Source organism: Sphingomonas sp. NFR04 (assembly GCF_900114095.1).
Lineage (GTDB): Bacteria > Pseudomonadota > Alphaproteobacteria > Sphingomonadales > Sphingomonadaceae > Sphingomonas.
Genome location: NZ_FORV01000004.1, coordinates 223,625 through 337,522, shown reverse-complemented (window position 1 = coordinate 337,522; position 113,898 = coordinate 223,625). Strand labels below are relative to the sequence as shown.

General features: G+C 67.5%; 102 protein-coding genes (2 of these 102 only partly in view). 43 read left to right on the top strand and 59 right to left on the bottom strand.

Features of this window, described 5'->3' with window-relative positions:
* Window positions 1-102: the start of a GNAT family N-acetyltransferase gene (locus BM009_RS14020; RefSeq protein ID WP_254772291.1), read on the bottom strand. 912 nt of this gene lie to the left of the window's left edge; 102 of the gene's 1,014 nt are visible here — the first part of the coding sequence; it begins with the start codon at window positions 100-102; its stop codon lies beyond the left edge, outside the window.
* Between the two features lie 241 nt (window positions 103-343).
* Here BM009_RS14020 and BM009_RS14015 point away from each other — a divergent pair, with 241 nt between their 5' ends.
* The 3 genes from BM009_RS14015 (at window position 344) to BM009_RS14005 (ending at window position 2,420) form a co-directional block, all read left to right on the top strand.
* Window positions 344-799, top strand: a complete 456-nt coding sequence (locus BM009_RS14015; RefSeq protein WP_093297099.1) for a DUF2721 domain-containing protein — start codon at window positions 344-346, stop codon at window positions 797-799.
* A gap of 62 nt (window positions 800-861) precedes the next feature.
* Window positions 862-1,347 carry a 5-(carboxyamino)imidazole ribonucleotide mutase gene (purE, locus tag BM009_RS14010; protein ID WP_093297098.1) on the top strand — a complete coding sequence of 162 codons (486 nt, stop codon included), beginning with the start codon at window positions 862-864 and terminating at the stop codon, window positions 1,345-1,347.
* Window positions 1,344-2,420, top strand: coding sequence for a 5-(carboxyamino)imidazole ribonucleotide synthase (locus BM009_RS14005; RefSeq protein ID WP_093297096.1), 1,077 nt, complete (start codon window positions 1,344-1,346; stop codon window positions 2,418-2,420). The genes purE and BM009_RS14005 overlap by 4 nt, the downstream gene beginning before the upstream one ends.
* Window positions 2,421-2,440: 20 nt before the next feature.
* Here the strand turns inward: BM009_RS14005 and BM009_RS14000 are convergent, their stop codons facing one another.
* Entirely contained in the window at window positions 2,441-2,761 is a 321-nt protein-coding gene (locus tag BM009_RS14000; protein WP_064310305.1) for a hypothetical protein, read from the bottom strand.
* A gap of 306 nt (window positions 2,762-3,067) precedes the next feature.
* Between BM009_RS14000 and BM009_RS13995 the strand changes: the two genes are divergently transcribed.
* Window positions 3,068-4,573 (top strand): pentapeptide repeat-containing protein, encoded by a 1,506-nt coding sequence (locus BM009_RS13995; RefSeq protein ID WP_093297095.1) that lies wholly within the window; start codon window positions 3,068-3,070, stop codon window positions 4,571-4,573.
* A 118-nt stretch (window positions 4,574-4,691) separates the two neighbouring features.
* Here BM009_RS13995 and BM009_RS13990 read toward each other — a convergent pair whose 3' ends face one another.
* The 4 genes from BM009_RS13990 to ubiA are packed head-to-tail and all read right to left on the bottom strand — an operon-like array spanning window position 4,692 to window position 8,747.
* Window positions 4,692-5,618 (bottom strand): hypothetical protein, encoded by a 927-nt coding sequence (locus tag BM009_RS13990; protein ID WP_139216623.1) that lies wholly within the window; start codon window positions 5,616-5,618, stop codon window positions 4,692-4,694.
* Window positions 5,619-5,670: 52 nt separating this feature from the next.
* Window positions 5,671-6,444 carry a 3'(2'),5'-bisphosphate nucleotidase CysQ gene (locus tag BM009_RS13985; RefSeq protein ID WP_093297092.1) on the bottom strand — a complete coding sequence of 258 codons (774 nt, stop codon included), beginning with the start codon at window positions 6,442-6,444 and terminating at the stop codon, window positions 5,671-5,673.
* Window positions 6,437-7,783 carry a TldD/PmbA family protein gene (locus BM009_RS13980; RefSeq protein WP_093297090.1) on the bottom strand — a complete coding sequence of 449 codons (1,347 nt, stop codon included), beginning with the start codon at window positions 7,781-7,783 and terminating at the stop codon, window positions 6,437-6,439. Before BM009_RS13980 ends, BM009_RS13985 begins: the two co-directional genes overlap by 8 nt.
* 31 nt (window positions 7,784-7,814) lie before the next feature.
* On the bottom strand, window positions 7,815-8,747 hold the full coding sequence (gene ubiA, locus BM009_RS13975; RefSeq protein ID WP_093297089.1) for a 4-hydroxybenzoate octaprenyltransferase: 933 nt from the start codon (window positions 8,745-8,747) through the stop codon (window positions 7,815-7,817).
* 114 nt (window positions 8,748-8,861) lie between these two features.
* Here ubiA and BM009_RS13970 point away from each other — a divergent pair, with 114 nt between their 5' ends.
* Window positions 8,862-9,617: an EF-hand domain-containing protein gene (locus BM009_RS13970; RefSeq protein ID WP_093297087.1), complete on the top strand. Its 756-nt coding sequence runs from the start codon at window positions 8,862-8,864 to the stop codon at window positions 9,615-9,617.
* A gap of 235 nt (window positions 9,618-9,852) precedes the next feature.
* Here the strand turns inward: BM009_RS13970 and BM009_RS13965 are convergent, their stop codons facing one another.
* Window positions 9,853-10,419, bottom strand: a complete 567-nt coding sequence (locus BM009_RS13965) for a carboxymuconolactone decarboxylase family protein (protein ID WP_093297086.1) — start codon at window positions 10,417-10,419, stop codon at window positions 9,853-9,855.
* 217 nt (window positions 10,420-10,636) lie between these two features.
* On the opposite strand from BM009_RS13965, the gene BM009_RS13960 reads away from it, so the two are divergent.
* The gene (locus tag BM009_RS13960) at window positions 10,637-10,912 is read left to right on the top strand and encodes a hypothetical protein (RefSeq protein ID WP_175488018.1); all 276 of its coding nucleotides are present in this window, start codon (window positions 10,637-10,639) and stop codon (window positions 10,910-10,912) included.
* 134 nt (window positions 10,913-11,046) lie between these two features.
* On the opposite strand, the gene BM009_RS13955 is transcribed toward BM009_RS13960, so the two are convergent.
* The 7 genes from BM009_RS13955 to BM009_RS13925 form a co-directional block, all read right to left on the bottom strand.
* Entirely contained in the window at window positions 11,047-12,165 is a 1,119-nt protein-coding gene (locus BM009_RS13955; protein WP_093297083.1) for an acyltransferase family protein, read from the bottom strand.
* Window positions 12,166-12,220: 55 nt separating this feature from the next.
* Complete coding sequence (locus BM009_RS13950) at window positions 12,221-12,844, bottom strand: MarC family protein (RefSeq protein ID WP_093297082.1); 624 nt, start codon at window positions 12,842-12,844, stop codon at window positions 12,221-12,223.
* Window positions 12,841-13,716 (bottom strand): bifunctional methylenetetrahydrofolate dehydrogenase/methenyltetrahydrofolate cyclohydrolase FolD, encoded by an 876-nt coding sequence (folD, locus tag BM009_RS13945; protein ID WP_093297080.1) that lies wholly within the window; start codon window positions 13,714-13,716, stop codon window positions 12,841-12,843. Before folD ends, BM009_RS13950 begins: the two co-directional genes overlap by 4 nt.
* Complete coding sequence (locus BM009_RS13940) at window positions 13,706-14,014, bottom strand: DUF167 domain-containing protein (protein ID WP_064310313.1); 309 nt, start codon at window positions 14,012-14,014, stop codon at window positions 13,706-13,708. The genes folD and BM009_RS13940 overlap by 11 nt, the downstream gene beginning before the upstream one ends.
* A gap of 3 nt (window positions 14,015-14,017) precedes the next feature.
* Complete coding sequence (locus tag BM009_RS13935) at window positions 14,018-14,314, bottom strand: YggT family protein (protein ID WP_175488043.1); 297 nt, start codon at window positions 14,312-14,314, stop codon at window positions 14,018-14,020.
* 75 nt (window positions 14,315-14,389) lie between these two features.
* Window positions 14,390-15,289 carry an acetylglutamate kinase gene (gene argB / locus BM009_RS13930; protein ID WP_093297079.1) on the bottom strand — a complete coding sequence of 300 codons (900 nt, stop codon included), beginning with the start codon at window positions 15,287-15,289 and terminating at the stop codon, window positions 14,390-14,392.
* A gap of 20 nt (window positions 15,290-15,309) precedes the next feature.
* Window positions 15,310-15,957, bottom strand: a complete 648-nt coding sequence (locus tag BM009_RS13925) for a queuosine precursor transporter (protein ID WP_093297078.1) — start codon at window positions 15,955-15,957, stop codon at window positions 15,310-15,312.
* 753 nt (window positions 15,958-16,710) lie between these two features.
* On the opposite strand from BM009_RS13925, the gene BM009_RS13920 reads away from it, so the two are divergent.
* The 5 genes from BM009_RS13920 (at window position 16,711) to BM009_RS13900 (ending at window position 23,722) form a co-directional block, all read left to right on the top strand.
* Window positions 16,711-19,551, top strand: a complete 2,841-nt coding sequence (locus BM009_RS13920; RefSeq protein WP_093297076.1) for a M16 family metallopeptidase — start codon at window positions 16,711-16,713, stop codon at window positions 19,549-19,551.
* A 22-nt stretch (window positions 19,552-19,573) separates the two neighbouring features.
* Window positions 19,574-19,873 (top strand): hypothetical protein, encoded by a 300-nt coding sequence (locus BM009_RS13915; protein WP_093297075.1) that lies wholly within the window; start codon window positions 19,574-19,576, stop codon window positions 19,871-19,873.
* Between the two features lie 198 nt (window positions 19,874-20,071).
* On the top strand, window positions 20,072-22,135 hold the full coding sequence (locus tag BM009_RS13910) for a S9 family peptidase (RefSeq protein WP_093297359.1): 2,064 nt from the start codon (window positions 20,072-20,074) through the stop codon (window positions 22,133-22,135).
* 29 nt (window positions 22,136-22,164) lie between these two features.
* Entirely contained in the window at window positions 22,165-22,791 is a 627-nt protein-coding gene (locus BM009_RS13905; protein ID WP_139216621.1) for a hypothetical protein, read from the top strand.
* A gap of 172 nt (window positions 22,792-22,963) precedes the next feature.
* Window positions 22,964-23,722 carry a DUF5131 family protein gene (locus BM009_RS13900; RefSeq protein ID WP_093297071.1) on the top strand — a complete coding sequence of 253 codons (759 nt, stop codon included), beginning with the start codon at window positions 22,964-22,966 and terminating at the stop codon, window positions 23,720-23,722.
* Here BM009_RS13900 and tcmP read toward each other — a convergent pair.
* Window positions 23,661-24,599 (bottom strand): three-Cys-motif partner protein TcmP, encoded by a 939-nt coding sequence (gene tcmP / locus BM009_RS13895; protein ID WP_093297070.1) that lies wholly within the window; start codon window positions 24,597-24,599, stop codon window positions 23,661-23,663. The genes BM009_RS13900 and tcmP overlap by 62 nt on opposite strands.
* A 66-nt stretch (window positions 24,600-24,665) precedes the next feature.
* Window positions 24,666-26,045, bottom strand: coding sequence for a helix-turn-helix domain-containing protein (locus BM009_RS13890; protein ID WP_093297069.1), 1,380 nt, complete (start codon window positions 26,043-26,045; stop codon window positions 24,666-24,668).
* A 395-nt stretch (window positions 26,046-26,440) separates the two neighbouring features.
* Here BM009_RS13890 and aceA point away from each other — a divergent pair, with 395 nt between their 5' ends.
* On the top strand, window positions 26,441-27,730 hold the full coding sequence (gene aceA, locus BM009_RS13885; protein ID WP_093297067.1) for an isocitrate lyase: 1,290 nt from the start codon (window positions 26,441-26,443) through the stop codon (window positions 27,728-27,730).
* A gap of 16 nt (window positions 27,731-27,746) precedes the next feature.
* Window positions 27,747-27,902 carry a hypothetical protein gene (locus BM009_RS22640; protein ID WP_019367690.1) on the top strand — a complete coding sequence of 52 codons (156 nt, stop codon included), beginning with the start codon at window positions 27,747-27,749 and terminating at the stop codon, window positions 27,900-27,902.
* 61 nt (window positions 27,903-27,963) lie between these two features.
* Here BM009_RS22640 and BM009_RS13880 read toward each other — a convergent pair whose 3' ends face one another.
* A complete protein-coding gene (locus BM009_RS13880) occupies window positions 27,964-29,415 on the bottom strand; it encodes an MFS transporter (protein ID WP_175488017.1) in 1,452 nt (483 codons plus the stop codon).
* A 147-nt stretch (window positions 29,416-29,562) separates the two neighbouring features.
* Here BM009_RS13880 and BM009_RS13875 point away from each other — a divergent pair, with 147 nt between their 5' ends.
* Together BM009_RS13875 and BM009_RS13870 are read left to right on the top strand one after the other, a co-directional pair.
* The gene (locus BM009_RS13875; RefSeq protein ID WP_093297355.1) at window positions 29,563-30,708 is read left to right on the top strand and encodes an acyl-CoA dehydrogenase family protein; all 1,146 of its coding nucleotides are present in this window, start codon (window positions 29,563-29,565) and stop codon (window positions 30,706-30,708) included.
* Window positions 30,709-30,831: 123 nt separating this feature from the next.
* The gene (locus BM009_RS13870; protein WP_093297066.1) at window positions 30,832-31,620 is read left to right on the top strand and encodes an SDR family oxidoreductase; all 789 of its coding nucleotides are present in this window, start codon (window positions 30,832-30,834) and stop codon (window positions 31,618-31,620) included.
* Here the strand turns inward: BM009_RS13870 and BM009_RS13865 are convergent.
* The 3 genes from BM009_RS13865 to BM009_RS13855 all read right to left on the bottom strand — a co-directional run bounded on the left by BM009_RS13865 (window position 31,617) and on the right by BM009_RS13855 (window position 35,923).
* Window positions 31,617-32,039, bottom strand: a complete 423-nt coding sequence (locus tag BM009_RS13865; protein ID WP_093297064.1) for a hypothetical protein — start codon at window positions 32,037-32,039, stop codon at window positions 31,617-31,619. The genes BM009_RS13870 and BM009_RS13865 overlap by 4 nt on opposite strands.
* Window positions 32,039-34,294 carry an NADP-dependent malic enzyme gene (locus tag BM009_RS13860; protein WP_093297063.1) on the bottom strand — a complete coding sequence of 752 codons (2,256 nt, stop codon included), beginning with the start codon at window positions 34,292-34,294 and terminating at the stop codon, window positions 32,039-32,041. The genes BM009_RS13865 and BM009_RS13860 overlap by 1 nt, the downstream gene beginning before the upstream one ends.
* A 93-nt stretch (window positions 34,295-34,387) precedes the next feature.
* Window positions 34,388-35,923 carry a hypothetical protein gene (locus BM009_RS13855; protein WP_093297061.1) on the bottom strand — a complete coding sequence of 512 codons (1,536 nt, stop codon included), beginning with the start codon at window positions 35,921-35,923 and terminating at the stop codon, window positions 34,388-34,390.
* A gap of 110 nt (window positions 35,924-36,033) precedes the next feature.
* Between BM009_RS13855 and mutS the strand changes: the two genes are divergently transcribed.
* Together mutS and BM009_RS13845 are read left to right on the top strand one after the other, a co-directional pair.
* On the top strand, window positions 36,034-38,613 hold the full coding sequence (mutS, locus tag BM009_RS13850) for a DNA mismatch repair protein MutS (RefSeq protein ID WP_093297060.1): 2,580 nt from the start codon (window positions 36,034-36,036) through the stop codon (window positions 38,611-38,613).
* A 60-nt stretch (window positions 38,614-38,673) separates the two neighbouring features.
* Window positions 38,674-39,108 (top strand): hypothetical protein, encoded by a 435-nt coding sequence (locus BM009_RS13845; protein WP_093297058.1) that lies wholly within the window; start codon window positions 38,674-38,676, stop codon window positions 39,106-39,108.
* Between the two features lie 6 nt (window positions 39,109-39,114).
* On the opposite strand, the gene BM009_RS13840 is transcribed toward BM009_RS13845, so the two are convergent.
* The 7 genes from BM009_RS13840 to BM009_RS13810 all read right to left on the bottom strand — a co-directional run bounded on the left by BM009_RS13840 (window position 39,115) and on the right by BM009_RS13810 (window position 46,454).
* Window positions 39,115-40,794: a putative bifunctional diguanylate cyclase/phosphodiesterase gene (locus BM009_RS13840; protein ID WP_254772290.1), complete on the bottom strand. Its 1,680-nt coding sequence runs from the start codon at window positions 40,792-40,794 to the stop codon at window positions 39,115-39,117.
* Window positions 40,795-41,324: 530 nt separating this feature from the next.
* Entirely contained in the window at window positions 41,325-41,855 is a 531-nt protein-coding gene (locus BM009_RS13835; RefSeq protein ID WP_093297057.1) for a hypothetical protein, read from the bottom strand.
* A 90-nt stretch (window positions 41,856-41,945) separates the two neighbouring features.
* Window positions 41,946-42,179 (bottom strand): type II toxin-antitoxin system HicB family antitoxin, encoded by a 234-nt coding sequence (locus BM009_RS13830; RefSeq protein WP_093297055.1) that lies wholly within the window; start codon window positions 42,177-42,179, stop codon window positions 41,946-41,948.
* Window positions 42,176-42,430, bottom strand: a complete 255-nt coding sequence (locus tag BM009_RS13825) for a type II toxin-antitoxin system HicA family toxin (RefSeq protein ID WP_093297054.1) — start codon at window positions 42,428-42,430, stop codon at window positions 42,176-42,178. Before BM009_RS13825 ends, BM009_RS13830 begins: the two co-directional genes overlap by 4 nt.
* 114 nt (window positions 42,431-42,544) lie before the next feature.
* Window positions 42,545-44,737: an excinuclease ABC subunit UvrB gene (gene uvrB, locus BM009_RS13820; RefSeq protein WP_093297052.1), complete on the bottom strand. Its 2,193-nt coding sequence runs from the start codon at window positions 44,735-44,737 to the stop codon at window positions 42,545-42,547.
* Window positions 44,738-44,784: 47 nt separating this feature from the next.
* On the bottom strand, window positions 44,785-45,240 hold the full coding sequence (locus BM009_RS13815) for a hypothetical protein (RefSeq protein WP_093297050.1): 456 nt from the start codon (window positions 45,238-45,240) through the stop codon (window positions 44,785-44,787).
* Between the two features lie 50 nt (window positions 45,241-45,290).
* On the bottom strand, window positions 45,291-46,454 hold the full coding sequence (locus BM009_RS13810) for an MBL fold metallo-hydrolase (protein ID WP_175488016.1): 1,164 nt from the start codon (window positions 46,452-46,454) through the stop codon (window positions 45,291-45,293).
* A gap of 63 nt (window positions 46,455-46,517) precedes the next feature.
* On the opposite strand from BM009_RS13810, the gene ligA reads away from it, so the two are divergent.
* The 4 genes from ligA (at window position 46,518) to BM009_RS13790 (ending at window position 54,178) form a co-directional block, all read left to right on the top strand.
* Window positions 46,518-48,644: an NAD-dependent DNA ligase LigA gene (gene ligA, locus BM009_RS13805; RefSeq protein WP_093297048.1), complete on the top strand. Its 2,127-nt coding sequence runs from the start codon at window positions 46,518-46,520 to the stop codon at window positions 48,642-48,644.
* 146 nt (window positions 48,645-48,790) lie between these two features.
* Complete coding sequence (locus tag BM009_RS13800; protein ID WP_093297047.1) at window positions 48,791-52,147, top strand: TonB-dependent receptor; 3,357 nt, start codon at window positions 48,791-48,793, stop codon at window positions 52,145-52,147.
* 91 nt (window positions 52,148-52,238) lie between these two features.
* Window positions 52,239-53,378, top strand: a complete 1,140-nt coding sequence (locus tag BM009_RS13795) for a sensor histidine kinase (RefSeq protein ID WP_175488015.1) — start codon at window positions 52,239-52,241, stop codon at window positions 53,376-53,378.
* Entirely contained in the window at window positions 53,375-54,178 is an 804-nt protein-coding gene (locus BM009_RS13790) for a LytR/AlgR family response regulator transcription factor (protein WP_093297045.1), read from the top strand. Before BM009_RS13795 ends, BM009_RS13790 begins: the two co-directional genes overlap by 4 nt.
* Before the next feature lie 160 nt (window positions 54,179-54,338).
* On the opposite strand, the gene BM009_RS13785 is transcribed toward BM009_RS13790, so the two are convergent.
* The 3 genes from BM009_RS13785 to BM009_RS13775 all read right to left on the bottom strand — a co-directional run bounded on the left by BM009_RS13785 (window position 54,339) and on the right by BM009_RS13775 (window position 58,812).
* Window positions 54,339-56,846: a TonB-dependent receptor gene (locus tag BM009_RS13785; protein WP_093297043.1), complete on the bottom strand. Its 2,508-nt coding sequence runs from the start codon at window positions 56,844-56,846 to the stop codon at window positions 54,339-54,341.
* A 135-nt stretch (window positions 56,847-56,981) separates the two neighbouring features.
* Window positions 56,982-58,085 (bottom strand): FUSC family protein, encoded by a 1,104-nt coding sequence (locus BM009_RS13780; RefSeq protein WP_254772289.1) that lies wholly within the window; start codon window positions 58,083-58,085, stop codon window positions 56,982-56,984.
* A 1-nt stretch (window position 58,086) separates the two neighbouring features.
* On the bottom strand, window positions 58,087-58,812 hold the full coding sequence (locus BM009_RS13775; RefSeq protein WP_093297041.1) for a dienelactone hydrolase family protein: 726 nt from the start codon (window positions 58,810-58,812) through the stop codon (window positions 58,087-58,089).
* 76 nt (window positions 58,813-58,888) lie between these two features.
* On the opposite strand from BM009_RS13775, the gene gpmA reads away from it, so the two are divergent.
* A complete protein-coding gene (gene gpmA / locus BM009_RS13770) occupies window positions 58,889-59,575 on the top strand; it encodes a 2,3-diphosphoglycerate-dependent phosphoglycerate mutase (protein WP_093297039.1) in 687 nt (228 codons plus the stop codon).
* A gap of 133 nt (window positions 59,576-59,708) precedes the next feature.
* On the opposite strand, the gene BM009_RS13765 is transcribed toward gpmA, so the two are convergent.
* Window positions 59,709-61,277, bottom strand: a complete 1,569-nt coding sequence (locus BM009_RS13765) for an amidase (protein WP_093297037.1) — start codon at window positions 61,275-61,277, stop codon at window positions 59,709-59,711.
* Window positions 61,278-61,417: 140 nt separating this feature from the next.
* Between BM009_RS13765 and BM009_RS13760 the strand changes: the two genes are divergently transcribed.
* The 3 genes from BM009_RS13760 (at window position 61,418) to BM009_RS13750 (ending at window position 65,129) form a co-directional block, all read left to right on the top strand.
* Complete coding sequence (locus tag BM009_RS13760; RefSeq protein ID WP_093297036.1) at window positions 61,418-62,299, top strand: AraC family transcriptional regulator; 882 nt, start codon at window positions 61,418-61,420, stop codon at window positions 62,297-62,299.
* Window positions 62,300-62,735: 436 nt separating this feature from the next.
* Window positions 62,736-64,625 carry a ribonucleoside-diphosphate reductase subunit alpha gene (locus BM009_RS13755; RefSeq protein WP_093297034.1) on the top strand — a complete coding sequence of 630 codons (1,890 nt, stop codon included), beginning with the start codon at window positions 62,736-62,738 and terminating at the stop codon, window positions 64,623-64,625.
* A 9-nt stretch (window positions 64,626-64,634) separates the two neighbouring features.
* On the top strand, window positions 64,635-65,129 hold the full coding sequence (locus BM009_RS13750; protein ID WP_093297032.1) for an endonuclease domain-containing protein: 495 nt from the start codon (window positions 64,635-64,637) through the stop codon (window positions 65,127-65,129).
* A gap of 173 nt (window positions 65,130-65,302) precedes the next feature.
* Here the strand turns inward: BM009_RS13750 and BM009_RS13745 are convergent, their stop codons facing one another.
* Complete coding sequence (locus tag BM009_RS13745; protein ID WP_093297031.1) at window positions 65,303-65,566, bottom strand: DUF2171 domain-containing protein; 264 nt, start codon at window positions 65,564-65,566, stop codon at window positions 65,303-65,305.
* 98 nt (window positions 65,567-65,664) lie between these two features.
* Here BM009_RS13745 and BM009_RS13740 point away from each other — a divergent pair, with 98 nt between their 5' ends.
* The 4 genes from BM009_RS13740 to BM009_RS13730 are packed head-to-tail and all read left to right on the top strand — an operon-like array spanning window position 65,665 to window position 67,479.
* Window positions 65,665-66,000, top strand: coding sequence for a hypothetical protein (locus tag BM009_RS13740; protein ID WP_093297029.1), 336 nt, complete (start codon window positions 65,665-65,667; stop codon window positions 65,998-66,000).
* On the top strand, window positions 65,997-66,218 hold the full coding sequence (locus tag BM009_RS13735; protein WP_093297027.1) for a hypothetical protein: 222 nt from the start codon (window positions 65,997-65,999) through the stop codon (window positions 66,216-66,218). The genes BM009_RS13740 and BM009_RS13735 overlap by 4 nt, the downstream gene beginning before the upstream one ends.
* Window positions 66,215-66,421: a hypothetical protein gene (locus BM009_RS22260; protein WP_139216620.1), complete on the top strand. Its 207-nt coding sequence runs from the start codon at window positions 66,215-66,217 to the stop codon at window positions 66,419-66,421. Before BM009_RS13735 ends, BM009_RS22260 begins: the two co-directional genes overlap by 4 nt.
* A 5-nt stretch (window positions 66,422-66,426) precedes the next feature.
* Window positions 66,427-67,479: a ribonucleotide-diphosphate reductase subunit beta gene (locus tag BM009_RS13730; protein ID WP_064310348.1), complete on the top strand. Its 1,053-nt coding sequence runs from the start codon at window positions 66,427-66,429 to the stop codon at window positions 67,477-67,479.
* 191 nt (window positions 67,480-67,670) lie between these two features.
* Here BM009_RS13730 and BM009_RS22255 read toward each other — a convergent pair whose 3' ends face one another.
* From BM009_RS22255 to BM009_RS13710, 4 genes are all read right to left on the bottom strand, one after another.
* Window positions 67,671-68,081, bottom strand: coding sequence for a hypothetical protein (locus BM009_RS22255; protein WP_139216619.1), 411 nt, complete (start codon window positions 68,079-68,081; stop codon window positions 67,671-67,673).
* A 164-nt stretch (window positions 68,082-68,245) separates the two neighbouring features.
* The gene (locus BM009_RS13720) at window positions 68,246-68,869 is read right to left on the bottom strand and encodes a 2-dehydro-3-deoxy-6-phosphogalactonate aldolase (RefSeq protein ID WP_093297024.1); all 624 of its coding nucleotides are present in this window, start codon (window positions 68,867-68,869) and stop codon (window positions 68,246-68,248) included.
* A complete protein-coding gene (locus BM009_RS13715) occupies window positions 68,866-69,744 on the bottom strand; it encodes a 2-dehydro-3-deoxygalactonokinase (RefSeq protein ID WP_093297023.1) in 879 nt (292 codons plus the stop codon). Before BM009_RS13715 ends, BM009_RS13720 begins: the two co-directional genes overlap by 4 nt.
* Window positions 69,735-71,354: a sodium/sugar symporter gene (locus tag BM009_RS13710; protein ID WP_093297021.1), complete on the bottom strand. Its 1,620-nt coding sequence runs from the start codon at window positions 71,352-71,354 to the stop codon at window positions 69,735-69,737. Before BM009_RS13710 ends, BM009_RS13715 begins: the two co-directional genes overlap by 10 nt.
* Window positions 71,355-71,546: 192 nt before the next feature.
* Between BM009_RS13710 and BM009_RS13705 the strand changes: the two genes are divergently transcribed.
* On the top strand, window positions 71,547-72,290 hold the full coding sequence (locus BM009_RS13705; protein WP_093297020.1) for a FadR/GntR family transcriptional regulator: 744 nt from the start codon (window positions 71,547-71,549) through the stop codon (window positions 72,288-72,290).
* An 18-nt stretch (window positions 72,291-72,308) separates the two neighbouring features.
* Here BM009_RS13705 and BM009_RS13700 read toward each other — a convergent pair whose 3' ends face one another.
* The 5 genes from BM009_RS13700 to BM009_RS13680 form a co-directional block, all read right to left on the bottom strand.
* Window positions 72,309-73,454, bottom strand: a complete 1,146-nt coding sequence (locus BM009_RS13700; protein ID WP_093297018.1) for a CehA/McbA family metallohydrolase — start codon at window positions 73,452-73,454, stop codon at window positions 72,309-72,311.
* 41 nt (window positions 73,455-73,495) lie between these two features.
* The gene (locus tag BM009_RS13695; protein WP_254772288.1) at window positions 73,496-74,152 is read right to left on the bottom strand and encodes a DUF1345 domain-containing protein; all 657 of its coding nucleotides are present in this window, start codon (window positions 74,150-74,152) and stop codon (window positions 73,496-73,498) included.
* A gap of 8 nt (window positions 74,153-74,160) precedes the next feature.
* A complete protein-coding gene (gene ppa, locus BM009_RS13690; RefSeq protein WP_093297017.1) occupies window positions 74,161-74,700 on the bottom strand; it encodes an inorganic diphosphatase in 540 nt (179 codons plus the stop codon).
* Between the two features lie 35 nt (window positions 74,701-74,735).
* Complete coding sequence (locus BM009_RS13685) at window positions 74,736-76,625, bottom strand: M61 family metallopeptidase (RefSeq protein WP_093297015.1); 1,890 nt, start codon at window positions 76,623-76,625, stop codon at window positions 74,736-74,738.
* Window positions 76,626-76,719: 94 nt separating this feature from the next.
* Window positions 76,720-77,667: an isoaspartyl peptidase/L-asparaginase family protein gene (locus BM009_RS13680; RefSeq protein WP_093297014.1), complete on the bottom strand. Its 948-nt coding sequence runs from the start codon at window positions 77,665-77,667 to the stop codon at window positions 76,720-76,722.
* 285 nt (window positions 77,668-77,952) lie between these two features.
* Here BM009_RS13680 and ispG point away from each other — a divergent pair, with 285 nt between their 5' ends.
* A complete protein-coding gene (gene ispG, locus BM009_RS13675; RefSeq protein ID WP_093297344.1) occupies window positions 77,953-79,077 on the top strand; it encodes a flavodoxin-dependent (E)-4-hydroxy-3-methylbut-2-enyl-diphosphate synthase in 1,125 nt (374 codons plus the stop codon).
* Window positions 79,078-79,638: 561 nt separating this feature from the next.
* On the opposite strand, the gene BM009_RS13670 is transcribed toward ispG, so the two are convergent.
* The 4 genes from BM009_RS13670 to BM009_RS13655 all read right to left on the bottom strand — a co-directional run bounded on the left by BM009_RS13670 (window position 79,639) and on the right by BM009_RS13655 (window position 84,512).
* Complete coding sequence (locus tag BM009_RS13670) at window positions 79,639-80,418, bottom strand: TSUP family transporter (RefSeq protein WP_093297012.1); 780 nt, start codon at window positions 80,416-80,418, stop codon at window positions 79,639-79,641.
* Window positions 80,419-80,478: 60 nt separating this feature from the next.
* Window positions 80,479-81,348 carry a 3-hydroxyacyl-CoA dehydrogenase NAD-binding domain-containing protein gene (locus BM009_RS13665; RefSeq protein ID WP_093297011.1) on the bottom strand — a complete coding sequence of 290 codons (870 nt, stop codon included), beginning with the start codon at window positions 81,346-81,348 and terminating at the stop codon, window positions 80,479-80,481.
* 66 nt (window positions 81,349-81,414) lie between these two features.
* Window positions 81,415-83,634, bottom strand: coding sequence for a transglycosylase domain-containing protein (locus BM009_RS13660; RefSeq protein ID WP_254772287.1), 2,220 nt, complete (start codon window positions 83,632-83,634; stop codon window positions 81,415-81,417).
* A 311-nt stretch (window positions 83,635-83,945) separates the two neighbouring features.
* Window positions 83,946-84,512, bottom strand: coding sequence for an HNH endonuclease (locus BM009_RS13655; protein WP_093297008.1), 567 nt, complete (start codon window positions 84,510-84,512; stop codon window positions 83,946-83,948).
* 100 nt (window positions 84,513-84,612) lie between these two features.
* Here BM009_RS13655 and gluQRS point away from each other — a divergent pair, with 100 nt between their 5' ends.
* The 3 genes from gluQRS (at window position 84,613) to BM009_RS13640 (ending at window position 87,067) form a co-directional block, all read left to right on the top strand.
* Window positions 84,613-85,455, top strand: coding sequence for a tRNA glutamyl-Q(34) synthetase GluQRS (gluQRS, locus tag BM009_RS13650; RefSeq protein ID WP_093297006.1), 843 nt, complete (start codon window positions 84,613-84,615; stop codon window positions 85,453-85,455).
* A 9-nt stretch (window positions 85,456-85,464) separates the two neighbouring features.
* Complete coding sequence (locus tag BM009_RS13645) at window positions 85,465-85,692, top strand: HIG1 domain-containing protein (protein WP_093297005.1); 228 nt, start codon at window positions 85,465-85,467, stop codon at window positions 85,690-85,692.
* Between the two features lie 73 nt (window positions 85,693-85,765).
* The gene (locus BM009_RS13640; protein WP_139216618.1) at window positions 85,766-87,067 is read left to right on the top strand and encodes a hypothetical protein; all 1,302 of its coding nucleotides are present in this window, start codon (window positions 85,766-85,768) and stop codon (window positions 87,065-87,067) included.
* 6 nt (window positions 87,068-87,073) lie between these two features.
* On the opposite strand, the gene BM009_RS13635 is transcribed toward BM009_RS13640, so the two are convergent.
* Together BM009_RS13635 and BM009_RS13630 are read right to left on the bottom strand one after the other, a co-directional pair.
* On the bottom strand, window positions 87,074-88,366 hold the full coding sequence (locus BM009_RS13635) for a PQQ-dependent sugar dehydrogenase (RefSeq protein ID WP_093297002.1): 1,293 nt from the start codon (window positions 88,364-88,366) through the stop codon (window positions 87,074-87,076).
* The gene (locus tag BM009_RS13630; protein ID WP_139216617.1) at window positions 88,366-88,806 is read right to left on the bottom strand and encodes a DUF2231 domain-containing protein; all 441 of its coding nucleotides are present in this window, start codon (window positions 88,804-88,806) and stop codon (window positions 88,366-88,368) included. The genes BM009_RS13635 and BM009_RS13630 overlap by 1 nt, the downstream gene beginning before the upstream one ends.
* A gap of 158 nt (window positions 88,807-88,964) precedes the next feature.
* On the opposite strand from BM009_RS13630, the gene BM009_RS13625 reads away from it, so the two are divergent.
* The 5 genes from BM009_RS13625 (at window position 88,965) to BM009_RS13605 (ending at window position 94,118) form a co-directional block, all read left to right on the top strand.
* Entirely contained in the window at window positions 88,965-89,531 is a 567-nt protein-coding gene (locus BM009_RS13625; protein ID WP_093296998.1) for a cob(I)yrinic acid a,c-diamide adenosyltransferase, read from the top strand.
* 73 nt (window positions 89,532-89,604) lie between these two features.
* Window positions 89,605-90,867 (top strand): ergothioneine biosynthesis protein EgtB, encoded by a 1,263-nt coding sequence (gene egtB / locus BM009_RS13620; protein ID WP_093296997.1) that lies wholly within the window; start codon window positions 89,605-89,607, stop codon window positions 90,865-90,867.
* Window positions 90,867-91,844 (top strand): L-histidine N(alpha)-methyltransferase, encoded by a 978-nt coding sequence (gene egtD, locus BM009_RS13615; RefSeq protein WP_093296996.1) that lies wholly within the window; start codon window positions 90,867-90,869, stop codon window positions 91,842-91,844. Before egtB ends, egtD begins: the two co-directional genes overlap by 1 nt.
* A gap of 191 nt (window positions 91,845-92,035) precedes the next feature.
* Window positions 92,036-93,037 (top strand): threonine aldolase family protein, encoded by a 1,002-nt coding sequence (locus BM009_RS13610; protein WP_093296994.1) that lies wholly within the window; start codon window positions 92,036-92,038, stop codon window positions 93,035-93,037.
* A 163-nt stretch (window positions 93,038-93,200) separates the two neighbouring features.
* Window positions 93,201-94,118, top strand: a complete 918-nt coding sequence (locus BM009_RS13605) for a DMT family transporter (protein ID WP_093296993.1) — start codon at window positions 93,201-93,203, stop codon at window positions 94,116-94,118.
* Here BM009_RS13605 and BM009_RS13600 read toward each other — a convergent pair.
* From BM009_RS13600 to BM009_RS13590, 4 genes are all read right to left on the bottom strand, one after another.
* Entirely contained in the window at window positions 94,028-94,846 is an 819-nt protein-coding gene (locus tag BM009_RS13600; RefSeq protein ID WP_093296991.1) for a Rossmann-fold NAD(P)-binding domain-containing protein, read from the bottom strand. The genes BM009_RS13605 and BM009_RS13600 overlap by 91 nt on opposite strands.
* A 111-nt stretch (window positions 94,847-94,957) precedes the next feature.
* The gene (locus BM009_RS23000; protein ID WP_254772286.1) at window positions 94,958-95,395 is read right to left on the bottom strand and encodes a M28 family peptidase; all 438 of its coding nucleotides are present in this window, start codon (window positions 95,393-95,395) and stop codon (window positions 94,958-94,960) included.
* Between the two features lie 10 nt (window positions 95,396-95,405).
* Window positions 95,406-96,563, bottom strand: coding sequence for a M28 family peptidase (locus tag BM009_RS13595; protein ID WP_254772285.1), 1,158 nt, complete (start codon window positions 96,561-96,563; stop codon window positions 95,406-95,408).
* A 6-nt stretch (window positions 96,564-96,569) separates the two neighbouring features.
* Window positions 96,570-98,222 (bottom strand): M28 family metallopeptidase, encoded by a 1,653-nt coding sequence (locus BM009_RS13590; RefSeq protein ID WP_093296990.1) that lies wholly within the window; start codon window positions 98,220-98,222, stop codon window positions 96,570-96,572.
* A 190-nt stretch (window positions 98,223-98,412) separates the two neighbouring features.
* On the opposite strand from BM009_RS13590, the gene pepN reads away from it, so the two are divergent.
* Together pepN and BM009_RS13580 are read left to right on the top strand one after the other, a co-directional pair.
* Window positions 98,413-101,001 carry an aminopeptidase N gene (pepN, locus tag BM009_RS13585; protein WP_093296988.1) on the top strand — a complete coding sequence of 863 codons (2,589 nt, stop codon included), beginning with the start codon at window positions 98,413-98,415 and terminating at the stop codon, window positions 100,999-101,001.
* A complete protein-coding gene (locus BM009_RS13580) occupies window positions 101,001-102,509 on the top strand; it encodes an ABC1 kinase family protein (protein WP_093296987.1) in 1,509 nt (502 codons plus the stop codon). The genes pepN and BM009_RS13580 overlap by 1 nt, the downstream gene beginning before the upstream one ends.
* A gap of 143 nt (window positions 102,510-102,652) precedes the next feature.
* On the opposite strand, the gene BM009_RS13575 is transcribed toward BM009_RS13580, so the two are convergent.
* Window positions 102,653-104,278, bottom strand: a complete 1,626-nt coding sequence (locus BM009_RS13575; RefSeq protein WP_093296985.1) for an alkaline phosphatase D family protein — start codon at window positions 104,276-104,278, stop codon at window positions 102,653-102,655.
* Window positions 104,279-104,548: 270 nt separating this feature from the next.
* On the opposite strand from BM009_RS13575, the gene BM009_RS13570 reads away from it, so the two are divergent.
* Window positions 104,549-106,096 carry a hypothetical protein gene (locus tag BM009_RS13570; protein WP_093296984.1) on the top strand — a complete coding sequence of 516 codons (1,548 nt, stop codon included), beginning with the start codon at window positions 104,549-104,551 and terminating at the stop codon, window positions 106,094-106,096.
* Here the strand turns inward: BM009_RS13570 and BM009_RS13565 are convergent.
* The 3 genes from BM009_RS13565 to BM009_RS13555 are packed head-to-tail and all read right to left on the bottom strand — an operon-like array spanning window position 106,033 to window position 108,685.
* Window positions 106,033-107,232 carry a glycosyltransferase gene (locus BM009_RS13565; RefSeq protein ID WP_093296983.1) on the bottom strand — a complete coding sequence of 400 codons (1,200 nt, stop codon included), beginning with the start codon at window positions 107,230-107,232 and terminating at the stop codon, window positions 106,033-106,035. The genes BM009_RS13570 and BM009_RS13565 overlap by 64 nt on opposite strands.
* Before the next feature lie 8 nt (window positions 107,233-107,240).
* Window positions 107,241-107,762, bottom strand: a complete 522-nt coding sequence (locus BM009_RS13560) for a DUF2141 domain-containing protein (protein WP_093296981.1) — start codon at window positions 107,760-107,762, stop codon at window positions 107,241-107,243.
* Entirely contained in the window at window positions 107,759-108,685 is a 927-nt protein-coding gene (locus BM009_RS13555) for a hypothetical protein (protein WP_254772284.1), read from the bottom strand. The genes BM009_RS13560 and BM009_RS13555 overlap by 4 nt, the downstream gene beginning before the upstream one ends.
* A 187-nt stretch (window positions 108,686-108,872) precedes the next feature.
* Between BM009_RS13555 and BM009_RS13545 the strand changes: the two genes are divergently transcribed.
* Entirely contained in the window at window positions 108,873-109,967 is a 1,095-nt protein-coding gene (locus BM009_RS13545) for a glycosyltransferase (protein ID WP_093296976.1), read from the top strand.
* Here the strand turns inward: BM009_RS13545 and BM009_RS13540 are convergent.
* The 4 genes in view from BM009_RS13540 to lepB are tightly spaced (at most 4 nt apart) and all read right to left on the bottom strand, a layout consistent with a single transcriptional unit that may run on beyond the window.
* Window positions 109,952-112,018 carry a TonB-dependent receptor plug domain-containing protein gene (locus tag BM009_RS13540; protein ID WP_093296974.1) on the bottom strand — a complete coding sequence of 689 codons (2,067 nt, stop codon included), beginning with the start codon at window positions 112,016-112,018 and terminating at the stop codon, window positions 109,952-109,954. The genes BM009_RS13545 and BM009_RS13540 overlap by 16 nt on opposite strands.
* Window positions 112,011-112,652 (bottom strand): maleylacetoacetate isomerase, encoded by a 642-nt coding sequence (gene maiA, locus BM009_RS13535; RefSeq protein WP_093296972.1) that lies wholly within the window; start codon window positions 112,650-112,652, stop codon window positions 112,011-112,013. The genes BM009_RS13540 and maiA overlap by 8 nt, the downstream gene beginning before the upstream one ends.
* Before the next feature lie 4 nt (window positions 112,653-112,656).
* A complete protein-coding gene (locus tag BM009_RS13530; protein ID WP_093296970.1) occupies window positions 112,657-113,754 on the bottom strand; it encodes an AI-2E family transporter in 1,098 nt (365 codons plus the stop codon).
* On the bottom strand, window positions 113,751-113,898 hold the end of the coding sequence (gene lepB, locus BM009_RS13525) for a signal peptidase I (RefSeq protein WP_093296968.1). The gene runs 743 nt beyond the window's last position; 148 of the gene's 891 nt are visible here — the last part of the coding sequence; the start codon falls outside the window, past its right edge; its stop codon occupies window positions 113,751-113,753. Before lepB ends, BM009_RS13530 begins: the two co-directional genes overlap by 4 nt.

Below are 113,898 nucleotides of genomic sequence, written 5' to 3'. Positions count from 1 at the left end.
ATAGGCCTGCAGCGCCGCAGCATACCACCCGCGCCGGAGGAAGCGGTGGCTTTCCGGCGCCTGCTCCGCAACCGCGTCCAGCGTGTCCGCGAGGCCGTGCACACAGGTGGCGGATACCCTCTCCCCACCCCGCTCGTCATCCCCGCAAAGGCGGGGATCCATTGGTGGGAACGCCTGGACTTCTTCCCCGTCCGTCCTGGCAAATGGATCCCCGCCTTCGCGGGGATGACGGTGGGGAGCGGGGACCGTGGGGGCCATTCAAGCGTCTTACTGGCCTACCCGTTACCATCCGGTGCAGCCCCTGCTTGCACGCAGTGCACCACCGCTTGCATAAGGAACATGCATGCAAGGCTTCTATCTCTCCACCGTCTCGGAAACGATCCAGGCCGCGATCGCGCCGGTGTTCCTGCTCGCCGGCATCGGCGCGTTCCTGAACACCATGGTCGGCCGGCTCGCGCGCATCGTCGACCGCGCCCGAGTGATCGAGGAGCTCCATCCCCGCTCCAGCGGGCCCGAGCATGACCGCCACGTGTGGGAGCTGCGGATCATCGATCGCCGCATCTCGGTGATCAACAACGCGATCTTCCTCTGCACCGCCAGCGCGCTCGCCATCTGCTTCGTCGTGGCGCTGATGTTCGTCTCGCGGCTGGCCAACCTCCATGTCGGCATCTGGGTGGCGGTGGCCTTCATCCTCTCGATGCTGCTGCTGATGGCCGGGCTGCTCTATTTCCTCGTCGAGGTGCGGATCTCGCTCAAGGCGATCCATGTCCGCGCGGAACTGCTCGAACTTGATTCCTAGGCCATTGCCCTAAGGGCGCCGCCTGACTAACACCCCGCTTCCATTCCACGGTCGGGCAGGCAATGGCGGACGCACCTCTTATCGGCATCATCATGGGCAGCACCTCCGATTGGGAGACGATGCGCCACGCCGCGTCGATCCTGGAGGAGCTGGGCGTGCCGCACGAGACCAAGGTCGTCTCCGCCCACCGCACCCCGCAGCGTCTCTATGACTATGCCACCAGCGCGGCGGACCGCGGGCTGAAGGTGATCATCGCGGGCGCCGGCGGTGCGGCGCACCTCCCCGGCATGGCCGCGGCAATGACGCATCTGCCGGTGCTGGGCGTGCCGGTCGAATCCAAGACGATGAAGGGGCTGGATAGCCTCTATTCGATCGTCCAGATGCCCGGCGGCATCCCCGTCGGCACGCTGGCGATCGGCAAGGCCGGCGCCAAGAACGCCGCATTGCTCGCCGCCGCGATCCTCGCCACCGCGGACGCGGCCCTCACCGAAAAGCTGATCGCCTGGCGCACCGCCCAGACTGACAGCGTCGCGGAGGAACCGGCATGAGTGACATCCTCCCCCCCGGTTCCACCATCGGCATCCTCGGCGGCGGCCAGCTCGGCCGGATGATCGCGGTCGCGGCCGCCAATCTCGGCTATCGCACCCATGTCCTCGCGCCCGACGAGGAAAGCATCGCCGCGCAGACCGCCTCCAGCTTCACCCGTGCCGATTATCACAGCCATATCGTGCTCGACGAACTGGCGAGCCACGCCGACGTGATCACCTACGAGTTCGAGAATGTCGCGCTCGCCCCTGTCGCGCACCTCGCCGCCAAGGTGCCCGTCCGCCCCGGCGCCAGAAGCTTGGAGATCGCGCAGGACCGCGCCAACGAGAAGTCGTTCGTGGCCGACCTCGGCGGCCGCACCGCGCCCTGGGCGCTGGTCACCACCCGCGACGAGCTGCACGAGGCGATCGCCCGCATCGGCGCGCCCTCGATCCTGAAGACACTGCGGCTCGGCTATGACGGCAAGGGCCAGGTGCGCCTGCACGACGCCTCCGAGGCCGAGGCGGCCTGGGCGGCGATCGGCGAGCGCCCGGCGATCCTCGAAGGCTTTGTCACCTTCAGCCACGAATTCTCGATCATCACCGTGCGCGGGCTGGACGGCACGCTGGCCAGCTATCCGCCGCCCTGGAACGAGCACAAGGACGGCATCCTCGCCCGCTCCACCCTGCCCGCCCCCGCCGAAATCGCTCGCCACTGGACCGAGGCGGCGGCGCTCTCCGGCCGCGTCGCCGAGGCGCTGGGCCATATCGGCGTGCTGACCTGCGAGTTCTTCGCGACCGAAGACGGCCCGGTATTCAACGAAATGGCGCCGCGCGTCCACAATAGCGGCCACTGGACGATCGAGGGCGCCGAGACCTCGCAGTTCGAGAACCATGTCCGCGCAATCTGCGGCCTGCCGCTCGGCTCGACCGCGCTCACGGGCACGCATGTGGAAATGGAAAACCTGATCGGCGACGAGGCCGACCGCTGGCCCGAGCTGCTCGCCGAGCCGGGCACGCACCTGCACCTCTACGGCAAGGGCCAGGCCCGGCCGGGGCGCAAGATGGGGCATGTCACGCGGGTGAAGCGAGGCTGACGCGCATCCCCGCGCGGGGCTCAATTGCCCTCGGAATCGACGACGAACACCTCCGGCTTGCCCCGCGACAGGGGATCCCAGCCGGCCGACAGCGCGGACCGAACGCAGCGCGTGATCGTCGCATCGTCCAGTTGCAGGCGGCCGCGCGGTAGCCCCTTGAGCAGGCGCTTGGGCGCCGGGAACTCCAGCCACGCCTCGCGCTTGGCATCGCGCTGGGCGACCGCGATCGTCATCCCCTTCCAGCCCTCGTCGTCGGACAGATGGGGCTCGCGCTGCAGACGCCAATCATAGGTCACGCCATCCAGATCGATGGCACCGCTGGTGCTAAGGGATTTCGACATCCCGCGCCCCTTACACGCTAGCCGCGCAAAGGCACAGGGTGGATGCGGCGGCCGTTCGGTAGGATACGCCTTCCGGTGCCGTATCCATCCCAACGGCAGCTGGGAAGATAAAGGGCGCTACCCGCACTGCATCCATTCCGGACATCGGGATCAACTCTAGCGCCAAGATTGCAGCAAGACTGCAACACAACTTGGCCGCACCGCGGGCAAACGATTGCGAAAACTACACCTTAACCTTTTGAGCACCTTTCCGCCGGATATTGACGCTCGACTCTTTTCGACTGTCAATTCAAGGGGGAACAGGCGATGTCTTCGATCAATTCGGTGTCCACCGTGCCCTATGTGCCGCAGGCCGCAACGACCGCGCAGGACACGGCGACCGATAGCACCAAGACCGAGGCCGCTGCCGCCCCCGCGCTCGATGCACGTCCGCCGCAACTCGCTGCCGCCACCGCCGCGGCGCTGATCGCCGAACAGGCCGCTCCCCCCGTCGCGCCTGCCGATCTCGCCGGCCAGGATCTGCGGAACACCGATCTGACCAAGCTCGACCTCAAGAACGCCAACCTCAAGGGTGCCAACCTTTCCGGCATGGACCTGAGCGGCCTCGATTTCTCCGGTGCGGACCTGAGCGGCGCGAACCTTTCCGGGGCGACGCTCGTCAAGACGAACCTCACCGGTGTGACGGCCGAAGGCGCCAATTTCTCCTCGGCGACGCTGACCAACACGGCGATGGACAATGCCGATTTCCGCTCGGCCGATTTCTCCAAGGCCAGCATCTCGAACAAGGCCACGACCGAGCCGCCGATCCCGGCCGACTTCGCCAAGACCAACGTCAATTTCGACGGTGCCAACTTCGCGGGTGCCTCAATCAAGCTCACCCGACTCCTCGAATCGACCGCACGCAACGCCGATTTCAGCGGCGCCACGCTGAGCAGTTTCAGCTTCGAACATTCGGATCTGTCGGGCGCTACCTTCCGTGAGTTCAAGGGCGGCGTGAACGCGGAATATTCCAACGCGGAGAATGTCGACTTCCGGAGCACCTCCGGCCTTGCCAGCGTGCGGATGGACGCCACGAAGCTGAGCGGCGCAGATTTCCAGGGCGGCAGCTATACGTCTCTCACGCTGCGCTTCGACGATCTCCGGAACGTCAATCTGAACGTGAAGAATCACAAGATCGCGAAGGGGGATTTCGAAGGCTCCGACCTGTCGGGCAAGGATTTCTCCGGCTACGACCTGCAGGGTGCGCGCTTCGGTCAAGTCGCCGGCAGCTCCCCGGAAGGCCATAGCTGGAGCAACGGGCTGGAGAATGTGAACTTCGCCAACGCCAATCTGATCGGCGCCCACTTCTATGTCGCCGATGTCTCCAGCGCCAATTTCTCCGGCGCCAGCCTGCGTGCGGCGTGGTTCACCGAGACCAATGTGGCGGACAACAAGTCCGCCAATATCGCCCATTCGGTGCTCACCGTGCAGCACGGCTTCGTGGATCCGACCGAAGATCCCCTCGCCACGATCGACGCGCTGAAGGCGAAGCTGCTGTCCAAGGACGACCAGGACATCGCGGAGGGCAACAAGGCCCTCGGCATTCTGAATGGTGGCCCGAGCGACGAGGCCGTGGCGATGAGCGCGGCGCTGCGGGTTCTCACCGGCATTTCCGACCGCCTGCACGCGGAGCGCGACGGCCCGGCCAAGGACGCCGACGCGAAGAAGGCCGAGCAGCAGAAGCAGGAGGCGCTCGAAGCCGAGGCGCAGCGCCGCAAGAATGAGGCCACCGAAGCCAAGATCGCCGACCAGCTCACTGCCGCGACCGACTAGCGCTTCCGATGGCTAGCCCGGTCGGCGAGGAGCCCGTCAGGCCCGAAACGGGCCGGGTGGGCACCTACCCATGCCAGACGGAAGGATGCGGAAGGGACGGGGGGCTAAGGCCCCCCGGTCAGCGCGCCGCGCACTCGACTCCGTAGGACGAAACAGCCGTGTCCCCCTGCCCCGTCCCACCGCCGCCGACCGTGACGACGGCCAATCGCCCGGCCGCAGCGCGATAGTTCCAGCTGCAATAGCCCACGCCGGTTCCGGCGCACCTCTCGGCTTCGACATACCCCTTCTCCACCCATACCCGCGCTTGATCCAGTTTGCCCGGCTTTTCAGCGGGAGGATCGGGGCGCCACCCTTCGGCGGACAGCATCTTCCGCGCCGACGGGATGTCCTCGCCATAGATGTCGGGCACCTTCACGCGGCCGTGGCAGTAGCGGTGCGCCTTCGCGCGATTGGCCAATCGCAGACCTGTCTCCGCAAGGCGCAACTCGCCCACCGGCATGCCCGGCGGGTCGGTCCAGACCAGCAGGCCCGAACCGTCTTCCAGCGCTTCGACGGGCCCCAGTGGCGACGTGTCGTCGTCCTTCGACGTGCTATGCTTGCGAAAGGCCAATGCCACCAGACGCCCCTGATCGAACACCGCCAAATTGGCATTGCGCGCGAAGCAGAGCCCGCTGGTTCCCGGATCGAACCCGCTGACGAAGCTGACGACCTTGAACTTCCCCAGCGGCGCCTCCGAGGTCACGATCCAGCCCGCCCGGCGGACCCATTGCGCAACGGCCGATTGCTTCTTCGGGCGATAGCCGCTGCACGCTTCATCCAAGCGGGAACGCTCCGGAGAGCGGGGCAGTCGCTGCGCCTGGACTAGCTTGTAGGCAGCGAGGTCCGACACCAACGGCAACTCCGAAGCCGAGGCCGGCCGATTGACGGGCCGGCTGCCGGCCGCGGGTCCGGAGGCTGCGGTTGCAGGAAGAAGGACGGCCCCCAGTCCCGCCGCCCCGAGGCAGGTAAGCGCCGCGGCGCCAGCGATGAGAATCTTGCCCCTCATGCAACCTGCCTGCCAGAGGCGCGATACCGAAACAATCCGCCGCGCCGGGCGACTAGCGCTTCCCCGGCTCAACCCGGTCCGCCAGCCGCGCCACGGCGGCGGCGTGGATACCCTGCGTCGTCGCCAGCACGCCGTACGCCTCGCCCGCTGGGGTGTTGAACGCCAGCGCCTGGCCGAGCGCATCGGTCACCGCCGCCCCCGCCTCGCGGGCGAGCAGCACCGCGGCGGCAATGTCCCACTCATGCCCCCAGCGCAGCGTCGCGACGAGGTCGGCCTCGCCCGCCGCGACCATCGCGATGCGCAGCGCGATCGAATTGGGCTTGGGGACCGTGACCAGGTCGCGGTCGACCCTGGGGAGCTGGTCCGCCGGCACCCGCGCACCGGGCAGGTCCGCGCGCTCGGCGGCGTGCAGCGCCGTGCCGTTGCGCCATGCCCCTGCGCCGGCCCGTGCCGTCCACACTTCGCCGCGTGCCGGTGCGTCGAGCACGCCGATCACCGGCTGGCCGTTCTCCACCAGCGCGATCGACACCGCCCAGCCGGACCGCCCGCGCAGATAATCGCGCGTGCCGTCGATTGGATCGACCACCCAGAGCCGGGACAGCGCCAGCCGGTCGGCATTGTCCACCGTCTCTTCCGAAAGCCAACCGGCGTCGGGGAGCAGCGCCCCCAGCCGGTCGCGGAGCAGCGCGTCCACCTCCAGGTCCACCGCGCAGACCGGATGGCCGGGCACCTTTTCCCAGCGCGCGAAATCGCACTGCCAGCGCGCCATCGCGTGGCGCCCCGCCTCGGCGGCGATCGCCGCGATGTCGGCGGCGAGCTCAGGCACCGGCGATCGTCATCCCGTCGATACGGACCGTCGGCGCGTTGATGCCATAGCGGAACTCGAGGTCGTTGGCCGGGGTCAGCGCCAGGAACATGTCCTTGAGGTTGCTCGCGATCGTCACCTCGGAAACCGGCACGGTGAGCTCGCCCTTCTCGATCAGGAAGCCCGCGGCGCCGCGGCTATAGTCGCCGGTCACGCCGTTGACGCCCTGGCCGATCAGCTCGAACACATAGAGGCCATGCTCGATCTCGCCGATCAGCGTCTCGGCGGGCACATGCCCCGCTTCCATATAGAGGTTGCTCGGCGACACGCCGGGCGCGCCGCCCCCGCCGCGGGTGGCGTGGCCGGTCGGCTCGAGCCCGAGCTGGCGCGCCGCGGCGCTCTCCAGCAGCCAGGTCTCCAGCATCCCCTCGCGGACGATCTGCATGCGGCTGACCGGCAGCCCCTCGCCGTCGAACGGGCGCGAGCGCATGCCGCGCGGGCGGTGCGGGTCGTCCCAGATGGTCACGCCCGGCGCGAAGATCTGGGTACCCAGCGCATCGAGCAGGAAGCTGGTCTTGCGGGTGATCGCCGCGCCCGAGATCGCCCCCATCAGATGGCCGAGCAGCCCCGAGGAAACGCGCCGATCGAACACCACCGGCATCGCGCCGCTGGGGATCTTGCGCGGGTTGCGCCGCGCCACCGCGCGCTCGCCGGCCAGCCGGCCGATCGACTCGGGCGAATCCAGCATCGCGGCATGGCGGGCCGAGTGGTGGGCATGGTCGCGCTCCATCGCGCCGCCGCTGCCGGCGAGCACGCTGGCGGAGATGCCATGGCTCGACTGTGCATAGGCGCCGTGGAAGCCGTGGCTGGTCACCAGCGCCAGCTGCACCCGGCTCGCGCCCGCGCCGGCGCCTTCGCTGTTGGTCACGCCCGGCACCGCCCGCGCGGCCTCCTCGGCGGCGAGCGCGCGCGCCTTGAGCGCGGCGGGCTCCACCTCGGCGCCGTCGTCCAGGTCGAGATGCGGCGGCAGCCCGTGCATCAGCCGATCCTCAGGCGCCAGACCCGCCCATTGGTCCTCGGGCGCCTCGCGCGCCATCGCAACGACGCGCTCGACCAGCGTCGCGATCGCGTCGCTGCTCAGGTCGCTGGTCGAGACGCTGGCCGAGCGCTTGCCGACGAACACGCGCAGGTCCAGCTCCTCTGCCTCGGAGCGCTCGACATCCTCCAGCGCCCCCATCCGGACGGAAACGGAAAGCGAGCGGTCGGCGGAGAAGACCGCGTCGGCGGCATCGGCCCCCGCACGGCGGGCACGCGCCACCGCATCGGCGGCGCGCTCCAGGGCCTGATCGTTGTTCAGCATCCCCGCGACTTAGGAGCGCGGGAGCACAAAATCAAAGTCCGGACATTCCCACCACCGCGCAGGCGGCGAGCATCAGGAACCCCGCATCGCGATTGGCGCGGAAACGGCGCAGCGCATTGGCGCCGTCGGCAGGCTTCAGCGTCGCCAGCTGCCAGACGAAATGTACCGCCACCGGCAGCAGCGCGAGCAGCGCCAGCGGATCGGGCCGCACCGTCCAAAGCGCCGCCGCCCACAGCCCCGCCGCGCCGACATAGAGCAGCCCGACGCCGCCCCGCACCTGCGCCCCCATCCGCCGCGCCGAGGAGCGGACCCCGACGATCGCGTCGTCCTCCACATCCTGCAGCGCGTAGATCGTGTCATAGCCGATCACCCACAGGATGGTGCCGGCATAGAGCCACCATTGCGCGCCCTGCCGGCTGGCAAAGGCCGCCCCGGGATCGCCCGCGACGAACCCCACCACCGCACCCGATCCGAACACGATGCCCAGGAACGCCTGCGGCCACCAGGTGATGCGCTTCATGAACGGATAGGCAGCGACCACCGGCAGCGTCGCCAGCGACCAGAGCTTGGCGGGCAGCGGCATCGCCAGCCACACCCCGAAGCCGACAGCCAGCAGCACCGCCAGCCAGGTCCAGGCCGCGCGCAGCGAGACGGCGCCGCTGGGCAGCGGGCGGCTGCGGGTGCGCTCCACCTGCGCGTCGAGGTCGCGATCGACGATATCGTTATAGACGCATCCCGCGCCGCGCATCGCGATCGCGCCGAGCAGCATCGCCCCGATCCGCCACCACGCCCCCTCGGGCAGCCCCGAGAGCAGCGCCCCCCAGGCGCAGGGCAGGAACAGCAGCCACCAGCCGATCGGCCGGTCCAGCCGCGCGAGCAGCGCATAGGGTCGCCAGCCGCGCGGCAACAGGCCGACAAGGCCGCGATGTTCGGTATCGGGGGTGATGGGGGTGGCGCCGGTCATGCCTCGCCTGCTGCCACAAGCGCAGGCCTGCCCCCAAGCCGAAATTTGCGGGCACAATTTTGCGACAATCGCTAGCTAGCGAGACGAATCGGTTTTCGGGTGGAGGGTTCAAAGATGCGGATGCTGGGTTTGGCAGGACTGTTGCTGGTGCTGGCGAGCAATGCGCAGGCGCAGGACGGCCCGCCGCCGCCGGGTGGCCCGGGCGGCCCCGGGGGGCCTGGGGCCCCGCGTCCGCGCGGCCTGTTCATCAGCCCGATGGGCGAGCCGTTCCGCGGCACCACGGACGGCAAGGCCCCGGCCGATGCATGGTTCGACGGCGCCGACGCCGATCATGACGGCGCGCTGAGCCTCGACGAGTTCCGCGACGATGCGATGCGCTGGTTCAAGGTGCTCGATCGCAAGGGCGACGGCGAGATCGACCCCGGCGACATCGAGCATTACGAGACCGTGCTCGCCCCCGAGGCGCGCGGCGGCGGCTTCGAGACCGGCGGCCCGACGATGGGCGACAATGGCGAGGTGAAGGCCGCCGACATCGGCTCCACCCGCGTGCTGAGCGGCCTTGCGCGGTTCAACTATCTCGGCAGCCCCGAGCCGGTGACCGCGGCGGACACCAGCCTGAACGGCGGCGTCAGCGCGATCGAGTTCATGAGCTCGGCCAAGCGCCGCTTCGACCTGCTCGACACCAACCATGACGGCAAGATCACCAAGGCCGAACTGCCCGACCTCCACCCCGGCGCGTTCAAGCGCGGGGGTCGCGGCGGGCGCGGCGGCGGTGGCGAGGGCGGCGGCCGGCGCGGCGGCGGCGGGCATCGCGGTGGCGGCATGGGCGGCAGCATGGGCGGCGGCATCGGCGGCGGCATGGGCGGCTAAACCCACTCACCCTCACCCTCCCCACCGCCTACGGCGGCGGGTCAGCATGGGGTCGGCCCTGCCCCCAGCAGGGCCTGAACAGCGCGGGGCGCTGTTCACCCGATGCTCCCTCTCCCGCAGGCGGGAGAGGGCCGAGGTTAGAATCCCTCTCCCGCCTGCGGGAGAGGGAGGGAGGCGCGAAGCGCCGGAAGGGTGAGGGTGAGTCGGGGTCGGTGAGGGTGGCTAAGGGAAGCCCCTACTCCCGCTCCGGCACCGGCACATTGAACCCGTTGAGCGTCACCGAAACCAGGCTGTACAGCCCCACCAGATAGATCAGCTCGTTCGCCCCATGCTGGCCGAAGGTCTCCACCGCCAGCCGGTAGCAAGGCTCGGGCAACACCCCGCCCTTCACCAGCGCATAGGCGACGTCGAACGCGACATTTTCCTGCTCGTCCAGATCCACGGGTTTGAGCCCCGCGCAGATCGCCGAGATCCGCGCCGGGGACATCTTCTCGGTCTCGGCCACCGCGACATGCGCGTAGATCTCGTACGCCGCATCGAAATGCGCGCCGGTGACGAGGATCGCGATCTGCCGCGCCGGATCGGGCAGCGTCGCTTCCATCGACATCGCCTTGGTCAGTTCCCAGATCGCGCCGCCGATCTTCGGCTCGTGCAGCCAGGGGTTCCACGGTCCCATCAGGCTGCCGTCCTCGCCCACCGCGACAAAGGCGTTGAAGTTGGACGAAATGCCGCGCTTCATGTCGTCATAAAGCGGCTTCTGGTCGTCGGAGAGCTGGTCGGGCTTCAGGAGGGGCAGGCGCATGGTCGTGCAGTCCTTCGCTGGGCGCGGCGGGGATGCCGCGCTGCACAAATGCTACAGCACGCGGTTGGCTCCGGCGATCCTACGCGAGGATATGGGTCGCCGCTGAAGCAGCGGCTGCAGAACGGATCCGGGGAAGCTGAACGTCCGTAAATGGTGGAGAGCGGACGTTGCCTTCCAGCCCCTTAATCAGCATTTTATGGGGATGAAGATCAGGGTCATGACCGATTACGACTGCGCCCCGCTTTGGTGGGACGATCAGGAGCGCGCGGGGGACATCAGGCCTGAAGACATCGGCCTCAGTCCGCAGCTCGTCGCCGATTTGTGGTCTTGGGCAGGCATTTACGACGCGACTTTGAATCGAGACGATCCGAGGGCCTCGGGATTTGCGTCGAAGGCGGACGAGCAAGCATTCGAAGAGCAAGGACGCCTACTGTCACGCGCTGTCGCTTCGGAGTTAATCGGTTGGGATGTCCGCTACTGGCGCGACGCTTAGGTCCGCCAGTGGGCGGAAGCCGACACCATCGCTTAGCTGCGAAATTACGGCGACCAGTAGGTAGCCCATCCGCGGATCCCGCCATACTCCGCAGCCGGCGCCGGGTTGGCTCCTGCGATCGCACGCTAGCCTCGTCAGAGAACGCGCCGCACGCCGGGGATCGCCCGCAACGCGGCGGCAACCGCGAAGGCGCCGAGACAGGCGGCGGCGGAAACCCCGACGAACTTGACCAAGGGCGCATAGGGCATGGTCGCCGCCCATCTGCCGAGCGCGACGACGACCGGCGGGTGCACGATAAACGCGCCGAACGCATTCGCTGCGAACCACTGCCCCACCGCTCCCGACTGCCGTCCGGGCTTCGTGGCCCAGGCGAACAGCGTCAGGATCACCCCGGTCGCGACGAACGGCTCCCACAGCGCATAATAGAGCGCGTTCCAGTTCCATCCGCCTTCGAAGCCGCCCGCAGCACCGTGCAGGAGGAGCACGACGGGAAGCGTCGCAATGGCAAGCACGGCGACCGCCAGCCAGGGCAGCGCCGCGCGCATCGCGATCCGCTCCAGCAGCCGATGCGGCGCAGCGGCGATGCCGGCCAGGAACAGCAGGATGTAGCCGGGGAAATAACCGAGCTGCAGCCACAGCACCTCGTGGCCGACCGGGATCACCAGCCGCACCGCGAACGCCATTAGGCCGATCCCGACCATCGCCAGCAGGAAAATCGACGCCCGGGGCAGCGCCACCGCCGTTCGCCCGTCGGCCGGAAACGCGCCGGCCCGGCGCAACAGGGCATAGACATGCGCGAAGATCAGCAGCGCGATCGCGAACCAGAGCGGGCCGGGGCCATGCGTCCCGCCGACGATCCCCTGCCCCCAGCGCCGCAGCAGATCCGCACCGCCGGTGGCGTCGGCGAGCGCGACGGTAAGCGGGAACAGGATGAAGAAGAACGCCAGCAGCGGCAGCCCGAGCCGGATCCAGCGGTCCGCCAGATAGCGGCCCGCGCCCTTCCGGTCGAACGAGGCCGGCGTGTAATAGCCGGCGAGCAGGAAGAACAAGCCCATGAAATAGGACTGGTTGACCGCATTGAACATCACCAGCAGCGGGTTCGACGCGTTGGGTTCTTCCCGCCAGAACCATCCCCCCGACCCGCCATAGACGATCGCGCTATGGTGCAGGATGACGAGCATCGTCATCAGCACGCGCACCAGATCGATGCCGGCGTTGCGCTGTGTCGGGGCGGGTGCGGGGGTCGAGACCATTCCCCCGGTATGAAGCGAAACGTTGCGCTCGCCAACCGATCTGCGCGTGTCGGCTTTACCCCGCCGCCAGCGCCGCGGGGATGCCGTCGATCACGAACTGCACCGCCAGCGCCGCGAGCAGCACGCCGAGCAGCCGCGACACCACCGCCTCGATCCGCGCGCCGACGATCCGCATGATCGGCCCCGCCGCCAGCAGCGCCAGCACGCACAGCAGCAGCACCGCGAGCATCGCCGCCAGCACGACCAGCGACTGCTCGATGCCCTTGCTTTGCGCCATCAGCAGCATCACCGAGGCGATCGATCCCGGCCCGGCGATCATCGGCATCGCCATCGGGAAGATCGAGATGTCGACCGGATCCTCGGCCTTCACCTTCTCCGCGCGGTCCTCGCGGCGTTCGGTGCGCTTCTCGAACACCATCTCCAGCGCGATCAGGAACAGCATGATGCCGCCGGCGATGCGGAAGGCGTTGAGGCTGATCCCCAGCGCGTGGAGCAGCGCCTCGCCGAACAGCGCGAAGCCGAACAGGATGATCGCGGCGACCATCACCGCGCGCACCGCCATCGCGCGGCGATGCACGGCGTTGGTCCCCGCCGTCAGCCCCGCGAAGATCGGCGCGCAGCCGGGCGGGTCAATGATGACGAAGAAGGTGACGAAGGACGAGACGAACAGCTCGATCAAATCGCGTCTGCCTCGAGCGGGACTCCGGCATTGCGGTGCGCGGCGACCAAAGTGTTGCGCAGCAGACAGGCAATGGTCATCGGGCCGACACCACCCGGCACCGGCGTGATCGCGCCCGCGACGCTCGCCGCGCCGTCGAAGTCGACATCGCCGACCAGGCCGTTGTCGGTGCGGTTGATGCCGACGTCGATCACCGTGGCGCCGGGCTTCAGCCACTCGCCCTTGACGAAATGCGGGATGCCCACCGCCGCCACGACGATATCGGCATGGCGGAGATAATGCGGCAGGTTGCGGGTGCGCGAATGAACGATCGTCACCGTCGCGCTCGCCTTGGTGAGCAGGGCCGCCATCGGCTTGCCGACGATGTTCGAGCGGCCGATCACCACCGCGTCGAGGCCGGACAGGCTGCCCAGCTTGTCCTGCAGCAGCATCAGGCAGCCCAGCGGGGTGCAGGGCACGAAGCCCTCCAGGCCCGTCGCGAGCCGGCCGGCATTGACCGGGTGGAAGCCGTCCACGTCCTTCTCGGGCGAGATGCGCAGCAGCACGTCGAGTTCGTTGATGTGCTTGGGCAGCGGCAGCTGGACGAGGATGCCGTCCACCGACGCGTCCTTATTCAGCTTGTCGACCAGCGCGAGCAGGTCCGCCTGCGTGGTGTCGGCGGGCAGCTTGTGCTCGAAGCTCGCCATGCCGGCCTCGCGCGTCTGCTTGCCCTTGGAGCGGACATAGACGGCGGAGGCGGGGTCCTCGCCCACCAGCACCACGGCGAGGCCGGGCACGCGGCCCGCCGCCGCTTCGAATGCAGGAACCAGGGTCGCGATGCGGGCGCGCAGGCCCGCGGCAAATGCCTTGCCGTCGATGATCTCAGCCGTCATGCGCCTCGCCATAGAGGCTGCGGGCGATTTGTTCCAGCGCCGCACCGTCTCCCGCGATCGAAAGTCGCTTGAGTCGCGACGTCTCGCCCGCGATCAGCGTTACGTCGCGCTTGGGAACCCCGAACGCCTTGGCGACCAGCGGCACCAGCGCGGCATTGGCGGCGCCCTCCACCGGGGGTGCGGCGAGGCGGGCGGCGAAATGCTCGTCGGTGCCGGCCGCCAGCACGTCGCGCGACGCACGGGGCGTCACGCGCACGGCGATCTCGATTCCGGTGGCGCTAGGCCGCCAGGCCGGCACGGCTCAGAACGCGGCGCCGGCGATCATGATCGCGATCCGCGGGATCACGATGTTCTGCAGGATGTAGAGGATCAGCAGCACGACCAAAGGCGAGAGATCCAGCGCGCCGAAATCGGGCAGGATGCGCCGGAAGGGGCGGTAGAGCGGCTCGGTGATCCGGTACAGCGCGTTCCAAACCGCGCGGACGAAATCGCTGTGCGTGTTGATGACGTTGAACTGGATCAGCCACGACAGCACCGCCTGGATCACGATGATCCACCAGACGATGTTGAGCAGCACCTGCACGATCTGCAGCAGCATCAGGCCAATCTGGGTCAATTCACTCTCCGCGACACCGTTTCAGGTGCGATATAGGATGAAATGCGCGCCGAACAATCAGGCGTGCACCAGCGTACCGACGCCCTGGCGAGTAAAGATCTCCAGCAGCATGCCGTGCGGGATGCGCCCGTCGAGGATCACCGCCGCATCGACGCCCGCCGCCACCGCGTTGACGCAGGTCTCCACCTTGGGGATCATCCCGCCCGAGATGGTGCCGTCGTCCTTCAGCGCCTGCACCCGCGCCGCATCGAGATCGGTGAGCAGGTCGCCGGTCTTGCTCAGCACGCCGGGCACGTCGGTCAGCAGGAAGAAGCGCTTCGCGCCGCACGCCCCCGCGATCGCGCCCGCCATGGTATCGGCGTTGATATTGTAGGTGTGCCCGTCCGCGCCCAGCGCGATCGGCGACACGACAGGAATGAAGCCCGACGCCGCAAGCGACTGGAGAATGGAGATGTCCACCGCCACCGGCTCGCCGACGAAGCCGAGGTCGACATGCCGTTCGATGCCCTGCAGCGGATCGGCCTCGGTGCGCTGCACCTTCTCGGCGCGGACCAGGCCCGCATCCTTGCCCGAGATGCCCACGGCCTTGCCGCCGGCCGCGGCGATCCAGGCGACGATTTCCTTGTTGATCGATCCGGCCAGGACCATCTCGGCGATCTCGGCGGTCGCCTTGTCGGTCACCCGCAGGCCGCCCACGAAGGTCGATTCGACGCCCAGGCGCTTGAGCATCCGGCCGATCTGCGGGCCGCCGCCATGGACGACGATCGGGTTGATCCCCACCGCCTTCAGTAACACCACGTCCTCGGCGAAGTCGCGCGCCAGCTCGGGATCGCCCATGGCGTGGCCGCCATATTTCACGACGAAGGTGGCGCCGGCATAACGCTGCAGATAGGGCAGCGCCTCGGTGAGGGTCTCGGCCTTGGCGAGCAGCGCCGGATGGGGTGCGTGGTCGGTCATGCGCGGCCCTTTAGAGCCGCTCAGGCCCTACGTCCATCGAGAGCGCGTCCCAAGGCCACCGCGCCGGTGATCAGGAACGGCACGAGCACGATCGACAGCACCACCTTGGTGAGCATCTGCCCGGCCATCAGCTCGAGGATCGGCCGTTCGCCGAGGAAGGAGATGCTGATGAACAGCACGGTATCGACGATCTGCGACACCACACTCGCCACCATGCCGCGGAACCACACCAGCCCGCCCGGCCCTTCCCGCCCGCGCAGCTTGTTGAAGATAAACACGTTGAGCGTCTGCGACGTGCCGTAGGAGATGAAGCCGGCAAGCATCATCCGCATCCCCTGCCCGACGACGATCGGGAAGGCGGCGACCGCGGGCGGATACATGCCGGGATCGGTCGGCAGGATCAGCACCAGCTGGATCAGCGCGGCGGACATCAGCAGCGGCACGAAGCCCAGCCGCACCAGCCCGGTGGCGATCGCCTGGCCGTGCAGCTCGGCCACCGCGCTCGACAGCACGACGAGCAGCAGGAAGGCGAAGATCCCCGCCTCCACCGCCAGCGGGCCGAGCGCTACCTGCTTCACGCCCAGCACGCCCGCCATGCAGACCATGCCGCCATAGAGGATGGCATAAACGAACAGCGAACGGGGGATGGCGAGCTTGGGGGTATCCATCGCCGGGTGCTAGCGCCAAAGGCGGCGCGGTGGAAGGGGCGGGGGTGTCTCGACTGTGGGCCGTGATGCCGCCAAAGGCAACGCTCGGCGCTTCTGTCGACTGGCGACCGTTGGTGGCTAGGGGTCGTACGGGATTTAGACTGCCCCAGATGATGCGAGGGGTTTCGGCGACGAACTCCCGGGCGATATCGCGGAGCATCGCCGGTTCGTCGGCGAGGTAGCGCGGCATTGGTGTTTCCCTCTCCCTCTCCCGCTTGCGGGAGAGGGCCGGGGTGAGGGTGAGTCGGGCGAAGAAAAGGGCCGCATTCGCCCCCCACACCCTCACCCTTCCGCCGCCTGGCGGCGGCTCCCTCCCTCTCCCGCAGGCGGGAGAGGGAAAGCACGCAGCAACCATTTCTCTTCGCTCCGACGCACCGAAGGTGGACGAAGAGGGTAACGTCCGCAGCCGGGCGAATGTGATCGCGGTCCGTATTCGCCTGCGAACAGCGCCAGACGTTCCACCGCGAACCCGAAAAATGCCGCATCAGCAAATGAAGGCCCAGCCCTCCAAGCCGTCATCCCGGCGAAAGCCGGGATCCATTTGCCGCTTCGCCTCAGCAAGCGCGAGAACGGAGACCCCAATGGATCCGGCTTCCGCCGGGATGACGCGCCTCGCGGGTCTACGCACGCCTGACCGCCCCTAAGGCCCCGCTTGCCGCCCCCGCCCGCACAGCTATGGTACCGTCCATCACATCCCCGGGGGACTCCGCTTCCATGCCGTCCATGCGCCTGCTCTGCACCACTGCCCTGATCGCGCTCGCCGCGCCTGCCCTGCCCGCCCCCGCCCAGCAGGCCCCTACCGCCACCGCGCCCGCGCCCGCGCCGCTGTCCACGCTCGTTGATCAGGTGAAGCTCCCCTATGAGCAGTTCACGCTCGACAACGGCCTGCGCGTCATCGTGCATACCGATCGCAAGGCACCCGTCGTCGCGCTGTCGGTGTGGTACGATGTCGGTTCCACCTTCGAGCCTGCCGGCAAGACCGGCTTCGCGCATCTGTTCGAGCATCTGATGTTCAACGGCTCGCAGAACGCCCCCGGCGATTTCTTCGAGCCGCTCAAGCAGGTCGGCGCGACCGATCTCAACGGCACCACCAGCTTCGATCGCACCAATTATTTCGAGACGGTGCCCAAGCCCGCGCTCGCCCGCGCGCTGTTCCTCGAAAGCGACCGAATGGGCTGGCTGACCCCGGCGATCACCCAGGCCGTGCTCGACGAGCAGCGCGGCGTCGTCCAGAACGAAAAGCGCCAGGGCGACAACCAGCCCTATGGCCTGATGAAATATCCGATGTTCGCCGAATTGTTCGGCGGCACCCCCTATGGGCATCTGCCGATCGGATCGATGGCCGATCTCGACAAGGCCAGCCTCGCCGATGTGAAGGGCTGGTTCCACGACCATTATGGCCCGAACAACGCCGTGCTGGTCCTTGCCGGCGACATCGACGCGGCCGAGGCGCGGCCACTGGTCGAGAAATATTTCGGGAGCATCCCGCGTGGCCCGAAGAGCACCCCGCCCAGCGTGACGATGCCGGTCCGCGCCGCGCCCAAGACGATCCTGCTCAAGGACAGCGTGCCCGCCGCGCTGATCGTGCGCAGCTGGGCGATCCCCGGGCTCAACGACCCGGATTCGGTCGCACTCGAAGTGTTCGGCCAGGTGCTCGGCGGGCTTGCCAGTTCGCGGCTCGACAATGCGCTGGTCCGCAAGGAGAAGCTGGTCGTCAACGTTTCGGCCGGCGCCTATCCGAACGCGCTGCTCGGCATGTTCCAGATCCAGGCGGTGCTCAAGCCGGGGGTCGACCCGGCGCTGGTCAACCAGCGGATCGATGCGATCCTGGCCGAGCTGCTCGCCAAGGGCCCGACCGCGGACGAAGTGCAGCGCGTCGCCACCACCAATGTCGCGAGCACGATCGCCGGACTGGAATCGGCGCGCGCCCAGGCCGCGACGCTGGCCGAGGGCGCGCTCTATTCCAACGACCCCGGCTTCTTCCGCAAGCGCCTCGGCGAGCTGGCCGCGATGACCCCCGCCAAGGCACGCGCCGCTGCCGCCAAATGGCTGACGCGGCCGGCGCTGACCATCCGCGTCGAGCCGGGCGCGCGCGAGGCCTATCAGGAATCGACGCCGGTCCCGCCCGCCGCCCCCGCGGCCCAGGAGGCGATTCCCAAGGGCACGCGCGGGCCCCTGCCCGATGTCGGCCCGGTGCGCGACATCCGCTTCCCCGACGTGACCCGGACCAGGCTGTCGAACGGCATGGAAGTGATCTACGCGCAGCAGAGCGCGGTGCCGATCACCCAGGTCTCGCTCAGCTTCGACGCCGGCGTCACCGCCGATCCGGATGGCAAGGCGGGCACCCAGAACCTCGCGCTGTCGCTGCTCGAGGAAGGCACCACCAGCCGCGATTCGATTGCGATCGCCGAGGCCGAGGAGCGGCTGGGTGCCAATATCGGCGCGGGCAGCTCGGCCGATCGGACGTACCTTACACTCACCCTCCCGAGCACCAATCTGGGCGGCGCGGTGGAGCTGTTCGCCGATGTCGTGCGGCACCCCGCCTTCGCGCCCGCCGAAGTCGAGCGGATCCGCGCGACGACGCTGACCGGCATCCAGTTCGAGCTGAGCGACCCGAGCGGCCTCGCCAATCGCGTGCTGCCGGGCCTCCTCTACGGCAGCGCCTATCCCTATGCGAAGCTCGGCAACGGCTCGGGCGATCCTGCCGCGGTCGCCAAGCTGTCGCGCGACGATCTGTTCGCCTTCCACCGCGCCTGGATCCGGCCGGACAAGGCCAAGGTCTTCGTGGTCAGCGACCTGCCGCTGGCGCAGGTCAAGGCGGCGCTGGAGGCGCGCTTCGGCGACTGGAAGGGCGAGGGCGCCGCCGGCGTCAAGGCGTTCGCCGGCAAGCCCCAGCCGACCGGCGCCCGCATCGTGCTGGTCGACCGGCCCGCTTCGCCCCAGTCGCTGATCCAGGCCGGGCAGATGACGTCGCTCGATCCGACCGGGGACCTGCTCGTCGCGATCACCGCCAACCAGGTGCTGGGCGGCGGCTTCCTGTCGCGGATCAACATGGAACTGCGCGAGAACAAGCATTGGTCGTACGGCGCGGGCGGCGGGTTCAACTGGCTCGAACATGCCGTGCCCTATGCGGTTGAAGCGCCCGTCCAGGCCGACCGCACCGGCGACTCCATCCAGGCGATCCGCCAGCAGGTGCGCGACTTCCTGACCACCAAGGGCGTCACCTCGGCCGAGCTCACCCGCGAGGTCAACGGCGCCACCCGCGAGCTGGCCGGGCGATTCGAAACCGCGGGCGCGGTGCTCGGCGCGATGCAGCAGAACGACATCCGTCACCGCCCGGACGATTATTACGACAGCATCGCGCAAAAATATCGGGCGCTCACCGCCCCCCAGCTTGACGCTGCGGCACGCGGGGCACTCGATGTCGATCGCTTCGTTTGGGTGGTGGTGGGCGACGCCGCCAAGGTCCGCCCGCAGCTTGACAGCCTCGGCCTCCCTGTCGAGGTGATCAGCGCAGCGTCGCTGGCTGGGAAGGCCCCGCCGGCAACCAAGTAATCACGCGAAGGAGAGTTCTACGATGGCGAATGTGGATGGCAGCTGGAACACCGTGACCAAGTCGCCGCTGGGCGATCAGGAAGCGACCCTCAACGTCACCAGCAACGGCGATACGTTCACCGGCAGCTTCAACGGCGCGATGGGCCAGACCGAGATCAAGGACGGCAAGGTCAATGGCGACACGCTGAGCTGGTCGCTCGACATTTCGGTGCCGATGCCGATGACGCTCACCTGCGAAGCGACCGTCAACGGCGACAGCCTCGACGGCACCGTCACCGCGGGCGCGTTCGGCAGCTTCCCAATCACGGGTACGCGGGCGTAAGTCTCTGAAATCCTCCCCTGCAAGGGGAGGTGGCGCGCGCAGCGCGACGGAGGGGTGTCAACGCTGGAGGCGTGTCCTCCACTGCAGCCGGGGACACCCCTCCACCACCGCCTTCGGCGGCGGTCCCCCTCCCCCTCCGGGGGAGGATCTTGGGGCATCGGGACTTGCCCAACCCCCACGACTTCCTACAACATGGGCATGAGCGAAAACCCCACGCCGCCCGTCGCCGGCACCCGTCCGCACAGCTTCACCCGCCACGGCATCACCATCGAAGACCCCTGGGCCTGGATTCGCGACCCCGGCTATCCCGACGTGCAGGACAAGGACGTGCTCGCCTATCTCGAGGCCGAGAACGCCTATTTCGATGCGATCATGGCGCCCCACAAGCCGCTCGCCGAGACGCTGTTCCAGGAGATGCGCGGCCGCATCAAGGAAGACGAGGCCAGCGTTCCCCAGAAGGACGGCGACTGGCTCTACTGGACCGATCACGAGGTCGGCGCCGAATATGCCCGCTGGTGGCGCAAGCCCGTCGCGGGCGGCGAGGACCAGCTGATCCTCGACGAGACCCCGCTCGCCGCCGGCAAGGAATATTTCCGCCTCGGCGAGATCTCGGTCAGCCCCGACGGCCGGCTGCTCGCCTATGCCTATGACGACAACGGCTCGGAGCGGTTCGAAGTCCGGGTGAAGGACCTCGCCACCGGCGAACTCCTGCCCGACACCATCTCGGGCATGCTCTCCGAGATCGTGTGGACGGCGGATTCGAAGGGCTTTCTTTACGGCCTCGCCAACGAGAACTGGCGCACCGACAATGCCCGCTGGCACAAGCTCGGCGAGCCGGTGGAGAACGACGTGGAGCTGTTCCGCGAGGCCGACGAAGGCTACCGCGTCGCTGTCGGCGAGACCTCGTCGCGCCGATGGCTGACCATCGCCACCGGCGACCATGTGACCAGCGAAGTCTGGCTGCTCCCCGCCGACAACCCCGCCGCCACGCCCATCTGCGTCGCCCCGCGCAAGCCGGGCCGCGAATATGACGTGGACGAGCATGACGGCACGCTATTCATCCACACCAACGACGTGGACACCAACTGGCGCCTCGTCACCGCGCCGATCACCGCACCCGGCGAATGGACCGAGCGCATCGCCCCCTCGCGCCATTTCTACATGACCGGGGTGGCCTGCTTCGCCGATTTCTTCGTGGTCGAGGGCCGCGAGGACGGGCTCGACCAGATCGAGCTCCACCGCTACGACCCCGCCATCCCGCCCACGCGCCTGAACTTCCCCGAGGCGAGCTATGTCGCGGGCCTGGGCGACAACCCCGAATATGCCGTCACCAAGCTGCGCCTCGGCTATGAATCGATGGTCACTCCCGGCACCGTCCAGGATTACGACGTCGCCACCGGCGCGCTGGAGACGCTGAAGGTCCAGGAAATTCCCAGCGGCTATGACGGCAGCAAGTATCGCACCGAACGCCTGACCATCACCGCCCGCGACGGCACCGCCGTGCCCGTCTCGATCGTCTACCCGCAGGACTTCCCGCGCGACGGCACCGGCAAGCTCTATCTCTATGCGTACGGCGCCTATGGCCACGCCATCCCGCCAGGCTTCTCGACCAGCCGCATGTCGTTCCTCGATCGCGGCATGGCCTTCGCCATCGCCCATATCCGCGGCGGCGACGATCTCGGCCAGCATTGGTATCACGAGGGCAAGCTGGAGAAGCGCACCAACACGTTCCACGATTTCGTCGACGTGGCGAAGGGGCTGATCGCCCTCGGCTATACCGCGCCCGGCCGGATCGCCATCGCCGGCCGGTCGGCGGGCGGCGAGCTGATGGGCGCGGTGGTCAATTCCGATCCCGAACTATGGGGCGCGGTGATCGCCGACGTGCCGTTCGTCGACGTGCTCAACACCATGCTCGACGAAAGCCTGCCGCTCACCCCCGGCGAGTGGCCCGAATGGGGCAACCCGATCGAGGACAAGGCGGCGTTCGAGCTGATCCGCAGCTACAGCCCGTACGATAACGTTAGCGCACAGGCCTATCCGCCGATGCTGATCTCGGGCGGCCTCAACGACCCGCGCGTGACCTATTGGGAGCCCGCCAAATGGGCCGCCCGCCTGCGCGCGACCAAGACCGACGACAACATCCTGCTGCTCAAGACCAATATGGGCGCCGGCCATGGCGGCAAGTCCGGGCGGTGGGAGAGTTTGCGCGAGTATGCCGACGAGATGGCGTTCGTGCTTTGGCAGTTGGGGGTGGAGGGGTGAGACCCGCCGAGCCCTCGCGAGCGCGAGGCATGCGGATCGTCGAGAACTTCGCCAGCAAAGGCTGGCAGGAGGCGGCCGTTCAGCGATGGTCGGCGTATAAGGCGGGCGTCGATCGCGCCCCCGAGGACGTTCTATGGGGGGCATGCGCCGACTACACCCAGGTAGATGACGGCGCGTGGATACAGGATCTGATCCGCAGCTATCCCCGCGACCTGACCGTCTCGGCAGCGCAACTGCACGCAGAAATCTACGGCATTGACTTGCTAGGCGAGTATTGTCTCGTCACGGCGAATTTGTTCTTGAAAGAAGTGTGCCTGGTACCGCGAGACGATTTCATCACGGCCATAGACGCGTACAACGCCTTGCGGTCGGACGACTCGTCACCCGGTTTTGCACTGACGATCTATGATTTGCCTACCAGGATCGATTGGATTTCAGCGCATTCGATGCACATGGAGACCGCGTGGATTAGTCGCGCCTGCGAGAAAGCAGGGCATGGTACCCGCCTGCGCGCGACCAAGACCGACGACAACATCCTGCTGCTCAAGACCAATATGGGCGCCGGCCATGGCGGCAAGTCCGGGCGGTGCGAGAGTTTGCGGGGGTATGCCGACGAGATGGCGTTCGTGCTTTGGCAGTTGGGGGTGGAGGGGTAACCCTCCCAAAGCTGCTGCGATCTCTTCCCCCTCCCGCCTGCGGGAGGGGCTAGGGAAGGGTGCGACGTGGAAGCTGTGCCACCGGGCAACGGCTTCCAACAAGCATAAGTGTTGCCGTTATTCACACCATGTGATTCAAGAGCCAACGGGCTGATCCGCACGGGCACTGGAAATGGCTGAAAGCTCACCGATCGAATGGACGGACGCGACCTGGAATCCAGTCGCCGGTTGTAGCATCGCCTCGTCGGGATGCACGAACTGTTACGCCATGCGCATGGCCGCTCGGCTCGAAGCCATGGGCGTGGCTAAGTACGACGGTCTGACTCGAAAGTCCGGGGGCAGAGCGAAGTGGACCGGCGCCGTTCGCTGCGACGAGGCATCGCTTTCGATACCTCACCGCTGGCGCAATCCGCGAAAGGTCTTCGTCAATTCGATGTCAGACCTGTTCCATCCGGAAGTCCCAATCGCCTTTATAAAGCGCGTCTGGGACGTGATGGCGGAAACGCCACGTCACGATTACCAGTTGCTCACAAAGCGCCCTGATCGCATGCGCGAAGTGCTCTCGGAGGACGCTTTCCGCGTGCTTCCAAATGTGTGGGTCGGCACGAGCGTGGAGGGCCCTGAGGTTGTCGGCCGCATAGATCATCTTCGTGCTACACCTGCAGCAGTCAGGTTCATCTCGTTCGAGCCGCTGATTGGCCCTATCCAAGATGTTAGTCTGAAGGGAATCGCTTGGGCGATCGTCGGGGGAGAGTCTGGTCCCGGAGCACGAGCGATGCAGGAAGAATGGGTATGGGAGATCGAACGTCTATGCAGAAGGTTCGATACAGCCTTCTTCTTCAAGCAGTGGGGCGAAGTGAATAAGAAAGTTAGCGGACGCCTTCTCGGAGGGCGGACTTATGATGAGATGCCTGCTTATATTTCTGTATAACCCAATTAGCTCCCTTAGCTATAAGGGCTCTCGCAGCTGGAGCCGGGTTGTTGCTCATGCAATATAAAAGAAAATAGTCGTCTACAGAACCGACCGCCAGTGGCAGCGGCGGCGACACATATTTGAACAGACCTTCAAGCTGATTCCTGTGAAAATCTGCTATCTCCGCCTTAGAAGCGCTCCTCTTTTTTCGTTCATCCATGAAGCTCAAGAGTCCTCCACCCGAAGGGGCTTCGCTGTAAAATTTCGCCTCCCATTGATCGGTTCCGAAGTACTCGCAGAGAGCTCTCCTCTTCCCATCGTCCAATTTTGCGTGGTCATGTGAAAGCTGCTGAACAGCCGCCTTCAAATTTGCGAGAAACCAAACGTCAGCCTTTTGGCAATTCGCTAAAGCTTCAAGCGTACTCCACTTTACCTCAAGCCCGTAGGGGTCAAGAAATACAAGAGCGCGCGACCCTTTCCCGCGACCATTCGGATCACTCCAGAAAGGATCGCCGAACATTCCTCTCACGAAATCATTGGCATCCTTGCGGATGACCTTCGCGTCCTTTTCCGGATAGAAGGCCACCAGCTCTTCCAGCGCTTGGATATGCTGCTTTTTCGTGTCTCCGAATCGGAAGTGGTGGAAAGGCGGATCAACTGTCAGCGCGCGAGCAGCACTGCCTGGATAACGCTTTTCAATGGTAGAGAACGGCTCACCCTCGAAGATGCCACCGACCTCCTCTTCCGACGAACGCGACCCGGTTCCGGCGAATGGGTCAACATACCAAATGTCAAATTTTCTGCCAATCGCGCCGGTGAAAAAGGTGCTGTAAGCACTGATGGCGTTGAGCTTTACTTCAGTCCAACCGGCCCCAAACCAATGCTCACCGCTCATATTTATTCCTCGGCAATTACGCTCTGTCGATCATCTAAACTTTCTCTATCGCTTGCAAGCTCTTCCTCAATCCCCCGCAAACCCAAACGCCGTAACCCCGCGCTCCCGCTCGCTCCCTGCCGCCGCCCGCCCCGCAGGCGCCGCCGAGCGCTGCGGGCACGCCACGCGCGTACACGCCCGGCACCCCAGCCCGATCGGCGCGGCGCGGCCGGCCAGGTCGACGCCGCGCGCCGCCGCCAGCGTCCCCGCCTCCGCCGCCGGCAGGCCCAGCGCGATCACGAAGCGCGGGCGCACGCCGCCGGGGGCTCCCCCATGCGGATGCACGCAGCGCGCGATGGTGAAGGCGCGCGCGCCGTCCTCCAGCTCGACGAGCTGCACCGCCGTCTCGTCGGTCCGCACAAAACCGTCATAGGCGTTCCACAAGGGGCACGGCACCGCCGCCTCGACCAGCGCCGATCCGCTGGCGCCGGCATAGCGTTTCGAGACCTGCCCCGCGCGATCGAACCGCATCAGGAAGAAGCTCAGCCCCCGCGCGCCCACCCGCTGCAGCGTCGTCAGCCGGTGCGCGACCTGCGCCAGGCTCGCGCCGAAGCGCCGCTGGAGCAGCTCCAGGTCATAGCCGCTCGCCTCGCACGCGCGCAGGAAGCGGGCATAGGGCATCGTCACCGCGGCGGCGAAATAGGCGGTGAGGTGGCGGCGGAACAGCCGCGCGGCCACCCGGTCGAGCGCGGCGCCGCGGACCAGCGCCTCGATCTCGTCGCGCGCCTCCACCGCCAGCTGCTCGGCCAGCGCAAAGGCGCGGGCACTTGGATCGAGCGCCTCCGACAGCTGCAACTGCCGCGCATGGAGGTCGAGCCGCTTGAGCGTATCGACCATCACCTCGGCGGGCAGGATGCGCACGGCAAGCTGGTGCTTCACCCGCAGCCGCTCGGCCATCGCGCCATAGGAGTCGCCGGCCATGCGCAGTTCGTCGGCCAGCGCCTCGCCGGCGGCGTCGAGATCGGCGAAATGGTTGCGCCAGCGTTCGATCGCGCGGCGGACTTGGGGGCCGGGATCCTGCGCGGCGCCGGGGAGCGGCGCGGCGGCATCGCCCATCCGGTCATAGGCGCGGGCAAAGGCCTCGGCGCCGTCGGGCGCGCCGGCCAGCCATTCCTCGAGCTGGTGGCGATCGATGGCGAGGTCGGCGAACAGCGGGTCGGCCAGCCGCCGCCGCAGCGCCTCGGCCCCGCCGCCGGGCTCGGCCGCGGCGAGGCGGCGGGGATCGAAGTCATAGGTCTCGGCCAGCTTGAGCATCAGCGCGGCGGAGATCGGCCGCTGGTTGCGCTCGACCAGGTTGAGATAGCTGGCCGAAATCTCCAGCGCCTCCGCCATCGCCGCCTGGGTGACGCCGAGCTGGAAGCGCAGCCGGCGGATGGCGTGCCCGGCGAAGAGTTTGCGTTCGGCCATGGGTGCTCCTCCCTAAAATTCCTCCCCGGCACGGGGAGGGGGACCATGCGAAGCATGGTGGAGGGGCCGCGCCGCAGGCGCGGTGGTCCCGGCCCATCCTCCACCCGCACCCGCACCGCCGCTAGCGGCGGCCCCTCCACCACGCGGCTGGCACGGCGTGCCCCCCCCCTTCCCCGTGCCCGGGAGGAATTTGCGGCTGTCCTACACATATTGTTCTTTCTACGTTCCAATTGGAGAACGACAACGCGCCTGTAAATACTTTACACCATAACAAAGAGGGACCGCAACCAACAACACACCCACACCCTGTGTGACCCCGAAGGTGAATTCCCCACCTGCGTGAACTTTGGCAACTTACCCACACAAGGTTTAGCCAGTCAGTCAAGGAATTCACAATGCCCCAGTCGCTTGGTTTCGAGGATCTCGTCCCCGCCCCCGCCGGGCGATTCGACGGCATCCAGCGCCCCTACACCGCCGCCGATGTCGCAAAGCTGCGCGGCTCGCTGCCGGTGGAGCATACGCTGGCCCGCCGCGGCGCGCTCAAGCTATGGGAGCTGCTGCGCACCGAGGACTATGTCCATGCGCTGGGCGCCTTGTCGGGCAACCAGGCGATGCAGATGGTCCGCGCGGGGCTGAAGGCGATCTATCTGTCCGGCTGGCAGGTCGCGGCGGATGCCAACACCGCCGGGCAGATGTACCCCGATCAGTCGCTCTACCCGGCCAATGCCGGGCCGGAGCTGGCGCGGCGGATCAACGCGACGCTCCAGCGCGCCGACCAGATCGAGCATATGGAAGGCGGCGCGACGCGCGACTGGTTCGCCCCGATCGTGGCGGATGCCGAGGCCGGGTTCGGCGGACCGCTCAACTGCTTCGAGATCATGAAGTCCTATATCGCGGCAGGTGCGGCGGGCGTGCATTACGAGGACCAGCTCGCCAGCGAGAAGAAGTGCGGGCATCTGGGCGGCAAGGTGCTGATCCCGACCCAGGCGCATATCCGCAACCTCGATGCGGCGCGGCTGGCGGCGGATGTGTGCGGCGTCCCCACGGTGATCTGTGCCCGCACCGATGCGGAATCGGCGCGGCTGATCACCTCGGACGTCGATGAACGGGACCATGCGTTTCTCACCGGCGAGCGGACCCCCGAGGGGTTCTTCCGCCTCAAGGAAGGCACCGGGGTCGACCACTGCATCCAGCGCGGCCTGGCGTTCGCGCCGCATGCCGATCTGCTGTGGTGGGAGACGTCGAAGCCCAATCTCGACGACGCCCGCCGCTTCGCCGAGGCGATCAAGAAGCAGCATCCCAACAAGATGCTGGCGTACAACTGCTCGCCCAGCTTCAACTGGGAGAAGAACCTGGACAAGGACGATATCGCCCGCTTCCAGCGCGAGATCGGGGCGATGGGGTACAAGTTCCAGTTCGTCACCCTCGCCGGCTTCCACAGCCTCAACTACGGCATGTACGAGCTGGCGCGGGGCTATCGGGACCGCGGCATGGCGGCCTATTCGGAGCTGCAGCAGGCCGAGTTCGCGGCGGAGGCCGATGGGTACACCGCGACGCGCCACCAGCGCGAGGTCGGCACCGGCTATTTCGACGCGATCGCCCAGACGGTGGCGGGGGGCGCCAGCTCCACCACCGCGCTCGCCGAGAGCACCGAAGCCGCCCAGTTCAACGCCCAAGCCGCATAATCAGGAGAGTAGTGCCATGTCGAACGAACCGCAGCGCAGCCGCGCCGTCTTTTCCACCGAGGATTTCCGCCTGCTCCGCGAGGCCGTCGGGGCCCATTTGCAGGCAGTGAAGGACAAGCCGGAATCGGTGAAGTTCTCCAACCTCTACCACCGCTTGGGCCGCGTGGCCTGACGTCTTTCCTGGGGAGGAAAGGATGCCCGCCGGGTCGAGGACCTGGCGGGCATTTCCGCGCTTACTCGGCCCGCGCGCCGAGCTGCGCCAGCCGGGCAGCATGCTCCGCCTTGCCGAAAGGGAAGCGCCGGTAGAAGAACGCCGCGATGGCGCCGAGGGCCAGGTAGACCGCGCAGAAGATCAGGGTGAAGCGGTCGATCACCGCCTCGGGCACCGTTCCCGGCTTGGCACCGTCCGGGAAGCCCGAGAAGCTCAGGATCAGCCCGGTGGCGAAGATGCCGAGCCCGCTCGAGCATTTCTGAACGAAGAAGAAGCCGGCGAAGAACACCCCCTCGGACCGCCGCCCGGTCTCGACTTCGCTGTGCTCGACCACATCGGCCAGCATCGATGCGCCGAGCATGGTGGAGGAGACCGCGAAGGTCGCATTGACGGTGAAGATGGTGAACAGCACCGGCAGCAGCAGCGGGTCCCCGGGCGCCGGGAACAGCCCGACGAGGCGGAGGACATAGGGCGCGACGAGCAGCAGCACCGCGCCGACCAGCGCGATGGTCGCCGCGGTCGGCTTGCCCAGCCAGCGCGCCATGCGCGGGGCGATCAGGAAGGCGAGGACGACGCCCAGGAACAGCGTCGCGCCGAGCAGCTGGAAGGCGAGGTTCCCGAAATGCCAGACATGGGCGTAGAGATAGTTGGACATCGAGAAGCTGATGCCCTGCGCCACGAAATAGCTGAGCGCCGCGGTCATCAGCAGCAGGAAGGCGGGATTGCGCAGCGTGGCGAACAGATCGGCGATGCTCTGACGGAGCGGCTGGGGTTCGATCTCCACCGGCGGGAGGTTCTTGATCTCATGGTGGGTGCCCAAGGCCGAGCCGAGGATCGCCACCACCATCAGCGCCGCGCCGCCGATCGCAAAGCCCGGATAGCCGGCGCGGTCGAACTGGCCGTGCGGCTGGCCGGTCCGCTCGGCGAGGAACCAGCCATAGGAGAGCATCAGCATCGCCATGCCCCCGCCCCAGCCGAACAGGAAGCGATAGGCCATGATCCGCGTCCGCTCCTCATAGTCCGAGGAGAGCTCGGGGCTCAGCGCCTGCGACGGCACCTCGAAGGCGGAGACGGCGGTGCGCACCACCACCGCGGAGACGAACAGCCAACCGAGCAGCGCGCCCTGCGACCAGCTCGCCGGCGGGTTCCACAGGAACAGCCAGCCGATCGCGATCGGCAGCCAGGCGGCATACATCCACGGATGGCGCCGCCCCCAGCGGCTCCGGGTGCGATCGGAGAGCATGCCGATCGCCGGATCGACAAACGCGTCGAACAGCAGCGCGCACATGATCACGAAGCCGACCTGCGCGGCGGGGAGCCCGACCACCTGGTTGTAGAACAGCAGCAGGAAGGTGACGAAACAGAAGTCCTTCACGCCGTATGCTGCGGCGCCGAAGCCATAAGCGAGCATCGTCGGCGTCGCCACGCGCCGGCTCGGCGGTACGGGCGGGTTGTCGGCGGTGCGACCGTCCATCAAATGCTTCTCCACTACGTCCCCCGCCCACCCCGATACAGAGGCGGGGCCGCCCCGGCAAACGAAACGCTTTGGAAGATCGGGTATGGCTTGCAGCTCGCCATTCAGCCGTTATACCTGCCGACAATTAGAACCGAGAGGATGGCCATGGCCCTCGAACCCGAGCTGTTCGACGCGCTGATCGACACGGTCCGTCGCTTCGTCGCCGAGCGGCTGCGCCCGCTGGAGGCGGAGGTGGAAGCGGCCGACGCGATCCCCGAGCACCTCGTCGAGGAGATGAAAGCGCTCGGCCTGTTCGGCCTGTCGATCGCCGAGGAACATGGCGGGTTGGGCCTCGACATGGTGGAGGAAGCCCGGGTGGCGATCGAGCTCGGGCGCACCACGCCTGCCTTCCGCTCGGCCTTCGGCACCAATGTCGGAATCGGCAGCCAGGGGCTGGTGATCGCCGGCACGCCCGAGCAGAAGGCGCACTGGCTGCCGAAGATCGCCCGCGGCGCCATCATCACCAGCTTCGCGCTGACCGAGCCCGATGTCGGCTCGGATTCCGGATCGGTGAAGACGCGCGCGGTGCGCGACGGCGACGTGTACCGGCTGAGCGGCACCAAGCGCTACATCACCAATGCCGACAAGGCGCAGCTGTTCACCGTGATGGCCCGCACCGGCGAGGAAGCGGGTGGGCGCGGCGTCTCCGCCTTTCTGGTCCCGCGCGACCTGCCCGGCGTCTCGATCGGCGCGCCCGAACAGAAGATGGGGCAGAAGGGTGCGCGCGTCGCCGACGTGATCTTCGACGATGTGCCGGTGCCGGTCGCGAACCGGCTAGGCGACGAGGGCGAAGGCTTCCGCATCGCGATGCAGGTGCTCGATCGCGGCCGGCTGCACATCGCCGCGGTATGCGTCGGCGTCGCCGAGCGCCTGATCGCCGACTGCGTCGCCTATGCCAGCGAGCGCAGGCAATTCGGCAAGCCGATCGCCGAGCACCAGCTGATCCAGGCGATGCTGGCCGATTCGAAGACCGAGGCACTCGCCGCCCGGGCACTGGTGCTGGAGACGGCGGCCGCAAAGGACGCAGGCGCGAACACGACGATGGAGGCTGCGGCGGCCAAGTATTTTGCCAGCGAGATGGTCGGCCGCGTCGCCGATCGCGCGGTGCAGATCTTCGGCGGCGCCGGCTACATCGCCGATTACGGGATCGAGCGGCTGTACCGCGACGTACGGCTGTTCCGGATCTACGAGGGCACCAGTCAGATCCAGCAGCTGATCATTGCGCGGGAGACGCTGAAGCGGGGTGGATAAAAGCCCTCTCCCCACCGGGGAGAGGGTTGGGAGAGGGGCAGTCTGCAACACGAACAACAGGGCCGGATCGGAGGGACTGCCCCTCTCCCCGGCCCTCTCCCCAGAGGGGAGAGGGAGTTTGGCATGGACGTAGCTTCGCTGTTTCGCCTCGATGGCCGGGTGGCGCTAGTCACCGGGGGCTCGCGCGGGATCGGACGGATGATCGCCGAGGGATTCGTCGCATCGGGCGCGAAGGTCTATGTGTCGTCGCGGCGGGCCGATGCCTGCGAAGCCACCGCCGCGGCGCTGGGTCCCAATGCGATCCCGCTGCCGCATGATGTCTCCACTGTGGAGGGCTGCCGCGCCCTCGCCGCCGACCTGGCGGCACGCGAGCCGCGCCTCGACATCCTCGTCAACAATGCCGGCGCCGCCTGGGGCGAGCCGTTCGAGAGCTTTCCGGAAAAGGGCTGGGACAAGGTGATGGACCTGAACGTCAAGTCCCCCTTCTTCCTCACCCAGGCGCTGCACGGCCTGCTCAAGACCGGCGGCAGCGCGGAGCGTCCGGCCAAGGTGATCAACATCACCTCGATCGACGGCCAGCGGCTGAATGCGTGGGAAACCTATAGCTATCAGGCTTCCAAGGCCGCGCTGATCCACCTCACCCGGCGGATGGCGGCGCGGCTGGTGCGCGACCAGATCCACGTCACCTCGATCGCTCCCGGCGCTTTCCCCAGCGACATGAACAAGGCCGCCCGCGACCATGGCGGCACCGTGGCGCAGGCGATCCCTGCTAAGCGCATCGGCGTCGCGGAGGACATGGCCGGGGCGGCGATCTATCTCGCCAGCCGGGCCGGGGATTATCTGGTCGGGGAAACCGTCACCGTGGACGGCGGACTGGTCAACGCATCACTCGGCGCGAGCATCGACGGCTAAGCGACGCCGCCGAGCAAGCCCACCGATAGGAGATAGCCCCCCACCAGCAGCGCAATCCACTGCATCGCGCGCATGGTGGAAATGTAGCGGGGGTGCTGCATCGCGCGGACCACCGAGGCAGGCCACGCCAACATGCCTGCACCCTCGAAAGCCCACCAGAGTCCCGTCGCGGTCACCGCGATCTCGGCGGGATTGCCCCAGCGACGATGAAAGGAAACAACTCCCGCGCCGACAAAAAATGCAATAGCACCCACGGCGTGCATCGCCGCCGGATGCCGGCAGAGGTCGCGGGAGAAATCGGCAACCGCGGTGGGGAACCGCAGGAACCCCACCGCAGATACCAGCAGGTAGATGCCGAGCACCGGAGCCAGCACGAGCGTTTCGCGCGAGACCAGCGGCCCGAGCAGATCGATGGACATTACCGCGCGATGTCGCCCGCAGCCAGCACCGCCAGCGTCACTAGCTCGCTGGCGGTGGAGGTCATCGGCGCGATCTGGACCGACTTCTCCATGCCGATCAGCATCGGGCCGATGGTGGAGTCGCCGCCCAGCTCGCGCAGCAGCTTGGCGGAGATGTTGGCCGATTGCAGACCCGGCATGATCAGGATGTTGGCGGGTCCCGAAAGCCGTGCAAACGGATAGTTGGCGAGCAGCTTGGGGTTCAGCGCCACGTCCGGCGCCATGTCGCCTTCATATTCGAAGGTCACGCCGCGATCGTCGAGCACCTTCACCGCGTCGCGGATATTGTCGATCCACTTGCCCTCGGGGTTGCCGAAGGTGGAGTAGCTGAGCAGCGCGACGCGCGGCTCATGCCCCATGCGGCGGGCGACCTGGACGGTGCGCTCGGCGATGTCGGCCAGTTCCTCGGCGCTCGGGCGCTCGCTCACCGTGGTGTCGGCGATGAACACCGTGTGCGACCGGCCGACGAGCACATGGATGCCGAAGGGGGTGCGGCCGTCGACCGGATCGATCACGCGGCGCACCTGGCGCATGGTCTCGGCATAGGTGCGGGTGACGCCGGTGATCATCGCATCGGCATGGCCCAGGCGGAGCAGCAGCGAACCGAAGATGTTGCGGTCGCGATTGACCATCCGCTCGCAGTCGCGGCGCAGATAGCCGCGGCGCTGGAGGCGCTTGTAGAGCGTCTCCACCATCTCCTCGACCAACGGCGAGTTGACGCTGTTGTGCAGCTCGAAATGATCGGGGTTGGCGCCGAGCGTACGCAGCTGCTCGTGCACCGATTCGCGGCCGACCAGCACCGGCGTGCCATAGCCACCCTCCTGGAAGGCGATCGCGGCACGCAGCACCACCTCTTCCTCGCCCTCCGCGAAGATGACGCGCTTCGGCTTCGCGCGCGCGCCCTCATAGGCCATGCTGAGCACCGACGTCGTCGGGTTCATGCGGGCGCGCAACTGCTGGCGATAGGCCGTCATGTCGATGATCGGTCGGGTCGCCACGCCCGAATCCATCGCCGCCTGGGCGACGGCGGCGGGGATGATCTCGATCAGGCGCGGATCGAACGGCGTCGGAATGATATAGTCCGGGCCGAAGCTGTGGGACGTGCCATAGGCGGTCGCCACTTCCTCGGGCACCTGCTGGCGGGCGAGTTCGGCCAGCGCGCGGGCGGCGGCGACCTTCATCGCATCGTTGATGCCGGTCGCGCGCACGTCGAGCGCGCCGCGGAAGATGAAGGGGAAGCACAGCACGTTGTTGACTTGGTTCGGATAGTCCGAACGGCCGGTGGCGATGATCACGTCCGGGCGCACGCGCTTGGCTTCGGGCGGGGTGATCTCGGGATCCGGGTTGGCCATCGCGAAGATGATCGGCTTCGGCGCCATCTTGGCGAGCAGCTCGGCCGGAAGCGCGTTGGCGGCGGAGAGGCCGAGGAACACGTCGGCGCCTTCCAGCGCCTCGGCCAGCGTGCGGCGATCGGTCTTGGCGGCGTGCGCCGACTGCCACTGGTTCACGCCTTCGCGGCCCTGATAGATCACGCCGGTGCGATCGCACATCAGCAGATTGTCCTGGGGCAGGCCCATCGCCTTGATCAGCTCGGTGCAGGCGATCGCGGCGGCACCGGCGCCGTTGACGACGATCTTGGTCGTCTTCAGGTCGCGGCCGGTGAGATACAGCGCGTTGATGATGCCGGCGGCGGCGATGATCGCGGTGCCGTGCTGGTCGTCATGGAAGACGGGAATGTTCATGCGCTCGCGCAGCGTCTGCTCGATCACGAAGCATTCGGGGGACTTGATGTCCTCCAAGTTGATGCCGCCGAAGCTCGGCTCCATCAGCTCGACGGCGTCGATGAAGCGGTCGACATCCTCGGTCTTGAGTTCGAGGTCGATCGAGTCGACATCGGCGAAGCGCTTGAACAGCACCGCCTTGCCTTCCATCACCGGCTTGGAGGCGAGCGCGCCGAGATTGCCGAGACCCAGGATAGCGGTACCATTGGAGATCACGGCAACGAGGTTGCCCTTGGCCGTATAATCATACGCGGTGGCAGGATTTTCCGCGATCGCGAGCACCGGCACGGCGACGCCCGGCGAATAGGCCAGCGCCAGATCGCGCTGGGTCGCCATCGGCTTGGAGGCGACGATCTCGATCTTACCGGGACGGCCTTCGGCGTGATAGCGCAGCGCCTCCCGATCGGAAAACTGGACGTTGCTCTCTTCGGCCATCCGCTCGGCTCCTAACTTCGTTGACTGTTTGCGCCCCTAAAGCAGCCCGGGCCCGTGAATGCAAACCACAGAAGGCCACTTCCGTGCTTTCCCCTACGTCGCGTCGCGAGGACGGACGGCGTAGAGCGCGCTGTTTCCGGCATGCCAAACGGGCACCAGGCGGGGATCCACCTGCCCCGGCGGCAGCCGGACGTCGATCAGCCAGAGATAGTCGACCTGGTCGAGCGGTAGCGTCGGGGCCAGCTGGGCGATGCTGCGCCGCTCGCGTCCCGCGCCGGTGGTGCCGACGCAATCGGGCGGGGAGACGATCTGCGATGGATCGGTAGCAAAGCCTAGCGGCGCAAGGCGCGATTCCAGGAGGTGGACCGACTTCACCGCCCAATGCGCGTTCACCCAGGCATCGCGTTCGAGCGTGGCAAGATTGGCGAGGTGGGTGATCCGCGGGTTGCGCCAGGCGCGCACGCCGCAATCGGCCAGGGTCAGGTTCAGCACCCGGCTCCCGTGGGCGACATGATCGAGCGCCTGCAGCTCGCGATGGTAGCGCTGGCCATAGCCGACGAAACTCGCCGTGGTGACGCCGAAGCGCAGCACCAGCAATGCGACACCTGCCGCCGCGACCCAGGCGCGCGGACGGCGCTGCACCGCGCGCCAGTCCTGCAGCGCAAGTGCCAGCATCACGGTATGCGCGATTAGCCGCGCATCGACATTGGCGGTTCCGGAAAGCTGGTAGGGGGCCGCCAGGAACAGCGCGAAGCTGGCCCAGACCGCCAGCCTGGCGCCGGTCGCCAGCCGTGCGCCGCGCAGCCGGCCGTAGAGGAGCACGGCAAATGCGGCGCCGAGGCTCGCCAGATCGAACGCCATGTTCTGGTCGCGCAGCATGTTGAACAGCGCGTCGATCTTGCCTGGGAAGTCCCAGACGGTCTTCCCGCCCTTCTCACCGCTGGCGGGAAGCACCACCGGCACCGCGACGAAGACGAACGGCCAGAGCCGAGCGGCGAGCGTCGCGAGGCCGCGCGGCTGCCACCAGCGCCCGATCCGCTCCGCCTCCCAGGCCACGACCCAGAGCAGCAGCAGCGCCCCGCCCTCGCCATGCCCGAGGAACAGCGCGGGGGCGAACAGCGCGAAGACCAGCGCCCGCAGGGCGTTGCGTCGCTCCAGCGCCATCCACAGCGCCCAGCCGCACAGCGACAAGGCCGCGCTCAGGGCATAGTTGACGAAGCCCCACAGGAAGGAATCATTGTAGACGAACAGCAGTGCGAAGGGCAGCGCCGCCGCGCCCTGCGGATTCAGCCGCCGGGTGACCGCCAGCAGCCCCAGCACGGTCAGCGCCGGCACCGCTGCGCAGACCAGCCACATCGCCGCCACCGGCCCCAGCAGCGGGTGCAGCGCCTGGACGATCAGGTCCGCGCCCAGGTTGAGCGTCGGCCGCCAGGTGAAGACGAAATAGCGGTGGAGGATGCTCTCCGCTGGCGCCAGCTGCACCGCGAACCGCCCGATATGGCCGGGCACGTCGACCAGCGGCGGCACCTGCACGAACAGGAAGGGCAGGATCGACAGCAGCGACAGCAGCAGGATCCAGCGCCAGCGCAGCGCCGCTGACTTGCCGGTCTGCGCGGAAAAGAAGCTCATGCCCCGCGCCTTATCCCCAGTTTCCACCAGCGTCACCCCATGGCCGCGGCTTGTGCCGCCCCCCGTGCTTCCGGTAGCGAGGCGCGATGTCCTCTGCCGCCCCTACTCCGATGATGGCCCAGTATCTCGCGCTCAAGGAAGAGGCGGGGGATTGCCTGCTCTTCTACCGGATGGGCGACTTCTTCGAGCTGTTCTTCGAGGACGCGAAGACGGCGAGCTCGGTGCTCGACATCGCGCTCACCTCGCGCGGCGAGCATGAGGGCGACAAGATCCCGATGTGCGGCGTGCCGGTGCACGCGATGGAGGCGTATCTCGCCCGGCTGATCAAGGCGGGCCATCGCGTCGCCATCGCCAATCAGACCGAGACCCCCGAAGAGGCCAAGAAGCGCGCCGGATCCAAGGCGCTGGTCTCCCGCGCGATCATCCGCGTCGTCACTGCCGGCACGCTGACCGAGGAAGCGCTGCTCGACAGCCGCAGCGCGAACTGGTGCGTCGCCGTGGGCGAGGCAGGCGGCGGCGTCGCGATCGCCTGCGCCGACATCTCCACCGGCCGGTTCGAGCTGATCGAGACCGACGCCGCGCGGCTCGGCGCCGAACTCGCCCGGCTCAACCCCGCCGAGACGATCGCCTGCGACGCGACCGACTTCGCCGAGCTCGCCACCGCGCTCCGCCCCAAGCTCGATTTCGACAGCGCCGGCGGCGAGGCGCGGCTGAAGCGGCTGTTCGGCGTGGTGACGCTCGACGGCTTCGGGCAATTCTCGCGCGCAGGGCTGGCGGCGGCAGGCGGGCTGGTCGCCTATCTGGAGCACACCGCCAAGGGATCGCTCCCGTTCCTGCGCCCGCCGCGGGTCAGCCGCGCCGAAGCGGCGATGGCGATCGACGCGGCGACACGCGAGAGCCTGGAACTCACCGTCAGCGCCGCCGGCGCCCGCAAGGGCAGTCTGCTCGACGCGGTAGACCGCACCGTCACCGGCGCCGGCGCCCGCTTGCTCGGTGCCGACATTGCCGCGCCGCTGATGGACCGCGCCGCGATCGACGCGCGGCTCGATCTCGTCACGCTGTTCCACGACGATGCCGGCCTGCGCGACAGCATCCGTGCGACGCTGCGCGCGCTGCCCGATATCGGCCGCGCGCTCGGCCGCCTTGCTGCCGGCCGGGGCTCCCCCCGCGACCTCGGCCAGCTGCGCGACGGGCTCGATGGCGCCTGGCGGCTGGGCGAGCGGCTGGATCGCCTCGCCGACGCCCCCGCCCTGCTCCGCGAACTGGCGCCCCAGCTGCGCGGCCACGGCGCGCTGATCGACCTGCTTGCCCGTGCGCTCGTCCCCGAGCCGCCGGTCGATGCCGCCCATGGCGGCTATATCGCCGAGGGCTATGATGCCGCGCTCGACGACCTGCGCGACGCGGGCGCCGGTGGCCGCCGCGCCATCGCGGCACTGGAGGCCGAATATCGCGCCCGCACCGGCATCACCGCGCTCAAGATCCGCCACAACGGCGTACTCGGCTATCATATCGAAGTCCCGGCCCGCTCCGCCGATGCGCTGATGAAGCCCGACAGCGGCTTCACCCATCGCCAGACGCTGGCCGGCGTGGTCCGCTTCAACGCGCCCGAGCTCCACGACGTGGCGGTGAAGGTAACCCAGGCCGGCGCGCACGCCCTCGCCGCCGAGTCCGCGCATCTGGAAGACCTGACCGGTCAGGCGCTCGCCCGCCGCGAGCCGATCGCCGCGACCGCCGACGCCCTCGCCCGGATCGACGTCGCCGCAGGGCTTGCCGAACGCGCGGCCGAAGGCGGCTGGGCCCGCCCCGAGCTGGTCGAGCATAGCTGCTTCGAGATCGAAGGCGGCCGCCACCCCGTGGTGGAAGCCGCCGTTGCCCGCAGCGGCGGCCGCTTCGTCGCCAATGATTGCAAGCTTTCCGAAGACTCGCGCCTGTGGCTGGTCACCGGCCCGAACATGGGCGGCAAGTCGACCTTCCTGCGCCAGAACGCGCTGATCGCGGTGCTGGCGCAAGCCGGCAGCTACGTCCCCGCCACGCGGGCGACGCTGGGGCTGGTCGACCGGCTGTTCAGCCGCGTCGGCGCGTCGGACAATCTCGCGCGCGGCCGCTCAACGTTCATGGTCGAGATGGTCGAGACCGCGGCGATCCTGGCGCAGGCTACCCCGCGCAGCTTCGTGATCCTTGACGAGGTTGGCCGCGGCACCTCCACCTATGACGGGCTTGCCATCGCCTGGGCGGTGGTGGAGGCGATTCACGAGGAAAATCGCTGCCGCTGCCTGTTCGCCACCCATTATCACGAACTGACCCGGCTGGCCGAGCGCTGCGACGCGCTCACTCTCCACCATGTCCGCGCCCGCGAATGGAAGGGCGAGCTGGTGCTGCTCCACGAGCTGGCCGACGGCCCGGCCGATCGCAGCTACGGCATCGCCGTCGCCCGGCTCGCGGGCATGTCGCCCGCGACCGTGAAGCGCGCCAAGGCGGTGCTCGACAAGCTCGAGGCCGGCCGCGCCAAGACCGGGGGACTCGCCGCAGGGCTCGACGACCTGCCGCTCTTCGCCGCCGCCGCGCATGCCGAGGAAGAGAAGGTCGATGCGCTGCGCCACGAACTCGACACGCTCGACATCGACGCGCTCAGCCCGCGCGAGGCGCTGGACGTGCTCTACAAGCTGAAGGGACTGGCGACGGAAGCATAAACGCTTGGTCCTCAATCATTTGAGGATTAGCCTGCGCACATCTCAGCGGAGTTCGCCCCGATGCTGCTGCTTGCACTGACCGCGGTTGCAACGCCGCTCCCCCCGTCCGCCGTTACCTTCATTACCGGAACGCTCCATCTCGAGCGCTACCGCGCCACCGCAGCCGATCTGAACGAAGACGGCGCTGCGGAGGTGCTGGTATATGCGGAAGGCCCGGAGCACTGCGGCAGCGGTGGCTGCAACCTGTATGTGCTGTCGCGCGCGCCAACCGGCTGGCGCATCGTCACGAAGATGGGCGTGACCCGGCTGCCCCTCCGCATCCTTCCCGCAAAGAGCCATGGTTGGCACGACGTGAGCGTCCATGTCGCAGGCGGCGGCATTTTGCCGGGACATGATGTGCGGCTTCGGTTCGATGGGCATCACTACCCCGAGAATCCGACCATGTCCCCGGCAGAGCGCCTGCCCTCTCCGTCCGGCCGGATTTTGCTGCGCTAGCGCCGTTCAGGCGGCCGCGCGTTCCGTATGCGCTTCGAGAAAGGCGGCCGCTTCGGTGGCGGGCAGCGGGCGCGAGAAGAGATAGCCCTGATATTCGTGGCAGCCGAAGGAGCGCAGGAAGCTCTGCTGCAATTCGTCCTCCACCCCTTCCGCGGTCACGCCGATGCCCAGCGACTGGCCGATGCCCAGCACCGCCTGGATGATCGCGCGCGCATCCTGCGAGCGGGCGAGATCGCGGACGAAGCTCTGGTCGATCTTCACCCGATCCACCGCCAGCTTGTGGAGGTGCGAAAGGCTGGAATAGCCGGTGCCGAAATCGTCGAGCACCAGCTGTACGCCCGCCTCGCGCAGCCGCGCCAGCACCAGCTCCACACCCGCGTCCATCGCCAGCATCGTGCTTTCGGTGACTTCCAGCTGCAATTGCCGCGGGTCCATGCCGTGCCGTGCGAGAACCGCGAGGATGCGGGTGTCGATGTCCGGGCTGCGTAGCTGGATCGGCGACAGGTTCACCGCCAGCGCGAGCGCCGGGAAGCGCACCATCATCGCAACCGCGCGATCGAGCACCCATTCGCCGAGCGGCACGATCAGCCCGCTCGCCTCGGCGATCGGGATGAAGTGCAGCGGCGGGATCATGCCTTGCTGCGGATGGTGCCAGCGCACCAGCGCTTCGACTCCGACAACCCGGTGACCGCCGGCATCGATCACCGGCTGGTAATGCACGTCGAGCTGGCCGCCGGTAGCGAGCGCAGCGCGCAGGTCCGCCTCCAGTGTCCGGCGAGCATGTACTTCATCGGCCAGCGCGGCATCGTAGAGGCAGAAGGCATTGGCCGGCTGCCGCTTCGCCTCGTACAACGCGAACTCGGCGCGGTGATGTAGTTCGTCGGCGGACAGGCCGGGTTCCGCCCAGGCGCAGCCGATCGAGACGCCCAGCGACACCGCGCCGGAAGGTCCGACAAGCGGCGCATCGAGGAGCGCGAGCAATCGCCGGCAGGCAGTTTCGGCCGCGGCGGCGTCGGGACATGCGTCGATCAGCACCGCGAAGGTATCGCCGCCGGTTCGCGCTACCCGGTCCGACCCGCGGGCAGCGCCCGCGAGCCGGTAGGCAAAAGCCCGGAGCAGGGCATCGCCGACGCCGTCCCCGAAGGCGTCGTTGATGTCCTTGAACTGATAGAGATCGATCAGCAGCAGCGCCGGTGCCCCGTCGGCAAGGGCCTCCGCCAGCTGCTCGTTAAGCGCCGTCCGATTGAACAGGCCGGTCAGGCCGTCGTGATAGGCGAGGTGGCGGATATGTGCTTCCGCGGCGCGCAAGGGCGTGATGTCCGTCAGGATCGTCAGCACCAGCGGCGTCTCGCCGACGAGGATGCGGCGACGGCGGGTGACGACGTTGCGGCGTGTGCCGTCATGGCCGTCGATCACCTCCTCGGTCTCGAGGTCCGCTCCGGTGGCAAAGACCTGCGCGTGCTCGGCGGTGAAGCGCGCTATCTGGTCTGCCGAGAGATACGCCTGAATGGGCGTGGAGAGCCAATAGGACCGATCCTGGCCGGCAAGGTCGCAGAACGCCTGGTTCACGTCCAAGATGCGATCGTTGCGATCGATCAGCAGCACCGGCGAAGGCAATGCCTCCAGCGTCATGCGCATGCAGGCGCCAAGCGCGGCGTCTGCGTGTCCCTGCTCGGCCTGCTGCATCGGGCGCTCCGCTGCCAATGTCCCTGGAGCATGCGGCTTTGCCCTGCCGACTCGGGCGCTGCCTAGTTGGGGTAAACCCATATCGGAAACGTAATGTTCGGATAACCACGCGGCGTCGCACAAAGCGTGGAAAGATCGGGCCCAAAATGAAAGAGGCCGCCGGGCCCCAATCCTGGGTACCCGGCGACCCCCGACATGGTCAGCGGCCGGAGAGCTCCAGCCCGGGAGACCATGCGGACCGCTTTACCTGCATCTGCCGACGTTGATTGGAGGAGGATACCTCCCGGCGGCAATATGGATGGAGGGCTTCCATCCACGCGGCAGGGTCAGCGGCGCGTCTCCCGAACGAACTGAACCGACCTCACTGCTGAACCATGAGACATCGGATCACCTCCTTTCGCTTGTTGAAGAGCCTGTGCCTCTCGACACACTTGACATGTAGGATGACCCCGAGTCGCAGAACAAGTCTTGTAAAAGATTTTTATCGGTGCGATTCTGGGGGTCTGGCCGAAGCGGTGCGCCGCGGCGCCTTATTTGCGGCAGTCCTCCACCACCCGCAGGATCTCTGGCCAGGCCGGAATCACGAGCACCGGCAAGCCCCCACCCTCGATCACGAAGCGCCCCCGGCTGAAGCCCAGCGCGTCGAGGAAGCCGTCGTTCGCGGCAAAGGCGATGCCGAGCATGCCGGGCGCGGCGGAATCGGGCGTGGCGGGGATGGCGCGCACGGCGCTGGTGGTGCGAACCGTGAGCGTCGTCCGCGCGGTGCCGGTGCGCGACAGCGTCACGCGCCGCGCCGCCAGATCGCAACGCAAAATCGCAAGCGGCGCGGCGCCGCCGACGCCATAGGTCGCGGTACCGCTCCGATAGTGCCAATCGCCGGGCGTCAGCGGCCAGTCGCGCCAATCCGCGCCGACCGTCGGCTTGGGCGTGGGCGGCGGCGGCAGCGGGGCAGGCGCCGGCACGGGCCGGGGTGCAGGCGCGGGCGGCGGCGTGGAGGGAGCAGGCACGCAACCGGCGAGCGCGATGAGGCCGACGCCGGCGAACAGGGAAAGCAAACGCATGGCCGAGCTTATGGACGCGTGCGAGGGGCGGCTCAACCGGCGGGTGCAGCGATCACGACGGAACGCAGGCTGGCGGCGACACGCGGGGCGTCAGGCGGCGAAGCGGGCTGCATAGAGTGCGGGACGGTAGCGCGGCTCCGGTATGGGCAGGCCGTTTGCGCGCGCGGCCTCGATCCACCCGTCCATGGCCTCCCGGACATTGGCGAGCGCTGCCTCGGGGCTGTCCCCGTGCGTGGTGCAATATCGCAGATCCGGGACGTCGGCGATCCAGCACCCATCCTCGTCCGACCAGAGCAGATTGATGTGGTAATGCGGCTCGCTCATTCTTCCATACTCAGCCCGAACTCGGCGACCATATCAAGAAACTGGCGCACCTGATAGCGCTTGGCGTCCTTGCCGTCCGGCTGGATGGTCAGGACGAAGGGCACCGCCGGGTGCACATATTGGCGATGGCTGCCCTTGGTGCGATCGAGACGAAAGCCGAACGCGGCAAGCAGCCGCTCGAAGTCTCGAAACGCCAGTGTGGCGCGCTGATCTTCTAGCAGCAGAGCATATAGCTTGGACACGCGGACCATAAGTTGGCTCACTTCGTTTTGAAACGAGCCACCTATTGATAGTCGACGGACTCCGTCGTCAACCAGCTTTCCCCAAAGATTCTGAAATAGTTTTGTTGACTAGGTTTCGGTCATTCACCGCCGCGGCCCACCGAACTTCGTCTTGGTCTGCTTGCCGTACCGCGTCTTCCGCGTGCCCGGCTTGCCTTCGTTCGACCGCCCCATCACCGGTGCCTTGCGCTCACCCTCGGGCAGGCCGAGTTCCTCCGCTTCCAGCGCACGGATCTCGTCGCGCAGGCGGCCGGCTTCCTCGAACTCGAGGTTCGCGGCGGCGTCGCGCATCTTCTTCTCGAGCTCCTCGATATAACCGCGCAGATTGTGGCCGACCATGTGCGGGCGATCGGCATCGATCTCCACCGTCACCTGGTCCTTGCTGGACACATGCGCGATGATGTCGCCGATATTCTTCTTGACCGTCTCCGGCGTGATCCCGTGCTCGAGATTATACGCCATCTGCTTCTCGCGGCGGCGGCCGGTCTCGGCGAGCGCGCGCTCCATGCTGCCGGTCATGCGATCGGCATAGAGGATCACCCGGCCTTCCACGTTGCGCGCGGCGCGGCCGATCGTCTGGATCAGCGAGGTTTCGGAGCGCAGAAAGCCTTCCTTGTCGGCATCGAGGATCGCGACCAGCCCGCATTCGGGGATGTCGAGCCCCTCGCGCAGCAGGTTGATGCCGATCAGCACGTCGTACACGCCCATCCGCAGGTCGCGGATCAGCTCGATGCGCTCCAGCGTCTCGGTGTCCGAGTGCATGTAGCGGACCTTGACGCCCGCCTCGTGCATATATTCGGTCAGGTCCTCGGCCATGCGCTTGGTGAGCGTCGTCACTAGCGTACGATAGCCCTTGGCGGCGGTCGCCTTGCACTCCTGGATCAGGTCCTGCACCTGCTCCTCGACCGGCTTGATCTCAACCGGCGGATCGATCAGCCCGGTGGGGCGGATCACCTGCTCGACGAACACGCCGCCGGTGCGCTCCATCTCCCAGTCGCCGGGGGTGGCCGAGACATAGGTGGTCTGGGGCCGCATCGCGTCCCATTCGTTGAAGCGCAGCGGGCGGTTGTCGATCGCGCTGGGCAGGCGGAAGCCATATTCGGCGAGCGTCAATTTCCGCTTGTGGTCGCCGCGCGACATGCCGTTGATCTGGCCGATCGTCTGGTGGCTCTCGTCGACGAAGAGCAGCGCGTTCTCGGGCAGATATTCGAACAAGGTGGGCGGCGGCTCGCCGGGCAGGCGGCCGGTGAGGAAGCGGCTGTAATTCTCGATGCCCGCGCAGGAGCCGGTCGCCGCGATCATCTCCAGGTCGAAGTTCGTCCGCTGCTCCAGCCGCTGGAGTTCGAGCAGCTTGCCCTCGATCTCCAGCTCCTTCAGCCGCTCGGTCAGCTCGTGGCGGATCGCCTCCATCGCCTGCTTCAGCGTCGGCCCCGGCGTCACATAGTGGCTGTTGGCATAGACGCGGACATAGTCGAGGCTCGCCACCTTCTTGCCGGTGAGCGGATCGAACTCGACGATCTCCTCGATCTCGTCGCCGAAGAAGCTTATCCGCCAGGCGGTATCCTCATAGTGCGAGGGGAACAGTTCGAGATTGTCGCCGCGCACCCGGAAGGCGCCGCGCCCGAAGGCGGCATCGTTGCGCTTGTACTGGAGCGCCACCAGCTTGCGGATGATCTCGCGCTGGTCGACCACCTGGCCCTTCTTCAGGTCGAAGATCATCGCCGAATAGGTTTCGACCGAACCGATACCGTAAAGGCAGGAGACCGAGGCGACGATGATCACGTCGTCGCGCTCGAGCAGCGAGCGGGTCGCGGCGTGGCGCATCCGGTCGATCGCCTCGTTGATCGAGCTTTCCTTCTCGATGTACGTATCGGACCGCGGCACATAGGCCTCGGGCTGGTAGTAATCGTAATAGCTGACGAAATACTCGACCGCGTTCTCGGGGAAGAAGCTCTTGAACTCCCCATAGAGCTGCGCGGCAAGAATCTTGTTCGGCGCGAGGATCAGCGCGGGGCGCTGCAGTTCCTCGATCACCTTGGCCATGGTGTAGGTCTTGCCCGATCCGGTGACGCCGAGCAGCACCTGGTCGCGCTCGCCCGCCCGCGCCTGCTCGACCAGCTCGGGAATCGCGAAGCGCTGGTCGCCCGAGGGCTGATATTCGGAGACAAGCTTGAAGCGCTTGCCGCCCTCCGCCTTTTCGGGGCGTTGCGGGCGGTGGGGAATGAACGCCTGCCCGGTTTCGGGCTCGGCAAGGTTGGTCCGGATCTGGATCGCCATGGCCGGAATATGGGGTGCAAGGCCCCGTCTGAAAAGCGGCCTTTCGATCAGGAACTTGGGCGGTACGCAATGCGCCACATCGCCAGGCCGATGCCGCCGGCGAGCAGCGTCACCGCCGTCGCCTGGGCGAGCTTGAACGCCAACCCCAGCAGCCAGCTGCGCGCATCGATCGGCGCCAGGCCGACAATGCCGCTGCCGCTCTGCGCGCCGACGAACAGGCCGAGCCCGAGCAGGCCCGTCACCGCCGCGGCGTAGCGGCCCCGGCGCAGGCCGATCGCGTGCAGCAACAGCCAGATCGGCCCGCCGACCGCCGCAAGCGCCAGCCCCGCAAACAGCGTGCCCACCGCCCAGCCGGCGAGCAGCGCCAGCGGTGCACGCTGTCCCGCCGCCACCAACAGCAGCAGGATCAGCAGCCCGCCCAAGGCGCTCCCGGTCGCCAGCGCCGTGGCGATCTGTCCGCCGCTCGTCTCAAGATGGCGCCCTGCGCCGGTATCGTGCTGCATCCGCTCCCGCCCTCACGCCTTCTTAGGAACGGTTGCGAAGCGTCTCAACCTCAGCGGAAACGGTCGAAGCGCCCCGCGGCACGGCACGTCGCGATGCCCTGGTCGCTCGGTGCCGGCGGGGGCGTGCCGATCGCGGGCACGTCGAAACTGCGCCCGATCGCGTGATCGACGAAGCGATCGGCACCGCTCCCGCCACAGCGCAGCATCGCCGCCAGCAGGTCCGGCGGGGTGCGATAGGCTTCCCAGGAAAGCCGGAACGTGCCCCAATGAATCGGCAGCGCCCAGGGCCGGCCGAGCGCGCCCCACACCCGGATCGCGTCGCGCGGGCCGATATGCGCGTCCGCCGCCATCTGGCCGGGGGCAAAGCGGAAGGCACCCACCGGGATCGCCGCGAACCGCACCGGCCCCAGCGCTGCCGCCTCGGCAGGCCACTTCCCGTCGCCCCAGCCGGTATCGCCCGCGAAGAACAGGTTGCCGCCGGGCAGCGTCACCACGAAGCTCGACCAGAGCGCGCGATTGCGATCCGCGAACCAGCGGCTGCTCCAGTGATGGTTGCGCGTGACGACGACGTCGATGCCGGGCCTGAGCGCCAGTCGCTGCCCCCAGTCGAGGCCGCGCGCGGGCACGCCCACCTGCCCGATCACGCTGTCGTTGCCGAGCCCGGTGATGATCACCGGCCGGTCCCGCTGCCAGATCGTCTTGAGCGTCGCCAGGTCGAGATGGTCGTAGTGGTTGTGGCTGACCACGATCAGATCGATCCTGGGCAGATCGACCAGCCGCACGCCAGGGACCGCCACACGCTTGGGGCCCATGCCGAACGGCCCCGCCACGTCGCTCCACACCGGATCGGTGAGGATGTTGAGCCCCTGGGTCTGGATCAGCAGGCTGGCATGGCCGATCCAGGTAACCTTCATCGCCTGCCCGTCCACCCGCACCGGCGGCCGCGCCGCCGTCACCGGCACGCTGGCTGGCCAGGGCGGCTGCCGGGTCGCATTGGCGAGACGATTCGCCAGGAAGGCAAAGCCCATCGCCGGCACCGGCGCGCTGTCGCCATCGGGGTTGGCAAAGTGCGCCCCGTCGAAATGTGCGGTGTCCGCCCCCCGATAATAGATCCGATCGAGGAAGGGCGGCACCAAGGTCAGGAAGAGGCACAGGGCCACCACGATCCAGAGCAGGAGTCCGACAAGTGCCTTGGCCATGGTCGCAATACGCATGGGCGCGGGTGATGGCCGCAAAGGCCCTTGCGATCAACCGCCCCAATCCCTTAGCGCGGGGCCATGACGCTGCCCCGCACGCAAGAGGAAGCCGCCGCCGAGCTCGAGAAGCTCGCAGCCGAGATCGCGCACCACAACCGCCGCTATCACGACGCTGACGCGCCCGAGATCAGCGACGCCGACTTCGACGCGCTGGTCCGCCGAAACGCGGAGATCGAAGCCGCCTTCCCGGAGCTGGTTCGCGCCGACTCCCCCTCGCGCCAGATCGGTGCGACGCCCTCCGGCCCGCTCGCCAAGGTGGCGCATGCGCGGCAGATGTTCAGCCTGGACAACGGCTTTGCCGACGAGGACGTGGCCGACTTCCTCGGCCGGGTGCGCCGGTTCCTCAAGCTGGCCGACGATGCATCCGTCGAGCTCACTGCCGAGCCCAAGATCGACGGACTGTCCTGCTCGCTCCGCTATGAGGACGGCGTGCTGGTGCAGGCCCTCACCCGCGGCGACGGCAGGATCGGCGAGGACGTGACCCCCAATGTCCGCACCATCGCCGACATCCCCCACCGCATCGAAGGCGCGCCGCCGGTCTGCGAGGTCCGCGGCGAGGTCTATATGGCCAAGGCAGATTTCGCGGCGCTCAACGCGCGGCTGCTTCTCGAAGCCGAAGAGACCGGCAAGGAGGCCCGCCAGTTCGCGAACCCGCGCAACGCCGCGGCGGGTTCGCTGCGCCAGAAGGACGCCGCCGTCACCGCAGCACGGCCCCTGCGCTTCCTCGCCTGGGGCTGGGGCGAACTCAGCGAACCGCTCGCCGACAAGCAGTTCGAGGCGATCGACCGCATTCGCGCCTGGGGTTTCCCGGTCTCCGACCTGTTCGTCCGCGCGCCCACGCTGGACGACGCCCTCGCCCAGTATCGCGCGATCGAGACCCGCCGCGCCGACCTGCCGTTCGATATTGACGGCGTGGTCTACAAGGTCGACCGGCTCGATTGGCAGGAACGGCTCGGCTATGTCGGCCGGGCGCCGCGCTGGGGCCTTGCCCACAAATTCCCCGCCGAGCGCGCTCAGACCACGCTCCAGGCGATCGACATCCAGGTCGGCCGCACCGGCAAGCTTACGCCGGTCGCCCGCCTGGAGCCGGTGACGGTCGGCGGCGTCGTGGTCAGCAACGCGACACTGCACAATGCCGACGAGATCGCCCGGCTGGGCGTGCGCCCCGGCGACCGCGTGGTGCTCCAGCGCGCCGGCGACGTGATCCCGCAGATCGTCGAGAACCTCACCCGCGACGAACCGCGCGCGGACTGGCACTTCCCCACCCATTGCCCGATCTGCCAGTCCGAGGCCGTTGCCGAGGAAGGCGAAGTCGATGTCCGCTGCACCGGCGGATTGATCTGTCCGGCGCAGCGGTTGGAGCGCCTCAAGCATTTCGTCAGCCGCGGGGCGCTGGACATCGACGGGCTGGGCGAGAAGACGCTGATCGAGCTGCTCGACCTGGGCTGGATCGCCGAACCCGCCGACATCTTCCGCCTCGAGCAGCATCAGGACGCGCTGCTCGGCCGCGAGGGCTGGCAGGAAAAGTCCGTCACCAGTCTTCTCGCCGCGATCGAGGCGAAGCGCGCGCCCGACGCGGCGCGCCTGCTGTTTGGCCTCGGCATCCGCCATGTCGGCGCGATCACGGCGCGCGATCTGCTCAAGCGCTATGTCACCCTGCCCGCTCTCGAGTCCTTGGCCGACGAGCTGATTGCGTTGCGGGACGCCACCCCGCCCCAGCTCGGCGAATCGGAGGCGAAGCACCGCACCCGGCTCGACAAGGCAATCGCCGAGCGGATCGGCGTGGAGAATGTCGGCGCCGCCGTCGGCCATGCGCTGGCGGACTTCTTCCACGAACCGCACAACCGTGCCGTGTGGACCGACCTTCTGCGGGAGGTGACGCCCCCGCCCTTCGTCGTGGAGTCGCGCGACTCGGAGGTGACCGGCAAGACGCTGGTATTCACCGGCACGCTGGAAGCGGTGAGCCGCGACGAGGCCAAGGCACAGGCGGAGCGACGGGGGGCGCGGGTTTCCGGGTCGGTATCTGCCAAGACCGACCTGGTGATCGCCGGCCCGGGCGCCGGCTCAAAATTGAAGAAAGCTGCCGACCTGGGAATCCGCGTGATCAGCGAAAGCGATTGGCTGGCGATCGTAAGGGCTTCGGAGTGATGCGTTTTTGCAACGCACCATGATGGAACATTAAGCTGGCGTTCATTGTCACAATTCCGCAAACAAAGCGACGCAGGGGGGCAGCCGGACAGATGGCGCGCTAAGCGCCACGACTGGTAGCCACAGGCTAAAAAAGGGAACTCTCGATGCGAACGAACCTCTATGCAGGCGTGGCCGTGGCCGCGCTGCTTCTTCCGGTTGCAGCACATGCGCAGGAAACCACCTCGACGATTCGCGGCACGGTGACCGCCAATGGTGCGCCGGTCGCCGATGCCTCCGTCGTGGCGACCAATTCGGCTTCGGGAACCCGATCGACCACTCGCACCGACGCTAGCGGTAGCTTCAACCTCACCGGCCTACGCACCGGCGGCCCCTATACCGTCGAAGTGACCGCGACGAACTATTCGAACGCATCGATCACCGACATCTATACGGTCGCCGCGCAGTCGTTCGACCTGCCGGTCGAACTCGTCGCCGAGGGCCAGGACATCGTCGTGACCGCCAGCACGGTCCGCGGCGCACGCTCGATTTCGCAGGGCCCCGCTACGGTGCTCTCGGCCGAGCAGATCGCCAACGTCGCCAGCCTCAACCGCGACATTCGCGACCTATCGCGTCGCGATCCGTTCGCGCGCCTCGACGATACCCCCACGGGCGGCCGCGCGATCTCCTTCGCTGGCCAGAACGCGCGCTACAACCGCTTCAGCGTCGACGGCGTGCCGATCACCGACAATTTCGGTCTCAACACCGACGGCCTGCCCAGCCGCCGCTCGCCGATTCCGTTCGACGCGATCGGCCAATTCCAGGCCAAGGTGGCGCCCTATGACGTGCGCGAAGGCAATTTCCAGGGCGGCGCCATCAACATCGTCCTGAAGTCTGGTACCAACGAGTTCCACGGCAGCGGCTTCTACGCCCGCTCGGGTGACGAATTCGTCGGCAAGAAGACCAAGAACGTTACCGTCAACGTCCCGAATTTCCATGTCGACAACTATGGTGCCGAGCTGAGCGGTCCGATCATCAAGGACAAGCTGTTCTTCATGGTCGCCGGTGAGCGGCTGCGCGGCGGCCGTCCGATCGCGGAAGGTCCGAGCGACAACAACAGCGGCACCGTCATTCCGGGCATCACCCAGGCGCAGGTCGATCGCATCAGCGCGATCGCGAACAGCGTGTACAACTACAACACCGGCGGCGTGCTGCGCGACTCGGGTGACAAGGACGATCGCGTCGTTGCCCGTATTGATGCAAACATCAGCGACAAGCAGCGCATGTCGGTGACGTACACCTACGCCAACGACGCCATCAACCTGCTGAACAACACCTTCACCAACGCCCCCACCGGCCTCGGCCTGGCGTCGAACGCGTACATCCAGGGCAATCGCCTGCACACGGGCGTGGTGCAGCTGAACTCCGACTGGTCGGACGATTTCTCCACCGAAGCACGCGTGTTCTACAAGAACTACACGCGTATCCAGGATCCGCTGCTCGGCCGCGGCTTCGCACAGTTCCGTGTCTGCTCCAACGAAACGTCGACGCCGCTGACGGTCTCGGGTTCGTCGCTTACCGCGTGCGAAAACAACGCTGCGGTCGTCTCGTTCGGTCCTGACAATTCGCGCCAGACCAACCAGCTCAAGACCGATACCTGGGGCGGCATGCTTCAGGCACGCCTGACGAAAAACGACCACGATCTTCGCGTCTTCACCGAGATGCAGTTCGTGAACGTCTTCAACTCGTTCCTGCAGAACAGCGCGGGCAATTATTACTTCGACTCGATCGCCGACCTGCAGAACAAGACCGCCAACCAGATCACCTATGCCAACGCGATCCCGTCGCTGGTACCGAATGACGCTGCGGCGAATTTCTCGTACCAGAGCTACACGTTCGGCGTGATGGACTCCTGGCGCGTCACGCCCACGCTGAACATCAGCTACGGCATGCGCTATGATCTGTACGGCATGCACGATCTGCCGGCGCGCAGTGCGGCGTACACGGCGCGCTATGTGGGCGGTGCCATCGTCAACGGTCAGCTCACGACCATCGGTGCGAACAACGCCAACATCTCCGGCCTGGGCCTGTTCCAGCCGCGCGTCGGCTTCGACTGGAAACCGCTCCCGCGGGTGAGCATTCGCGGCGGCGGCGGCATCTTCGGCGGCGGCACCCCCGACGTCTATGTGTCGAACAGCTTCTCGAACACCGGCGTGCTCACCAACTCGGTGCAGATCAATCGCACTGCCACCGGCTTCTCGGGTGCGACGACCAACGCCGCGATCGGCAACGCCGCGCTTTCGGGCGTGACCGGCACGTCGATCCCCGGCGCGGTCAACACGCTGCTGACCAACGCCACGGTCGCGACGAACGCCAACGTCAATGCGCTCGCCCCGAACTTCAAGGTGCCGTCGCAGTGGCGCGCCACGCTCAGCGGCGAATACGCCGTGAGCGGCTGGACCTTCGGCGCCGACTTCCTTTACTCGAAGGTTCGCGACCAGGTGTACTTCACCGACATCCGTTCGCAGCCGATCGCCGGTTCGCTGACGCCGGATGGTCGCCAGCGCTACCAGAACATCATCGATGGCGCCGCCAGCACCAACACCAACACCGACATCCTGCTGACCAACACCAGCAAGGGCCGCGCGCTGATAGGTGTCGCCCGCGTCGACAAGACCTGGGACTTCGGCCTCAACATCAACGGCAGCTTCACCTACCAGGACGTGAAGGACCAGTCGCCGGCGACCTCGTCGACCGCAGGTTCGAACTATAGCAACGGCGCGTTCGTCGATCCGAACAACGTCGCCTATGGCATCTCGAACGATCAGGTGAAGTACTTCTTCAAGTACAGCCTGAACTACGAGCACGCCTTCTTCGGTGACTACAAGACTACCTTCGCGCTGTTCGGCGAATCGCGCATCGGTCACCCGTACAGCTATACCTTCCAGGACTTTGGCAGCGGCCGTTCCTCGGTGTTCGGCACCACCGGCGTCAGCTCGGGCACCGGCACCGGCGGCAACCGCTATCTGATGTACGTGCCGACCGTGAACGATCCGCTCGTTTCGTACAGCACCCCGGCGGTTCGCGATGCGGTGAACGCGTTCATCGACGCCTCGGGCCTGGGCAAGTATCGTGGCCAGGTCGCGCCGCGCAATGCCTTCCACTCCAAGTGGTTCACCCGGATCGACCTGCACGTCTCGCAGGAACTGCCGACCGGGCTGGGCAAATCGCGTGTCACCATCTTCGGCGACATCGAGAACTTCACCAACTTCCTGAACAAGAAGTGGGGCCAGACCCGCGAGTACGTGTTCCCGTACAACGTGGCGACGGTCCGGGTGCAGTGCCTGACCACCAAGGGCAATGCCGATGGTGCGGGCACGGTCGCGACCAGCGCGGCGCAGCCCTGCGCCCAGTATCGCTACTCGCCGGTGGGTGGTTCGGCCAACTTCACCGCGCCGAGCGATCAGATCTACGCGAACCAGTCGCTCTACTCGATCCGCATCGGCGCCCGCTTCACCTTCTAAGCGGCACCGACCATCACCTTTGGAATGCCGGGCGCCCAGCGCGCCCGGCATTTTTTTTGCCCCCTCGCCATCCCGATGGTACAGGCGCAGCGTGGCAAAGACTTCGCTTCCGCAGACCAACACCCGGACCTTGGGCCTTTCCAAGCCCGACCTGTTTTCGCGTCCCTTCTTCGAAGACAAGGGCCGGGCCTTCTGGATTCTCCAGGCGACCGGCTGGAGCGGCTATCTGCTGCTGCGCTCGGTGTCTTCGATCTCGAACGGATTTTCGGTCGAAGGGCTGATTAAGGCGATCATCGAGGCGATCGTCGGCTATTGCCTGACGCTGCTGCTCTCGGCGCTCTACGGCTTCTACCGGCGCCTGCCGCGAATCCCCGCGGTGCTGCTCACCCTCGCCACGCTGGGGGCGGCAACGCTGATCTATGCGGTGCTGGAGGCCTTCACCTATTCCTTCACTGCGGCCGAGGCGGGGATCACCGTCGCGCGCGTGATCGGCTACAGCTTCCTCACCTTCACGGTGCTGGCGGGCTGGTCGGCGCTCTATTTCGGGATCAATTTCTACCTGATCGTCGAGCAGCAGATCGACCAGATGCAGATCCTGGAGAACCAGGCCTCCAGCGCCCAGCTGGCGATGCTGCGCTACCAGCTCAACCCGCATTTCCTGTTCAACACGCTCAATTCGATCTCGACGCTGGTGCTGCTCAAGCAGACCGAGCGCGCCAACATCATGCTGTCGCGCCTCTCCTCCTTCCTGCGCTACACGCTGGCCAACGAGCCGACCGCGCACGTCACGCTGGCGCAGGAGATCGAGACGCTGAAGCTCTATCTCGAGATCGAGAAGATGCGCTTCGACGAGCGGCTGCGCATGCATTTCGATCTCGATCCGCGCGTCGCCAAGGGCAGGCTGCCTTCGCTGCTGCTCCAGCCCTTGGTCGAAAACGCGATCAAATATGCCGTCAGCACGCAGGAGGACGGCGCCGATATTATCGTTTCGGCTCGACTCACCGGAGACAGGGTGCAGATCGCCGTGTCCGATACGGGTCCGGGATTGATCGAAACGCGTCCGAGGCCGACGCTCTCCACTGGCGTGGGGCTCGCCAATATTAGGGAACGGCTGGTTCAGGCTTTCGGGCCTGACCATCGTTTCGAGACGCGAACGAAACCTGGGGAAGGTTTCAGCGTTGAGATCGAAATACCGTTCCAGCTTGAGGAACCGAACCGAGAGGCCGCATGACCATCCGTACCATCCTCGTTGACGACGAATCCCTGGCGATTCAGGGGCTCGAGCTCCGGCTGCAGGAGCATGAGGATGTCGAAATCATCGACAAATGCTCCAATGGCCGCGAAGCCATCCGATCGATCAAGACGCACAAGCCCGACCTCGTTTTCCTCGACATCCAGATGCCGGGGTTCGACGGGTTCTCGGTGATCCAGGGGCTGATGGAGGTCGAACCGCCGCTGTTCGTCTTCGTCACCGCCTATTCCGACCATGCCATCCGCGCCTTCGAGGCGCAGGCGGTCGATTACCTGATGAAGCCGGTGGAGCCCTCGCGCCTCGCCGACACGCTCGACCGCGTCCGCCAGCGCCTCACCGAGAAGCGGGGCGTGGAGGAAGTGGAAAAGCTGAAGGAAGTGCTCGCCGAAGTGGCACCGGATGCGGTGGACGATATCGCCACCGGCGACGGCGCGGAGCCGGCGTCCAACCGCTTCGAGAAGCTGATCAACATCAAGGATCGCGGCCAGATCTTCCGCGTCGATGTCGACACGATCGAGCGGATCGATGCCGCCGGCGACTATATGTGCATCTATACCGGCGACAACACGCTGATCCTGCGTGAGACGATGAAGGATCTGGAGAAGCGGCTCGATCCGCGCCGCTTCCAGCGCGTCCACCGCTCGACGATCGTCAATCTCGACCTCGTCCGCCAGGTGAAGCCGCATACCAATGGCGAATGCTTCCTGGTGCTCAATTCGGGCGCGCAGGTGAAGGTCTCGCGCTCGTACCGCGACGTGGTGGCGCGCTTCGTCCACTGAGCGGTTGGGGTCTTCCCCCTCACCCTTCCGCCGCTTCGCGGCTCCCTCCCTCTCCCAAAGGGAGAGGGAATAAGCGCCCTCTCCCTTTGGGAGAGGGAGGGGCCCGCCGGCGAAGCCGGTGGGAGGGTGAGGGCGACCCGCGCCCCACCCTCCCCGATCCTCAGAACCCGGCCGAGAAGGTCAGGAACCACTGGCGCGGCGCGATCGGATAGAGCGAGTAGCTGTTGGTCGCCGAGCCCACCGAGATGGTCGACCAGCCGCCAACGTCCGCCACATTGGTGACGTTGAGGCTGAGCTCGGCCTTCTTCAGCCGGACCATCTCCGCCGGCAGCTTGGCGGCGATACGCAGCGAGGTGAGGAAGTAGGACTTCACGCTGGTGTCGTTGGCATAGGTCGCATAGCGGCGCCCGACATAGTCGCCGGTCACCTGCGCCTCGAACGCGCCGAGCGCCAGCGTCGCGACCGACTTGTTCATCCACTTCGGGCTGCCCGGCACCTGCTTGCCGCAGGTCGGGACCACGCCGCCCTTGACCACGCCGCCGCCGATGCAGCCCGGCACCGCCGCGCCGATGCCCAGCGCCGTCGAGCTATAGTCGCTCTGATAGGTCGAGCTATTGTACGAGGTGGCGTTGTACAGCGACAGTGCGCGGCCGAAGTGCAGCGTGAAGGCGGCGTCGACACCGTCGGTATGCACGCTGCCCACGTTCACCAGAATCGAGGTGCCGCCGGTGATCGCGCCGCCGGCAATGCCGCCCGGGTTGGTGCTGATCGCCAGCAAGCGGTTGCTGAAGGTGACATGGTAATAGTTCACCTGCGCGTCGAGCCCGCTCAGGATCCCGTCGAAGCTGCGATGGGTGCGCACGCCGCCTTCATAGGTCCAGCTGGTCTCCGGCTTGCCCTGCTGGGCGAAGGCATCGAACGCCGACTGGCTGCCGGTGAACCAGGGCGAAAGCGAGCCGCCGCCCAGATAGGCCATATACTGGTGCAGGTTCTTCTGGACGTTGAAGTAGAGCTGCTCATGGCCGTTCAGGTCATAGGTCGCGCCGACCGAGGGCAGGAACCAGTTCTTGGTGTTGATCCGGCCGCTCGGCAGGTTGCCGGTCAGGCCCGAGAGCGAGCCCGCCTTGGGCTGCACCGGGAAATAGCCATTGGCCCATTGCGCGCTGGTCTTGACGCCCGCTTCGACGCGGAGCTGCTCGTTGACCTTCCAGGCATCCTGCAGGTGGAGCTGGAGCACATCGACGCGCGCTTCGCCCTGATATTGGGTGAACAGCGGGTTGGACGGGCGGATATAGGGGCTGCTGGAGTCCGGATTGTTGACGTCGAGGCCGTACCAGCGGCGCCACTGGGTGGCGCTGTTATGCTCGAACCAGGCGCCAAGCTGGACCTGGTGCGCGCCGAAATCGAGGTCGAGGTTCGAGATTCCGCCTTCGCGGTCGATGCGATATTCGGTGGTGCGGGTGACCAGACCCGAGCCGCCGGTCGCGGCGACCAGCGCCGCCGACGCGTTCTTGTTGGCGCCATAAGCGGTCGCCTTGCTGTAGTTGGGGTCCAGATAGGCCTGGATCACCGTGATCGACTGGCCGAGCGGCCCCGCGACCACACCGACGCCGTCATTGTGGTGGTAATAGCCGGTATTGGACCAAGTGACCCGGTCGCCCAGCTTGGCGTCATAGCGGGCATAGGTCAGATAGTCGGTGCGCTGCGCATCCGAATAATAGTTGCGGTAGTTGCCGCCCTGCGCCGCCGGCGCGTTGCCGAAGGCGTCCATATAGGCGCGCATGCCCTTCAGGTCCGAATAGAAGAACGGGCGGGTGCGCGGCGTGTAGAGCTGCGCGGCGGTGGCGGTGCCGCCGGGCGAGGGCTGGAAGAAGCTGGTCGCGTCCTCGTTCGGCTCCTTCTTGTCCGAATAGTCGAAGAAGACGGTCAGCTTGCCGGCGGCATTGTCATGGACGAACTTGGCGTTGGCCTGCCAGCCGCCCTGGATGCCGTTGAAGTCCCAGGCCCGGGCGCGCTGGCGGACGCCGGACACATAGGCGCTGTTCTCGCCATTGCCGAACGTGCCGGTGTCGAGCCGCAGATAGGTGCGCGAGGTGCCGTAGCTGCCTACCGTCTGGTTGAACGTCCCGCCCATCGTCTTGGCCGGATCGGCGGAGAAGGTCTCGACCGTGCCGCCGAGATTGCTGGTCGAGGCAGTGCCGAGATCGCCAGCGCCGGTGGTCACCACGACGCGGCCGACATTCTCCGAGATCACCGCGCGCTGCGGCGACAGGCCGTTGTAATTGCCGTAGCTCTGGTCGCCCAGGGGCACGCCGTCCATCGTGTAGCCGAGCTGCTGGAAGTTGAAGCCGTGGATGAAGATCTGGGCGTTCTGCTCGTTGTTCCCCCAGGGATCGGCGGTGATGTAGAGCACGCCGGGCAACGTCTGGATCGCCTTGAGCGGCGAAACGCCGGGCAGGATCTTCTGGATCTCTTCCGACGAGATCGCGGTCGCCGAACGCGTCGTCTTCGCGGTGACGACGATGGTGCTGGCGGTATCGGTGTCGCTGCCGCCCTGGTCGTCGGCGGCGACGCTGCTGGTCTCCTGCGCCTGCGCGGGCATCGCTGCGGCAGCGGTGAGGAAGGCGGCGACGGATACCGTCGCGCGGAGTGCGTGCTGGAATTTCATGTTTGGCGACCCCCCAGGTCTGGATGAATGTTGCGGTTGCGAAGCGCCGCTAGGGAGGCCGTGTTTCAGTTCGGCGGCTTTTGTATAAAAATGGTGTGACGTTGCCCTTTTGCTTCGGTTAACGTTTGCACGAATTCAGACGCCGCCGGGCTCGTCCAATCCCTGCCGGCTGGGTGTGACCGGGAGGCCGCGGGGACCGAGCCAGTGGCCGGCGAGCAGCACCGGCTCCAGCACCGCCATGCCGATCAGCACCGCGATCAGTCGCTCGACGCCCGGCAGCACGTCGCCATCGGCATAGCTGTCCGGCACCAGCATCACGAGCACGGCGAGCGTGAACTGGGTACCGACATAGCGGTAGCTGTGCGGTCCGTTCTCGATCCCTCGCCCGATCGCCACCCCGAGCGCGGTGCCCGCGACCAGCACCAGCGCATGGCCCTGGGCGACGAACAGGCAGACCGCGGACAGCGCGGCCCCGGCGAGGCAGCCGACGAAGCGCTGCGCCAGTCGCGCGCTCACCGGCACCAGCCCGCCCGCGCCGAGCCCATGGACCGGCACCAGCATCACCGCCATCACGCCCACCGCGCCCTGGGCGAGGGCCGGCAGCGCCAGCGCGCGCGCCACCCCGATCAGCAGCGCCAGCGCCACGCCGGCCTGCGCCGCATGGCGGAACGCAGCGGGATGCCACAGCGCGATCACCGGCGGCGGCGTAGGCGGGGCCGGCCAGCGCCGCCGCAGCGTGAGGGTCGAGACGATGCTCACCGTCGCGCAGGCGACCGTCCCCGCCACCGTCTCCAGGATGCGGGTGAGGACGAACTGGTCGAGCGCCGTCGCCGGCGTTTCGATCTTGTCGAGCAGCACCATCGCGAAGGTGAGGCCGAAGAACAGCCAGGCATAGGCCCGTCGCGCGGTGAGTGCGCGGTAGAGGCTGAGCGTGCCCACCACCATCATGGCGGCGGCGCTGCCCAACCAGCTGGTCGCGACGAACGGCGCCAGGCCCAGCGCGAGCAGCCCGCCCGCGACGGTGCCGACGATCCGCAACAGGCCGCGCAGCACCGTCTCGCTGGCATGGCCGCGCATGACCATATAGCCCGCAAACGCCGCCCAGGCGACGTTGTCGCCGCCGATCGCATGCGCCACCAGGATCGCCAGCAGCACGGAGACCACGCACTCGCCGATATCGACGGTGCGCGGGCTGATCCGCGCGATCAGGGCGCTCCAGGTGGCGGCGATGCGCTTCATCTCATCCGAACAGCTCGGCGAGGAAATAGGTCATTGCCTGCCAGCTGCGGCGATCGGCCTTGGGCTCGAAGGCGACCTTCGGATTGTCGCCGCCCTTGCGGCTGACATCGGTGAAGGCATGGCCGGCATGGCCATAGGCGTGGAGCTGCCAGTCGGCGCCCGCCTCGGTCAGCTCCTGCGCGAGTGCGACCGTCGCCTCGGGCGGGCAGAGCGGGTCTTCCCAGCCATGGCAGACCAGCAGCCTGGCGGTGATCGGCTGCACATTGGCATAGTCCGGGCGATCATAGACGCCGTGGAACGACACGCCGCCGAGGATCGGCAGCCCGGCGCGGGCCATGTCGAGCACGCACTTGCCGCCGAAGCAGAAGCCAATCGCGGCGGCGCGCTCGGCATCCGCCTGCTCCAGGCCGGTCAGCGCCGCCAGCGACGCCTCCATCCGCGCGCGCAGCAGGCCGCGATCGGCATTGAGTTCGGCCATGTAGCGGCCCATCTCCGGGTCGCCGAGCGTCGTGCGCTTGCCCTGCCCGTACACGTCTGCGACCAGCGCGACATAGCCGAGCGCCGCCAGCGCATCGGCCTTCACATTATCCTCTTCCTTCTGGCCGAGGATGTTGGGCAGCACCAGCACCGCCGGTCGCGGGCCCGTCACCGCATCGTCCCATGCCGCCACGCCCTCGAACGGGCCGCCGGGGCCATCATAGACCAGCGTCTGTCGAACCATCGCCATGTACCGTTACTCCTGCGCTTGTCCCTGTCGCCCGTGTCGCTAAGGACGGCGGCGCGCAGTTACAAGGAGATCGCCCATGCCCACCCTCGTCCTGATCCGCCACGGCCAGTCGGCCTGGAACCTGGAAAATCGCTTCACCGGCTGGTGGGACGTGGATCTGACCGAGCAGGGTGTGCGCGAGGCGACCGCCGCCGGCACGCTGATGAAGGAGAAGGGTCTCGACTTCGACCAGTGCTTCACCAGCTTCCAGAGCCGCGCGATCAAGACGCTGCACCTGGCGTTGGAGGCGATGGACCGTCTCTGGCTGCCGGAAGAAAAGGACTGGCGCCTCAACGAGCGCCACTATGGCGGCCTGACCGGCCTCGACAAGGCGGAGACGGCCGCCAAGCATGGCGACGAACAGGTGAAGATCTGGCGCCGCAGCTTCGACGTGCCGCCGCCGCTCCCCGAGGCGGGCTCGCCCTGGGACCTGACCAAGGACCCGCGCTATGCCGGCATCCCGATCCCGCAGACCGAGAGCCTGAAGGACACGATCGCCCGCGTGCTGCCCTATTGGGAACAGCGGATCGCGCCGGAGTTGAAGGCGGGCAAGCGCGTGGTGATCGCGGCGCACGGCAATTCGCTGCGCGCGCTGGTGAAGCACCTGTCGGGCATTCCCGATGACGAGATCGTCAGCCTGGAGATCCCGACCGGCCAGCCGATCGTGTACGAGCTCGACGGGGATCTGAAGGAAATCGAGCGTTACTATCTGAGCGAGCGGTGATCCCACACTTTTAAGCCCCTCCTCCTTGGAGGAGGGGTTGGGGGTCGAGGGATGCCAGACCAGATGTTGGTCTCGGTAAGACCCTGCCCCACCCCACCCCCTCCCCTGAAGGGGAGGGGCTAAGTTTTGTAGCTCACCGCCCGCGCGGCCCCAGATCCGCCGGGATGGTCGCGCGGTATTGCGGTGCCACCCGCGCCTTGCTGACCTGCTCGTACGCATAGCCCGCGCGCAGCAGCAGCCCGTCCGAATAGGCCGTGCCGATGAACGACAGACCCGCAGGCAGCCCGTTCACCAGCCCCATCGGCACCGTGAGGTGCGGATAGCCGGACACCGCCGGCAGCTCGCTGGCCGACGGCCCGACGAACTGATCGCCATGCGCCGGATCGCTCAGCCACGGCGTGCCGTAGGTGGGCGTCACCAGCAGCTGCGCCCCCGCAGCCTTGAGCATCGCGTCGATCCCCTCCGGGCCCGCCAGCCGCTGCGACTTGACCCGCGCCGCCTTGTAGTCGGGATCGTCGAGGCCCTTGGTCGCCTCGGCCTTGAGGAAGGTTTCCTGGCCGAAGAACGCCATTTCCTCGCCCGCATGCGCCTGGTTGAAGGCGATCACGTCCGCCAGCGTCCGCACCTTCACCGCCGCCGGCGTCGTCGCAAGATACGCCGCGAGATCGGCCTTTAGCTCGGTATAGAGCACCAGGCCCTCGGCCTCGCCCAGCCCGTCGAGCTTGGGCAGCTTCACCTCAACCAGCGTCGCGCCGGCCGCGCGCAGTTCGTCCAGCGCCTTGTCGAAGCGGGCGCCCAGATCGTCCGCCATCTCCGGCCGCCAATAGCCGATCCGCATCCCCTTCAGCGCACCCGCGGCGAGGCCGGCCGCATAGTCCTTGCGGTAGGCGTTCGCGCCCTTGGTAGCCGGATCGGCAGGGTCCTCGCCGACCATTGCCGAGAAGAGCAGCGCGACATCGACGACACTCCGCCCCATCGGCCCCGGCGTATCCTGGCTGTGGCTGATCGGCACGACGCGGGTACGGCTCACCAGCCCCAGCGTCGGCTTCAAGCCCACCAGCCCGTTCATCACCGAGGGGCACACGACCGATCCATCGGTTTCCGTTCCCACCGCCACCGCTGCAAAGCTTGCCGCCGCCGCCGCGCCCGAACCGCTCGACGAGCCGCAGGAGGTGCGATCGAGCGCATAGGGATTGCGCACCAGTCCACCGACCGCGCTCCACCCGCTCATCGAATGATCCGAGCGGATGTTCGCCCATTCGCTGAGGTTGGTCTTGCCGAGGATCACCGCGCCCGCCGCGCGCAACCGCGCCACCACCGGCGCGTCGCGGCCGGTGCGGTTGTCCTTGAGCGCAAGGCTGCCCGCAGTGGTCGGCAGTTCCTTCGTCTCGATATTGTCCTTGATCAGCACCGGCACGCCGTCGAGCGGACCCAGCGGCTTGCCCGCCTTGCGCCGCGCATCGCTGGCGCGCGCCTGGGCGAGCGCATCGGGGCTCACCGCGATCACCGCGCGGAGCGTCGGCCCCTTCTGGTCCATCGCCGCGATGCGCGCCAGATAGGCGGCGGTCACCGCCGCGCTGCTCGTCTTGCCCGAGGCGAGATCGGCGGCGATCTTCGTTGCCGGCACCTCCGCGACCTGCACCTGCGCGGTCGCCGGGCTTGCCGCCGCCAGCGCCAGCATCGCCACACCCCAAGCCCGCATCGCACCCCCCTTTTGTCTGGTTCGCGCGCAGCCTAGCCTGTGCCGAAACAAGCGCAATCCTGCCCGAATAGACACAGGGCAAGATCGGTCGGGCGGGGGGCATTCCCGCCCTCTAGGAAGGCGTCGCCACGGAGGAATAGATGCAGACGCCGCTCGCCCGCTACCATGCCCGCATGCAGCGCGTGCTCGACCATGTCGACACGCATGCCGAGGAGGACCTCGACCTGGAGACGCTGGCGGGCGTCGCGGCGTTTTCCAAGCATCATTTCCACCGCCAGTTCAGCGCGCTGTTCGGCCTATCGGTGCATCGCTATGTCCAGCTCGTCCGGATGAAGCGGGCGTCGTACCGCCTCGCCTATCGGCCCGGCGAGCCGATCACCGGCATCGCGCTCGATGCCGGCTATGAATCGCCCGAGGCTTTCGCCCGCGCCTTCCGCCAGCGCTTCGGCCAGGCGCCCTCGCAGTTCCGCGCGGCGCCGGACTGGCACCCCTGGCACGCGGCCCTCGCGCCGCTCACCCAAGCAAGGAGCCAGACGATGCAGACCCGATTCACCTGTGCCGACGTGACGACGCTCGACTTCCCCGCCACCCCGGTGGCGTTCCTGACGCACCGCGGCGACCCCGCCCATCTCGGCGACACGATCCGCCGCTTCATCACCTGGCGCAAGACCACCGCCCACCGTCCGCCGGCCAGCGCGACCTACACCATCTTCCATACCGACCCGCGCACCACCCCGCCCGAGGATTACCGCCTCGACCTGTGCGCCGGCACCGCCCATCCCGTGGCCGACCCGGCGCACGGCATCGAACCCGGGCTGATCCCGGCCAGCCGCTGCGCGATGCTGCGGGTGGTGGGCCAGGCCGACGACCTCGAACCCGCCGCGCTGTTCCTCTATCGCGAATGGCTGCCGGAGAGCGGCGAGGAGCCGGGCGACTTCCCGCTCTTCGCCCGCCGCGTCGCCTTCTTCCCCGACGTGCCCGAGCATGCGGCCGTGACCGAGCTTTATCTGCCGCTTCGATAGCCTCCATGGTGCAGCTTGCGCCGCCACAGCCACCAGCGGTTGTGGCGACCGTGATTCATCCCCCAAAATTTATTTGCAGTTCCGCGTTCGTTCCCTTGCCTTTTCCGGAGGCAAGGAAGGTCCGTGCGTCGCGCGCTTTTCGGGGTCTCCGGCGTGCCACGAGCCGAGTCATTTCAGCGACGAGCCGTTGCATTCCTCCGTGATTTCCGCTCTTGTGCCCGGACTCGGATTGGCACAATCTGTAGTGGTCGCACCAAGGGGCAAGCCCAAGCACTGGTAACCCATCGTTCGCATCCCCAAATGCGGCATGGGCAGATTCGTGCCGGGCGCCGGGCCGATGGACACTTTTTGTTCTCGCGCAAACCCGGCTGGTGCTACGATCGCTACCGTGCCCCGAGTCGGTTGTTGCGTGACGCAGAAGACAGGGGTCCGAGGTATGGAATTCAGAGATAGTGAGACCAGCGTGAACGAGACCGCCACCATCGAAGCCGCCCCCGCCAGCAAGGCGCTCGACAGCAAGGCGATCGTGCCGCAGCCCTATCCGGTCGAGGTCGATCATGCGCGCGACGCGCTGCTCACCGATTTCGGCAAGGAGACGCTGAAGGACCGCTATCTGCTCCCCGGCGAAAGCTACCAGGACCTGTTCGTCCGCGTCGCCTCGGCCTATGCCGATGATCAGGCGCACGCCCAGCGCCTGTACGATTACATCTCCAAGCTGTGGTTCATGCCGGCCACGCCGGTGCTGTCGAACGGCGGCACGGGCCGCGGCCTGCCGATCAGCTGCTATCTCAACTCGGTGCCGGACAGCCTGGACGGCATCGTCCAGACCTGGAACGAGAATGTCTGGCTCGCCTCGCGCGGCGGTGGCATCGGCACCTATTGGGGCAGCGTGCGCGGCATCGGCGAGCCGGTGGGCCTGAACGGCAAGACCAGCGGCATCATCCCCTTCGTCCGCGTAATGGATTCGCTGACGCTCGCGATCTCGCAGGGCTCGCTGCGCCGCGGCTCGGCCGCCTGCTATCTCGACATCTCGCACCCGGAGATCGAGGAGTTCCTCGAGATCCGCAAGCCGTCGGGCGACTTCAACCGCAAGGCGCTGAACCTGCACCACGGCGTGCTGATCCCCGACGCCTTCATGGAAGCGGTGCGCGAGGGCGCCGAATGGCAGCTGAAGAGCCCGAAGGACGGCTCGGTCCGCGCCACGGTGGATGCGCGCGCGCTGTTCCAGAAGCTGGTCGAGACCCGCCTCGCCACCGGCGAGCCCTACATCGTGTTCTCGGACCATGTGAACTCGACCATGCCGAAGCACCACCGCGATCTGGGCCTCAAGGTCTCGACCTCGAACCTGTGCTCGGAAATCACGCTGCCCACGGGCCGTGACCATCTCGGCAATGATCGCACCGCGGTGTGCTGCCTGTCCTCGCTCAACCTGGAGACCTGGGACGAGTGGAACAAGGACAAGCTGTTCATCGAGGACGTGATGCGCTTCCTCGACAATGTGCTGACCGACTATATCGAGCGCGCGCCCGACGAGATGGCCCGTGCCCGCTATTCGGCGGCACGCGAGCGTTCGGTCGGTCTCGGCGTGATGGGCTTCCACAGCTTCCTCCAGGCGCGCGGCATCCCGTTCGAAGGCGCGATGGCGAAGAGCTGGAATCTGCGCATCTTCAAGCATGTCAGCGCGCAGGTGAACGAAGCCTCGATGGCGCTCGCCGTCGAGCGCGGCCCCTGCCCCGACGCCGCCGACATGGGCGTGATGGAGCGGTTCAGCTGCAAGATGGCGATCGCGCCGACCGCGTCGATCTCGATCATCTGCGGCGGCACCAGCGCCTGCATCGAGCCGATCCCGGCCAATATCTACACCCACAAGACGCTCAGCGGCTCCTTCTCGGTGCGCAACCCGTATCTGGAGAAGCTGCTCAAGGAGAAGTCGAAGAATTCCGACGCGGTGTGGAATTCGATCCTCGAACAGAACGGCTCGGTCCAGCACCTCGACTTCCTGACGCCGGAAGAGAAGGACACGTACAAGACCAGCTTCGAGATCGACCAGCGCTGGATTCTCGAGCTGGCGGGCGATCGCGCGCCGTTCATCGACCAGGCGCAGTCGCTCAACCTGTTCATCCCGGCGGACGTGGAAAAGTGGGACCTGCTGATGCTCCACTTCCGCGCCTGGGAGCTGGGCATCAAGTCGCTCTACTATCTGCGCTCCAAGTCGGTGCAGCGCGCCGGCTTCGCGGGCGGGGTCGAAGCCGACAACACGATCGAGAAGCCCAAGTTCGACCTGGGTGAGTCGACCGATTACGACGAATGCCTGGCCTGCCAGTGAGGAACCGGGATGGAGGAACGCGGCGCCGCTGAAAACCCCTCTCCCCCTGTGGGAGAGGGAGGGGCCCGCGCTGCGGAGCAGCGTGGGAGGGTGAGGGGGACCCGGGGCCATCCAAAGCCCCGCGGCAATGCCGAAGGTCTCACCAAGCGCCAGCTTCTTCCGTCCACTACCGCTACCCGATCGCGTGCACATCGCCGCGATGCGGGCCCCGTCGAACGGACATTATGGGCAGCGCTACGCCGCGCACTCCCGCACGCAAGGTTTCGCAGGCAAGTGCCGATGGGTGTCTATCACGCTGATTTCTGTTCGCATGGCGCGAAGCTCGTCGTCGAAGTCGACGATGCGACTCATGCCGTGAGTCTGGATCGCGATGCGGTGCGCACGCGGTTCCTGAACGGCGAAGGCTATCGGGTGCTGCGCTTCTGGAACAACGAGGTGATGACCAACCTCGATGGCGTGCTCGCGGAAATTGCGCGGCATGTGGATGCCGGGCTGCAAGCATGAGCATGAGCACGCGTCCCCCTCACCCTTCCCACCGCCTGCGGCGGCGGGCCCCTTCCCTCTCCCACAAGGGGAGAGGGAGTGGTGCGCCCCAGCTCCCTCTCCCCTTGTGGGAGAGGGAGGGAGCGGCGAAGCCGCGGAAGGGTGAGGGGGACTCACACCTTCCGCTTAACGGCTCAAGCCTCTTCTTCGAACAGCTCGGCCGCGACATCGGCGTTGGCCGACAGGCGGACCTTGTCGCCCTCGACCTCGGCGACCAAGCCGCCCGGGATGTAGTGGTGATGGCCTTCATGGCTGCCCTCGGCGCCTTCGACCTGGGCGGCCGAGTCCTTCTTGGTCAGCTTGATGCGGCCGCCATCGACATGGTCGACGGTGCCGACATGGACGCCGTCGGCGCCGATGACTTCCATATGTTCCTTGATTGCGCTGAGATCTGCCATGGGTCTTCTCCTACTTGGGGTTCGCGCACCGAACGCACGCGGTCGCGAAACGATGCACATTGCACAAAGGGACGTCTGCCATACCTAGGGATAGCCGCATGAAGCGCCGCGCCGCCTTTGCCCTCGCCGCCTTTGGCCTGCTGACGGCCTGCGCGCACCAGGTGCCGAGCGCCGTGGCCCCGCAGGCGCCGGGCTTCCTGCTCGGGCTGTGGCACGGCTTCATCTTCCCCGTGGCCTGGGGGCTGTCACTGCTGTTCCCGGAGGTCGCGGTCTATGCGGTGCCGAACAATGGCGGCTGGTATGATTTCGGCTTCTTCATCGGCGTGGTGTTCCTCGGCGTCGGCGCGCAGGGTGGCCGCAAGGTCGTCTATCGCGAGCGGGTCGTCGTGCGCGATGGGATGAAGACCGTTCGTGGACGCGTGATCGACCAATGACCCGTACCCTCGTCATACAGGCCGGCCTCGGCATCGCTTCGGGCGCGGCGGGACTGATCGTCCTCCTCCGCCCTTCGGCGGCGCGGGCGTTGCTGCGCATGGAAGCCAGCGAGCACGCGACCTATGCGTTGCGGATCGGTGGCATGATGCTGGTGGCGCTCGGCCTGTTCCTCACCGGCTTCGCGCTGGCCTTTGCGAGCGCGGGAGGGGCGGCGTGAACATGGATTCGGTAATCGCCGCTTGTGGCGTAATCGGGACCTTGACTGCAGGCGCACACATGGTGCTGCGGCCAGCAACCTATCTCGGCAAAGGCACTCCGCCAGCCTCCGATCCGCGCACCGTTCGCGCGTTCGGCATCTTCTTCATCGGCCTCGCGACAGTCGGGGTCGTCTTCGCTCTCATCAAATTCGTCTCGGAGTAATCCCCATGTCGCTTCTCGAAGCCCGCAAGACCTACAAGCCCTTCGAATATCCCTGGGCCTATGAATATTGGAAGCGCCAGCAGCAGGTCCACTGGCTGCCGGAGGAAGTGCCGCTGGGCGAGGATTGCCGCGACTGGGCGCAGAAGCTGACCGATCACGAGCGCAACCTGCTCACCCAGATCTTCCGCTTCTTCACCCAGGCCGACGTGGAAGTGCAGGATTGCTACCACGAAAAATACGGCCGCGTGTTCAAGCCGACCGAGATCAAAATGATGCTCACCGCCTTCTCCAACATGGAGACGGTGCACATCGCGGCGTACAGCCACCTGCTCGACACGATCGGCATGCCCGAGACCGAATACAGCGCCTTCCTCCAGTACAAGGAGATGAAGGACAAGCATGATTACCTCAGCACTTTCGGCGTCGATACCGACGAGGATATCGCCAAGACGCTGGCGATGTTCGGCGGCTTTACCGAGGGGCTGCAGCTATTCGCCAGCTTCGCGATGCTGATGAACTTCCCGCGCTTCAACAAGATGAAGGGCATGGGCCAGATCGTCACCTGGTCGATCCGCGACGAGAGCCTGCACTGCGAAGGCATCATCAAGCTGTTCCACACCTTCTGCAAGGAACGGAACTGTATGACGCCGAGCGTGCGCGACGACATTCTGGACATGTGCCAGAAGACCGTCCGCATCGAGGACGCGTTCATCGATCTCGTCTTCGAAATGGGCCCGGTGAACGGCATGACGCCGAAGGACATCAAGAAATATGTCCGCTTCATCGCCGACTGGCGGCTGGGCCAGTTGGGCCTCAAGCCGATCTACATGATCGACGAGCACCCCCTGCCCTGGCTCGCCCCGCTGCTTAACGGTGTCGAGCACGCCAATTTCTTCGAGACGCGCGCGACCGAATATTCGAAGGCGGCGACGCGCGGCCAGTGGAACGAAGTGTGGGACAGCTTCGACAAGCGCCGCCAGGCCAAGACCAGCACCATCGCCAACGAAGACGCGATCGAAGGCGACATGTTTGCCAAGGCGGGAATCGCGGCGGAGTAAGCGCGCGGCCCTCTTCTTACCCCCTCCCGCTTGCGGGAGGGGTAGGGGGAGGGTGTGTGCTGGAAGCGAGGGCTGACGCTGAAGAAGCGGGCAGTACTCGGGGGACGGTGCGAGGACGGAGCCTAGGTCGTGAACGCATAAACGACCGCTGTTGGAACCGGCCCGGACGTCCGAGATTGGGTGGAGAGCGGTCATGCAATTGCATCACGCAGGCGCGGATGAATCCAAACTTCAGACGGACTGTATCGAGCGCAGACTTGTATCGGACCGATCAGGTTTTGGTTCACCGTCTCGACGTCCAACGGAACGTGCAAGCGAGGGCAAAGTTTTTCGTCGACGTCGAACCACACGACGAAATATTCTTCGGGCGCGTTGCCCCACGCCTGCCAGCTAAGGACAACTTCTTCTTGACCGTACTCGAGTGCCTCAAACCATTCGATATCCGCCACCTGTGCTGGCCAATCTCTCGGATCAGCTACGGGTTGCGCGTATGCGTAGAAGCCGAAACCTGACGGCATAGCGGGAAAGGAGTGCCATCCGGCTCGCTCGATCAGCGCGGCTTCTACGGTGCCGATTGGCCGATAGAGCGTGAGAGTGGTCACGCGAGTACCATACGATCGATGGCGAACGTCCGTAAATGGGCGGTTTCGGAAACTCCAGATTTGTGAGTCTACGACCTAATTTAGCGGATCGCCCGCTGCCCTCTCTCACCCTCCCCTAACCCCTCCCGCAAGCGGGAGGGGGACTAAGAAGGGAGGGACTAAGGTCACCCCAGCGCCGCGACGAACGCCCGCGCATTGGCGCCGACCTGTTCGGCGGTCATCCCCACCTTGTAGAGCGCCGAGCCCAGACCGAAGCCCGGCGCGCCGGCGGCCTGCCACGGCGCCATCGTGTCCGGCGACACGCCGCCCACCGGCAGGATCCGCGCCTCGGTCAGCACCGCGCGCATCGCCTTGAGCACCGTCGGGCTCGCCGCCTCGGCCGGGAACAGCTTGAGCGCGGTCGCGCCCGCGTCGAGCGCCGCGAAAGCCTCGCTCGGGGTCATGATGCCCGGCAGCGAGACCAACCCAGCCGCGGCGCTCGCACGGATCACGTCGAGGTTCGCGTTGGGCGAGATGATCATCGTGCCGCCGGCGTCCGCCACGGCCTGTACCTGGTCCACCCGCAGCACCGTGCCCGCGCCGATCACCGCACGCCCGGCGAAGCGCTTGGCGAGCCGCGACACGCTCTCCAGCGGCTCGGGCGAGTTCATCGGCACTTCGATCAGCGTGAAGCCGGCCGCGACCAGTTCGTCACCGATCACCTCGACCTCATCGGGCTTCACGCCCCGGAGGATCGCGATCAGCGGGCAACGGGCGAAGGCGGCGTCGAATTCGGCGATGTGGCTCATGCAATCTGCTCCGCAATGGCAAGGATTCCCGCGAGGAACGCGTCATGGCTGCTGGCGATGACCGCCTCGCGGCCCTGCGTACGAATCGCGGCGGCATAGAGGCCGCCCAGCATCGGGTCGGCCAGGATATGGACGGTGTCGTGGCCCGCATGTTCGAGCCGCGCAGCGACGTCGCTGCCGATCAGCAGCCCGCTGGCGAAGGCCGCCGCATCGGCATCGTCACGCACGCCCAGCATCTTTGCGGCGCGGATGCCGAACAGCGAGGCGGCGAGGTCGCGCTTGCGCCCCTCCTCCACCCCCGCATGGAAGGCCGCGCCGACATGGACTTCGCCGCAGAGCTGCGCCGCCAGCAGGCCGTGCTTGCGCAGCGTGGCGAACAGCTCGCCGGTCATCGCGGTGGTGAAGTCGGCGATGCGGCCGTCCGCCATCTCCACCCATTTGCAATGCGTGCCGGGCTGGACGAGCAGCGCATCGGCGGGCGCCAGCCCCGCCCGCACCGCGCCGAGCAGCTGGACTTCCTCGCCACGCATCACGTCCGGCCGCCCGGTGACCAAGGTCGAGACGCCCGGCACGATCGCGCTGCGCTCCTCGACCCAGAGCAGCCCACCCGCCAGCTCGGCGATCCCTGCGGGCGCCGCGACATAGGGCGCCGGTGCCCAGCCGATATTGGCGCCAACCATGCCCGCCATCAGTAGCGGCAGGTCGCCGTGGCGCGCGCGGATGCCGGCAGCCTCGGCGGCGAAGTCGGTGACCGAGGTCACGCCCTTGTCGTCGCGCTCGGTGTGCGTGACGGCGCCGTTCTCGACCAGGAAGACACGACGGTTGGTCGTGCCCCAGTCGACCGCGAGGAAGGAGCCGGAAAAGCTTACCACCATGTCGCGTACAACCCGATCAGGATGAGGACGATCACCGCCGCGGCGATGTTGAAGCCGGTGGTGGTGTTGAAGCGCACGCCTTCCATGCGGATGCGGTTGCTGCCCCCGGCTGCCGGACGGGCGAGCGACACGATCACCGCCAGCGCCAGCGAGGCGAGGAACACGATGCCCATGCGGTTGATGAACGGCACCGCGTTCAGCGCCTCGATCCCACCCCATTTGGCCGGGAACCAGAAGACGAAGCTCAGCACCACCGAGGCGACCGCGCCCACCAGCGCTCCCGCCTCGGTCGCGCGCGGCCAGAACAGGCCGAGCAGGAAGATGACGGTGATGCCCGGCGTCACGAAGCCGGAGAATTCCTGGATGTACTGGAACGCCTGGTCGAGGCTGCCGAGCAGCGGGCGGGCGGTGAACATCGCGATGATGATCGAGACCACCGCCGCGATCCGGCCGACGCGCACGAGGTGCGTTTCATAGCCGGCCTTGTGCGCACCGTCCTCCGCGCGGCTCTGCACGCCCTTCAGCTTGGCGTAGATGTCGAGCGTGAAGATCGTCGCGATCGAATTTATCTTGGAGGCGGTCGACGCGATGATCGCCGCGATCAGCGCCGCGAAGACGAGGCCGAGCAGGCCCGTGGGCAGCAGCGCCATCATCGTCGGATAGGCCTGGTCGGGCTTTGCGAGGTTGGGCGCCAGCACCACCGCGGCGATGCCCGGCAGCACGATCACCACCGGCATCAGCAGCTTGAGGAAGCCGGCGAACACCACGCCGCGCTGCGCCTCGGCGAGGCTCTTCGCCGCCAGCGCGCGCTGGATGATATATTGGTTGAAGCCCCAATAGCTGAGGTTGGCGATCCACATGCCGCCGACCAGCACCGCGATGCCGGGCAGGTCCTTGTAGTGGGGATTGTCGGGCGAGAGGATCATATCGAAATGGTCCGGCACGCGCCGCGTCAGCTCCTGGAACCCGCCGATCACGCCGCTGTCGCCGCCGATCTTGGTCAGCGTGAGATAGGCGACGACCAGCCCGCCCAGCACCAGCAGCGTCACCTGGACGATGTCGGTCAGCGCCACCGCCTTGAGGCCGCCGCGCAGCTGGTAGAGCAAGGCGAACGCACCCAGCCCGATCAGCGCCACGTCCTGGTTGACGCCCGCCACCTGGGTCACCGCAATAGAGCCGAGCCAGATGATCGAGGTGAGGTTGACGAACACGTAGAGGATCAGCCAGAACACGGCCATCACGGTGCGGATGGTCGGCCCGAAGCGCTGCTCCAGGAACTGCGGCATCGTGTAGATTTCGTTGCGCAGGAAGATCGGCAGGAAGAACTTGCCGACGATCAGCAGGGTCAGCGCCGCCATCCATTCATAGGAGGCGATGGCGAGGCCGATGGCATAGCCCGATCCCGACATGCCGACGATCTGTTCGGCCGAGATGTTCGCCGCGATCAGCGAGGCGCCGATCGCCCACCAGGGCAGATTCTTCGAGGCGAGGAAATAGTCGCTCGAATCCTTGGTGGCGCCCGCCTTGTCGCGGCTCACCCATTGCGCGAGGCCGAAGATGCCGATCGCATAGACGATCACCACGACCAGATCGATGTTGGATAGACTCATGCCCACTCCTGCCGGTGCCGGCGCGAACGGCATGGCCCGCGCGTCTTGCCCCTCCCCGCCCCAATGCAGGGTTCGCATCTTCATTTATCTTATTTATCGGGGTTGTCCAGCAACGCGCCTGGAGTACCATGGGCGCAACGATGCCGACGTGCGCAGCGTCGCACGGACAAGAACAGGAAAGCAATAGCGAGGATGTCCACCTCTCCTTCCCTCCCTGCCGATGCGGTCCGTTCGGGGCTGGGCCGCAACCTCACCTATGGCATGCTCGACGCGCTAGGCCGCGCGATCGTCACCGGCCGCTACGAGACCGAAGCCTTTCCCACCGAGGCCGAGCTGGCCAAGCAGCACGGCGTCAGCCGATCGGTGACGCGCGAGGCGGTGAAGATGCTCACCGCCAAGGGTCTGCTGAGCGCGCGCCCGCGCCAGGGCACGGTGGTGCAGCCGGCCTCGTCGTGGAACCTGTTCGACACCGACGTGCTGCGCTGGCTGCTCGAGCGGCAATTCTCGGTCGAGCTGCTCCGCCAGTTCAGCCAGTTGCGCATCGCGATCGAGCCCGAAGCCGCGGCACTGGCCGCGCAGTTCGGCACGCCCGAGGATCTGCAGCGGATCTCGGCCGGGCTCGCCCGGATGGAAGCGGCGGAGCGCGGGCTGGACGATACGCTGGATGCCGATATCGCCTTCCACGTCGCGGTGCTCCGCGCCTCGGGCAATCCCTTCTACGCCCAGTTCCGCGACATGGTGGCGACCGCGCTGCGCACCTCGATCCGCTTCACCAACCGGATCAAGGGCCGCAGCGCGAGCGTGGCCGACCATGCCGCGGTCCGCGATGCGATCGCCGCCAAGGACTATACCGCCGCCCGCATCGCGATGCGCACGCTCATCGGCGACGTGGTCGAGCTGATCGATACGGTCGAAGGGGCGGGCGCGGCGGCCTGACTCCTTGCCCGGTCGGCGTCAGAAGGCCGGATCGAAGTTGAAGAAGATCGGGTTGGAGATCGCCACCATCGGCCCGGCGACCTTGGCGAAATTGTCGACGCCCGGATAGGGCGTCTGCGGCCCCTCCACCTCGACGCGGTAATAGCTGCGGCCCTTGGCATCAGGCGTGTCGGCGAAGCCGACACTGCCGTCCGCGCCGATGTCGAGCGTGGCGAACACGTCCCCATTCTTCACCACGCGCACGTGATAGGCGCCGTCCTCGCGCTTGCCTGCCAGCTTCACGGTGAAGCGCACCGGCCCCGCCGGCGCCCTGGCATTGTCGCCCATCAGCATGTCCGCCTTGCCGTCGCCGTTCAGGTCGGCGGTGAGTTCCACCCGCGGCGCATAGGGATTGGCGCTGATCGAGGCGCGCCCGCGGCCGATCGCGGCGATCACCGCTTCCCGCGTGCGGGCGGGGGCGAACACCCAGGTGGTCGGTGTGCCGATATTGTTGGCGTTCGCCTCGACCGCCTGCGGCGCGGTGCTGCCCGGCACCGTGCCATGATGCGAATCGCTGCCGCCCCGCGCCGCGATCTTGCGGCCGGAGCTGAGCATGTCGTCCCACACCATCAGGTTGGTCTTGTTCGGCGCCCAACGGACGGTGTTCCACACCTCGATCGAATCGACCAGGTCGTAGGAATAGCCGAAATGATCCTTGTTGGTCGGGTGATTGGCCGAAAGATGGACGCCCAGGCCATCCTTCACCTTCTGCACCTGCACGTCGCGGGCATCCCGAATGTCGAACAGCTTCTTGTGGTCATAGGGCCTGGCCGACAGGATCACCGCATGGCCGCGCACCGTGGTCCACTCCGCGCCGTAGAGCAGCAGCAGCTTGCCCGAGCGGAATTCGGGATCGCTCCAGCTGTTGTGCGCCACGTCGCCATCCACATGGTTGTCGTGGTCGCTGATCAGCAGGAAGTCGAAGCCCGCGCGCTCCGCATCCCCGATGATCCGCGCCTCGGGGTGGTTGGTCGAATCCTTGCTGTGGCGCGAATGGACGTGGAGGTCGCCCTTCATCCACACACCCTCGGTCGGGCTGGCGACGACGAACTTGTCGTTGGTCTGGGCAGACGCGGCGGCAGGCACGAGCAGCGCGGCGAGCGCGAGGGCGGCAACACGGAACATGGATTCTCCGGCAGGCTGGTGTCGGGCGGACGCCCGGCGCCTCAACTACCGCCGAGAACGTTGATCGTGAAGGCCACCACGCCCAGGTTGAACACGAAGGCGGCGAGGCAGTGCAGCGTCACCACGCGGCGCAGCTGCCGCGTCTCGATCGAAACGTCGCTGGTCTGGAAGGTCATGCCCAGACAGAAGGCGAAATAGATGAAGTCCCAGTAATTGGGCTCGGGCGTTTTGGGAAACTCCAGCCCGCCCCGGTCCCGCCCACCCGGTGCCTCGCTGTAGAACAGGTGGGCGTAGTGCAGCGCATAGACGGCGTTGCTGAAGGTCCAACTGAGACCCAGCGTTCCGAGGATCAACGCAAGCTGCGCGGGCTGGGGCGCCTTGCGCTCCATCAGCTCGCTGGCGATCGCGATCAGGATGATGACGGTGACGGCACCGGTGATGCCGAGCAGCACCAGCCGGTTCGCATCGTTGTTGCAGGCGGAGCGCCGCATCGCATCGGACTGGTGCTTGAGCATCGGAATACACAGCGCAAGGAACAGCGCCGCGCCGATATCGAAGGCGATCATCGCCCCCATCCGGATGCCGAAATGCGGCACCAGGAAGACGCCCGCCGCGAGCGTCGTCGCGGCAAAGGCGAGGAAGCGCGGCGGCGCGAGGACGTTGCCGACCCCTCGGGGTCGCGCCCCGCCCCGCCGCACTTTCTGGCTCAGGCTGCCTTGGCCTTCTTCGCGGCTTCGATCGCCTCGAGGACGATCTGGCGCGCTTCGGCGGCATCGCCCCAATTGCCGATCCGCACCCACTTCTCGGACTCGAGGTCCTTATAATGGGTGAAGAAATGCTCAATCTGCTGGAGCACGATCGTCGGCAGGTCGGTGCGCTCGCCCACGTCCGCATAATAGGGGAAGGTGCTGTCGACCGGCACGCAGACCAGCTTCTCGTCGCCGCCGGCTTCGTCTTCCAGCTTCAGCACCGCGATCGGGCGCGCACGCACCACGCAGCCCGGAACGAAGGGCGAGCGGGCGATGACGAGCGCGTCGAGCGGGTCGCCGTCGGGCGACAGCGTGTGCGGCACGAAGCCATAGTTCGCCGGATAGCGCATCGGCGTGTGCAGGATGCGATCGACGAACAGCGCACCGCTCGCCTTGTCGAATTCATACTTCACCGGTTCGCCGCCAACCGGCACTTCGATGATGACGTTCAGGTTGTTCGGCGGATCATCGCCAATGGGAATCAGATCGATGCGCATGTTTCTCTAAACCTTGGTTGGCAGCCCCGCCCGTCTCAGCGAGCTTGCAGCAGCTTGTCTAGGCCAGCCTCTCCATCAACCGACTTGACCAGATGCGGATAGCGCAGCCCATCATGATAGTCGATGGCAACCTCTCGGTAACTATCGTCCCGTTTTAGCGTCAGGCGAATCGGCGCCTTGGTCCCCTTGGCGGCCTTCACCGCATCGATCAGCGCGTCGACGGCATAGGCGCGGCCGTTCACCGCGACGATCTCGTCGGCGACGGTGATGCCGGCCTTGAACGCCGGACCATCCCACATCACGCCCGCGATGCCCTTCTTGCCGACCGCGAGACCCAGCGAATAGCTGAGGTCGGCAGTGCCCGGGCGGCCCATCTTGTTCGGCACGTCGCTATAGACGAGCTTGTAGCCGTTGCGCTCGAAGCCCTTGAGCGGCGCGTGTTCGGACACGTCGTGCAGCCGCGCGGTGAGCAGCTTGCGCCAATCATAGGGCTGGATGCCCTCCAGCGTCTTGACCACGTCGTCGAAGGTATAGGTCACCTCGCCATAATCGCCGTCGCGGCCGCCGAAGAAGGCACGCGCGAAATCGTCGATCGACTTGGTGCCCTTGCTCTGTTCGCGGAGGACCGAATCGACCTCCATCCACACCAGCAGGCCTTCGTTGTAATAGTCTTCGCTGCGCTGCCAGCTGGTCCAGCCCTTGGGGGCGCGGGCGGTGATGATCGGATCGTTGGTGGTGTCGATCATCGGGCGCCACTGGCGGCCAGCGCGATTGTCGAGGCTCGCCATGATGTTGGCATAGCCTTCCAGCGTCTCTTCCTTGGAGACGAGGCCCGAGCGCGCCTGGAAGACATAGCCCCAGAACTGGGTCTGGCCTTCGTACACCCACAGCGACTGGTCGCGCATCGGCATGCGGAAATCGGGCGTCCACAGCTCGGCGCCGCGGCGATACTTGCCGTCCCAGCTATGGGTATATTCGTGCGGCAGCAGGTTGCGTGCACCGGCCTGCTCGGCCCATTTGGTGAAATAGCCCGGTCCCACGCCGTCTTCCGAGCTGCGGTGATGCTCGAGGCCGATCCCGCCCATCTTGTCGCTGATCGACAGGAGGAAGTGGTAATGGTCGTAATGCTGGGCGCCGAAGGTCTTCACGGCCTGATCGACCAGCCGCTTGTGCGCCTCGATCTGCTCGGGCTTGGCCTCCAGCTCGTCGGCGCTGTCCGCCACCACGTCGAGCGTCACCCGATCGCTGAGCGGGAACTTGCGATAATAGCGGCCCGCGATCACCGGCGAGTCCATCAGGATCTCGTAGCTTGTGGTCTCATAGGCATAGGTCGAGCCCGTCACCTTGGCGGGCACCGCGCCGGCGGCGGTCCAGCCCTCGGGGTACTTCACCGTCGCCTGGATCGGGATGCGGCGGGTGAAATAGCCCGCCGGATAGAGGCTGAGCGAGTTGAACTGCACGCTCATCATCTCGGGCGTCATCACGATGCGGCCCTGGTTGCCGTCGGTCGCGGAGACGAACTGGAACTCGGCCTCGACCGTCTTGGCGCCAGAGGGCACGTCGACATGGAAGGCGAACACGTCGACCGTGTCGCGCGTCCAGGGAATGCGCTTGCCGTTCGCCTTGATCTGTAGGCCGGCCAGCTTCTCGATCTCGCCGCGGGGGCCATGCTTGCCCGGCAGCCATTCGGGGAAGAGCAGGGTCAGCCGGCCGGCCTTGGCGACGGGGATCGTCTCGCGCACCCGGAAGATGCCGCGCACCGTATCGGTCGCGTCCACTTCGATCTTGAGCGTGCCGGGATACGCCACGTCGCGCGCCGCCGGGATGGTGTCGACGATCGGCACCGGCTGCGGCATCGAATTCTGCGCGAGCGCAGGCGCGGTGGTGGCCAGCAACAGGCTGGCGAACGAAATGGCACGAACCATGATGTGACGGCCCCTTTTGAACGATCTTCGCGAACGCGAAACGGCGCGGATCGGGCAATATTGTTGCTCGCGAATTTCCGCGAGGCAAGGGGGTTCAGTCGCGCCGATCCTCGTAGATCGCCACGACGCGCTCGCCGCCCGCCGAGGCCCTGCCGCGATACATGCCGGGCGTGGTGAAGCTCCAGTCCAGTTCGCCGGAGGGCGCAATGAGGATCACGCCGCCGACACCGCCCATCGCCTTCACATCGGCCATCACCACATCGGCGGCCTGTTTGGCGGTCTCGCCCGTGAACCGCATCCGCGCGCAGATCTCGTGCGCCACGCCCTCGCGGATGAAGAACTCGCCCGATCCGGTGGCGGAGACCGCGCAGGCGCGGTCATCGGCATAGGTACCCGCGCCGATCAGCGGCGAATCGCCCACCCGCCCCCAGCGCTTGCCGGTGAGCCCGCCGGTGGAGGTGGCGGCGGCGACGTGACCCTGCGAATCCATCGCCACCGCGCCGACCGTGCCGTATTTCATGTCGACGTCGAAGCCGCCGCGCGCGGTGTCGCCCTTCATTGAGTCGAGCTGCTGGCGGCGTTCCGCGGTGCCGAACCAGCTGTTCTCGACCTGCTCGAGCGCCTGCTCGCGGGCGAACTGGTCCGCACCCTCGCCGGCGAGCAGGACGTGGCGGCTCTTCTCCATCACCGAGCGGGCGAGCGCGACCGGGTGCCGCGTGGTCGTCGATCCCGCGACGGCGCCCGCCGCACGGGTGGTGCCGTCCATGATCGCGGCGTCGAGCGTGTGCCCGCCCTCCCAGGTGAACACCGAACCCCGCCCCGCATTGAAGTGCGGATCATCCTCCAGCACCTGCACCGCCGCCTGCACGGCGTCGACCGCCGAGCCGCCGGCTTCGAGCACCGCCGCACCGGCATCGAGCGCGGCGTTAAGGCCCGCCTCGGCACCGGCTTCCTGCTCGGGCGAGAGCGTACCGCGCCGCATGCTGCCGGCACCGCCATGGATCATCAGCGTCCAGCGGGGCTCGGGGGTGGCGGTGGACATGGCTGCGGGCTCCTGAGGCTATGATTTGCGCCGTCCCCTAGCAGATCAGGCGGAGGGTCCAAGCCGCGGCCCCAAGTGCATCCTCCCCCGCCAGGGGGAGGTGGCAGGCCGCAGGCCTGACAGAGGGGGAGGAAGCACGACGGCCGAGAGGTTCTGGCATCCTCCCCCTCCGTCGCGCTTCGCGCGCCACCTCCCCCTGGCGGGGGAGGATACGCTAGAACCAAGGCTACAAACCCCCTCGCTTCCGCCCTAGCCCTGCCTCCCCGATGCGCCTATATGCGCCCCATGTCCGTACGACCCTGGCGCGATATCGTCCGGCGGCAAAGCCGTCAGATCATGGTGGGCAACGTCCCCGTTGGCGGCGATGCGCCGGTGACGGTGCAGACGATGACCAACACCGCGACGTCCGACGTGAAGGCGACGATCGACCAGATCCGCCGCTGCGAGGAAGCCGGCGCGGACATCATCCGCGTCTCCTGCCCCGACGTCGAGAGCACCACCGCGCTCAAGCAGATCGTCCGCGCCGCACGCGTGCCGATCGTCGCGGACATCCATTTCCACTACAAGCGCGCGCTGGAAGCCGCCGATGCCGGCGCCGCCTGCCTGCGCATCAATCCCGGCAATATCGGCTCGGCCGACCGGGTGAACGAGGTGGTCAACGCCGCCAAGGCCAACGGTGCCGCGATCCGCATCGGCGTCAACGCCGGCAGCCTCGAGAAGGACCTGCTGGAGAAGTACGGCGAACCCTGCCCGGAGGCGCTGGTCGAATCCGCGCTCGACCACATCAAGCTGCTCCAGGACCGCGATTTCCACGAATTCAAGGTGGCGGTGAAGGCGAGCGACGTGTTCCTTGCCGTCGCCGCCTATCAGCAGCTGGCCGACGCGGTCGATTGCCCGCTGCACCTCGGCATCACCGAGGCGGGCGGCTTCGTCGGCGGCACGGTCAAGTCGGCGATCGGCATCGGCTCGCTGCTCTGGTTCGGCATCGGCGACACCATCCGCGTCAGCCTTTCGGCCGAGCCCGAGGAGGAAGTGCGCGTCGGCTTCGAGATCCTCAAGTCGCTCGGCATCCGCAACCGCGGCGTCCGCGTCGTCTCCTGCCCCAGCTGCGCGCGCCAGGGCTTCGACGTGATCCGCACCGTCCAGGCGCTGGAGGAACGGCTCCAGCATATCCGCACGCCGCTGTCGCTTTCGGTGCTGGGCTGCGTCGTCAACGGCCCCGGCGAGGCGCGCGAGACCGATATCGGCCTCACCGGCGGCGGCAACGGCAAGCACATGGTCTATCTGTCCGGGCTCACCGACCACACGGTCGAGGATGCCGACATGCTGAATCACATCGTCCAGCTGGTCGAGGCCAAAGCTGCCGAAATCGAAGCGGCAAACGCGGAGCCGGCGCAAGCGGCGGAGTGATCCGCCGCCCGCAGGCACGCGCTTACAGCCGGTAGTATAGAGCAGGCTGCCCGCCTCCCCGTTCTTCGCGCCCTCGGAGAACACCGACGCGGTTGCGGTGGTGGCGAGCCCGCGCGGATCGAACATCCACCGGTTACTGGTCACCGCGTTCAGGCCCTTGCGCCCCGCTCCAGTAGTGGAAGCCGATCTCGCCCGAGACGCAGCGATAGACCCCGCAGAAATTCTGCCGCAGGTCGAAGGAGCTGGGGTGCCGTTGAGCGCGCCGACGACGCTCGGCTGCCCCCGCACCCACACCGAACGCACCACGCGGCTGATCAGGTCGGCACCGCTGTACAACAGCCGCTAGCTCAGCCGCTGCGGGCCGGTGGAGCCGGGTCGGCAAAGTCGGCGCGGGCACACCGGTGATCGTCAGCAGCAGGAACGCGAGCACCGTCCTGAGAGGGCGGGGGCACAACGTGCGGTTGCTCCACAGTGGCGCCCCCCCCGCACCAGAATACTCATGGTTTATAGATTATTGCCGGGGCGAACGGTGCACTCGGCAATGCTACCTAGCGTCGACGGTTACCTGCGCAGCCATTGCCAGAGCGGATTGTCCGGATTCGCCAGCAGCTTTGCGGTCAGCGCGAAGGACATGATGACGAGTAGCGGGCGCACGCCCCGCCCGCCGAAGCGGAGCGCCGCCCAGGCGCCGAGCTGGTTTCCGGCGATATTGGCCACGGCCATGCCCAAGCCCAGCAGCCACAGCACCTTGCCGCCGATGATCATCGCCAGCAGACCGGCGATGTTGGTCGCGAGATTGAGGAACTTGGTGTTGGCGATCGCCCGCACCAGCCCAAGCCCGCCCAGCGCGACGAGCGCAGTGGTCAGGAACGATCCGGTGCCGGGGCCGAAAAAGCCATCGTAGAAGCCGATGCCCGTGCACACCAGCGTCAGCCCGGTGCGCCCCAGCCGGCCATGGCGATCCTCCTCGCTCATCCGGGGCGCGAGCAGGAAGTAGAAGCCCATGGCGATCAGCAGCACCGGCACGAAGGCGGCGAGGAAGCTCGAATCGATATGCTGGACGATCGTCGCCCCCAGCGCCGATCCGGCAAAGGCGCCCATGGCGGGCAGCGCGAACGCCCTGGCGTCGATCCGCCCTGCGCGCAAGAAGGCGAGCACCGCCGAGCCGGTGCCGATCGTGCTCTGCAGCTTGTTCGTCGCGATGGCGGCGACCGGCGGGACGCCCGCGGCGAGCAGCGCCGGCATGGTAAGCAGCCCGCCGCCGCCCGCCATCGCATCGACCCCGCCCGCCAGGAAGGCGATCAGCAGCAGGAAGGAAATCGCCTCGATGGTGACGTGCATGCGACCCGCTATCGTGGCGCCGGTGGATTGGGAACCCCAGCGGCGCCATCGCCGTTCAGATCACCGCGTCGGCACGGGTTCCGCGCCGGTGTAATCGTAGAAGCCGCGCTTGGTCTTGCGGCCGTACCAGCCGGCCTCGACGTACTTCACCAGCAGCGGCGCCGGGCGGAACTTGGGGTCGCCGGTGCCTTCGAACAGCACGCGGGTGATCTCCAGGCAGGTATCCAGCCCGATGAAATCGGCGAGCGTGAACGGTCCCATCGGGTGGTTGAGCCCCAGCTGGCACGCCGCGTCGATGTCCGGGATCGTCGCCACGCCTTCGCCGAGCGCGAAGCAGGCCTCGTTGAGCATCGGCATCAGCACGCGGTTGACGATGAAGCCGGGCGCGTCATTGGCATGGACGATCCGCTTGCCGAGCGACTGGCCGAACGCCTCCACCGCGCCCACCGTCGCGTCGCTGGTGGCGAGGCCGCGGATCAGCTCGATCAGGCCCATCACCGGCACCGGATTGAAGAAGTGCACGCCCATGAAGCGCGCCGGATCGGGTGCCGCCTGGGCCAGCCGGGTGATCGGGATCGACGAGGTGTTGCTGGCAAGGATCGCCTCGCTGCCCAGCGCCTTGCCGACGGTCTCGAAGATCTGGCGCTTGATCGCCTCCCGCTCGGTCGCGGCTTCGATCACCAGGTCGCACGGTGCCATCGCGGCGAGGTCGCCGATCGGGGTGATCCGGCCGAGTGCGGCCTCGGCATCCGCGGCGGTGATCTTTTCCTTCTCGACCGCGCGGGCGAGCTGCTTGCCGATGCCTGCCTTGCCGGCCTCGGCGCGCGCCTGGTCGACGTCGGACAGCAGCACGGCATAGCCCGCCTGCGCCGATACCTGGGCGATGCCCGCCCCCATCTGGCCCGCACCGATCACGCCTACCGTCTTCATGCCCGTCTCCTGAAACTCTGTTGCCGCCCTCCTACCCAGTCGCGCCGGAGAGGGCCAGCGCCGGGATCACTCCTCGCCGTCGGGATCGTCGCGCGGGGGATCGCGGCGGCGGCGATCGGCGTTGCTGCCCGGCACCGGGATCCGCACGTTGCGCGGGATCGCGTCGCGCGCCTCGCCCTCGGGCACCAGCTCGCGGACGCGGTTCAGGTCCAGCTGGACGCCGTCCTGGTCGACCTGCACGCCCGCGCCGTTCAGCACCTCGTCCAGGCCGATCGCGTTGTCGTCGGTCGCATTGTCCTCCTCGACCGGCGCCGGCGGCAGGGTAAGGCCGAGCGCGCGGACCATGAAGTCGCGCCAGATATGCGCCGGCAGCCCGCCGCCATAGGCACCCGAGACCGGGCTGTTGTCGTCATTGCCGATCCACACGCCGACGACGAGGTCGCCCGCCCAGCCGACGAACAGCGCGTCGCGCCCGTCCTGCGTCGTGCCGGTCTTGCCGAACGCCGGCACCGGCAGCGCCGCCGCCCGCGCCGTGCCGTTCTGCACCACTGTGCCGAGCATCGAGCGCAAGTCCTCGAGCAGCCGTTCGTCGAAGCGGCTCGGTCCGCCGAGGCGGCGCGCCAGCCAGTCGTCGGCCGATTCTTCTTCGTCGAGCCCGCGCGGGCGCACCGGATAGCTGCCGTTCGCCACCGCCGCATAGGCCGCGGTCAGCTCGAGCAGCGAACCGGTCGAGGTGCCGAGCGCAATCGAGGCGTCGTTGCCGAGCGGGGTGGAGATGCCGAGGTCGCGCGCCGCCTGCGTGACGCGGCCGACGCCGAGCTTCTGGATCAGCCGGGCAGCTACGACATTGCTCGACTTGGCCATCGCCTGGCGCAGTGTGATGCGGCCGGCATAGCGGCCGTCGCTGTTCGAGGGTTTCCAGTCGCCGATCTGCACCGGCGTATCGTCGACCATCGTGTCCGGCGTCATCCCCGAGCGGAGCGCCGCCAGATAGACGAACAGCTTGAACGCCGAGCCCGGTTGGCGCCGCGCCTGGGTGGCGCGGTTGAACGGGCTGGCGGCATAGTTGCGCCCGCCGACCATCGCGACGATCCGCCCGTCGGGCCGCATCGCCACGAGTGCCACCTGCGCCTTGCCTAGGCCCGAGGCCTTGATCACCCGCTCGGCCGCCGCCTGGAGCCGCGTATCGAGCGTGGTGGTCACCGTCTGCTCGGTGGCGACGCCGCCGGCGCGGTCGCGTGCTTCGGGGAGCACCCAGTCGGCGAAATAGGTGCCGTTGGGCAGCGTCTCGTCGCTGTCCTGCACGTGCAGGACAGCCGGGCGCACGCGCCGCGCCTCGGCCTCGGTAATGAAGCCGGCTTCCTGCATCGCGCCGATCACCAGCCGCTGGCGCTCGCGGGCGCCGTCGAGATTGCCGGTGGGGGCGAGCCGGCTCGGGGCCTTGACCAGGCCCGCGAGCAGGGTCGCCTGGCTCAGCGTCAGATGCTCGGGCGTGGTCGAGAAATAATGCTGGGCGGCGGCGCGCAGGCCGTAGACATTGTCACCGAAATAGACGTTCGAGAGGTAGCGCGAGAGGATCTCGTCCTTGCTCAGCCACGCCTCGAGCCAGAAGGCGATCAGCACTTCCTGCGCCTTGCGCCCGAAGGTGCGGCGCGAGTTGAGGAACGCGTTCTTGGCGAGCTGCTGGGTGATCGTGCTGCCGCCCTGCGATCCCCCGCCCGAGCTGACATTGTGGAACGCCGCGCGGGCGATACCGCGTGGGTCGACGCCCCAATGGCTGTAGAAGCGCCGGTCCTCGATCGCGATGAAGGCCTGCGCGACATGATCGGGCAGCTTGGACACGTCGACCGGCTTGCCGATCACCGCCCCGCGGCGCGCAATCGGGGTGCCGTCGGCAGCGAGCAGGGTGATCGAGGGGGGCGCCGGCGGGCGCAGCGATTTGGAGAGCGGCGCGGTGATCGCCAGCCAGGCGACCGCGGCGATGAACAGCAGGATGCACACGGCAAGCCCGCGGACGATCCAGCGGCCCCAGCGGATGCGGCGCTTTGCCGGCGTGACGGGCGGCAGATCGTCTCCGCCGTCGAAGCCGCCACCTGCGCCGTAACCCCCGCGATAGGGCTCGTGCGGCGCGGCGCTTTCGCCCGCGCCCATGCCGGGCCGCCAGATCGGCTCGCGCCTGTCGCGCCGGCCCTGCGGACGCCAGCCCTGGGGTTGTGCCACATCGTCGTCGGCGCCATCGCGCCGCAACGGGAATCGACTATCGGGAATGCCGGGCTCGCGCGCCATGCCAACGCCTTAGCCGACTATCTGTGTTATCGCAATAACACACGGAGTATTTGGCAGGGCGCGGGCATTTTCCGTTCACGCGAAGGCGCGAAGGCGCGAAGGCGCGAGGAAGAAGGAAGTGCGTTTCGCGCAGAGGCGCAGAGAACGCAGAGGCGGGCCGCATGCGAAGCAGGCTGTATCTCCTCAACCCGTCTCTTTCCTGCGCTGCGCGCTGGCGACGCCCCCTCTTCGCTCTCCGCGCCTCTGCGCGCAAAAACTTCTTCGCGCCTTCGCGCCTTCGCGTGAGAAAAAAGATGCTGCGCGCTATCCGCTCAGGCCTCCAACTCGATGTCCCAATAGAGCCAGTCGCGCCAGGTGTCGTGGAGATGGTTGGGCGGGAAGCGGCGGCCATGTTCCTGGAGCTGCCAGCTCGTCGGCCGGATCGGCTGGATGTAGAGCGGCATGCCGGCCTGCTGGGGAGTGCGGCCGCCCTTTTTCAGGTTGCAGGGGGCGCAGGCGGTGGCGACATTTTCCCAGGTGGTGCGGCCGCCTTGGGCGCGGGGAATGACGTGGTCGAAGGTGAGATCCCGGTGCGATCCGCAATATTGGCAGGCGAACTTGTCGCGAAGGAACAGATTGAACCGGGTGAAGGCGGGGAATTGCGAAGGCCGAACATATTGTTTGAGCGCGATGACCGAAGGGAGCTTCAGCACCGCGCTGGGACTTCGCACCTCGCGTTCATAATAGGAGACGACGTCGACGCGCTCGAGAAAGATCGCCTTGATCGCCGTCTGCCAGGGCCACACGCTGAGGGGATAATAGCTCAACGGCGTATAGTCGGCGTTCAGCACGAGCGCCGGGCACCCATCCGGATGGCGGATCAGATCGGGATGGTACATGCAAGAACCTCACCCTCGATTTCGGTGCCTCGCCTCTTGCGCAGAAGCGTGACGCCCGCATGACAGCATATGCCGCGACTCACGGTCAAGAGCCACATTCATGAATATCCACACCCGATTTGCCCCCAGCCCCACCGGTCGACTCCATCTCGGGCACGCCTATTCAGCGCTGCAGGCGCACGATTTCGCGCGGGCGCGCGGGGGTCGTTTCATGCTGCGCATCGAGGATATCGACGGCACAAGGTCGCGGCCCGAACATGTCGCAGCGATCCTCGCCGATCTCGACTGGCTGGGGCTGCGATGGGACGAACCGCCGAGCTTCCAGTCGCAGCGGCTGGGGCTCTACCAGGATGCGCTTGACCGACTGCGGGCGATGGGGCTGCTCTATCCCTGTTTCTGTACCCGCGCCGACATCGCCGCGAGTCTCTCCGCGCCGCATGGGCCCGACGGCGCGCTCTATCCGGGCACCTGCCGCGGCCTGGCCGATCCGGACCTGACGCGCCCGCACAGCTGGCGGCTGGACATGGCGAAAGCGGTTGCTTTGGCCGGGCCGCTCATCTGGCACGATGCCTATGCCGGCATCGTCCCCGCCGATCCCCTCAGCCACGGCGACGTGATCCTCGCCCGCAAGGATGCGCCGGCCAGCTATCACCTCGCCGTCACGGTGGACGACGCCGCGCAGGGCATCAGCCATGTCGTGCGCGGCGCCGACCTGTTCGCCGCCACCCATGTCCACCGCCTGCTCCAGGCGCTGCTCGACCTGCCGACGCCGGACTATCGCCACCATGGGCTGCTCGCCGGCCCGGACGGCCAGCGGCTCGCGAAGCGACACGGCGCCCCGACGCTGGCATCGCTGCGGCTGGCGGGGGAGGATGGCCGCGTGCTCGCCGACAGACTGCGCAAAGGGGAAGTACCGATTGGCTTCGGGCAAATCGAGGCGTAGGGTACGCGCATGTTGTTCCTCGCGATCCTGTTCCTCGCAGCGGTCCTGGCGACGCTGTTCTTCCTCATCAAGGGGCTGGTCAACATGGCCGGCACCACCACGCAGGACCTGGAAGGCGACGGCCCCAGCCAGCGCGCGCTGCGATCGAACAAGCTGATGCAGAAGCGCATCCTGTTCCAGGCAGTGGCGATCGGCGTCGCCGCGCTGATCCTGCTGATCGCCTCCGCCAAGAGCTGAAAGCGCCTTTACTTCCGCACCGCGGTGCACGCATGCTGCCGGCAAGCGCCATAAAGGCGGCACGGGGGATAGGATGCGGGGATCGAAGGCGGTTGCGTGCGTTTGTCTGGCGACGGCGCTGGCCGCCTGTGGCGGCGGCGGCGGCGGCAGCAGCGGGTCCGGGCAGGTGAGCACACCGGCCACCATTCCCAGCCCTTCGCCCACGCCCAGCCCGACGCCGCCGCCTACGCCCCCGGCGGCCGTCATCGGCATCGGTCCCGTGCTCGGCACCGTCCTGTGGGACGTCAATGGCGACGGCGTGCGCAAGGACAGCGAAAGCGGGCAGACGACCAACCTTCTCGGCCAATTCGGCGCGGATATCGCCGGCTATTACAGTCTCGGCACCTATGACCGAACGCAGGAAAAGCCGCCGATCCAGGCCGTCGGGGTCGATACCGTGACGCAGGTCGGCCCACCGCTCAGCGCGCCCTATGGCGCGATGCTGGTGTCGCCCATCTCGACGCTGATCGATCGGGTGGGCGACCAGGACGTGGTCCGGCGCTTTCTGGGCCTGACCGACGCCGCCGCCGCCGGCACCGATCTGCTGCGGTTCGATCCCTACCGTAAAATCGCCGATCCGGACCCTGCGGTTGCCCAAATGGCCGCCCGGCTGACCGCCATCAACACGCGGCTGATCATCCTCGCCGAGATGGTTAGCCCCACCTATGCACCCGATCCGTGGGCGCCGCTGGCCGACGCGATCAAGGGCGGCGGCGTCACCGGGCTGGACGATCCGGTCTTCCTGCGCAAGGTATTGTTCCTGCCGAACGATCCGGGCCTGAACGCCGAGCAGAAAGATTTCGCGCTCGCCCTGTATCAGCGCTTCCAGACACTCATCCCCAGCGAATTGCGCGATTTCGATGCAGCGCGCAGCCTGGTTCAGGCGGCGGTCTTCTATCTGCAGCCGACCCTGCAGCGGAACATCGCCCAGTCCTCGCCCGACGAACTCGCTGCCATTCGCGGCTATGATCTGGAGACGATGCGCGGTTGGGTGCGGACGGCCGCCACCACGCCCAAGCCGGTACTCGACCCGAGCCTGCTATACCCGTCGCCCGACTTCCGTCCGATCTGGATCACCGACACCAGCCCGATCGCGACGCCGCTTGCGAACGACTTTCTCCCCGGCGTCTCGGGACGGACCGCGACCATCGACCGGGTCATCGTAGACGCCGAGAATGCCGGCAAGATCGTCGTGACGCTCACCGGCCAGAACATCACGGTCGCGCCGGCGACGCGCAGCACCAAGGGCTTCGCGCATTTCGACTATGTCGTCCGCTACCTCGATCGCGAAGCCCGGTCGCGCGTCTATGTCTACCTTTCGGGGCCGATCGTCTGACGCCGATCAGCCGCCGCTGACCCGCCACACGGTGTTGCCCAGATCGTCGGCGATCAGCAGCGCGCCGGTCTTGTCGAGCCCCAGCCCGACCGGACGGCCGTGCGCCTTCTCGCCCTCGACGAAGCCGGTCACCACGTCGACCGCCTTGCCCGAGGGGCGTCCTTCCGCGAACGGCACGTAGATCACCTTGTAGCCGTTGAGATGGCCGCGATCCCAGCTGCCATGCTCGCCGATAAACGCACCCGAGCGCCACTGCGCCGGCAGCGCCGCGGCGTTGGCGGCGAACACCATGCCGAGCGGGGCGACATGGCTGCTCAGGCCATAGTCCGGCTTGATCGCCTTGGCGACCAGGTCCGGCCGCTGCGGCTTGACCCGCGGATCGACGTTCTGGCCCCAATAGCTGTACGGCCAGCCATAGAAGCCGCCGTCGCGCACCGAGGTGAGGTAATCCGGCACCAGGTCCGGCCCCAGCTCGTCGCGCTCGTTGACCACCGTCCACAGCACGTTGGTCAGCGGTTCGAACTGCAGCCCGTTGGGGTTGCGCAGGCCGGTGCCGTAGAGCCGATAGGCACCGCTCGCGCGATCGACTTCCCAGATCGCGGCGCGGCCGCGCTCGGCGTCCATGCCGTTTTCGGTGATGTTGCTGTTCGATCCCACCCCGACATAGAGCTTGGTGCCGTCGGGGCTGGCGACCAGGCTCTTGGTCCAGTGGTGATCGATCGGGCCGCCGGGCAGGTCGACCAGCTTGGTGCCCGCCGCGGTGATGCTGGTCTGGCCGGTCTGATAGGGGAAGCGCAGGATCGCATCGGTATTGGCGACGTAGAGATCCCCGCCGACCAGCGCCACGCCGAAGGGCGAGTTGAGGCCGGTGATGAACTTGGTCTTGAGCTCGGGCACGCCGTCGCCATTCGCATCGCGGAGCAGGATGATGTCCATCCCCGCCTTGCCGCCGCCATGGGCGTGCGCCTGGATCAGGTTCATCACCACGTCCTTGGGGCGATGGATCGGCTCGGAGGGGCCGTCGGTCTCGACCACCAGCACGTCGCCATTGGGCAGCGTGTAGACCGAGCGCGGCTTGGCGAGGCCGGTGGCGAAGGCCTGGACCTTCATGCCTGCCGGCACCTTGGGCTTGGCCGACCCCCAGGGGGCGGGCGGCACCACGTGCATCGGCGGCACGAGATATTGCTGGATGTCCGGCAGCTTGGGATCGCCGCCGATCTGCTGGCTGGTATCGCCGCCCTTGCTGGCGCAACCGGCGAGCGCGAGCGTGGCGCCCGCAGCGAGAAGCAATGCACGCATCAGCGGGTTCCTCCAAAACGGCTCTGGCGCAGCAGGATCGCGCCGAGCGCCGATGCACCCGTCAGGATGAGCACGGTGAGCACCGACAGGATCAGACCCGCCGGCATCGCGCCGTAGGCATCGCGGCTGTGAATGAAATTGTTGATCAGCGCCAAGACCATCGCGACGGCATAGGCGATCGCATAGGGGACGAGCAGCCGATTGGCCCGCACCGCTGGCCGCACCAGATCGACGATGCCGACGATCGCCCCGAGCGCGCCCAGCACCATGCCGCCGGCGATCAGCCAGTCGGAGAAGTTCTTCCAGGTGATGTCGTAGGTCCGGAAATAGGCGATGTCGGTGATCATGCCCGCGAAGAAGCAGACAAATGGCAGGCCGAGCACAATCGGGTGGAACGGCAGACCATAGGATCGGGTGCGAAGTGGTACAGGATCGGGCACGGGACGTCTCCCCAGACGAGGCAGGTCCTTCGAACGGTCGCGCTTTCAAGGGGTTCCGTCGCAGCCAGCCTAATCCTCCCCCTCGCGGGGGAGGAAACGCTCGGCCCTGTCCCTTGGCCCTCTAGCCCCGATCGCGCATCGGCCTTACCCTCCCGCGCATGGTCAAGCTCAACAAGATCTACACCCGCACCGGCGACGCCGGCACCACCGGCCTCGCCGACGGCTCGCGCGTTTCCAAGGCCTCCGCGCGCATGGAGACGATCGGCGATGTCGACGAGGCGAACAGCGCGATCGGCGTGGCGCGGACCACGCTCGCGGCCGGCGACCCGCTCGACGCGACGCTCGCGCGCATCCAGAACGACCTGTTCGATCTCGGCGCCGATCTCGCCACGCCGGGCGACCGCGAAGGCGCGCTGCGGATCACCCCCGAACAGATCGCATGGCTGGAAGCCGCGATCGACGGGCTCAACGACGATCTCCAGCCGCTCAACAGCTTCGTCCTGCCCGGCGGCAGCCCGGCAGCGGCGGCGATCCACCTCGCCCGCGCGATCACCCGCCGCGCCGAACGCGCTGCGGTGGCAGCCAACGACCAGGGCACGCTGAGCAGCAACGCACTCATCTATCTCAATAGACTTTCAGATTTTTTGTTCGTGGCGGCGCGCACCATGAACCAAAAGGGCGCGGCGGACGTTTTGTGGGTCCCAGGGGGGCCTCGTAACCAATAGCCTGTCCCGCGCGCATCCCGCCGTATGGGTTGTCACCGCAACCGGCCTGCGGTAGGAGAACAGAATGCGAACGATGCCCGCCAATGCCGCCGCCCCAGACGCCCTGGCGGCGCAGTTTGCGGGCGTTCGCGCGCTCAGCACCGCACTGGTGGCGCCGCTGTCCGATGCTGATGCGACGCTCCAGTCGATGGACGACGCATCGCCGGCCAAATGGCATCTCGCGCACACGACCTGGTTCTTCGAAACCTTCGTGCTGCGCGATCACGTCCCCGGCTATCGCCTGTTCGACGAACGCTGGCCGTTCCTGTTCAACAGCTATTACGAGGCCGAGGGCCAGCGCCATGCCCGCCCCCGCCGCGGCATGCTCTCGCGCCCCACGCTGGACGAGGTGCACGCCTATCGCGCCGCGGTGGATGCGGCGATCGTCGCGGCGATGCCGACGCTGCCGGCCGAGGCGCTCGCGCTGATCGCGCTCGGCTGCCAGCACGAGCAGCAGCACCAGGAGCTGCTGCTCACCGACATCCTCCATCATTTCTCGGTCAATCCGCTCGAACCGGCGATGTGGCCGGCCCCGGCCAAGGTGCCGGTGGCGATGCCGGGCCCGATCGTCTGGATCGACGGCGCGGCGGGCCAGGCCAGCGCGGGTATCGACATGCCCGAGGATCTGGCGGGTTTCGCCTTCGATTGCGAGACGCCGCGCCATCCCACCCTGCTTCATCCCCACGCCTTGGCGAACCGCACCGTCACCAACGGCGAATGGGCGGGGTTCATCGCCGATGGCGGCTATGCCGATCCGCGCCACTGGCTGTCGGACGGCTGGGCCTGGGTCCAGGCGAACCGCATCGCCGCCCCCCTCTACTGGCAGGAGATCGACGGCGTCTGGACGCGCTTCGGGCTGGACGGCCGTCGCCCGATCGACCCCGCCGCACCGGTAACGCATGTCAGCTTCTTCGAGGCCGATGCCTATGCCAGCTGGGCAGGCGCCCGGCTGCCGACCGAATTCGAATGGGAAGCAGCCGCGGCGGGTGCCGATCCGCTGGGCGGCAACCAGCTCGATGCCGCCGGTCCGGTCGAGCCGCGCCCCTCCACCGGCGGCCCCGCCTGGTTCGGCGATGTCTGGGAATGGACCGGCAGCGCCTACCGCCCTTACCCCGGCTTCCGCACCGCCGAGGGTGCGGTCGGCGAATATAACGGCAAGTTCATGAGCGGGCAGTTCGTGCTGCGCGGCGGCAGCTGCGCCACCCCGCGCGGCCATGTCCGCGCCAGCTACCGCAATTTCTTTTATCCCCACCAGCGCTGGCAGTTCACCGGCGTGCGTCTGGCGAAGGACCTCTGATGCTCAAGCAGGAACTCGAAGACGGCCAGGCCAGCCTTGCCGACCCCCATTTCCGCGCCGACGTGCTGACCGGCCTCGCCGCCAGCCCACGCGCAATCCCCGCGCGCTGGTTCTACGATCGTCGCGGCTCGGAGCTGTTCGAGGAGATCACCGAGCTCCCCGAATATTATCCCTCGCGCACCGAAAGCGCGCTGATGGAATCAATCGCCGAGGATCTCGGCAATCTCGCCGCGCCCAATGCGGCGGTGGTGGAATTCGGCTCGGGTTCGTCGGTGAAGACGCCGCGGCTGCTCCGCGCGATCGAGCCGGCCGCCTATGTGCCGATCGACATCTCAGGCGAGTTCCTGCGCCATTCGGCCGCCCAGCTCTCCCAGGCCTTTCCGGGCCTGCCGGTCTATCCGGTCGAGGCGGATTTCCTCCGCCCGGTGCCGCTGCCCGAACAGGTGGCGACGCTGCCCAAGCTCGGCTTCTTCCCCGGCTCGACGATCGGCAACATGAATGCCTGGCACGCTGTCGACCTGCTGCGCGCGATGCGCGAATGGCTGGGCGAAGGCGCGCGGCTGCTGATCGGCATGGACCGGGTGAAGTCGCCCGAGATCCTCGTCCCCGCCTATGACGATGCGGCGGGCGTGACCGCGGCGTTCAACCTCAACCTGCTCGAGCGGATCAACCGCGAGCTGGACGGCACGATCCCGGTCGACGCCTTCCGTCACCGCGCCATCTGGAACGCCGACTGCGCCCGGATCGAGATGCACCTCGAGGCGCAGCGCGATGTCGACTTCACCATCGACGGGCGCCCCTTCACCATGGCGGCGGGCGAGACGATCCACACCGAGAACAGCCACAAATACGGCCCCAACGGCGCGCGTCAGCTGCTCCGTTCGGGCGGCTGGACGCCGATCGAGCAATGGACCGACGAGAAGGACTGGTTCGCGCTGATCCTGTGCGAAGCCCAGCCGCTGCGCCGCGCGCCGTAGCTCTTTGGTTTCACGCGAAGGCGCGAAGACGCGAAGCGCTTTGGTTCGCGCAGAGGAGCGGACGGTCCTCCGCGCCTCTGCGCGACCGAAGATGCCTTCTTATCTTCGCGACTTCGCGCCTTCGCGTGAAATAACGATCCCCGGAACCAGCCAGTTGACCCCCGCCGAAGGAACCCGCAAGGCTCCCGCCCATGCGCTTCTTTTCGGACAATGCCGCCGCCGTCTGCCCGCCCGTGCTCCAGGCGCTGGTCGATGCCAACACGCTCGATACCGCCTATGATGGCGATGCCTGGTCCAAGCGGCTCGACGGCGCCTTCTCCGACCTGTTTGGCACCCAGGTCCGCGCTCTGTGGGTGCCGACCGGTACCGCGGCGAACTGCCTGGCGCTGACGGCGCTGTGCCCGCCGCATGGCGGGATCGTCTGCCACCGCGACGCGCATATCAATTGCGACGAGGGCGGCGCGCCCGAATTCTACACCCACGGCGCCAAGCTGCTCACCGCCACCGGCCCGGGTGCGAAGCTCACGCCCGAGGCGATCCATGCCGTTGTCGACCCAATCCGCAACGACGTCCACCAGGTGCAGCCGCACGCCATCTCGATCACCAACGCCACGGAATATGGCCTGGTCTATACCCCCGACGAAGTCGCGGCGATCGGCGATCTTGCCAAGGCCCGCAAGCTCGGCCTGCACATGGACGGCGCGCGCTTCGCCAATGCCGTGGCGCATCTAGGCTGCCACCCAGGCGACGTCACCTGGCGCGCCGGCGTGGATGCGCTGAGCTTCGGCTTCGTCAAGAATGGCGGCATGAGCGCCGAGGCGCTGATATTCTTCCGGCCCGAGCTCGCCGATGTGACGCTCTATCGCCGCAAGCGCGCGGGGCTGCTCTTCTCCAAGGGCCGCTATCTCGCCGCGCAGTTGCTGGCGATGCTGGACAACGACGTGTGGCGCGCGAATGCCCGCGCCGCCAATGCCGGCGCGCGGCTGCTCGCCGAGGCGGCGGGCGACCGGCTGGTGCATCCGGTGCAGGCGAACGAAGTGTTCCTGAAGGCGAGCCCGGCGGAAGCCGAAGCCTTGCGCGCGCTCGGCTTCGACTTCTACGACTGGGCCGAGGGCGAAGTGCGCCTCGTCACCAGCTGGGATCAGGCCGAAGACGCGATCCGGCCGCTGGCGCAAGCGATCGCAGCGCTGTGACAGTCTCCGCTCTCCACCCAAACCACCGTCATTCCCGCGAAGGCGGGGATCCATTCGCCTGTGCGCTTGGGGAAAGAACCAAGCCCTCCTGGGCAATGGATCCCCGCCTCCGCGGGGATGACGGGTCGGGTGAGGCGGCCGAGCGGCAACTCGCAGACGCGCTGTGATCGGCGCCGACACCCCTCGTTCCGCCCGGCTGACGGTCCTCATCCCCTTCCTGCTGGTGACGCTGATCTGGGGCTCGACCTGGCTCGTCATCAAGGATCAGCTCGCGGTGGTGCCGCCGAGCTGGTCGGTGAGTTACCGCTTCCTCGTTGCCGGGGTGACGACACTGCTCTGGGCGGCGTTCCGGGGCGACCGGCTGCTGCTCGACGCGCGCGGCCTCGCCTTCGCCGCCTGCCTCGGGCTTGCCCAGTTCGTGCTCAACTTCAACTTCGTCTACCGCGCCGAATCGCACGTCACCTCGGGCGTCGTCGCGGTGGTCTATGCGCTGCTGCTGGTGCCCAATGCGATCCTGGCTCGGATCTTCCTCGGCCAGAAGATGGGGCGGCAGCTGCTGATCGGCTCGGTCGTCGCGATGGCGGGCGTGGCGCTGCTCTTCCTCCACGAGGCGCGGCTCAACCCCGTCGGCCCGCACGAGGCGCTGCTCGGCATAGGCATTGCGCTGGCGGGCGTGCTATCCGCCTCTGTCGCCAACGTGATGCAGGCGACCGGCACCGCCAAGGCCTATCCGATGGCGACCACGCTCGGCTGGGCGATGCTGGTCGGGTCGGCGCTCGATGCGGGCTTCGCGCTCGCGACGGTCGGCCCGCCGGTGATCGAGACGCGGCCGGCCTATCTGCTCGGCATCGTCTATCTCGGCGTGTTCGGCTCCTCGATCGCGTTCACCATCTACTTCCAGCTGATCCGCACCATCGGCCCGGCCAAGGCCGCGTACACCAGCGTGCTGATTCCGGTGATCGCGATGCTCTTGTCGACGCTGTTCGAAGGCTATCGCTGGTCGCTGCTGGCGGTGGGCGGCGGCGTACTGGTGCTGGTCGGGCTGGTACTGGCCTTGAGGGCGCGCAGGCCCAACCGGTAATCGGCGTAGCGCGGCCGCCAGCCGAGCAGCCGCTTCGCCTTGCCGTTCGCCACCCGCCGGTTCTCGGCATAAAAGGCGCGCGAGGCGGCGCTGAGCTCCACTTCGTCGGGCGTCACCGCCGGGCCGGGATCGATGCCGAGCAGCTCGGCGGCATAGGCGAGCACTTCGGCCTGCGGCGCCGGCAGATCGTCGGCGAGGTTGTACGCGCCGGGCGGCCCCGCGAACGCCGCGATCACGCCCGCGACCAGATCGTCGACATGCACCCGGCTGAACACCTGTCCCGGGAAATAGACCCGCGTCGCCCCCGCCGCCATCCGCTCCAGCGCCGAGCGCTCGGGGCCATAGATGCCGGGCAGGCGGAAGACATGGGCATTGGGCAGCGCCCCCCAGCCGAGATCCGCCTCGACCCGGCCGCCGCGCCGCCCCCGGAGCGGCGCGCTCTCGTCGACCCAGCCGCCGCCGGTATCGCCATAGACGCCCGTCGAGGAGAGATAGCCGAGCCACTTGCCGCTCGCCGCCAGATCCGCGCCATAGGCGGCGAGCACCGGGTCCGCCTCGCCCGGCGGGATGCTCGACAGGATATGCGTCGCCGCCGCGATTTCCACGCGGGTGCGTGCCTGATCGGTGAAGGTCGCGCGGGTGACCGTGGCGACCTCGCCGCCACGCGCCTGCACCGCCGCCATAAAGCGTGAAGCGGTATAGCCGGGACCGAAGACGAGCAGCCGCATTTCAGCGGTCACCCTCACCCTTCCCACCGCCTGCGGCGGCGGGCCCCTTCCCTCTCCCATTGGGAGAGGGAAGGAGGCGCGAAGCGCCGAAAGGGTGAGGGTGATTGGACGTCACTGCCCGCCCCCGAACAGCGTGCCGAAGAAGTCACCCTGGTTCCAGCGCGGCCGCGTGTCGCCGTCGGCCAGCGCCTGCACCGTGGCGAGGCCGACATGCTTGTACTTCACCGCTGAATCCCAGTCGAACGGCAGGTCGATCTGGTCCGAAGGCTTGTGGTAATTCTCGTCGAGAAACTTGCGTGCCGCCACCGCCCCGGTGCCGCCCGGGCCGGTGTCGATCGACACCGCCGGGATGCCCGCCTGGACGAAGCTGTAATGGTCCGAGCGGACGAAGAACATCTCCTCCGGCTCGGGATCGGGCACCACGCCCAGCCCTTCGGCCCTGGCCGCGGCGGCGACCACCGGGCCGATGCTCGACCGCTCGCCGCCCAGCACGACCAGGTCGACCAGCGGATAGGTGAGAATCGGCATGTCGAAATTGACGTCCGCCACGATCGAGCCCTTAGGCACGGTCGGGAAATGCGCGAAATAATCGGAGCCGATCAGCCCCCTTCTCTTCGGCGGTGAGCGCCGCGAACAGCAGCGAGCGGCGCGGGCGCTTGCCGCTTTCCTGGATGGTCTTGGCGATCTCCAGCAGCATCGACACGCCGACCGCATTGTCCATCGCGCCATTGTAGATCGTGTCGCCCTTCACCGGCTCGCCGACGCCGACATGGTCGAGATGCGCCGACAGCACCACCGTCTCCGCCTTGAGCGCGGGATCGCTGCCCTCGATCCTGCCCACCACATTGTGGCTGTCCCGCGTCGACAGGCGCGTCTTGCTGGCCACCGCAAGCGTGCCGGTGAGCGGCCCGGTCGGCATGCGGCTGCCGCGCGTCTGCGCGGCGAGCACGTCGCTCCAGCGGATGCGCGCGCCCTCGAACAGCTTGGCCGCCCCGGCCTGGCTCACCTGGCCGACGACCGGGGCCTGGGGCGACACCGCGTTGGCGACGCCGTCCGGCCCCGCCCAGCCGGTGCGCGGATAGGCATAATAGGGCGCGAACTTCTCGACACTGAGGTCCTTGGCACGCGCGATCGTCTCGACGATCAGCACCGCCTTGGCGCCGCGCGCCGCCGCCAGCCGCGCCTTCTGCCCGTCGTCCCCGAAATGCGCGTTCACTTCGTTGGGCAGCCCCTTGGGGGTCCCGTCGAGGATCGCGACGATCTTGCCGCGCACATCGAGCCCCTTATAGTCGTCGCGCTTCCCCTGCGGGTAGACGATGCCGTAGCCGGCGAAGACCAGCTCGCCTTCGGCCTTGAAGTCGGGGGCGGAGGGCACCGGCTCGTTGACGAAATCCTTGCCGAAGGCGAACGGCACGTCCTTGCCGCCGCGCTTCAGCACCCACACCGCCTTCTCGGCCGGGCGATAGGTGGTGAGCTTCACCGGCTGGAACCAGCCACCATTGGCGCCTGGCTGGAGGCCGATCGCGAGCATCCGCGCCGCGACATATTCGGCCGCCACGTCATAGTCCCGCGTTCCTGCCTCGCGACCGCGCAGCGCATCCGAGGCGAGGAACTGGACATGCGCCTTGATCGCCGCCTGTTCGGGGGTGAGCGGCGGCGCCTGCTGCGCCAGCGCGGGGCCGGCGAGCAGGAGCAGGGCAAGCAGCGAACGCTTCACCAGGGCTTACTTCGCGCCGGGACCGTCATAGGTGAGGCCGAAGAAATCACCCTTGTTCCACACCGGCTTCGCGTCGCCATTGGCGATCGCATTTGCGATGCGGAAGTTCACGTCGACGAAGCGCACGCCCGACTGCCAGTTGATCGCCGGCTGCTGGTCGATCTGGTCCGAGGGCTGGTGGTAATGGTTCTTCATGAAGTGATCGATCGCCGCGCGGCCGGGGCCACCGGCACCCGGCCACAGGAACACCGAAGGCACGCCCTTGCGCACGAAATTATAGTGGTCCGAACGCACGAAGATATTCTCGCCCGGCAAGGGATCGTCGGACATCTTCACGCCGATCTCGGCCGCCGCCTTGGCGACGATCGGGCCCAGCGTCGAGTGGTTGGCGCCATAGACCACGATATCCTCGAACGGATAGGTGATGATCGGCATGTCGAGGTTCACGTCGGCGACGATGGTGTTCCGGGTCGTCGGGTTGTTGGCGAAGTAATCGGAGCCGACCAGGCCCTTCTCCTCCGCCGTCACCGCCAGGAACAGGATAGAGCGACGGGGCTTGGTGCCCGCTGCCTTGAAGCGCTTGGCTTCCTCGATCAGCGAGGCGGTGCCGATCGCGTCGTCGAGCGCGCCGTTGTTGATCGTGTCGCCCTTCGCATCGGGCTTGCCGACACCGATATGATCGAGATGCGCCGAGAGCACGACGACTTCGCCGGCCAGCTTGGGATCGCTGCCCTCGATCATGCCCGCCACGTTGAAGCTCGGCATCGGGGTGAGCACGGTCTTGGTCGCGATCGTCAGCGTGCCCGGCAGCTGGAGTGCCTTGAAGGTCGCGCCGTCGACCGCCGCCGCCTTGGCGATCGCCGACCACGGGGTCTTGGCACCGGCGAACAGCTTCTCGGCACCGGCGAGGCTCAGCAGACCAAGCCCCGGCGTGCCGGGTGCTGCGACATGGCCGGTGCCGTCGGCATTGCCCCAGGTGACGCGCGGGCGGTTGGCATAGGCGGCATACATCGCGAACGGCCGCGTCTTGGCGGTGAGCGGCGATTCGAGCGTGATATAGCCCAGCGCGCCGTGCTTCTTTGCGATCTCGGCCTTGGCGGCGGGGTTCTGGAAGTGCGCCCCTTCCTCGCCGGGAAAGCTGGAGGGCGCGCCGCCGAAAAAGGCGACGATCTTGCCCTTCACGTCGACGCCCTTGTAGTCGTCGCGCCCCAGCCCGACGATGCCGTAGCCGACGAACACCACCGGTGCGGTGACGCTGTATTCGGGCTTCTCAGGGTTCGCGCCGGCGATGAAGTCCTTGCCCGCTTCGAGCGCGACCGGCGCCGCCTTGCCGCGCTCGATCGACATCGCGCCGCTGCCGTCCAGCTTGTAGCTGACCAGCGGCACCTTCTGCAGATAGCCGCCATCATCGCCCGCCGGCTTGAGGCCCGCGGCGTAGAATTGGGAGGCGACATAGTTCGCCGCGATCTCGAACTCCGGCGACCCCGCCTCGCGGCCCTTCAGCGCGTCCGACGCGAGGAACATCACATGGCTCTTCAGCGCCGCCTGATCGGCGGGGAGCGGCGCAGTAATGATGGCGTTCCGCTCGGCGGCGGTCTGGGCGAGCGCGGGCGACGCCGCGACGAGAAGGAGAGCAAGCGGCGCAGTCGGTCGAAGCATCGGGTTTCCCTGTGGATCGCAAGATTATTTCAAGCCTAGCAGGGATGGGGAGGGGGTCAATTGCTACCCTCGCACACCCATCGACGTTCCGATGCCGTAATGTTGCAACAAGGTTCGGAGGATCTTTCCGGTGAAGGTAATCGAGAGAATAGAGTAGCAGCCGGGGCGGCTTGTCCTATATCGAACCGGTATGAGTGACGCCCGCATCGCCGCCGCAGCCCCCCAGGCCATTCGCCGTGAGGACTATCGTCAACCCGATTGGCTGGTGCCCGAGATCGCGCTGGATTTCGACCTCGACCCCGCCGCGACCCGGGTGCACGCCGCGCTCCACGTCACCCGCAACGGAGCGCATGATCGTGCGCTGGTGCTGAACGGCGATGGGCTCGAAGCTACGTCGGTGAAGGTCGACGGCGTTGCCGCGCAGAACTGGCGGATGGACGGCCAGGATCTGGTGATCCCGCTGACCGGCAATACCCACACGATCGAGACCGAAGTGGTGATCGCGCCCGAGCGCAACACCCAGCTCCAGGGCCTCTATGCCTCGTCCAGCATGCTGTGCACCCAGTGCGAGGCCGAGGGCTTCCGCCGCATCACCTTCTTCCCCGATCGGCCGGACGTGCTCTCCAAGTACAAGGTCCGCATGACCGCGGACAAGGCGCGCTTCCCGGTGCTGCTCGCCAATGGCGACCCCATGGCGCAGGGCGATGCCGAGGGCGGCCGCCACTGGGCCGAATGGCACGATCCCTTCCCCAAGCCGAGCTATCTGTTCGCGCTGGTCGCCGGCGACCTCGTCGCAAACACCGGCACCTTCACGACCATGTCGGGCCGCGAGGTGCAGCTCGGCATCTATGTCCGCGCGCCCGACCTGCCCAAGACCGACCACGCCCTCCACGCCCTCAAGCTCAGCATGAAGTGGGACGAGGAGGTCTATGGCCGCGAATATGATCTCGACGTGTTCAACATCGTCGCGGTGGACGATTTCAACTTCGGCGCGATGGAGAACAAGGGGCTGAACGTCTTCAACAGCCGCTACATCCTCGCCGACCCCGACACCGCGACGGACTGGGACTATGACGCGATCGCCGCCGTGGTCGCGCACGAATATTTCCACAACTGGTCGGGCAATCGCGTCACCTGCCGCGACTGGTTCCAGCTGAGCCTGAAGGAAGGCTTCACCGTCTTCCGGGACCAGGGCTTCTCGGCTGACCAGGGCTCGGCCGCGGTCAAGCGGATCGAGGATGTGCGCAGCTTGCGCGCCAGCCAGTTTCCCGAGGATGCCGGCCCGCTCGCCCATCCGGTGCGCCCGGACGAATATATCGAGATCTCCAACTTCTACACGGCGACCATCTACAACAAGGGCGCCGAGCTGATCCGGATGATGGCCACCATCCTGGGGCCGCAGAAGTTCCGCGCCGCGACCGACCTCTATTTCGATCGCTTCGACGGCACCGCTGCCACCTGCGAGGATTTCGTGGCGAGCATGGAAGAGGCCGGCGGCGTCGATCTCGGCCAGTTCCGCCGCTGGTACAGCCAGGCGGGCACGCCGCGCGTCTCGGCAAATCTCGTCCAGGACGGCGGCACCACCCGCCTCGCGCTCGCCCAGACCGTGCCGCCGACGCCGGGCCAGCCGGTCAAGGAGCCGATGGTGCTCCCGCTCAAGATCCGCCTGTTCGGCGAGAAGAGCGGCGCCCCGCTGATCGACGAACAACTGGTGCTGCTCGACAAGCCCGAGCAGGAACTGCGCTTCGAGAAGCTGCCCGAGCGCGCGGTGCTGTCGATCAACCGCGGCTTCTCCGCGCCGGTGATCGTCGACGCCAATCGCAGCGCGGCGGACCTCGCCTTCCTCTCGGCGCATGACGACGATCCCTTCGCCCGCTATGAGGCAATGCAGCAGCTGATGCTCGACACGCTGGTCGGCGCCGTGACCACCGGCAAGGGCGACCATGCCGCGCTGATCGACGCGGTCCGCAACACGCTGACCGACCCGTCGCTGGACCGCGCCTTCATCGCCGAGGCGGTGCTGCTGCCGTCCGACAGCTTCATCGGCGACCAGATGGCGATCGTCGATCCCGAAGCGATTTTCCGCGCCCGCGAGGCGCTGCGGGCCGACCTGGGCAACCTGCTCGAGGCCGAGTGGCGCGCCGCCTATGAAGGCGCTCGAGCCAATCGCTTCGAATATTCGCCAGCCGCCAAGGGCGCGCGCCGCCTGAAGAACGTGGCGCTCGGCTATATCGCCGCGAGCGGCGCGGCGGATGCGGCGGAGCTCGCCTATGCCCAGTTCGACGCGGCCGACAACATGACCGATCGCCAGGGCGGCCTCGCCACGCTGGTCAACGGCACGTCGAGCCTGCGCGAGAAGGCGATCGAGGCCTTTTACCAGCGCTATGCCGGCAACGCGCTGGTGCTGGACAAGTGGTTCCAGACCCAGGCGCTCTCCTCGCGTGACGACACGCTCGCAGCGGTCGAGCAGCTCGCGCGCCACCCCGACTTCACCCTCGCTAACCCCAACCGGGCGCGGGCGCTGGTCGGCGCGTTCAGCATGAACCAGCGGGCCTTCCACGATCCTTCGGGCCGCGGCTATCGCTTCGTCGCGGACCAGCTGATCGCGCTCGACAAGCTCAACCCGCAGACCGCCGCCAAGCTGGTGCCGCCGCTCGGCCGCTGGAAGCGCTTCGACCCCGCCCGCGCCGCGCTGATGCGGGGCGAGCTGGAGCGGATCGTCGCCAGCCCGGGCCTCAGCAAGGACATGTTCGAGCAGGCCACCAAGTCGCTCGACTGATGCTCCGGCTGCTCACCGCGACGGTCCGCGATTCCGCCCGCGTGCGGACCGTCGCGGCCGTGGCGGCGCGCTTCGGGCTGGGCGTGCTGCTGGAGAAGCTCGGCTTTGCCGGGGAGGCCGATGTGGCCGATCCCGAGACCGGTGCCCTGCCCCTGCCCCGCCGCACCCGGCTGGCGCTGGAGGCACTAGGCCCCACCTATGTGAAGATCGGCCAGATCCTCGCCACCCGCGGCGACCTGCTGCCGCCCGAGTGGATCGTGGAGCTGGAACTGCTCCAGAGCGCCGCGCCGACGCTGCCGTTCGAGGCGATCCGCGCGGAGGTGGAAGCCGCGCTCGGCATGCCGCCCGAGGAGGCGTTTGCCTCGTTCGATCCCCAGCCGCTGGCTGCCGCCTCGATGGCGCAGGTGCATCGCGCGCGGCTCGCGGATGGCCGCGAGGTGGTGCTGAAGGTTCGCCGCCCCGGCATCCGCGCGGCGATGGAAGCGGACCTCCGCCTGATCGGCGAGCTGGCCGCGCTGGTCGCCAGGAGCAGCGCCGAGGCGCGGCGCTTCGAGCCCGTGGCGCTCGCCCGCCAGCTGCGCCAGGCGCTGCTGGAAGAACTCGACTTCACCACCGAGGGCAGGAACGCCGATCTGCTGCGCGCGGATATGGCGGATACCCCACGCGTCGTGGTGCCCGAGATCCACTGGCAATGGACGTCCGAGACGCTGCTGGTGATGGACTATATCGACGGCGTGAAGCCGGTCTCTGGCGAGGCCTTGCGCGCCGCCGGCATCGATCCGGAGGCGATCGCGGAGCTCGGCGCGGATACCGTGATCGCGATGGTGCTGGTCAACGGCCGCTTCCATGCCGATCCGCATCCCGGCAATTTGCTCTGCCTGCCCGGCGACAAGCTGGCGCTGCTCGACCTCGGCTCGATCGGCCATGTCGGACCCAAGCGGCGCGACGAGTTCATCGCCTTCGTGCTGGCGCTGACCAGTGGCAATGCCCGGGCACTCGCCGACACGCTGGCGCTGTGGAGCGAGGGCCATGACGTCCCCCGCCGCACCATCGATCGCGCGGCCGAGGCGATCGTCCAGCGGCATGGCGGCGGCAAGCTGGTCCTCTCGGCGATGATGCCCGATTTCCTCCGGCTGCTGCGCGAGGAAGGGCTGGTGCTGCCGCCGGACCTGCTGCTGGTGTTCAAGGCGATGGTGACGATGGACGGCGTGCTCGACCGCATCGCGCCGGGTTTCGACCTGTCGGGCGCGATCGGGCGGGCGCAGGTTGCGCTGCTGGCCAACCGCTTCGGCCCGGCGCGGATGGCGGCGAGTTCGGCCGCGCTGGCACTGGCGCTGGTGGAACTGGGCGAGGACGCGCCCCGGTTGCTGCGCGCGGCGGCGGCGCGCCTGGAGGCGCCGGTCGCGGATACGGGCGTGGCAGCGGCGATCACCAAGGCCGGCGGGTGGATCGCGGCGGCGCTGGTGGCCGGCGCGGGGCTGATCACTCTGGCGGTCTGGCTGCACTGAAGCAGCGTATCCTCCCCCGCCAGGGGGAGGTGGCGCCGAAGGCGACGGAGGGGGAGGATTCCAGAACGGAGCCGCCGGGCTTCCTCCCCCTCCGACCCGCTGCGCGGGCCACCTCCCCCTGGCGGGGGAGGATAGGCTTTGGCTTACCCCGCCATCACGTTGCGCCCACGCTGCACCGTCGCGCTATGCCCCACGCTCGCCTTGAGGCTGCGCTCGGCCACCGTCTCCACGAACACCCAGTCGTTGCGCGCCTGGTCCGGCGTCAGCGTCAGCGCCATGTACCCGCGGCGGCTGGTGTCGCACCATTTCAGCTCGGGGTTGGCCTTCACCATCGCGGCGGCGATCACCTTCGGATCGGTCTTGAGCGCGCTTTCGAAGCCCGGCGAGGTCACCGCCTGCCCGGCGAACTCGACGCCCGCGGCCTTGCCGTCCTGCGCGAGGTCGAACGCCCAGGCATTGTGGCTGTCGCCGCACACGACGAGCAAATTGGCGCCCATGCTCTGCGAGGACTTGAGGAACCGCGCCCGCGCCGCCGGATAGCCGCCCCAGCTGTCATAGCCGAGCGGCAGGCCCAGCTTACCGGCCAGCACGCCGGCCTGGACATAGGCCTTGGCGCGCGGATCGGCGTCGGGCGACAGCCAGTCCATGGCCGCGGCCGGCGTCGACAGGTTGCCCATGATCGTGCCGAAGCCGACCACCTGCCAGCGCTGCCCCGCCTTCACCGAGCGGCGCATCGCATGGTCGAGCCACACTTCCTGCTCGCTGCCGAGCATCGTCACCGCCGGATCGTGCCAGGCTCCGTCGCGGAAGGCGGTGAGCGCCTTGACCGGATCGGCTTCCTTGAAGAGCGGCGCGACATCGGGCTGCTGGCTGCGCGCAAGCAAGCGGCTCTCGGTGCGGAAGAAGGTCGCCAGCGTGCCGATCTCATAGGTGCTCCAGGGCGTTTCCGAGACCGGCATCCATTCGCGGAACACCTGCATCGCCGCCGCCTTGCGCGCGCTCCAGTCGCCTTCCTGGTCCGGCTGGTGGTTCTCGGCGCCGCCTTCCCAGCTGTCGTTGGCGCTTTCGTGGTCGTCCCACTGGACCAGCATCGGCTTGGCGGCATGGAGCGCCTGCAGATCGGGATCGGCACGGTAGCTGGCGTAGCGCAGGCGATAGTCCGCCAGATGGATCATCTCGCCCGCCGGCTCGGGCCAGCGGCCGCCGATCGCTCCGCCCGCGGGGGCATAGCCGCCCTTGGCATATTCGTAGAGATAGTCGCCGAGATGGACCCACAGGTCGATGTCGTCGCGCGCAGCGGCATGGCCATAGGCATTGAACCAGCCGAACGGCAGGTTGGAGCAGGAGAAGATCGCGATCCCGAAGCGGCGGGCGTCGCCCAGCGGCAGCGTCTTGGTGCGGCCGACCGGCGAGAAGCTGCCGTCGGGTGCCACGAAGCGGTAGAAATAGCGCGTATCGGGCGCGAGGCCGGCGACGGTCACCTTGGCGGTATGGTCGCGCCACGGGCCGGTGATCTGTTCGCCCTCGGCGACGATGCGGGCGAAGTCGGCGGTGGCGGCGATCTGCGCGCGCAGCTTCACCGCGCCGCCATCGGCGGGTACGTAGCGCGTCCACAGCAGCATCGTGTCCGGCCCCGGCTCGCCGCTCGCCACCGAATGGGTGAAGCCGCGGGCAGCGGCTTGCGCAAGCGCAATGCCGGGCAGCGCCAGCGCGCCGATGCCGAGGGTAGCGGTGAGCAGCAGCGCACGGCGGTCGAATCGAAGAGTCATTTGGTCGCGTCCCCTTGTCGGTCGGGCGCTCCCTGCCGCCGCCAGGTGTCGTGTTCGTGACAGAGGCGCAAAGCTGGGCTAGGCCTTTCAGCGAATCGGGTTTTCGGGGCGTGACGAACTGGGGGAACGCACCCTGCCGAGCGGGAAAGCCGCCGGCGGCACGGAGACGAAGGCGCACGTGAAGGCATTCCCAACTGCGCCGGGCACCGCCCGGCCGCCCTGCCGCATGGATAGGGCAGCACGCCACATAGCGCTCGGCCTCGCCGACTGATGGCGACGCGGATCGCAACGCTCGCCATCGCCGAGCCGAAAGCGGGCCTTGCCGCCGCAGCGGCCGCCCTGCCGCGCTGGATGGCGCTGCTCGCGGCGGCGATCGTGGTGCGCGCCGTCACCTTTGGCGACCCGCTGGTGGCGGTGGACGAGCAATTCTATTGGGTCACCGCCCAGCGCATGCTGCACGGCGCGCTGCCCTTCGTCGACATCTGGGATCGCAAGCCCGTCGGGCTGTTCCTGCTCTATGCCCCGGCGGCGGCCCTGGGCATGCCCTGGGGCATTCTTGCCTATCAGATGATGGCGCTGGCCTGCGTGGTGCTCACCGCCGGCATGATCGCGCGGACGGCCGATCGGGTCGGTTGGGGCGTCGGCGCGCTACCCGCCGCCCTGCTCTACATACTGATGCTCAACGTGGCGGACGGCCAGGGCGGACAGGCACCGGTCTTCTACAACCTGCTCACCATGAGCGCGGTCGCGCTGCTGCTGCCGCGCGCCGACGACCGCGACGGCGACCCCGTGCGCATCGGCCGCAACCTGCTCGCGATGCTGCTGATCGGGCTGGCGCTGCAGGTGAAGTACACCGTGCTGTTCGAAGGCCTGTTCCTCGGCCTGTGGCTGCTGCGCCGCGAGTCGGTGCTCGGCGCAAACCTCCACCATGTCGCGCGACGTGGCCTCGGCTATGCCGGCATGGCGATGCTGCCAACGCTGCTCGCAGCCGGCGCCTATGCCTGGCTCGGCCATCTCGACGCCTGGGCCTATGCCAATTTCGGCTCGATCCTAGATCGCCGCAGCGACCCCTTCCTCGATCTGGTCGGCGCCTTCTTCGAGGTGATGGTGCCGCTCGCGCCACTGCTGGTGCTGAGCGGCCTGGGCTGGGCGCGGATGCAGCGCGCGGGCGGCCCGTCCGCGGCCGAGCGGCTGCTGCTCGGCTGGCTGATCGCGGCGATGGTCGGGCTGCTCGTGTTCGGTTCCTGGTTCCCGCATTACGCGCTGCCGGTGATGGTGCCGGGCAGCCTGTGCTGCGCCGCCTTCTTCACACAGGACCGGATCGGCCGCCGCATCGTTGCGCCCATCCTCCTGGGCGTGGCGCTGATCGCCGGCACGATCTGCGTGCTCGCCGCTCAGGCCAAGCGCGGCAATGCTGCCCAGCTGGCGACGATCGCCGACGCGATCGGCCGAGGCCCCGGTTGCCTCTACGTCCAGTCGGGCGATTCGATGCTGTACGGCGCCACCGGTCGCTGCGCGTTGAGCCCCTGGCTGTTCCCCAGCCATTTGTCGCGGGAGCGCGAGAACGGCGCGCTCGGGGTCGACCAGATCGCCGAGGTGGATCGCATCTTCGCGCAGCGCCCGGCGGTGGTGGTGATGCGCACGCCGTTCCGCGGGGAGCGGCTGGCCGTGCGCGCCCGCGTGCAGCGCTACCTGCACCGCCTCGGCTATGTATCGCGCGGCACCTACCTGATCGGCACGGTACCGACTACCGTCTACGCGGCGCCCGAGATGTCCTCGGCAGCACCGCCACGCCGGGTGGCCAGCAAGCCGGCATAATAGTCCATCAGCGCGGCGGCATGATCGGCGTCGCTGCGCACCTTGGCGGCGCCCACCCGCGCGGCATGACGCAGGATCGTCTGGTCGCGCGCGAACAGCCGGCGGATCGCGTCGGCCGCCGACAGCGTGTCGCGCGCGGCATAGGTCTCAGCGAAAGGCGGTTCGGCGATCTCGGCAAACCCGCCCTCGTCCGGGCCGATCAACGGTAAGCCCGAGGCCAGCGCCTCCCAGGCGACCAGCCCGAACGGCTCGGCATCCGACCCGTGGATCAGCGCGTCGCAACTGGCAACGATGCGCGAGAGTCGCAGCCGATCATAGACCGGGCGGAAGATGCGGATGTGCGGGCTGTCGGCGATCAGCGCCTCGAGCTGCGCGCGCTGCGGGCCGTCCCCCAGCAGCATCAGCCCCACCGGCAGGTCGTTCGCCGCCGCCTCCACCGCCTCGATCACCAGCGGCCAGCGCTTTTCCTTGTGCTGGCGCCCGAGCCCGAGCAGCAGATGCCCCTCGGGCGGCAGGCCCAATTGCGCGAGCAACGACACGCGCAGCTTCTCGTCGCGCAGATCGGGGGAGAACCATCCCCGGTCGATCCCCAGCGGCACCGAGGCGTCGACCTTCAGCCCACGCCGCTCGAATCGCTTGGCCAGCGCGGGGCCGTTGGTCACGAAGGCGTCGTAGTGCGCGAGGAACCGCGCCATGTACTTGGTGTACCAGCCGAATGCCTGCTCGACCTGGAGCGGCGTCGCGACGTTGTCGAGCCAGCGCTGCGGATAGGTGCCGACCAGGTCGCCATGCGCGAAATAGACCTTGAGCGCGTCGCCCCGCCATCGCCCCACCGTCCAGGCGGGCAGCCAGGGCGAGCTGTTCTCGACGATGTCCGGATTCAGCCGATCGAGCGCGGCCCAGACCGGCTCGTCCTTGACGAAGATGCGATAGTTGCGATCGAGCAGCAGCGGCGGGGCCTTGATCCAGTGGATCGCGCCACCGCCGGGGCGTTCCTCCACCGCATCCTCGGCGCCCGGGGCGACGACGATCAGTTCGTGCCCCAGATCGGCCATCAGGCCCATCTTGCGATCGAGATAGGTGCGAACACCGCCGCCGGTTGGCGAGTAGAACTCGTTGACGTCGACGATGCGCATGCGGTTCCTCAATCGAGCGGGCTGAACCCTCCCAGGCCGCGCAGATACTGCGCCCGAATGTTCACGGTGGTCACTCCGTTCCCGACGTGCACCATCGCCTGACGCAATTTGGGACGGCTGCGCCCGAGTCGCTGATTCGAGGGGAAGCCGGCGCCGTCGGACCAGAAGTTGAACTTGTTCTTGCCGTCGCGGTCATGGGTGAACAGCACCGCATATTCGCCGGGAGCCGGCACGCGGATACACAGGATCACCGGGCCGGAGGGCGGCGTGTTCGCCCAGATGCGGCGGAAGGTCTTGCCTTCCTTCAAAAGGTCCCGGTCGTCCTTGAGGAAATCCTCCTCGGTCGCCGGATACAGCTCCAGCTTCAGCCGTCCGGTGCGGTCCTTGAGGCCGGTGATCTCGGCCTGGATCGCGGGGCCGCGGCCGCTGGTGCAGGCGCCGGCATCTTCGCCCAGCGTCTGCGCGGTGGCCGGCTGCGCGGTAGCGGCGGCGGCAAGCAGCGTCGCGGCCAGAAGGGCGGTACGCGTCATGCGGTTTTCCTCGTAAGCAAAGCGTGCAGGGCGAAGCCTGCGATCAGAACCATGTGCGCGACCAGCGAGAGGCCGGCGATCAGCGCCATCAGTTCGGACAGCGCTTCGCCCTGGCCGATGATCATGATCGCGAAGCTGGCGAACAGCAGTTCCTTGTTCGGCACCAGCGGCAGGCGCCAGGCGAGCAGGCGCCCCGCGGAGAGCAGCAGCCAGATGCCGATCGAGACCTGCGGCATCGCGAAATGCCAGGCGAAGGCGATCAGGACCGAGCTGGTGATGATGCGCAGGCAATGGACACTGAACACCCACCACAGCTCGCCGCGCGGCAGCGAGAAGACCCGCTTGGAGAAGATCAGGAAGGGCAGCGACATCGCGAAAATTACCGCGATCGAGCCCATCAGCGTGTTGAACTCGGCCGGCTTCAGCAGGTCGATACCAAAGGGCAGCGCCATCGCCACCACCGCCAGCGTCATCGCGTTGCCGGCGATGGCCGAGAGGATCGTCACGTCCTTCACCGCGCCGAACGGTGCCGCGACCATCTGGGTGCGCTGGCGTGCCCAGGCATAGAAATAGGCCTCGCCCGAATAGCCGAGCAGCACTTCGTTCGCGATCCGCTTCTTGTGGAGCGCGATCATCCCGTCGATCGGGATCCGCCACAGCTTGCGGAAGATGATGTAGTCGAAGGTCGGCGAGCCCAGATAATAGAGCACGAAGACGAGGTAGAAGAGCGGGTTGGTGGGCATCGCCCGCGCCAGTCCGGTCAGCCCGCCGCCGAACAGCTCGCGCGCCAGCCCCGCCACCATCAGCAGCGTCAGCCCAGCCCCCAGCCACATCGGCCAGCGACGCTTGATCTTTTCGACGGGCTCGAGCCCTGCAAGATCGGGTGCAGCCGGGATCGCCGCTTCGGCCATGCGCGTATTCACCGAAGCCTCCTCAGCCTGCCTGTTCAAACCGTTCAAAAGCGCCACCGACAAGACCGAAACATTCACTCACTTCCCGCGTTTCGACGTTTCCCCCATTCGGGTCGCGTCGCGCGACGCTAGGCTTTCCCAACACATTGCGGTTTATTCCGGCAGCGATTTGGGCTTTAGAAAGGCAAACCGCAAGTAGATGCTGTACCGCTCTCCCCCCTCCACGCCGCTCCATATCCTGGCGTTCGCAGAGACTCTGCAGGGCGGCGGCGTCGAACGTGCGCTGCTGCGCATGGCCGCCGGGTGGCTCGAAAGGGGACACCGGGTCACGCTGGTACTGGGCGCGTGCGAGGGGCCGCTGGCGGCCGAAGTGCCTGCCGGTATCGAGATGATCGAACTGGGCAGCCCGCACTACCCGATCCTGATGCGGCTGCCGGGCGTGGTCCGCAAGGTCGACCCCGATGTCGTGTTCTGCCCGGGCAACTACTACACCGCAGCCGCGGCGATAATCCGCCTGCGGCTCGGCCGCAACTGCCCGCCGATCGTCGCCAAGGTGTCGAACGCGCTGGTTCGGCACGAGATGTGGCGCATGGTCGCCTGGGGGTATAACCGCTGGCTGCGCTGGCATCCCTGGTTCCTCGATCATGTCGTCGCGATGACTCCGGCAATGGCGCGCGAGGCAATGGCGGAGATGGCCCTGCCCGCCGATCGGGTGAGCGTGATCGCCAACCCGCCCGCCGAACGCATCGCCGATGCCGCGCCGATCGCGCTCCCCCAGGGGCGCTATATCGTCGGGGTGGGCCGGTTGGAGCCGCAGAAGCGGTGGGACCGGCTGATCGACGCGCTGCCGAGGCTTTCCGACCCGGAGATCCGTCTGCTGCTGCTCGGAGAGGGCAGCGCGCGCGCACCACTGGAGGCGCAGGTGGCGCGACTTGGGCTGGCCGATCGGGTGACGATGCCCGGCCATGCCAGCGATCCGCTGCCGGCACTGAAAGGCGCGACCGTGGCGGCGCTGACCTCGGACTTCGAAGGCGTGCCCGGTGTGGTGCGCGAGGCGCTGTCGCAGGGCACGCCGGTGGTGGCGACCGAAGCGAGCGTGGCGGTGCGCGAACTCATCGACTCGCCGGCGGTCGGCACCGTGGTTCCGCGTGAGGACGGCGATGCGCTAGCGGCCGCGCTCGATCACTGGATCGAACCCGGCCGCCCCCGCCCCGCCCCGCGCGCAGACGAAGGCGATCCGGTCGGCGACTATCTCGCCCTGTTCAGCCGACTCGCCCGTCAGCGCATCGCGTAGCGCAGGCCGATCCACAGCGTGCGCGGCGTCGCCCGCTCGATTACGTTGCCGCCACTGATCCCCGCCTGCACCTCTGCATCGAACAGATTCTCGGCGCGGCCTTCGATCCGCAGCGCGCGGGTGACCGGCACGCCCAGCGTGGCGTCCACCGTCCAGGCGGAATCGAGAAGGGCGCTGTTCTGGTCGTCCTCGAACCGCGCGCCCGCATAGCGCGCCGTCACCGACGCATTGGCCATCGCCGCCCGCCAGGCGAGCGTCGCCGATCCCTGGAAGCGCGGCGTCTGCGCCGGCCGCAGTTCGTCGAGCGAGACCGCCGCGCCCGAGGCGTGGACGCGGCTGTCGGCATAGGCCCAGGAACCGGCGAGGCTCCAGGCGCCGAGCGTCCATTGCCCGTCCAGCTCGATGCCCTTGGCCTCGACCGCGTCGAGATTTTGCCGCTGGCGATAGGCCCCCGCCGCCGAGACGAAGCCGACGCCAGGGAAAGTCCCCGGCCCGCGCGCCAGCGTCACGTTGGCGATCGCGCCGCCGAGCCGGTTCCAATAGCCGGTCGCGCGGAAGACGAGGTCGGGCGCGGGCCGCAGGTCCACGCCCACTTCCCCGCCCCACAGCCGCTCAGGGTCGAGCCCGGGGTTGGCGGCCGTGGCATCGGCACCCGCGCGGAACGGCCGGTAGAGTTCGTTGAGCGTCGGCAGACGCCAGCCGCGATAGCCGGCCGCGCGCAGCGTCACCGGGCCCATCGCATAGGCCGCACCCAGCCGCCCAGTCGGTTCCCAGCCATGGCGGTTGGCATAGCGCGAATCAGTGAGCACCGGGCCGGCGGCGAGCGGCGCCTCGAACAGGCTGCCGTCGTAGATCGTCCAATGGTCGAGGCGGCCACCGGCATCGAGCGTCCAGCCGCCGCTGGTGTAGCTGGCATTGGCGAAGCCGCCGGTGGTGAGGCTGGCACCGCCCGCGATTCGCCGCCGCGTCGGGCTTGTGCCGACAAAGGTGTAGAGTTCGCGTGTCTCGCCCGAAACGCGCCGCAGGTCGCCGCCGAGCCGCAGCGTCACCCCGCCGCCCACGGGCGGCGCGACTTCGATCCGGCCGCCGATGCCGGTTGCCGGCACTTCCTGCTGCACGACCGGGCTCACCGTGTCGCGCGCGGCAGAGATGCTGGCAAAGCCGCTCTCGAACTGACGCACCTGCAAATAGGCGAGCGCGGACCAGCCCCATTCACCCTTCTGCCCGTTGCCGCGCTTGACGAGACGCACGCTGGCATCCGCGCCCTTGCTCAGCACATCGGTGAAGGCGGTGCCGCGGTCGCGCTGGTCGGTAAAGCCGGAGAGGTTGGTCTGGAGCTCGGTGCCGCCCCCGACGTCCGTTACGCCGCGCGCGGCGACGCTGGCCTGCTCATAGGGCGCGGCGCGATCGACGCGGCCGGGGTTCACGATCGGCACGAAGCCGTCGCTGCGGCCATATTGGCCCGCCACGGTGAAGAAGCCGCTGCTGACCGGCACCGCGGCGACGGCATTCGCGTCGACGCTGTTGCGGCTGCCGTAAAAAGCACCAACGTTCAGCAAACCCAGCTCGGCAGGACTGCCGCTCTCCAGCTCCACCGTACCCGCCAGTGCCCCCGGCCCGGCAAAGCCGCTGCCGCCGCCGCGCGTCACCCGCACGCCGGCGAGGCGACCGGGCATGTACGCCGGAAACGGCACCCAGCCGCCGAACGGATCGGTCTGCGGCACGCCGTCGAGCAGCAGCAGTGCGCGGCTGGAGGCATTGCCGCCCAGCCCGCGCAGGGTGATGCCCTGGCTCGTCGGATGCGCCGACGTGGAGGTGGAGCGGCGGAACTGGGCGAGGCCCGCTACGTCCGCCAGCACGTCCTCGATCCGGTTGCTCGCGGTGTCAGCCAGCCGGGCGCGGTCGATCGTCACCACGTCATAGGCGGCATCGCCCGGTGGCACGTTGAGCCCGCGGCCGGTGACGACGATCTCGTCCGGCGAACGATCCTGCGCGACGGCAGGCGCCGCCACGCACAGCGCCGCGACGGCGCATCCCAGTTTCTCAAGCATGTGGCGCGACGGTATCCGGATGGGCGGCGACGAACGCGGGATGCACGATGGCAGCCGCTTCGGCGCGCAGCAGAAGGGGATAGGCGTCCAGCGGCACGGCGAAGCGCCGGGCGTTGAACAGTTGCGGGACGAGGAAACAGTCGGAGATGTCGGGCATGGCACCGCCGAGGAACGGGCCGTCGCCGCCGGAGTTGCGCACCATCGCCTCCAGCGCCGAAAACCCCTCGGTCATCCAGTGCGCCGTCCAGGCCGAGCGCGTCGCGGCATCGGCGCCGACACCATGCTCCAGATGCCGCATCACCCGCAGATTGTTGATCGGGTGGACGTCCATCCCGATCACCATCGCTCGCGCCAGCGCATCGGCCCGCGCATTTGGATCGGCGGGGATCAGCCGCGGCTCGGGATGACGCGCGTCGAGCCAATCCAGGATCGCCAGACTCTGGGTAATGATGCGCCCGTCCGCCTCCAGCGCGGGCACCAGCCCCTGGGGATTGCGGGCAAGATGCTCGGGGCTGCGCTGGGCGTTCTCCAGCAGCGGAATCTCGTGCCGCACATGGTCCACGCCCTTCAGGGCGAGCGCGATCCGCACCCGGTACCCCGCCGAGGACCGGAAATAGTCGTGCAGCACGAGCATCGGCTCAGTCCTTTTCGGAGTCGTCGTCGCTTTTGGGCTTCTTGCCGTTCAGCCGGGCGTTGCTCTCCAGCGCCACCTTGATCATCGCCACCATCGGATCGGCCAGCGCTAGGCCGAGCACGCCGAACAGCGTGCCGGCGAGGATCTGCGACGACAGCGTCAGCGCCGGCGGCAGATCGACGGTGCGCTTGGCAACCATCGGGATAACGACATAGCCGTCGAAATTCTGCACGGCGAAATAGATGACGAGCGCCCAGATGCCGGTTTCCTGGCCGGCGCTGAAGCCCACTGCCGCCATCAGCACGCCCGAGATGATCGCCCCGACATTGGGGATGAAGGCGAGCACGCCGGTGATGATACCGAGCAGCAGCGCCATCGGCACCCCCGCCACGCTGAGCAGGATCCAGGTCAGCACGCCTTCGAACGCCATGCCGAGCAGGCGTCCAGCGAGCAGCCGGCGCATCGTCGTCGCCATGCCGCCCAGCATGTGCGCGAAGGCGTGACGCTGGTCGAGCGGCACCATCCATTGCAGCCCGCGCTCGTAGATGCGCGGCTCGAGCGCGATGAACAGGCCGAGGATCAGGATCATGATCATGCTGGTCACCGCACCGATCGCGGTGCCCACGGCACTAGTAAGCTTGCCCACGGAGCCCAGCGCCTCGCGGAGCATGCCGTTGATGTCCGAGCGGCCGGGCATCAGCCCCATGTCGGAGGCCCAGCGCGCAACGCGGTTGGCCTGCGCCTCCAGCGTGGTGCGCAGCTGCTCCGCCTGCTCGGAGATCTGCATGCCGGTGCGGTAGAAGACGAGGCCGAAGAACGCGAAGACCAGGATCAGGACCAGGCCGATGCGCAGCCCGCGCGGGATCGGCAGCACCTTGCCGAGCAGCCGGGCGCCGCCATCGAGCATCGAAGCGAAGACGAGCCCGGCAAAGATGATCAGCAGCGGCTGGATCAGCAGCACGACCAGCGCGATGCCGACGGCCATGCCCAGCCAAACCGCGGCCTTCTTGAATTCGGCGCGGGTGGCGGGGTCGCGAAACTCGTTCGGGCCCGGCTCGCGCACGACGCGGACGTGCGCGGATTCCAGCGGATCGTTGCTCATTTATCCTCGTGGGTAGGGTGCAGCGAAATGCCGAACCGATCCCCGCGGAAACCCGTGAACCAGGTCAGCGGGTTCCATGTCGACGAGCCGTCGCGCGAAAAAGTGATGAACTCGGCACGCCCGCCGATATTTTCCCACGGCACC

Coding starts and splice junctions, on each gene's coding strand:
- BM009_RS14015 (WP_093297099.1), top strand. CDS start 344: ATGCAAGGCTTCTATCTCTCCACCGTCTCGGAAACGATCCAGGCCGCG.
- purE (WP_093297098.1), top strand. CDS start 862: ATGGCGGACGCACCTCTTATCGGCATCATCATGGGCAGCACCTCCGAT.
- BM009_RS14005 (WP_093297096.1), top strand. CDS start 1,344: ATGAGTGACATCCTCCCCCCCGGTTCCACCATCGGCATCCTCGGCGGC.
- BM009_RS14000 (WP_064310305.1), bottom strand. CDS start 2,761: ATGTCGAAATCCCTTAGCACCAGCGGTGCCATCGATCTGGATGGCGTG.
- BM009_RS13995 (WP_093297095.1), top strand. CDS start 3,068: ATGTCTTCGATCAATTCGGTGTCCACCGTGCCCTATGTGCCGCAGGCC.
- BM009_RS13990 (WP_139216623.1), bottom strand. CDS start 5,618: ATGAGGGGCAAGATTCTCATCGCTGGCGCCGCGGCGCTTACCTGCCTC.
- BM009_RS13980 (WP_093297090.1), bottom strand. CDS start 7,783: ATGCTGAACAACGATCAGGCCCTGGAGCGCGCCGCCGATGCGGTGGCG.
- ubiA (WP_093297089.1), bottom strand. CDS start 8,747: ATGACCGGCGCCACCCCCATCACCCCCGATACCGAACATCGCGGCCTT.
- BM009_RS13970 (WP_093297087.1), top strand. CDS start 8,862: ATGCGGATGCTGGGTTTGGCAGGACTGTTGCTGGTGCTGGCGAGCAAT.
- BM009_RS13965 (WP_093297086.1), bottom strand. CDS start 10,419: ATGCGCCTGCCCCTCCTGAAGCCCGACCAGCTCTCCGACGACCAGAAG.
- BM009_RS13960 (WP_175488018.1), top strand. CDS start 10,637: ATGACCGATTACGACTGCGCCCCGCTTTGGTGGGACGATCAGGAGCGC.
- BM009_RS13955 (WP_093297083.1), bottom strand. CDS start 12,165: ATGGTCTCGACCCCCGCACCCGCCCCGACACAGCGCAACGCCGGCATC.
- folD (WP_093297080.1), bottom strand. CDS start 13,716: ATGACGGCTGAGATCATCGACGGCAAGGCATTTGCCGCGGGCCTGCGC.
- BM009_RS13935 (WP_175488043.1), bottom strand. CDS start 14,314: ATGCTGCTGCAGATCGTGCAGGTGCTGCTCAACATCGTCTGGTGGATC.
- argB (WP_093297079.1), bottom strand. CDS start 15,289: ATGACCGACCACGCACCCCATCCGGCGCTGCTCGCCAAGGCCGAGACC.
- BM009_RS13925 (WP_093297078.1), bottom strand. CDS start 15,957: ATGGATACCCCCAAGCTCGCCATCCCCCGTTCGCTGTTCGTTTATGCC.
- BM009_RS13920 (WP_093297076.1), top strand. CDS start 16,711: ATGCCGTCCATGCGCCTGCTCTGCACCACTGCCCTGATCGCGCTCGCC.
- BM009_RS13915 (WP_093297075.1), top strand. CDS start 19,574: ATGGCGAATGTGGATGGCAGCTGGAACACCGTGACCAAGTCGCCGCTG.
- BM009_RS13910 (WP_093297359.1), top strand. CDS start 20,072: ATGAGCGAAAACCCCACGCCGCCCGTCGCCGGCACCCGTCCGCACAGC.
- BM009_RS13905 (WP_139216621.1), top strand. CDS start 22,165: ATGCGGATCGTCGAGAACTTCGCCAGCAAAGGCTGGCAGGAGGCGGCC.
- BM009_RS13900 (WP_093297071.1), top strand. CDS start 22,964: ATGGCTGAAAGCTCACCGATCGAATGGACGGACGCGACCTGGAATCCA.
- tcmP (WP_093297070.1), bottom strand. CDS start 24,599: ATGAGCGGTGAGCATTGGTTTGGGGCCGGTTGGACTGAAGTAAAGCTC.
- BM009_RS13890 (WP_093297069.1), bottom strand. CDS start 26,045: ATGGCCGAACGCAAACTCTTCGCCGGGCACGCCATCCGCCGGCTGCGC.
- aceA (WP_093297067.1), top strand. CDS start 26,441: ATGCCCCAGTCGCTTGGTTTCGAGGATCTCGTCCCCGCCCCCGCCGGG.
- BM009_RS22640 (WP_019367690.1), top strand. CDS start 27,747: ATGTCGAACGAACCGCAGCGCAGCCGCGCCGTCTTTTCCACCGAGGAT.
- BM009_RS13880 (WP_175488017.1), bottom strand. CDS start 29,415: ATGGACGGTCGCACCGCCGACAACCCGCCCGTACCGCCGAGCCGGCGC.
- BM009_RS13875 (WP_093297355.1), top strand. CDS start 29,563: ATGGCCCTCGAACCCGAGCTGTTCGACGCGCTGATCGACACGGTCCGT.
- BM009_RS13870 (WP_093297066.1), top strand. CDS start 30,832: ATGGACGTAGCTTCGCTGTTTCGCCTCGATGGCCGGGTGGCGCTAGTC.
- BM009_RS13865 (WP_093297064.1), bottom strand. CDS start 32,039: ATGTCCATCGATCTGCTCGGGCCGCTGGTCTCGCGCGAAACGCTCGTG.
- BM009_RS13860 (WP_093297063.1), bottom strand. CDS start 34,294: ATGGCCGAAGAGAGCAACGTCCAGTTTTCCGATCGGGAGGCGCTGCGC.
- BM009_RS13855 (WP_093297061.1), bottom strand. CDS start 35,923: ATGAGCTTCTTTTCCGCGCAGACCGGCAAGTCAGCGGCGCTGCGCTGG.
- mutS (WP_093297060.1), top strand. CDS start 36,034: ATGATGGCCCAGTATCTCGCGCTCAAGGAAGAGGCGGGGGATTGCCTG.
- BM009_RS13845 (WP_093297058.1), top strand. CDS start 38,674: ATGCTGCTGCTTGCACTGACCGCGGTTGCAACGCCGCTCCCCCCGTCC.
- BM009_RS13840 (WP_254772290.1), bottom strand. CDS start 40,794: ATGCAGCAGGCCGAGCAGGGACACGCAGACGCCGCGCTTGGCGCCTGC.
- BM009_RS13835 (WP_093297057.1), bottom strand. CDS start 41,855: ATGCGTTTGCTTTCCCTGTTCGCCGGCGTCGGCCTCATCGCGCTCGCC.
- BM009_RS13830 (WP_093297055.1), bottom strand. CDS start 42,179: ATGAGCGAGCCGCATTACCACATCAATCTGCTCTGGTCGGACGAGGAT.
- BM009_RS13825 (WP_093297054.1), bottom strand. CDS start 42,430: ATGGTCCGCGTGTCCAAGCTATATGCTCTGCTGCTAGAAGATCAGCGC.
- uvrB (WP_093297052.1), bottom strand. CDS start 44,737: ATGGCGATCCAGATCCGGACCAACCTTGCCGAGCCCGAAACCGGGCAG.
- BM009_RS13815 (WP_093297050.1), bottom strand. CDS start 45,240: ATGCAGCACGATACCGGCGCAGGGCGCCATCTTGAGACGAGCGGCGGA.
- BM009_RS13810 (WP_175488016.1), bottom strand. CDS start 46,454: ATGCGTATTGCGACCATGGCCAAGGCACTTGTCGGACTCCTGCTCTGG.
- ligA (WP_093297048.1), top strand. CDS start 46,518: ATGACGCTGCCCCGCACGCAAGAGGAAGCCGCCGCCGAGCTCGAGAAG.
- BM009_RS13800 (WP_093297047.1), top strand. CDS start 48,791: ATGCGAACGAACCTCTATGCAGGCGTGGCCGTGGCCGCGCTGCTTCTT.
- BM009_RS13790 (WP_093297045.1), top strand. CDS start 53,375: ATGACCATCCGTACCATCCTCGTTGACGACGAATCCCTGGCGATTCAG.
- BM009_RS13785 (WP_093297043.1), bottom strand. CDS start 56,846: ATGAAATTCCAGCACGCACTCCGCGCGACGGTATCCGTCGCCGCCTTC.
- BM009_RS13780 (WP_254772289.1), bottom strand. CDS start 58,085: ATGAAGCGCATCGCCGCCACCTGGAGCGCCCTGATCGCGCGGATCAGC.
- BM009_RS13775 (WP_093297041.1), bottom strand. CDS start 58,812: ATGGCGATGGTTCGACAGACGCTGGTCTATGATGGCCCCGGCGGCCCG.
- gpmA (WP_093297039.1), top strand. CDS start 58,889: ATGCCCACCCTCGTCCTGATCCGCCACGGCCAGTCGGCCTGGAACCTG.
- BM009_RS13765 (WP_093297037.1), bottom strand. CDS start 61,277: ATGCGGGCTTGGGGTGTGGCGATGCTGGCGCTGGCGGCGGCAAGCCCG.
- BM009_RS13760 (WP_093297036.1), top strand. CDS start 61,418: ATGCAGACGCCGCTCGCCCGCTACCATGCCCGCATGCAGCGCGTGCTC.
- BM009_RS13755 (WP_093297034.1), top strand. CDS start 62,736: ATGGAATTCAGAGATAGTGAGACCAGCGTGAACGAGACCGCCACCATC.
- BM009_RS13750 (WP_093297032.1), top strand. CDS start 64,635: ATGGAGGAACGCGGCGCCGCTGAAAACCCCTCTCCCCCTGTGGGAGAG.
- BM009_RS13745 (WP_093297031.1), bottom strand. CDS start 65,566: ATGGCAGATCTCAGCGCAATCAAGGAACATATGGAAGTCATCGGCGCC.
- BM009_RS13740 (WP_093297029.1), top strand. CDS start 65,665: ATGAAGCGCCGCGCCGCCTTTGCCCTCGCCGCCTTTGGCCTGCTGACG.
- BM009_RS13735 (WP_093297027.1), top strand. CDS start 65,997: ATGACCCGTACCCTCGTCATACAGGCCGGCCTCGGCATCGCTTCGGGC.
- BM009_RS13730 (WP_064310348.1), top strand. CDS start 66,427: ATGTCGCTTCTCGAAGCCCGCAAGACCTACAAGCCCTTCGAATATCCC.
- BM009_RS13720 (WP_093297024.1), bottom strand. CDS start 68,869: ATGAGCCACATCGCCGAATTCGACGCCGCCTTCGCCCGTTGCCCGCTG.
- BM009_RS13715 (WP_093297023.1), bottom strand. CDS start 69,744: ATGGTGGTAAGCTTTTCCGGCTCCTTCCTCGCGGTCGACTGGGGCACG.
- BM009_RS13710 (WP_093297021.1), bottom strand. CDS start 71,354: ATGAGTCTATCCAACATCGATCTGGTCGTGGTGATCGTCTATGCGATC.
- BM009_RS13705 (WP_093297020.1), top strand. CDS start 71,547: ATGTCCACCTCTCCTTCCCTCCCTGCCGATGCGGTCCGTTCGGGGCTG.
- BM009_RS13700 (WP_093297018.1), bottom strand. CDS start 73,454: ATGTTCCGTGTTGCCGCCCTCGCGCTCGCCGCGCTGCTCGTGCCTGCC.
- ppa (WP_093297017.1), bottom strand. CDS start 74,700: ATGCGCATCGATCTGATTCCCATTGGCGATGATCCGCCGAACAACCTG.
- BM009_RS13685 (WP_093297015.1), bottom strand. CDS start 76,625: ATGGTTCGTGCCATTTCGTTCGCCAGCCTGTTGCTGGCCACCACCGCG.
- BM009_RS13680 (WP_093297014.1), bottom strand. CDS start 77,667: ATGTCCACCGCCACCCCCGAGCCCCGCTGGACGCTGATGATCCATGGC.
- ispG (WP_093297344.1), top strand. CDS start 77,953: ATGTCCGTACGACCCTGGCGCGATATCGTCCGGCGGCAAAGCCGTCAG.
- BM009_RS13670 (WP_093297012.1), bottom strand. CDS start 80,418: ATGCACGTCACCATCGAGGCGATTTCCTTCCTGCTGCTGATCGCCTTC.
- BM009_RS13665 (WP_093297011.1), bottom strand. CDS start 81,348: ATGAAGACGGTAGGCGTGATCGGTGCGGGCCAGATGGGGGCGGGCATC.
- BM009_RS13660 (WP_254772287.1), bottom strand. CDS start 83,634: ATGGCGCGCGAGCCCGGCATTCCCGATAGTCGATTCCCGTTGCGGCGC.
- BM009_RS13655 (WP_093297008.1), bottom strand. CDS start 84,512: ATGTACCATCCCGATCTGATCCGCCATCCGGATGGGTGCCCGGCGCTC.
- gluQRS (WP_093297006.1), top strand. CDS start 84,613: ATGAATATCCACACCCGATTTGCCCCCAGCCCCACCGGTCGACTCCAT.
- BM009_RS13645 (WP_093297005.1), top strand. CDS start 85,465: ATGTTGTTCCTCGCGATCCTGTTCCTCGCAGCGGTCCTGGCGACGCTG.
- BM009_RS13640 (WP_139216618.1), top strand. CDS start 85,766: ATGCGGGGATCGAAGGCGGTTGCGTGCGTTTGTCTGGCGACGGCGCTG.
- BM009_RS13635 (WP_093297002.1), bottom strand. CDS start 88,366: ATGCGTGCATTGCTTCTCGCTGCGGGCGCCACGCTCGCGCTCGCCGGT.
- BM009_RS13625 (WP_093296998.1), top strand. CDS start 88,965: ATGGTCAAGCTCAACAAGATCTACACCCGCACCGGCGACGCCGGCACC.
- egtB (WP_093296997.1), top strand. CDS start 89,605: ATGCCCGCCAATGCCGCCGCCCCAGACGCCCTGGCGGCGCAGTTTGCG.
- egtD (WP_093296996.1), top strand. CDS start 90,867: ATGCTCAAGCAGGAACTCGAAGACGGCCAGGCCAGCCTTGCCGACCCC.
- BM009_RS13610 (WP_093296994.1), top strand. CDS start 92,036: ATGCGCTTCTTTTCGGACAATGCCGCCGCCGTCTGCCCGCCCGTGCTC.
- BM009_RS13600 (WP_093296991.1), bottom strand. CDS start 94,846: ATGCGGCTGCTCGTCTTCGGTCCCGGCTATACCGCTTCACGCTTTATG.
- BM009_RS13590 (WP_093296990.1), bottom strand. CDS start 98,222: ATGCTTCGACCGACTGCGCCGCTTGCTCTCCTTCTCGTCGCGGCGTCG.
- pepN (WP_093296988.1), top strand. CDS start 98,413: ATGAGTGACGCCCGCATCGCCGCCGCAGCCCCCCAGGCCATTCGCCGT.
- BM009_RS13580 (WP_093296987.1), top strand. CDS start 101,001: ATGCTCCGGCTGCTCACCGCGACGGTCCGCGATTCCGCCCGCGTGCGG.
- BM009_RS13575 (WP_093296985.1), bottom strand. CDS start 104,278: ATGACTCTTCGATTCGACCGCCGTGCGCTGCTGCTCACCGCTACCCTC.
- BM009_RS13570 (WP_093296984.1), top strand. CDS start 104,549: ATGGCGACGCGGATCGCAACGCTCGCCATCGCCGAGCCGAAAGCGGGC.
- BM009_RS13565 (WP_093296983.1), bottom strand. CDS start 107,232: ATGCGCATCGTCGACGTCAACGAGTTCTACTCGCCAACCGGCGGCGGT.
- BM009_RS13560 (WP_093296981.1), bottom strand. CDS start 107,762: ATGACGCGTACCGCCCTTCTGGCCGCGACGCTGCTTGCCGCCGCCGCT.
- BM009_RS13545 (WP_093296976.1), top strand. CDS start 108,873: ATGCTGTACCGCTCTCCCCCCTCCACGCCGCTCCATATCCTGGCGTTC.
- BM009_RS13540 (WP_093296974.1), bottom strand. CDS start 112,018: ATGCTTGAGAAACTGGGATGCGCCGTCGCGGCGCTGTGCGTGGCGGCG.
- maiA (WP_093296972.1), bottom strand. CDS start 112,652: ATGCTCGTGCTGCACGACTATTTCCGGTCCTCGGCGGGGTACCGGGTG.
- BM009_RS13530 (WP_093296970.1), bottom strand. CDS start 113,754: ATGAGCAACGATCCGCTGGAATCCGCGCACGTCCGCGTCGTGCGCGAG.